The 82,390-nt window shown below is 53.8% G+C and carries 73 protein-coding genes and 1 other RNA gene (1 of these 74 running past the window's edge); 35 read left to right on the forward strand and 39 right to left on the reverse strand.

Features of this window, described 5'->3' with window-relative positions:
* Nucleotides 1-638, reverse strand: the 5' portion of a protein-coding gene (locus tag KCR01S_RS07530; protein ID WP_061281710.1) for an ABC transporter substrate-binding protein. Its footprint begins 649 nt before the window's first position; 638 of the gene's 1,287 nt are visible here — the first part of the coding sequence; its start codon is at nt 636-638; the stop codon falls past the left edge of the window.
* A 514-nt stretch (nt 639-1,152) separates the two neighbouring features.
* On the opposite strand from KCR01S_RS07530, the gene KCR01S_RS07535 reads away from it, so the two are divergent.
* The 5 genes from KCR01S_RS07535 to KCR01S_RS07555 all read left to right on the forward strand — a co-directional run bounded on the left by KCR01S_RS07535 (nt 1,153) and on the right by KCR01S_RS07555 (nt 8,148).
* Nucleotides 1,153-2,538, forward strand: a complete 1,386-nt coding sequence (locus KCR01S_RS07535) for a Cu(I)/Ag(I) efflux RND transporter outer membrane protein (protein WP_061281711.1) — start codon at nt 1,153-1,155, stop codon at nt 2,536-2,538.
* Between the two features lie 23 nt (nt 2,539-2,561).
* Nucleotides 2,562-2,906: a PilY2 family type 4a fimbrial biogenesis protein gene (locus KCR01S_RS07540; protein ID WP_061281713.1), complete on the forward strand. Its 345-nt coding sequence runs from the start codon at nt 2,562-2,564 to the stop codon at nt 2,904-2,906.
* Between the two features lie 5 nt (nt 2,907-2,911).
* Nucleotides 2,912-4,153, forward strand: coding sequence for an efflux RND transporter periplasmic adaptor subunit (locus KCR01S_RS07545; protein ID WP_061281716.1), 1,242 nt, complete (start codon nt 2,912-2,914; stop codon nt 4,151-4,153).
* Between the two features lie 10 nt (nt 4,154-4,163).
* Nucleotides 4,164-7,307 (forward strand): CusA/CzcA family heavy metal efflux RND transporter, encoded by a 3,144-nt coding sequence (locus KCR01S_RS07550; protein WP_061281718.1) that lies wholly within the window; start codon nt 4,164-4,166, stop codon nt 7,305-7,307.
* Nucleotides 7,308-7,509: 202 nt separating this feature from the next.
* The gene (locus KCR01S_RS07555; protein WP_061281720.1) at nt 7,510-8,148 is read left to right on the forward strand and encodes an NAD-dependent epimerase/dehydratase family protein; all 639 of its coding nucleotides are present in this window, start codon (nt 7,510-7,512) and stop codon (nt 8,146-8,148) included.
* A gap of 18 nt (nt 8,149-8,166) precedes the next feature.
* On the opposite strand, the gene dolP is transcribed toward KCR01S_RS07555, so the two are convergent.
* From dolP to KCR01S_RS07575, 4 genes are read right to left on the reverse strand one after another with little or no spacing between them, the layout of a single operon-like run.
* Nucleotides 8,167-8,742 carry a division/outer membrane stress-associated lipid-binding lipoprotein gene (dolP, locus tag KCR01S_RS07560; protein ID WP_061281722.1) on the reverse strand — a complete coding sequence of 192 codons (576 nt, stop codon included), beginning with the start codon at nt 8,740-8,742 and terminating at the stop codon, nt 8,167-8,169.
* 9 nt (nt 8,743-8,751) lie between these two features.
* Complete coding sequence (gene diaA / locus KCR01S_RS07565) at nt 8,752-9,342, reverse strand: DnaA initiator-associating protein DiaA (RefSeq protein ID WP_052283675.1); 591 nt, start codon at nt 9,340-9,342, stop codon at nt 8,752-8,754.
* Between the two features lie 19 nt (nt 9,343-9,361).
* Nucleotides 9,362-9,748: a YraN family protein gene (locus KCR01S_RS07570; protein WP_061281724.1), complete on the reverse strand. Its 387-nt coding sequence runs from the start codon at nt 9,746-9,748 to the stop codon at nt 9,362-9,364.
* Nucleotides 9,706-11,793, reverse strand: coding sequence for a penicillin-binding protein activator (locus KCR01S_RS07575; RefSeq protein WP_061281726.1), 2,088 nt, complete (start codon nt 11,791-11,793; stop codon nt 9,706-9,708). The genes KCR01S_RS07570 and KCR01S_RS07575 overlap by 43 nt, the downstream gene beginning before the upstream one ends.
* Nucleotides 11,794-11,855: 62 nt before the next feature.
* Here KCR01S_RS07575 and rsmI point away from each other — a divergent pair, with 62 nt between their 5' ends.
* Nucleotides 11,856-12,719, forward strand: a complete 864-nt coding sequence (rsmI, locus tag KCR01S_RS07580; protein WP_061281728.1) for a 16S rRNA (cytidine(1402)-2'-O)-methyltransferase — start codon at nt 11,856-11,858, stop codon at nt 12,717-12,719.
* Nucleotides 12,720-12,822: 103 nt separating this feature from the next.
* Here the strand turns inward: rsmI and KCR01S_RS07585 are convergent, their stop codons facing one another.
* The 10 genes from KCR01S_RS07585 to kbaZ all read right to left on the reverse strand — a co-directional run bounded on the left by KCR01S_RS07585 (nt 12,823) and on the right by kbaZ (nt 23,072).
* Nucleotides 12,823-13,995: a MalY/PatB family protein gene (locus tag KCR01S_RS07585; RefSeq protein ID WP_061281730.1), complete on the reverse strand. Its 1,173-nt coding sequence runs from the start codon at nt 13,993-13,995 to the stop codon at nt 12,823-12,825.
* 13 nt (nt 13,996-14,008) lie between these two features.
* Entirely contained in the window at nt 14,009-15,580 is a 1,572-nt protein-coding gene (gene malX / locus KCR01S_RS07590) for a maltose/glucose-specific PTS transporter subunit IIBC (RefSeq protein ID WP_061281732.1), read from the reverse strand.
* A gap of 121 nt (nt 15,581-15,701) precedes the next feature.
* A complete protein-coding gene (kbaY, locus tag KCR01S_RS07595) occupies nt 15,702-16,574 on the reverse strand; it encodes a tagatose-bisphosphate aldolase subunit KbaY (RefSeq protein ID WP_061281734.1) in 873 nt (290 codons plus the stop codon).
* Nucleotides 16,575-16,586: 12 nt separating this feature from the next.
* Nucleotides 16,587-17,741 carry an AgaS family sugar isomerase gene (locus KCR01S_RS07600; protein WP_061281736.1) on the reverse strand — a complete coding sequence of 385 codons (1,155 nt, stop codon included), beginning with the start codon at nt 17,739-17,741 and terminating at the stop codon, nt 16,587-16,589.
* Between the two features lie 301 nt (nt 17,742-18,042).
* Nucleotides 18,043-19,176 carry an N-acetylglucosamine-6-phosphate deacetylase gene (nagA, locus tag KCR01S_RS07605; RefSeq protein WP_061281738.1) on the reverse strand — a complete coding sequence of 378 codons (1,134 nt, stop codon included), beginning with the start codon at nt 19,174-19,176 and terminating at the stop codon, nt 18,043-18,045.
* The gene (gene agaF, locus KCR01S_RS07610) at nt 19,173-19,607 is read right to left on the reverse strand and encodes a PTS galactosamine/N-acetylgalactosamine transporter subunit IIA (protein WP_061281740.1); all 435 of its coding nucleotides are present in this window, start codon (nt 19,605-19,607) and stop codon (nt 19,173-19,175) included. The genes nagA and agaF overlap by 4 nt, the downstream gene beginning before the upstream one ends.
* Nucleotides 19,608-19,624: 17 nt before the next feature.
* Complete coding sequence (agaE, locus tag KCR01S_RS07615) at nt 19,625-20,503, reverse strand: PTS N-acetylgalactosamine transporter subunit IID (protein WP_061281741.1); 879 nt, start codon at nt 20,501-20,503, stop codon at nt 19,625-19,627.
* The gene (gene agaW, locus KCR01S_RS07620) at nt 20,493-21,272 is read right to left on the reverse strand and encodes a PTS N-acetylgalactosamine transporter subunit IIC (protein ID WP_061281743.1); all 780 of its coding nucleotides are present in this window, start codon (nt 21,270-21,272) and stop codon (nt 20,493-20,495) included. Before agaW ends, agaE begins: the two co-directional genes overlap by 11 nt.
* Nucleotides 21,273-21,282: 10 nt before the next feature.
* Nucleotides 21,283-21,756: a PTS N-acetylgalactosamine transporter subunit IIB gene (agaV, locus tag KCR01S_RS07625; RefSeq protein WP_061281745.1), complete on the reverse strand. Its 474-nt coding sequence runs from the start codon at nt 21,754-21,756 to the stop codon at nt 21,283-21,285.
* A 20-nt stretch (nt 21,757-21,776) separates the two neighbouring features.
* On the reverse strand, nt 21,777-23,072 hold the full coding sequence (gene kbaZ / locus KCR01S_RS07630) for a tagatose-bisphosphate aldolase subunit KbaZ (protein ID WP_061281747.1): 1,296 nt from the start codon (nt 23,070-23,072) through the stop codon (nt 21,777-21,779).
* Nucleotides 23,073-23,321: 249 nt separating this feature from the next.
* Here kbaZ and KCR01S_RS07635 point away from each other — a divergent pair, with 249 nt between their 5' ends.
* The gene (locus KCR01S_RS07635) at nt 23,322-24,137 is read left to right on the forward strand and encodes a DeoR family transcriptional regulator (protein ID WP_061281750.1); all 816 of its coding nucleotides are present in this window, start codon (nt 23,322-23,324) and stop codon (nt 24,135-24,137) included.
* 47 nt (nt 24,138-24,184) lie between these two features.
* Here the strand turns inward: KCR01S_RS07635 and garD are convergent, their stop codons facing one another.
* A complete protein-coding gene (gene garD, locus KCR01S_RS07640) occupies nt 24,185-25,756 on the reverse strand; it encodes a galactarate dehydratase (protein ID WP_061281753.1) in 1,572 nt (523 codons plus the stop codon).
* A 414-nt stretch (nt 25,757-26,170) separates the two neighbouring features.
* Here garD and KCR01S_RS07645 point away from each other — a divergent pair, with 414 nt between their 5' ends.
* From KCR01S_RS07645 to KCR01S_RS07705, 13 genes are all read left to right on the forward strand, one after another.
* The gene (locus KCR01S_RS07645; RefSeq protein WP_061281757.1) at nt 26,171-27,511 is read left to right on the forward strand and encodes an MFS transporter; all 1,341 of its coding nucleotides are present in this window, start codon (nt 26,171-26,173) and stop codon (nt 27,509-27,511) included.
* Nucleotides 27,512-27,537: 26 nt separating this feature from the next.
* Nucleotides 27,538-28,308: a 2-dehydro-3-deoxyglucarate aldolase gene (garL, locus tag KCR01S_RS07650; RefSeq protein WP_061281759.1), complete on the forward strand. Its 771-nt coding sequence runs from the start codon at nt 27,538-27,540 to the stop codon at nt 28,306-28,308.
* Nucleotides 28,309-28,337: 29 nt separating this feature from the next.
* Nucleotides 28,338-29,228 (forward strand): 2-hydroxy-3-oxopropionate reductase, encoded by an 891-nt coding sequence (gene garR, locus KCR01S_RS07655; RefSeq protein ID WP_061281762.1) that lies wholly within the window; start codon nt 28,338-28,340, stop codon nt 29,226-29,228.
* A 95-nt stretch (nt 29,229-29,323) separates the two neighbouring features.
* A complete protein-coding gene (garK, locus tag KCR01S_RS07660) occupies nt 29,324-30,475 on the forward strand; it encodes a glycerate 2-kinase (protein ID WP_061281764.1) in 1,152 nt (383 codons plus the stop codon).
* Nucleotides 30,476-30,507: 32 nt separating this feature from the next.
* Nucleotides 30,508-30,889, forward strand: an RNA gene (rnpB, locus tag KCR01S_RS07665) — RNase P RNA component class A.
* A 712-nt stretch (nt 30,890-31,601) separates the two neighbouring features.
* Nucleotides 31,602-32,525 carry a transcriptional regulator TdcA gene (gene tdcA, locus KCR01S_RS07670; protein ID WP_061281766.1) on the forward strand — a complete coding sequence of 308 codons (924 nt, stop codon included), beginning with the start codon at nt 31,602-31,604 and terminating at the stop codon, nt 32,523-32,525.
* 112 nt (nt 32,526-32,637) lie between these two features.
* Nucleotides 32,638-33,627 (forward strand): bifunctional threonine ammonia-lyase/L-serine ammonia-lyase TdcB, encoded by a 990-nt coding sequence (gene tdcB, locus KCR01S_RS07675; protein ID WP_061281769.1) that lies wholly within the window; start codon nt 32,638-32,640, stop codon nt 33,625-33,627.
* Nucleotides 33,628-33,718: 91 nt separating this feature from the next.
* Nucleotides 33,719-35,050: a threonine/serine transporter TdcC gene (gene tdcC / locus KCR01S_RS07680; protein ID WP_061281771.1), complete on the forward strand. Its 1,332-nt coding sequence runs from the start codon at nt 33,719-33,721 to the stop codon at nt 35,048-35,050.
* 31 nt (nt 35,051-35,081) lie between these two features.
* Complete coding sequence (tdcD, locus tag KCR01S_RS07685) at nt 35,082-36,290, forward strand: propionate kinase (RefSeq protein ID WP_061281773.1); 1,209 nt, start codon at nt 35,082-35,084, stop codon at nt 36,288-36,290.
* Between the two features lie 34 nt (nt 36,291-36,324).
* Nucleotides 36,325-38,619 (forward strand): formate C-acetyltransferase, encoded by a 2,295-nt coding sequence (gene pflB / locus KCR01S_RS07690; RefSeq protein WP_061281775.1) that lies wholly within the window; start codon nt 36,325-36,327, stop codon nt 38,617-38,619.
* Nucleotides 38,620-38,698: 79 nt separating this feature from the next.
* Nucleotides 38,699-40,063 (forward strand): L-serine ammonia-lyase, encoded by a 1,365-nt coding sequence (locus KCR01S_RS07695; RefSeq protein ID WP_061281778.1) that lies wholly within the window; start codon nt 38,699-38,701, stop codon nt 40,061-40,063.
* A gap of 599 nt (nt 40,064-40,662) precedes the next feature.
* Nucleotides 40,663-41,988, forward strand: coding sequence for an SLC5/6 family protein (locus tag KCR01S_RS07700; RefSeq protein WP_061281780.1), 1,326 nt, complete (start codon nt 40,663-40,665; stop codon nt 41,986-41,988).
* Between the two features lie 16 nt (nt 41,989-42,004).
* Complete coding sequence (locus tag KCR01S_RS07705) at nt 42,005-43,309, forward strand: L-cysteine desulfidase family protein (RefSeq protein WP_061281782.1); 1,305 nt, start codon at nt 42,005-42,007, stop codon at nt 43,307-43,309.
* A gap of 33 nt (nt 43,310-43,342) precedes the next feature.
* On the opposite strand, the gene KCR01S_RS25350 is transcribed toward KCR01S_RS07705, so the two are convergent.
* Together KCR01S_RS25350 and KCR01S_RS07710 are read right to left on the reverse strand one after the other, a co-directional pair.
* Nucleotides 43,343-43,507 (reverse strand): hypothetical protein, encoded by a 165-nt coding sequence (locus tag KCR01S_RS25350; protein WP_167348820.1) that lies wholly within the window; start codon nt 43,505-43,507, stop codon nt 43,343-43,345.
* A gap of 22 nt (nt 43,508-43,529) precedes the next feature.
* Nucleotides 43,530-44,231, reverse strand: a complete 702-nt coding sequence (locus KCR01S_RS07710) for a pirin family protein (protein WP_061281785.1) — start codon at nt 44,229-44,231, stop codon at nt 43,530-43,532.
* 104 nt (nt 44,232-44,335) lie between these two features.
* On the opposite strand from KCR01S_RS07710, the gene KCR01S_RS07715 reads away from it, so the two are divergent.
* Complete coding sequence (locus tag KCR01S_RS07715) at nt 44,336-45,232, forward strand: LysR family transcriptional regulator (protein WP_061281787.1); 897 nt, start codon at nt 44,336-44,338, stop codon at nt 45,230-45,232.
* A gap of 94 nt (nt 45,233-45,326) precedes the next feature.
* Here the strand turns inward: KCR01S_RS07715 and KCR01S_RS07720 are convergent, their stop codons facing one another.
* The 11 genes from KCR01S_RS07720 to KCR01S_RS07770 form a co-directional block, all read right to left on the reverse strand.
* Entirely contained in the window at nt 45,327-45,692 is a 366-nt protein-coding gene (locus KCR01S_RS07720; RefSeq protein WP_061281858.1) for a DUF805 domain-containing protein, read from the reverse strand.
* 128 nt (nt 45,693-45,820) lie between these two features.
* Nucleotides 45,821-46,807: a glutathione S-transferase family protein gene (locus KCR01S_RS07725; RefSeq protein ID WP_061281789.1), complete on the reverse strand. Its 987-nt coding sequence runs from the start codon at nt 46,805-46,807 to the stop codon at nt 45,821-45,823.
* A gap of 106 nt (nt 46,808-46,913) precedes the next feature.
* Entirely contained in the window at nt 46,914-47,306 is a 393-nt protein-coding gene (locus KCR01S_RS07730; RefSeq protein ID WP_052283708.1) for a DoxX family protein, read from the reverse strand.
* Nucleotides 47,307-47,636: 330 nt separating this feature from the next.
* Complete coding sequence (locus KCR01S_RS07735) at nt 47,637-47,918, reverse strand: YqjK-like family protein (RefSeq protein WP_061281791.1); 282 nt, start codon at nt 47,916-47,918, stop codon at nt 47,637-47,639.
* On the reverse strand, nt 47,915-48,313 hold the full coding sequence (locus KCR01S_RS07740; protein ID WP_061281794.1) for a phage holin family protein: 399 nt from the start codon (nt 48,311-48,313) through the stop codon (nt 47,915-47,917). Before KCR01S_RS07740 ends, KCR01S_RS07735 begins: the two co-directional genes overlap by 4 nt.
* Before the next feature lie 2 nt (nt 48,314-48,315).
* Nucleotides 48,316-48,621, reverse strand: a complete 306-nt coding sequence (locus tag KCR01S_RS07745) for an ElaB/YgaM/YqjD family protein (protein WP_052283711.1) — start codon at nt 48,619-48,621, stop codon at nt 48,316-48,318.
* 26 nt (nt 48,622-48,647) lie between these two features.
* Nucleotides 48,648-49,016 carry a DUF1090 domain-containing protein gene (locus KCR01S_RS07750; protein ID WP_061281795.1) on the reverse strand — a complete coding sequence of 123 codons (369 nt, stop codon included), beginning with the start codon at nt 49,014-49,016 and terminating at the stop codon, nt 48,648-48,650.
* A gap of 147 nt (nt 49,017-49,163) precedes the next feature.
* Nucleotides 49,164-49,544: an EnvZ/OmpR regulon moderator MzrA gene (mzrA, locus tag KCR01S_RS07755; protein ID WP_061281797.1), complete on the reverse strand. Its 381-nt coding sequence runs from the start codon at nt 49,542-49,544 to the stop codon at nt 49,164-49,166.
* Between the two features lie 2 nt (nt 49,545-49,546).
* Nucleotides 49,547-50,209: a DedA family general envelope maintenance protein YqjA gene (gene yqjA / locus KCR01S_RS07760; RefSeq protein WP_061281800.1), complete on the reverse strand. Its 663-nt coding sequence runs from the start codon at nt 50,207-50,209 to the stop codon at nt 49,547-49,549.
* 315 nt (nt 50,210-50,524) lie between these two features.
* Nucleotides 50,525-51,301 (reverse strand): transcriptional regulator ExuR, encoded by a 777-nt coding sequence (gene exuR / locus KCR01S_RS07765; protein ID WP_061281801.1) that lies wholly within the window; start codon nt 51,299-51,301, stop codon nt 50,525-50,527.
* A gap of 128 nt (nt 51,302-51,429) precedes the next feature.
* Nucleotides 51,430-52,734, reverse strand: a complete 1,305-nt coding sequence (locus tag KCR01S_RS07770) for an MFS transporter (protein WP_061281803.1) — start codon at nt 52,732-52,734, stop codon at nt 51,430-51,432.
* 472 nt (nt 52,735-53,206) lie between these two features.
* Between KCR01S_RS07770 and uxaC the strand changes: the two genes are divergently transcribed.
* From uxaC to KCR01S_RS07785, 3 genes are all read left to right on the forward strand, one after another.
* Nucleotides 53,207-54,619, forward strand: coding sequence for a glucuronate isomerase (uxaC, locus tag KCR01S_RS07775; RefSeq protein WP_061281805.1), 1,413 nt, complete (start codon nt 53,207-53,209; stop codon nt 54,617-54,619).
* Nucleotides 54,620-54,633: 14 nt separating this feature from the next.
* Nucleotides 54,634-56,121 (forward strand): UxaA family hydrolase, encoded by a 1,488-nt coding sequence (locus KCR01S_RS07780; RefSeq protein WP_061281808.1) that lies wholly within the window; start codon nt 54,634-54,636, stop codon nt 56,119-56,121.
* An 84-nt stretch (nt 56,122-56,205) separates the two neighbouring features.
* Nucleotides 56,206-56,757 (forward strand): YgjV family protein, encoded by a 552-nt coding sequence (locus KCR01S_RS07785; RefSeq protein WP_052283718.1) that lies wholly within the window; start codon nt 56,206-56,208, stop codon nt 56,755-56,757.
* A 19-nt stretch (nt 56,758-56,776) separates the two neighbouring features.
* Here the strand turns inward: KCR01S_RS07785 and sstT are convergent, their stop codons facing one another.
* From sstT to KCR01S_RS07805, 4 genes are all read right to left on the reverse strand, one after another.
* On the reverse strand, nt 56,777-58,024 hold the full coding sequence (gene sstT, locus KCR01S_RS07790) for a serine/threonine transporter SstT (protein WP_061281811.1): 1,248 nt from the start codon (nt 58,022-58,024) through the stop codon (nt 56,777-56,779).
* A gap of 247 nt (nt 58,025-58,271) precedes the next feature.
* Nucleotides 58,272-59,240 carry a TerC family protein gene (locus KCR01S_RS07795; RefSeq protein WP_061281813.1) on the reverse strand — a complete coding sequence of 323 codons (969 nt, stop codon included), beginning with the start codon at nt 59,238-59,240 and terminating at the stop codon, nt 58,272-58,274.
* A 271-nt stretch (nt 59,241-59,511) separates the two neighbouring features.
* Entirely contained in the window at nt 59,512-60,498 is a 987-nt protein-coding gene (locus KCR01S_RS07800; RefSeq protein ID WP_061281815.1) for a Gfo/Idh/MocA family protein, read from the reverse strand.
* 72 nt (nt 60,499-60,570) lie between these two features.
* On the reverse strand, nt 60,571-61,071 hold the full coding sequence (locus KCR01S_RS07805; protein ID WP_061281816.1) for a YgjP-like metallopeptidase domain-containing protein: 501 nt from the start codon (nt 61,069-61,071) through the stop codon (nt 60,571-60,573).
* Nucleotides 61,072-61,269: 198 nt separating this feature from the next.
* Here KCR01S_RS07805 and rlmG point away from each other — a divergent pair, with 198 nt between their 5' ends.
* A complete protein-coding gene (gene rlmG, locus KCR01S_RS07810; RefSeq protein ID WP_061281819.1) occupies nt 61,270-62,406 on the forward strand; it encodes a 23S rRNA (guanine(1835)-N(2))-methyltransferase RlmG in 1,137 nt (378 codons plus the stop codon).
* Between the two features lie 48 nt (nt 62,407-62,454).
* On the opposite strand, the gene KCR01S_RS07815 is transcribed toward rlmG, so the two are convergent.
* From KCR01S_RS07815 to KCR01S_RS07830, 4 genes are all read right to left on the reverse strand, one after another.
* A complete protein-coding gene (locus KCR01S_RS07815) occupies nt 62,455-64,473 on the reverse strand; it encodes an NADPH-dependent 2,4-dienoyl-CoA reductase (protein WP_061281821.1) in 2,019 nt (672 codons plus the stop codon).
* Nucleotides 64,474-64,610: 137 nt separating this feature from the next.
* Nucleotides 64,611-65,693: an ABC transporter ATP-binding protein gene (locus tag KCR01S_RS07820; protein WP_061281823.1), complete on the reverse strand. Its 1,083-nt coding sequence runs from the start codon at nt 65,691-65,693 to the stop codon at nt 64,611-64,613.
* Nucleotides 65,690-67,066, reverse strand: coding sequence for a phosphohexomutase domain-containing protein (locus KCR01S_RS07825; protein ID WP_061281825.1), 1,377 nt, complete (start codon nt 67,064-67,066; stop codon nt 65,690-65,692). The genes KCR01S_RS07820 and KCR01S_RS07825 overlap by 4 nt, the downstream gene beginning before the upstream one ends.
* A 29-nt stretch (nt 67,067-67,095) precedes the next feature.
* Nucleotides 67,096-67,905 carry a substrate-binding domain-containing protein gene (locus tag KCR01S_RS07830; protein ID WP_244886204.1) on the reverse strand — a complete coding sequence of 270 codons (810 nt, stop codon included), beginning with the start codon at nt 67,903-67,905 and terminating at the stop codon, nt 67,096-67,098.
* Between the two features lie 445 nt (nt 67,906-68,350).
* Here KCR01S_RS07830 and KCR01S_RS07835 point away from each other — a divergent pair, with 445 nt between their 5' ends.
* Genes KCR01S_RS07835 through KCR01S_RS07860 form a run of 6 tightly spaced genes read left to right on the forward strand, consistent with a single transcriptional unit; the run spans nt 68,351 to nt 74,901 of the window.
* The gene (locus KCR01S_RS07835; RefSeq protein ID WP_061281830.1) at nt 68,351-69,640 is read left to right on the forward strand and encodes an ABC transporter substrate-binding protein; all 1,290 of its coding nucleotides are present in this window, start codon (nt 68,351-68,353) and stop codon (nt 69,638-69,640) included.
* A 9-nt stretch (nt 69,641-69,649) separates the two neighbouring features.
* Nucleotides 69,650-70,516: a carbohydrate ABC transporter permease gene (locus KCR01S_RS07840; RefSeq protein WP_061281833.1), complete on the forward strand. Its 867-nt coding sequence runs from the start codon at nt 69,650-69,652 to the stop codon at nt 70,514-70,516.
* Nucleotides 70,517-71,344, forward strand: a complete 828-nt coding sequence (locus KCR01S_RS07845) for a carbohydrate ABC transporter permease (RefSeq protein WP_061281835.1) — start codon at nt 70,517-70,519, stop codon at nt 71,342-71,344.
* Nucleotides 71,345-71,355: 11 nt separating this feature from the next.
* A complete protein-coding gene (locus tag KCR01S_RS07850; RefSeq protein ID WP_061281837.1) occupies nt 71,356-72,942 on the forward strand; it encodes an alpha-glucosidase in 1,587 nt (528 codons plus the stop codon).
* Nucleotides 72,923-73,981 (forward strand): glycoside hydrolase family 130 protein, encoded by a 1,059-nt coding sequence (locus tag KCR01S_RS07855; protein WP_061281839.1) that lies wholly within the window; start codon nt 72,923-72,925, stop codon nt 73,979-73,981. The genes KCR01S_RS07850 and KCR01S_RS07855 overlap by 20 nt, the downstream gene beginning before the upstream one ends.
* Nucleotides 73,981-74,901, forward strand: a complete 921-nt coding sequence (locus KCR01S_RS07860) for a DUF1861 family protein (protein ID WP_061281842.1) — start codon at nt 73,981-73,983, stop codon at nt 74,899-74,901. Before KCR01S_RS07855 ends, KCR01S_RS07860 begins: the two co-directional genes overlap by 1 nt.
* A gap of 36 nt (nt 74,902-74,937) precedes the next feature.
* Here KCR01S_RS07860 and ygjG read toward each other — a convergent pair whose 3' ends face one another.
* Nucleotides 74,938-76,329: a putrescine aminotransferase gene (gene ygjG, locus KCR01S_RS07865; protein ID WP_061281844.1), complete on the reverse strand. Its 1,392-nt coding sequence runs from the start codon at nt 76,327-76,329 to the stop codon at nt 74,938-74,940.
* A 355-nt stretch (nt 76,330-76,684) separates the two neighbouring features.
* Between ygjG and KCR01S_RS07870 the strand changes: the two genes are divergently transcribed.
* Nucleotides 76,685-78,205, forward strand: coding sequence for a methyl-accepting chemotaxis protein (locus KCR01S_RS07870; RefSeq protein WP_061281846.1), 1,521 nt, complete (start codon nt 76,685-76,687; stop codon nt 78,203-78,205).
* On the opposite strand, the gene KCR01S_RS07875 is transcribed toward KCR01S_RS07870, so the two are convergent.
* Nucleotides 78,202-78,771 (reverse strand): PadR family transcriptional regulator, encoded by a 570-nt coding sequence (locus KCR01S_RS07875; protein ID WP_061281848.1) that lies wholly within the window; start codon nt 78,769-78,771, stop codon nt 78,202-78,204. The two genes, KCR01S_RS07870 and KCR01S_RS07875, sit on opposite strands and share 4 nt — an antisense overlap.
* A gap of 236 nt (nt 78,772-79,007) precedes the next feature.
* Here KCR01S_RS07875 and KCR01S_RS07880 point away from each other — a divergent pair, with 236 nt between their 5' ends.
* The 3 genes from KCR01S_RS07880 to KCR01S_RS07890 all read left to right on the forward strand — a co-directional run bounded on the left by KCR01S_RS07880 (nt 79,008) and on the right by KCR01S_RS07890 (nt 82,293).
* Complete coding sequence (locus KCR01S_RS07880; protein WP_061281850.1) at nt 79,008-79,772, forward strand: siderophore-interacting protein; 765 nt, start codon at nt 79,008-79,010, stop codon at nt 79,770-79,772.
* Between the two features lie 468 nt (nt 79,773-80,240).
* A complete protein-coding gene (locus KCR01S_RS07885) occupies nt 80,241-81,794 on the forward strand; it encodes a peptide MFS transporter (protein ID WP_061281852.1) in 1,554 nt (517 codons plus the stop codon).
* 199 nt (nt 81,795-81,993) lie between these two features.
* Entirely contained in the window at nt 81,994-82,293 is a 300-nt protein-coding gene (locus KCR01S_RS07890) for a DUF1889 family protein (RefSeq protein ID WP_061281854.1), read from the forward strand.
* Nucleotides 82,294-82,390 lie beyond the last annotated feature (97 nt).

Raw genomic sequence — 82,390 nt, forward strand, 5'->3', positions numbered from 1 at the left:
GGCTGGGTCGCAACTAAATAGTTGCCGCCCGCCTGCCACAGATAGGACGAGGAGAAAGAGCTGGCGTAGCCACGGGTGGTGGCTAGCGGCATGGTAAAGCCGTAGGTATCTTTTTTGCCGTTGCCGTCAGGATCGTCGTGAGTGAATGCCTGAGCGACCTTTTTCAGTTCATCCCAGTTGGTTGGCGCTTTCAGGTTCAGCTTGTTAAGCCAGTCCTGGCGGATAAACAGCGCATAGGTGTGTGCCGAAGTGGGTACGCCATAGTATTTGCCATCCGGCTGCTGAGTCGATTTCCACGCCGCCTCATACACATCGCTGCCGCCTTTCAATTCGCCCGGCTTAATCTCATCGACGATACCCAGCTGGACCATTTGGCCGACGATAATCGCATCGTTAAATACCACGTCGGGCAATGCCCCGCCGGTTGCTGCGCGCGCCAAACGCTGGTCAAAGTCGGTGACCGCATTAAAGTACTTTATCGAAATCCCGGTTTCTTTCTGGAACTGGTCGGCGAGCTTTTGATAGATAACTTTTGAATCATTGCTGGCGCGGATCCAGACATCGAGTTGTTCACTGAAGGCATGGGGTGAAAGGGTGAATAACAGGGCCAGACCTAGCGCTTTAGTTTTAACTTTCATTTTTGACTCCGGTTGACGGGCGAGACTATCTATCCCTGAACAGAGGTAAGAATGGGTGAAAAGGTGAAGCAAAATGATGATAGAAGCGGGCTTAGGGTGAAACAATGTTTTAATATTGGCACTGCATCAATATTGTGTCGTTGTGTGGCGAGTTTCACAGTAAAAATAGACTGTAATTAACAGGTTATTTTTATCTATATGAAATAATTGGTTTTTGTATTTTTAGTTTTATTCTTTTATCGACCTGAATGGTCGTTAAAGTGTGAGCCGATTATTGTTTTCATCATAGAGTGTGATGGCGGCGAATATTTGGAATTAAATAATCGTCTTTTTACCGATGAAATAAACCCGGGTCTTTCATTAGCGCTATTTTTCGCCAACGCGATCACAGCCAAATTTCCCTCTGCGGCTTAAATGACAACTTTGTCATTATCCTGTCACCGAGCAAACAGAGTCACTCCCGTAAGGTATGCACATTACCAGCCCCTTCTGATTTGGCTGAACAGGACGTGACATGCTTACTCTCAAACCGCTGACGCTGATGATGGCGTTTATTCTGGCCGGCTGTACTTCGCTGGCGCCGGACTATCGGCCGCCCGAAAAGGTGGTTCCGGAACAGTTTTCGCTCTCCCAGGGCGCGCTGGTGCCGACCGGCAGCCAATGGCAAGAGACCGGCTGGCAAACCTTTTTCGCTGACCCGCAGGCCAGGCGCTTGATTGATGTCGCGCTGCGTAACAACCGCGACCTGCGTATGGCGGTGCTGAACGTGGAAGCCGCTCGCGCGCAGTATAACGTGACCGATGCCGGGCGTTATCCGCAGCTTAATGGTACCTCTGGCGCAAACTACGAAGGCGATCTTCAGGGGCAAAAATCCACCACCAAAAGCTACGATGTGGGGCTGAATCTCAGCTACGAGCTCGACTTTTTCGGCAAGCTGAAAAACATGAGTGAAGCCGACAGGCAGAACGTCTTCGCCAGCCATGCGGCCCAGCGCGCGGCGCAAATCGTGGTGGTGACCAATGTCTCCCAGGCCTATTTCAATCAGCGTCGGCTGACCGCCCAGTTGGCGATTGCCAAAGAAACGCTGAAAAACTATCAGCAGTCCTATGCCTTTGTGGAACAGCAACTGGTGACTGGCAGTACCAACGTGCTGGCGCTGGAACAGGCACGCGGGGTGATTGAAAGCACCCGCGCCGATATCGCTCAGCGTGAAGGCGAACTGGCGCAGGCTAACCATACGCTCCAGCAGTTGTTGGGTAACTACAGTACCCCGTTAAGCGCCAGCGTATCCTCTGCCGAGTCGGTCCACCCGCTGCCGCTGCCGGCGAATCTCTCTTCCACGATCCTGCTTCAGCGCCCGGACATTATGGAGGCTGAGCATCAGCTCCGTGCGGCAGATGCCAATATCGGGGTGGCGCGAGCAGCATTTTTCCCATCGATTACTCTGACCAGCGGCGTTTCGAGCAGCAGCGCAACGCTCTCCAGCCTGTTTAACGCGGGCAGCGGCATGTGGAATTTTGTGCCGAAGATTGATCTGCCCATCTTTAACGCCGGACGTAACGAAGCCAACCTCGCGCTGGCGAACGTTAAGCAGCGCCAGGCGGTGGTGAACTACGAACAAAAAATTCAGGCGGCATTTAAAGCGGTCGCCGACACACTCTCGCTGCGTGACAGCATTCAGGCGCAACTGGTGGCCCAGCAGCGCTATTTGGCGTCGCTGCAAATCACTTCGCAACGCGCCCGCGCGCTCTATGCCAGCGGGGCGGTGAGTTATATCGAAGTGCTGGATGCCGAGCGTTCGCTGTTCGCCACCCGGCAAACGATCCTCGATCTGATTTATTCCCAGCAGGTTAATGAAATCAATCTGTTCAGCGCCCTTGGCGGCGGCTGGAAAGCCTAACTTTAATTCAGGAGTCTTGAGATATGCGTAAATTTATCACTCTGATGGGCGGCGTTTTTATGATGCTGGCGATGAAAGTACAGGCCGCAGAAATGCAGCATGACGGCCATGGACAGATGATGGATATGAGCGCGAAAGCGCAGGTTATTGAGGGGACTGGCATCGTCAAACGCATCGATATGGATGCGAAGAAGATCACCATCGACCATCAAGCGATCCCTGCCATTGGCTGGCCAGCGATGACCATGCGTTTCACCTTTAGCGAGCCGACCGAGGCGATTAAACAGCTCAAAGAAGGCGAGCAGGTTAACTTCAGCTTCGTTCAGCAGGGTAATCTTTCCCTTCTTCAGGACATCAAGGCGCTGTAATCACGATGACGACAGCCAAATTAAAATATACGGCCGCAATGGTTGGCAGCCTGATCATTGGCGGGCTGTCGACAGCCGCCATTAGCCACTTTATGGCGCCCGCAGCGCAGGCGGAATCCTCGCCGGCTGAACGCAAGGTGCTGTACTGGTACGATCCGATGAAGCCCGACGTGCGCTTTGAGAAGCCCGGTAAATCGCCATTTATGGATATGGACCTGGTGGCAAAATACGCCGATGAAGGCGGAGATACGCAGTCGAGCGGCGTGCGTATTGACCCAACGCAGGTGCACAACCTGGGGCTACGTACCGCCAAGGTCAGCAAGGGGCGGCTCGACTATACGCAAATCCTCCCGGCGAACGTCAGCTATAACGAATATCAGTTCGTGATTGTCCAGGCGCGGGCCGAAGGATTTATTGAGAAGGTCTACCCACTGACGGTAGGCGATAAAGTCCGCAAGGGCACACCGCTGGTAGCGGTGACGATCCCGTCATGGGTTGAGGCGCAGAGCGAATACCTGCTGCTGGCCAATTCTGGTGGTACCGCGACCCAACTGGAAGGCGTGCTTGAACGCCTGAGGCTGGCGGGGATGCCGGAAGCGGATATTCAACGCATGCGCACCACGCGGCGCGTACAGACGCAGTTTACCCTTACCGCGCCCATCGACGGCGTGCTTACCGCATTCAGCCTGAAAAGCGGAATGAATATCGCCAAAGACAACGTGGTGGCGCAAATCCAGGGCATGGATCCGGTGTGGATCAGCGCCGCAGTGCCAGAGTCGATTGCCTATCTGCTCAACGATTCCACCCGGTTTACGGTTTCTATTCCGGCTTATCCCGGAAAAAACTTCACGATCCAAAAAACCGCCATTCTGCCGAGCGTCGATCCGGCGACCCGCACGCTGCAGGTCCGCCTGCAGGTCAATAACCCCGATGAACTGCTCAAGCCCGGTATGAATGCCTATCTGAAGCTCAATGCGCAAAGCGACGAAATGCTGTTGATCCCGTCACAGGCGGTAATTGATACCGGTGATGAGCAGCGGGTGATCGCGGTGGATAGCAACGGTGAATTTGTGCCGAAGAAGATTCAGGTGCTGCATGAATTCCGGGATAAAACGGGCATTGCGGGTGGGCTGTCGGCGGGGGAATCGATTGTCGTGAATGGCCTGTTCCTGATTGATTCTGAAGCCAATATTAGCGGCGCGCTGGACAGAATGCGCCATTCCGCCGACGCCCATACCGGGCATTAAGGAGACGGCGATGATTGAATGGATTATCCGGCGCTCGGTCGCCAACCGCTTCCTGGTGATGATGGGGGTGTTATTTCTGAGCCTGTGGGGCGGTTGGACCATCGTAAATACGCCGGTTGACGCGCTGCCGGATCTCTCTGACGTGCAGGTGATCGTCAAAACCAGCTACCCAGGCCAGGCGCCGCAGATTGTCGAAAATCAGGTTACCTATCCGCTGACCACTACCATGCTGTCGGTACCGGGTGCCAAAACGGTCCGCGGGTTCTCGCAGTTTGGCGACTCCTACGTATACGTCATTTTTGAAGACGGTACCGATCTGTACTGGGCGCGTTCGCGCGTGCTGGAGTATTTAAATCAGGTACAGGGCAAACTGCCGCAGGGCGTCAGTTCAGAAATTGGCCCCGACGCGACCGGGGTGGGCTGGATTTTTGAATATGCGCTGGTGGATAAAAGCGGCAAACACGATCTGGCAGAGCTGCGCTCATTGCAGGATTGGTTCCTGAAGTATGAGCTGAAAACGATCCCCAACGTGGCGGAAGTCGCCTCGGTGGGCGGGGTGGTGAAGCAGTATCAGGTGCAGGTCGACCCGATGAAGCTTGCTCAGTACGGCATAAGCTTAAGTGAGGTCAAACAGGCGCTAGCTTCGTCCAACCAGGAAGCGGGCGGATCGTCGGTTGAAATGGCTGAAGCGGAATATATGGTCCGCGCGACGGGCTATCTGAAAAGCCTCGATGATTTTAATCACATTGTCCTGAAGGCCGGAGAGAACGGCGTACCGATCTATCTGAAAGATGTGGCCCGGGTGCAGATTGGCCCGGAAATGCGCCGCGGGATCGCGGAATTTAACGGTGAAGGTGAAGTGGCGGGCGGCGTGGTCTTACTGCGTTCCGGCAAAAATGCCCGTGAAGTGATTACGGCGGTGAAAGAGAAGTTGGCTGCGCTGCAAAAAAGCCTGCCTGCGGGCGTTGAGGTGGTGACCACCTATGACCGTAGCCAGCTTATCGACAGGGCTATCGACAACCTGCGATCGAAGCTGATTGAAGAATTTATCGTGGTGGCAGTGGTCTGTGCGCTGTTTCTCTGGCATCTGCGCTCGGCGCTGGTGGCGATCGTCTCGCTGCCGCTGGGACTGTGTATTGCCTTTATTGTCATGCACTTCCAGGGATTGAATGCCAATATTATGTCGCTGGGTGGGATCGCCATCGCGGTAGGGGCGATGGTGGATGCGGCGATCGTGATGATCGAGAACGCCCACAAGCGGCTGGAGCACTGGCAGGAGGCTCATCCAGGGCAGTTGATGGACAACAGCACCCGCTGGCGGGAGATCACCGACGCTGCGGTAGAAGTGGGGCCGGCGCTGTTTATCAGCCTGCTGATTATTACTCTGTCATTTATCCCGATCTTCACTCTTGAAGGGCAGGAGGGACGGCTGTTTGGCCCACTGGCCTTTACCAAAACCTACGCCATGGCGGGGGCAGCCGCGCTGGCGATCGTGGTTATCCCGATTCTGATGGGGTTTTGGATCAAGGGGAAGATCCCCGCAGAGGCGAGCAATCCGCTGAACCGCTTTCTGATCGCTCTCTATCATCCTCTGCTGCTGAAAGTGCTGCGCCGGCCGAAGCTGACGCTGCTGGTTGCGCTGCTGTCGATGTTTACCGTGCTGTGGCCGCTCAGCAAAGTGGGCGGTGAATTTTTGCCGAAGATCAACGAAGGTGACCTGCTGTACATGCCATCAACGCTGCCGGGGATTTCGCCGGGGCAGGCGGCGGTGCTGCTACAACAAACCGATAAGCTGATTAAAACGGTGCCGGAAGTGGCCTCGGTATTTGGTAAGTCGGGTAAAGCGGAGACGGCAACCGACTCTGCGCCGCTGGAGATGATTGAAACCACGATCCAGCTTAAGCCGCAGGATCAGTGGCGGCCGGGAATGACCCTCGACAAAATTATCGACGAACTCGATGCCACCGTGCGTCTGCCGGGGCTGGCGAACCTGTGGGTACCACCGATTCGTAACCGTATTGATATGCTGTCCACCGGGATTAAGAGCCCGATTGGAATCAAGGTGTCGGGCACTTCGTTAGCCGACATTGATGAGGCGGCGCAGCATATTGAAACGGTCGCAAAAACGGTGCCCGGCGTCGTCTCTGCGCTGGCAGAGCGGCTGGAAGGTGGGCGCTATATTGATGTGGATATCGACCGACAAAAAGCCGCGCGCTACGGGATGACCGTGGGTGATGTGCAGCTGTTTGTCTCATCCGCCATTGGGGGGGCAACGATCGGGGAGACCGTGGAAGGTGTGGCGCGATACCCGATCAACATCCGCTATCCGCAGGGATTCCGCGATGGCCCGACGGCGCTGCGTCAGCTACCGATTCTGACTCCCGGTAAACAGCAAATTACGCTGGGTGACGTGGCGCAGGTGAAGGTGGTTTCCGGTCCGACGATGCTGAAAACGGAAAATGCCCGCCCGGCGAGCTGGATTTATATCGACGCGCGAGACCGCGATATGGTCTCGGTAGTGCGCGATCTGCAAACCGCGATTAACCGCAGCGTCACGCTAAAACCCGGTACCAGCGTGGCTTTCTCCGGTCAGTTTGAGCTTCTGGAGCACGCCAACAAAAAACTCAAGCTGATGGTGCCGATGACGGTGATGATTATCTTCATTCTGCTGTATCTGGCTTTTCGCCGGGTGGAAGAGGCGCTGTTGATTCTGATGAGCCTGCCGTTTGCGTTGGTCGGCGGTATCTGGTTCCTCTACTGGCAAGGGTTCCACATGTCGGTGGCAACGGGCACCGGGTTTATTGCGCTGGCTGGGGTGGCGGCCGAGTTTGGGGTGGTCATGCTGATGTATTTGCGCCATGCCATCGAGGCCGATCCAGCGCTGCAGGACCCGAAAACCTTCAGTGAGGAACGCCTGGATGACGCGCTGTATCACGGTGCGGTACTGCGCGTTCGGCCTAAAGCCATGACCGTCGCCGTGATTATTGCCGGTCTGTTGCCTATTCTATGGGGAACCGGTGCGGGTTCAGAAGTGATGAGCCGCATCGCGGCACCGATGATTGGCGGCATGATCACCGCGCCGCTGCTATCGTTGTTTATTATCCCTGCGGCTTATAAATTGATAGCGTTACAGCGCAATAAACACCACGGATAATCGCACGGGGCTGTTCATTTAAGATTGAGCTACCCGGGGCGACCATCGGGTTGGGTGTCCCTCCGGGAACCCAATCCCGGTGTTTCCCCTAATGCATTGAGGTAAGTGAACAGCATCTCGCCAAAGGGTGGCGGACAACATTCGGAACCACACTCATGACCCGGCCAAGTGACGCGACGTCGGGAATACAAGGAGCGATGACATGTACCATATCCTCATCACCGGTGCCACCGGTCTGGTTGGTGGGCACTTACTCAACATGCTGCGCCGCGAGCCGCAGGTCGAATCCATCATCGCTCCCACTCGCCGACCGCTGGAACACGCTTTCGGTATTGGCAATCCGCATAATGCCGACCTGCGCGAGGCGCTGGCGGAAGTGAATACACCAGTTGATACCGTCTTTTGTTGTCTGGGCACCACGCAGAGCGAGGCGGGTTCGAAGTCAGCGTTCACTTACGTTGACTACGATTTGGTGGTGGAAACGGGACTCACGGGGCTCCGGCTTGGTGCGCAGCAGATGCTGGTGGTTAGCGCGATGGGCGCGAATACCCAATCGCCATTCTTTTACAATCGCGTCAAAGGACAAGCGGAGGCGGCACTGATTGCGCAAGGCTGGTCAACGTTGACGCTAGCGCGTCCGTCTATGCTGCTGGGCGACCGACGTTTGCCTCGGCTCAACGAACAGCTGCTGGCGCCGTTGTTTAGTCTGCTACCGGGAAACTGGAAGTCGATTCAGGCGGAAGATGTGGCGAAAGCGATGCTGAAAATGGCGAAGGAGCCAGGAACGGTTCCGCTGACGATACTGTCGTCACGACAGCTTAGAGAAATGGCCCGGCAGTGAATCTGCCGGGCAGCATGCTTACTGGATGTAGGTAAACGCAGTGGTGACACGCTTAACACCGCTCACGCGGCTGGCGATGTCGGCTGCGGCTTTGCCTTCACGGTCGGTAACCAGACCCATCAGGAACACTTCGCCGTTTTCCGTTGTCGCCTTCACGTTGGAGGATTTCACCTGGTCGGTCGTCAACAGCTGAGAACGAACTTTGGTGGTAATCCATGTATCAGAAGACGAGGTACCAAGGCTGATTGGCTGCCCCTGACGAATTTCGTTGAAGACTTCCGTTGCACCGTCTACGCCGACGGCAATCTGCTTCGCACGCGCGGCGAGGCTCAGATCCGGCGCCTGACCGGTTAACAGAACTTTGCCCTGATACGCGGTCACATTGATGCGGGCTTCTTTCTTAATCTGTGCATCTTTCGACAGGGCGCTGTTCACGCGAACTTCCAGCGTGCTGTCATCCACCTGAGTTCCCACTGTACGCGGATCGGTAGCGGCTTTGGTGCCGACTGCGGCCGTGCCAACAACGGCGGCGGCAATGCATCCCTGAAGCAGCAATGCGGAAATAAGGACTGCGAGGGTCGAAATTGCCTTCATTTATTCTCCTTAGTCGTCCTGGTGTGGGAAAAGAGTGTTATCAATCAGATCGCATAGGCAGTTAACCGTGAGCATATGCATTTCCTGAATACGCGCGCTGCGGTGCGAAGGGATGCGAATTTCGACATCCTGTTGCCCCAGCAGGCCCGCCAGCTCACCACCGTCATAGCCGGTGAGGGCGACGATGGTCATATCACGGGTAACGGCAGCTTCGACCGCTTTGACGATATCGCGACTGTTACCCCGCGTAGAGATAGCCAGCAGCACGTCGCCGGCGTGACCCAGCGCGCGTACCTGCTTGGCGTAGATCTCTTCGTGTAGACGATCGTTCGCTATCGCGGTTAAGACCACATTATCACTGTTTAGTGCAATCGCTGGTAAACCAGGGCGCTCGGTTTCATAGCGGTTAATCATGCAGGCAGCAAAATGCTGTGCGTTGGCCGCAGAAGAACCGTTGCCACAACAGAGAATTTTGTTGCCGTTAAGCAGTGACTGTACCAGGGTCATCGCTGCTCGGGAGATAGCGTCCGGAAGCGCTTCCGCCGCCGCGATTTGGGTTTGAATGCTTTCGGTGAAGCACACTTTAATTCTTTCGAGCACGATATCCCTTTACATTCTGTTAGCTAAAAGCGTTCTGGAGCCATTCGATCTCATTGCCCGTGAAGGCTAACACATCGAAACGGCAATCCACAGTATCAAAACTCCCATTGTGCCGGGCAAGCCACAAGCGGGCAGTCTGTAATAATTTTTGTTGTTTGCTGCGGGTCACACTGGCGGCTGCACCGCCGTAGGCCGCGGACGAACGGTAACGGACTTCGACAAACACCGTTACCGTAGCGTCATGCATAATCAGGTCAATCTCGCCGCTACGTTCATGCACGTTGGCGGCGATAAACTTCAGCCCCTGCTTTTCCAGCCAGCGACGCGCGCGGAGTTCCACCGCATCGCCGCGCTGTTTAGTGGTTAACTGGCGGGGACCACCTGTCCGTGTTGGTATTTGAGCCATGATAACTTCCTGTTAATCACGCAGTCCGGGTTGGCGCTGAGATCGCCAGTATTGCCGTTGATCTCGAAGCCCGGCATGCCGCGCATCTGGGCGAAATGATTCGCCAGCGCCCAGGCATCAACGCCCATCGCGTACAGACGAGCCAGCGAGTAGTCATTGTTGACCGCACGCAGCGCCTGCTGCATCAATGCCGGATTGCTGCCAGCCAGCATTGGAATTTCGCTGTATTGCAGGCCTTCCATCTCCAGACGGAAGTCCGGGCCTGAAGTGCCCTGCGCGCTACGCGAGCTGGCATACAGCAGAGAACCGCTCTGGCTGCCGTTACGCATCGCAATCATCGGTTTGATAAAGGCAATTTCTTCCGGCGTTGCCAGAATATAGGCAGCGTCGACCTTACCGCTACCGGTAATCTGTGCGTCGGTTGGGGCGGCTGGGATAGTCAGGCCGCCGATGGTCACACCCTGCGGCTGCGATTGGGTGGAGATAACCGGCGTGCCGGACAGCGCAATGCCGGAACCGCCGTTCACGCCGCCGCGCAGTTCAGACAGCGAACCGAATTTCTGCTGCAGCACCGTGCCGCCGCCCAGCTTCTGCCACTCATCGGCAAAGGCCTGCGTCACGCGATCGCCAAGGGTATTGCGCGGTACCAGCAGCAGCGGAGATTGTTTGCCCTGCTCATGGATATGTCGCGCGGCATCGCGGGCTTCATCTTCAGGAGAGAGCGCGAAGTAACAGATGTTGGCGTGATTGCTCACGTTTTCCGGCTGGTTGAGCGCCAGTACGTTCAGCGAGGTGTTGCTTTTCAGCAGCTCATCAACGTTGTTTTTCAGCAGTGGGCCGACCACCAGGCTAACGCCATCCTGCTGCGCCTGTGCCAGAATCTGGTTCAGCGGCTGGGCGGAAGTGTCATAAATTTTCAGCTCGGCGGATGGGTTTGCCGCTACGCTCGCGACAGCCTGTGGCTGCGCGGTGGGTGAAGGCTCTGCTGTCTCTGGTGTTGCTGTGGTGTCTGATTGGGCGGTGGCCGCGGCCTGAACCGGTGCTGCGGCCGCTGGTGCCTGGACCGGTGCCTGGGTTTGTGGGGAGGTCAGATCGGTAATTTCCGCCTGCGATGGGCTGATAACATCCGTGGACGCCGCTTGCGCCACCTGCTCAGGTACGGCGCTGCCGCTCACCGGTGAGATACCGTTCTTCGCCGCTTCAAAGCCTTTTTGAATGGTGCGGCCAAAGACCGACGCCTGGCCGCTTAATGGCAGCAGCAGGGCGATTTTATTGACCGAAGCCGGTTTAAAGCTCTGCACGTTGGCCAGCTGTGACGGCAACACTTTCGCCCCCGGGTTTTGCGGGTAGCGAGTCTGCCAGTCTTTAATCCCGGCTTTCATCATGTCGGGATCGTTGCGGTTATCAAACCAGACGCGCTGCAGATCCAGCCAGCCTTGCAGGACGTTCTCATCGGCATTGATGACCAGCGCGTTTGCCTGCGCCTGAGTCATGGAGGAGAGCACCTGCCAGGTGGCATCGCTGTTTTGCTGCTTTTCCGCTTGTGTCGCCAGCAGCGGAGCCTGAGCAATCAACGCCCGCAGTAGCGTCAGCGATGGTTTGCCCTGCTCGGCGGAGATGGTGTCTTGCCAGAAACGCGCCTGCAGTGCGCTGTCGAAATCATCGGCTTTGAGTTTTTGCAGTAATGCCTGTGCGCCGGCAAAATCTTTCTGCGCCAGCTTTACCTCAACGGCCAGCAGCGACTGCTCCTGGCGCTGTGCAGCGTTAAGCTCCTGCGGCAGCTGGTTGTACAATTCCAGCGCCTGCTGGCTCTTACCTTCTTTCAGCAGTGCACGAATGGCGAGTAATTGCCAGTTGGTCTTGCTATCATTCGAGCTTTGCTGCATCTGTTGCAGATAAAAGCCGGAGTCAGCCTGCGTCGCACCCTGAAGTTGGGCGGCACTCTGATCGGGAGCCTGGGTTCCACAGCCTGCAAAAATCAGCGCAGCCAGGATAACAGGCAGACAGCGCGCGGCTTTCATACGAGAAAATGTTGAGGGTACCATACTGTATCCAGTGATATTTTTTACGCAATGCTCAATATTAAATCGGCAATACGGACTAAACAATGAAACAACACGAATCGGCGGATAATACTCAAGGCCAACTCTTTATTGTACCTACTCCTATCGGAAATTTGGCTGATATTACCCAACGAGCGCTAGAAGTATTGCAAGCTGTTGATTTAATTGCGGCTGAAGACACGCGACATACCGGTTTATTGCTGCAACACTTCGCAATTAACGCCCGGATGTTTGCGCTGCACGATCACAATGAGCAACAAAAAGCACAAATGCTGGTGGATAAGCTCAAAGAGGGGCTGAACATCGCGCTGGTTTCCGATGCCGGCACGCCGCTGATAAACGATCCTGGCTACCATTTGGTGCGCACCTGCCGTGAAGCCGGTATCCGCGTGGTTCCACTGCCGGGGCCTTGTGCAGCGATTGCCGCGCTGAGTGCCGCAGGGCTGCCGTCAGACCGTTTCTGCTACGAAGGCTTTTTGCCGGCCAAATCCAAAGGCCGCCGCGATGCGATGAAGGCAATCGAAACGGAACCGCGCACCCTGATTTTCTACGAATCTACCCACCGTCTTCTCGATAGCCTGGAGGATATGGTCGCGGTGTGGGGGGAAGCGCGCTATGTGGTGCTGGCCCGTGAGCTAACCAAAACCTGGGAAACCATTCACGGCGCGCCGGTAGGTGAACTGCTGGCGTGGGTGAAAGAGGATGAAAACCGTCGCAAGGGTGAAATGGTGCTGATTGTCGAAGGCCATAAAGCGCAGGATGACGAACTGCCGGCCGACGCGCTGCGTACCCTGACGCTGCTGCAAAGTGAGCTACCGCTGAAGAAAGCGGCGGCGCTGGCGGCGGAAATTCACGGCGTGAAGAAAAACGCGCTGTATAAGTATGCCCTGGAGCAGCAGGGGGAGTAAGCAATAGGCCGAACTTGCGTGTTTCGGTTGCCCGATAACGCGCTTTGAATCGCAAAGAAAAAGGCAGATGGCGAAAGTTATCTGCCTTTGTTTTTTCTGGGCATCAGGATTGCTTTCGCATCCTCTCTATCGCCTGTTCCAGCCAGTAGCGCTGTGTGCCAAAGTTAATGCGGATGAAACGCTCGCCATCCTGAACATAATGACTACCATCCTCAATAATGACCCCTGCATGGTGGGCGAAATGGTTCACCACTTCCGTCGCCGTACGCCCGCTGCCGCTGACATCGATCCACGCCAGGTAAGATGACTCTGGCGTCATCATCTTCCACTCTGGAAAATGTGTTTGAATGGCGTCAGCAAGATAGTGAGCGTTGCTACGCAGATAGCCGTTGAGCGCGTCGAGCCAAGGTAGACCATGCTGATAGGCTAGCGCTATTCCCCAGACGCCAAAAATATTGGGGGAAGTAATGGAGTTTTTTTCCAGCTGCTGGCGAAAACGCTGACGTAGCTGCGCATCCGGGATGATGGCGTACGACGTTTTGAGCCCACCCAGATTAAATGCCTTATTGGGTGAGGTCAGCAGAATCAGATTGTCCTGAGCCGCCCCACCAGCTGTCAGACAGCTGGTGAATTCACCCGTCAGAATGTGTTCGGCATGCACTTCATCGACCACCAGAACAACGCCATAGCGCTGGCAAAGATCCGAAGCCTGGCGAATTTCGCTCAGCGTCCAGATGCGCCCGGACGGATTATGCGGAGAGCATAAAAGCCATAGCTTTGGTTTGTGGCGCTTGAGCTGATCTTCGATAAGCGCAAAGTCGAGATGATAGCGGTTATCTTCAATTTTTAGCGGATTCGCCAGTACCTGTACGCCCTGACGCTGTGTCGCCATGGCAAACGGGTCATAAACCGGCGTATTCATCATCACGCTATCGCCAGGCTGACAGAATGCCTGCACCAGGTAGTGCAGCGTAGAAACGGTGCCGTAGGTGAGGGTTATCCAGTCGCGCTCGACGTTGACATGGTGGCGATCGCGCTGGAAGCCGATCACGGCAGCATAAAATTCATCAAAGCTGTAGGTGTAGCCAAAGGTTCCGTGCTCCACAATCCGCTGGAAGCCATCAATGACGGCGGGCGGTGACGTGAAATCCATGTCGGCAATCCACAGTGGAATAAAATCCTGTGGCACCTCTCCGAAGCGAGAGCAGACAAATGCGTGGTCCCATTTACGGCACTTATCGCTTTTACGCTCGATGATTTTATCGAAATCGAACATCTCCAACTCCTGGTTAAATTAAGGCTTCAATGCCGGTTTTTACGCCCTGAACCTGCGGGCCAATAATGACCTGAACACTATGCGCATCAAGGACGACCACGGAAAGTGCACCGGCCTGTTTTAGCGTTTGCTGATCGACTTTCGTCATATCCTTCACCACCAGGCGTAAGCGGGTGATGCAGTTATCCAGTGATGTAATATTTTCCTTGCCGCCGAGAGCGTTCAAAATAAGACCGTGATCGTATTTTGACTTGCCGCGCGCTTTGGTATTTGCGGCTACTGCTTGTGATGCACCATCAGAAGAATCTTCACGACCTGGGGTTTTAATATCGTGTTTTAATATATACCAGCGGAATACCAGGAAGTAGACCGCAAACCACACCACGCCGACGGGGAATAATAAATACCATTTAGTTGAGGTTCCTTGCATTACCCCGAAAATTAACAGGTCGAGAATCCCACCGTCGGTATTACCAATGGTCACTCCCAATAGTGCCATCACCATTAAGGCTAAGCCTGACATGATAATATGGAATACATACAGTGCAGGGGCAATGAAAAGGAATAAGAATTCAATAGGCTCGGAAATGCCGGTAATAACGGAAACTAACACTCCGGAAAGTAATAATCCTTTAATAATCGGTCTGTTCTCGGGTTTCGCCGTCCGATAAATAGCAAACGCCACCGCTGGCAAACCAAAAATGAAGGTTGGCATAAACCCTTGTGACAAGAAGGCAGTCACGTGTGGGCTGAAAGGCAGGCCCGCTTTCAGTTCGGCGTAGAAAATATTCAAAGCACCGGCAATTTCATGGCCGTTAACGATTTCAGTGCCGCCCGCCGGGGTGAAACGCACCATGGCGAGCAGAATATGGTGGAGACCGAAAGGCTTGAGCAGCAGTACGCCAACGCCGTAAAGGAAGGGGCCAAAGACGCTGGTGCTCTGGATGATATGACCAATACCGGCGATACCCATGGCCACATAGGTCCACAGAAGCGGGATAGCCAGGCCGACGATCGACAGCGTCAGAGAGGTAATAATAGGAACAAAGCGGATACCGCTGAAGAAGGCAAAGGCATCATGCAGCACGGTGTCCTGAAAGCGTTCGTGCAGGAAATAGGTGATAACACCGGCAATGATGCCGCCTAGCACCCCCATCTCCAGAGTCTGGATACCGAGTACGACGGATTGGCCGACCTGCTTCATGGTGGCTGCATCCGCAAGCTGGTGTGTCACCGTCAGATAATAATTGATGCTCATATTCATCAGCATATAGCCGACAAACCCTGAATAAGCTCCAACAGCTTTGTTTCTTTTCGCCATCCCAAAGGGAATGGCAATCGCAAACATAACCGGTAAATAGGTAAATGCAAAGCCCCCGACGGTGGCAATAAAACCAAAGGTTAACTGCGTTAACTCACCGCCTAAAAAAGGAAAGCTTTTAATGGTGGAAGGACTGGTAATTGAACTGCCAATACCTAATAACAAACCCATAAACGCTAATAGCGATACGGGGAACATAAATGTTTTACCCAGACTTTGAAAAAACTCCCATACTCGCGACTTTATAGAATTTTCCTGTGTCATGTAGAGTACTCCATTATTTCTATCAGTATAATATGAAGGTCATGAGAAAATACTCATGACCTTTACAAAATGAGAGGTGGGTTGTTATTAATATTTTTATTATCTAATTAAACACTGCATATTAGGCATGCTGTGTTGGGAGCAGCCTATTCGCTGAGCCGCATACATTTATTTTGCTACGCACCACCTCTTTCATCGCATTCATACCGACGCGCATGTAATAGCGCGGGTCATTACCTTCTGGGTTCTCCGCAAACCACTCTTTTACCGCGGCGGCAAAGGCGATTTTCAGCTCAGTCGCAACGTTGACCTTACACACGCCGAGTTCGATGGTACGACGAACGTATTCATCGGGAACATCGCTTGCGCCATGCAGCACCAGCGGGATGTCCACCACTTCACGAATTTCTGCCAGACGCTGGAAATCGATTTTAGGTTTTTTGGTATACAGGCCGTGGGCGGTGCCGATGGCTACGGCAAGGCTGTCTACGCCAGTACGTTCGACAAAACGTTTAGCTTCCATTGGGTCGGTCAGGAATGCGCTTTCCGCATCGACGCTCATGTCGTCTTCTACGCCACCTAAGCGCCCCAGTTCAGCTTCGACGCTGCAATCATGGGCGTGACAAAAATCGACGACCGATTTCACCAGCTTCACATTCTCTTCAAACGGTGAGTGGCTGCCATCAATCATCGCGCTACGTACGCCGGCATTCACTTTGTGGCGGATATCATCCAGCGATTCATGGTGATCGAGGTGCAGCGCCAGCGGCATATCGTAGCTGGTGGAGTAAGCGCGACACAGCGCATAGATCTCTTCCAGCGCGATATGCTTAAACGTCCCCGGCGTCCCGGCGAGGATCACCGGAGACTGCATTTCACTACACACTTCGAGGATCGCCTGGATCGTTTCGGCGTTGTGGATATTAAAAGCCGGCACCGCGTAGCCTTTTGCCTGCGCGTCCTGCAGAAGATATTTGGTGGAGATAATGCTCATGATTCGTTCCTCTTAATCCTGCCACGGGTGAATAACAACGCCCTGTACGACGCGGTTAACCGTGCCGTTGGCGGATGGCGTATCGGGGGTATTACCGACCTTGATTGACTGCGTCAGCGCAAAGACCTGGGCGTAGGTCAGGAAGCAGAAAGCCAGCTCCATATCGTTAAAATGGCGGGCTGGTGGCAGCAGGATATGCGGGCCTGATTCGATGATGGCATCGGTGTCTGCCGCAATAGCGACGACACGTTTTGCCTGCTGGTCACGGCGCAGTTCAGCCAGCAGATCGAGATCGTACTGTCGGGTATAAGGGTGGCTGGAGATAAACACTACGATCAGCGTTTCATTATCGACCAATGATTTAGGACCATGGCGGAAACCGGTCGGCGAGTCGTAAAACGCGGCGAGCTTACCGGCCGTCAGCTCCAGAACCTTCAGCGCGGATTCACGCGCAACGCCCTGTAGGCCGCCGCTGCCGAGATAAACGATTCTTTTCCAGTTTTCTTCGCCAAATACGCCGTGGCTGAAGTCGCCCAGCGAGCTGAGAATGGCCTGGCAGCGGTCTGCGACGTCGCGGAAGGTAAGGCTGTTGATGGTGGTTGGCGCGAATACCGCCAGGCAGCTCGCCATCATGGTAGTGATACTGCTGGTCATGGCAAAGCCGCGATCGTGCGTTTCTGCTGGCATCAGCAGTGCAAAGGCGTTGTCGCAGTTGACCGCATTTTTATACAGGCTGCCTGCTTCATTGCAGGTGATCGACAGGTGGTAGCACTCGGGAACAAACTGATTGGCTAGCTCAACGGCGGCGACGCTCTCCGGGCTGTTGCCAGAACGGGCAAACGAGATTAGCAGCAGCGGATGGGCCGGATTTAGATAGTCCATCGGGTTAGTGACCAGATCGGTCGTCGGTACCGCGCTGATGTTTTTCCCGGTATGGCTGGCGAGCCAAGGGGAGATAATATCGCCGATAAAGGCCGAAGTACCGGCGCCGGTCAGCACGATTCGCAGATCTTCTTTCGCCAGCAGCGGTGTAAGAAAACCATCAATGTCAGCGCGAATCTTTTCAATGTTGGAGAGTGAACGGATCCAGCAGCTCGGCTGCTGGCGGATCTCTTCTTCTGTCCATGTACCGGTTGCAGAGAGAGCTGGGGTATAGGTTTCAGGCATAACTCAGTCCTTAGTCTTGTGAATTCCACATCAGACGCAGGCAAATTGTCGTTGTCTTTCGTTTCGTTTCACTTTTTCGTATATCAGTTAATTAAAATCTATAGAAAAGAAAACGAAAGTTCAATGACGAAAAATGAAATAAAACGAAATCTGTGATCGGTGAAGCGTAAGGTGTAGGTATCTAATTGATTTTTAATGAGTAGTTAAAATAAGAAAATATTAAGTTCTTTTGTGAAAAGAAAGGAAAAGAAAGGCCTTGCGATCGACGACCGAAGGCCAAAGGGGCACACCATAAAGGGGATTAAAGGGAGAGCCGCTGGCCCTGAACCCAGATATCTTGAATGTGTAGGCCGCCATCAAGGGCGATAATGCTGGCGCGTTTACCCACCTTCAGCGACCCGAGCTGTCCGTCGATACCTAACAAACGAGCCGGATGCAGCGATGCCATATGAATCGCCTCTGCAGGCGAAACGCCGGTAAGTTCCACCATATTACGCACGGCAGCATCCACGGATAGCGTGCTGCCGGCCAGTCCGCCGGATGCGGTGCGTACAATCCCGCCGCGCATTTCAACCTGCTCGCCGCACAAGGTGTATTGCCCGTCCGGCATGCCGGCGGCCTGCATGGCATCAGTTATCAGCACGACGCGTTCTTTGGCACAGCTGCAGCACAGTTTCATCGCCGCCGGATGCACGTGATGCCCGTCGGCAATGAGCTCCAGCCATGCGCGCGGGTCGGTTAATCCTGCACCGACCATTCCCGGCTCGCGGTGATGTAAACCGGTCATGCCGTTAAAGCAGTGCACCAAACCGTCCGCTCCGGCATCAAATGCGGCGCGGGTTTGTTCCCAGGTGGCCGCACTGTGACCTAGCATCACCCGCACGTTTTGCTGCTTGAGGTGACGAATGGCTTCTACTGCCCCAGGCTTTTCTGGCGCGAGGGCGACCACGCGTAGAGTGCCTTGAGAGACCGCTATCAGCTCATCAAGTTCGCTGATATCCAGCTCGCGAAACAGCGCCGGAGGATGCGCGCCTTTATTCTGCGGCGTGAAGTAGGGGCCTTCCAGATAGCTACCCAGCACTTGTGCGCCAGGGCCACCGGCGTGGTATCGCTTCGCAATACGTTCCAGCGCCCGGTGAATCATGTTTAAGGGGGCAGTGACGGTGGTTGGCAGCCAGCCGCCAACCCCTTCACGCGCTTTGTGTATCGCCAGCGTATCGAGCGTATCCGGTGCTTCGTCCATCACATCGACCCCCGCGCCGCCATGGACGTGGGTATCGATATAGGCAGGGCACAGCAGCTCGGCATCGCGCTGCGTGACGCCAGCGGGGATCGGTTCAATCGCCGTAATTACGCCATCGACAATGTGCAATTGATGATCGTCTCGCCAGCCCTGTTCAGTCAGCAAACGCCTGGCGCGTAGGGTTTGCGTCATATGCCTTCCTCGACCGGTGCCTCGTCGCGACAGCGCCCGAGCTCGTCAACCAGGCTAGTGAGGCCGCGATGTCCGCACTCCAGCGCCTGCAAACGGAATGCTTCACTGCTGAGCCCATCGCGTTCCATTACCATCTCCAGTAACAGCTGAAGGTTGGTGCCGGTGATGACTTCGCGCCCCGGCTGTTGCATCGCCAGCGTCGAGGACACGCGGAACGGTGTACCGCCGAGCAGGTCGGTCAGGAAGATGATACCTTCCGCACCGTCCAGCTGAGCTACCGCTTCTTCAAGCTGCGCGGTGAGGCGTGCGGTACTTGAGGTTTCAGGAAAATCGATCGCCGCAAACTGTGACTGCTCGCCGAGGATCTGCTTCATCGCTTTTTCCATACCGCTGGCAAACCCGCCGTGTCCCGTCAAAATAATACCTAACATTTCAGACCTCATTTGCTTTACAGGAAGTGGCAGAACTTACCGACGACACCCAGTACCACGGTGATACCGATGAGGCGTAGCGGGCTCCAGCCACGACGAACCAGCCAGTACATCGTCAAGGTATAGACCAGTGGTAAAAATGCGGGCATCAGTTTGTCGATAACGTCAGCCTGTAGTTTGACTACCGCATCACCCGCTTTGATTTCAAGCGTGGTATTCAGACGAACATAGGTGGCTACGAGCGCGCCGATGACGGTCATCCCGACAATAGAGGCCGCGTGGCCCACTTTTTTGGTGTTCGCTTTGATAAGCGGAATGGCGGCAACCCCCATCCGGTAAGCATAGTGTGCAAGACCAAAGCGCAGGCCAAGGTGGACGACGTTAAACATCACCAGAAAGATAATCGCACCGAGAATCGATCCCTGGAGGGCCAGGCTGGCCCCAATCCCACCGCAAATCGGTAGCAGAGTGAGCCAGAACATCGCATCGCCAATCCCACCCAGCGGCGCACCGACGGCAATTTTGGTGCTTTGAATACTGTTAACGTCCTGCTTTGAGCGCTCCATGGCCAGAATAATGCCGATAACAAACGTCACCAAAAACGGATGGGTATTGAAGAAACCCATATGGCCTTTCATCGCACGGGCCAGGTCACGTTTGTTCGTATGGATCTTCTTCAACGCCGGCAGCAGCCCGTAGAGCCAGCCGGAAGCCTGCATACGTTCATAGTTAAATGAAGCCTGTAAGAGCATAGAGCGCCAGGCGACACGGTTAATATCTTTTCGCGTCAGATCTGCGCCAATATTCTGGTCTTCATAAATATTTTCATTCACGCCGGACAGCAATGTTTGTTCGCTTTCCGACACGTTCGGCAGCGCCTGTGGATTAGATTCCATCTTCGAATTCCTCTTTTTTCGCCGCTGGTGCAGCTGCTTCAGGAGATTTGCGCATGAGGTCAATCATCGCCATGGCCAGCGCGGCGGCGGCAATAGCCAGCACCGGTAGCTTGAGCCAGGCTGCGGCAACAAACCCGATAATGAAGTAGGGGATGTAGACGTTTTTCATCATGATTTTCAGCAGCACGGCGAATCCGATGGCCGGCATGATGCCGCCTGCGACGCCAAGGCCGTCAATCAGACGCTCTGGCAACACATCAATGGCGGATTTTGCGTGCTCCGCGCCGAAATAAATGGGCAGGAAGGCACAAAGGAAATAAAAGATACCTAATGCCAGCAGCGCGAGGTAGTTAACGCGCTCTATACCATCGGTATCGGCATTGGCCGCCATGCGGTCACAGCGGGACATGACGCCGGACATCACGGAGAACAAGAAGGTAATCCCCATCTGTACCGCGACGGCAAACGGCACGGCCACGCCGACGGCGACTTCTGGCTTCACGCCGGTGGTGATAGCAAAGGTAGTGCCGACAATCGTCCCGATAATAACGTTAGGTGGCTGTGCACCGGCCAGCGGCGCCAGGCCCATCCAAACCAGCTCCAGCGTACCGCCGGTCAGGATACCGGTATGCAGGTCGCCCAGGATCAGGCCGACCAGCGGGCCCAGTACCACCGGGCGGTGCATATGCGTTAAGCCGTTGAACATATCCAGCCCCGCGATAAAGGCGAGGAGGCCTAACGCGGCAGCTTGCAATAGACTAATTTCCATTGTGAATCCCTCAGAGGAGTTTAAAGAGGTCTACGGCAGCTTCCGTTGGTACGCCCTGTACAAAGCATTCCACACCGGCCTCTTTCAGGCCGTTAAACGCGGCAATATCCTGGGCATCGACAGAAACCGTTTTGGCAATTTGCTGCTTGCCATTGGCGTAGTGCATGTTGCCTACGTTGATACGAGTGACGGGAACGCCGCCTTCAACCAGTTTGAGAAAATCCGCCGGTGATTTGCAGACCAGCAGGATTTTCTGCCGATCGGCAGCGCGATGAATATTGTCGATCACTTTTTGCAGCGACCAGAAACGGACGGCGATCCCTTCGGCCAGCACCATCTCCATTAAATTCTGCTGTACGGTATCCTCAGCAACTTCATCGTTAGCGACCAGCACCAGATTGGCTCCCGCAAATCCAACCCACTGCACGCCGACCTGTCCGTGAATTAATCTTTCATCGATACGGCTAAGAACGATATTTGGCATCGTGTTGTTCCTCTTTGTTGTTATCCGTTTTGGGATGTCGTGGCCAGGCAAGCCGTGTGGTACTGCTGCAAAACGTCCTGAATATGGCTAATGATGAGTTCGCGCGGCGTTGCGCCAAGAACGCCTTCGCGTACTTTGACGTACTGCAAAGGTAAGTACTGGCTGATAAGCGGCAAAGGGATCGTATCGTCCGCCAGGTTGCGCACCAGGCGTTCGAATGCCTCATCAATCTGGCTATCAGGCCAGTAGTAGCGAACGCGGTCGGAGTAGCTATAGCCGCGCGCGAGTCGACGCGCGTTGCCATCACCATGATAGTGGCTCTGCCAATATTCCGGTCTGTCGAGCATGACGTTTTCCAGTACCTGGCGAAGGCCAGAGCTGGCTTTGGCGGGCAGCAATTCTTCTTCGATGGCGGCCAATGAGAAGAGCGCTTCCCGCAGGGCAAAAGTCAGCGCCGGGCCGACTTTTAGGATCGCAAAGTGATCTTTCACTAACTGGCGCAGCGACTGCGGCGTCTGGTAGTCCGTGGAGTGGGCTTCAAAGACCAGTGTGTCATACGCCTCAACCATTTTGCTCAGCTCAACGGCTTTCTGCGGCTGATAATCGATAATATGGCTGTTATCAAACTCAACGCCAGGCTGCACAACCAATGCAATAATACGGGGCCAAATCGCATTCAAGCCTTGCTTTTCAAATGCATGGTGATGGGCTTCGAGCGTCGCACGAGCCGCATCCGGTGTGGTAACGGCCAGCTCGGTTAACGTTTCGTGGGCGCCGCCTGGAACAGGTACTTCGGTGCCAATGACATAGACCAGATCGGCGACGCCAAAGTGGTCAATGCAGGTCTCTTCGGCGATCTTCGCCAGGCGCGCGGCGCGTTCAGCGACGATCTCGTCGGTCAGCGGCACCGGATCGCCCTCGCAGGACATGCTGCAATCAAGGTGGATCTTTTTAAAGCCAGCAGCAACATAGCTTTTAATCAGATCATCGGCGTTGAGCATGGCCTGTTCGGCGGCTAAATTTTGCCAGCGGTTAGGACCCAGATGATCGCCGCCTAAAATCAGCTGATCCTGGGGGAAGTGCAGCGAGTCCGCGAGCTGGCAGACGAAGTCCCGAAAATCAGCCGGAGTCATTCCGGTATAGCCACCGAATTGATCAACCTGATTGGAGGTTGCCTCGATCAGCAGAGGGGTATGATGCGCGTGGGCAAAGCGAAGCGCTGATTCAAGCACCAACGGATGTGCGGAGCAAACGGCGTAAATCCCATTTGCTTTACCTTGTTTATGCAGCGCTACCGTGTCAGTCAGATGTTTCACTTTCCTCTCCAGAACAGATTGCCGTGATAGTTATCTTTCGTTTTGTTTCGTTTAATACTGCATTATGGTGTTGTAAAAATAAAACGAAAGATAATAGTTTTCCGATCTATTTCACAAAAGAAACATAATGAAAGATTTGGGATACTGATGATAGGCGGAGAATGGGGTGATGGCACTTGCATTCTGGTAAAGGAAAGGCGTTAATATGGAAATCGAAATGAAACGAAAGATTGGTTTAAGGGATGCACTATGAGCAGCACTGCAATGTCGACTGAAAAACGTATTACGGGCACCAGTGAAAGGCGTGAGCTCATTATTCAGCGTTTGCGCCAGCAAGGAAGCGTGCAGGTTAACGATCTTTCCACTGATTTTGGCGTCTCAACGGTCACCATTCGCAATGATTTAGCCTTCCTGGAGAAACAGGGGATCGCGGTTCGTGCTTACGGTGGCGCACTGATTTGCGATAGCAACGTGCCGGGTAATGAGCCTTCTGTTGAAGATAAAAGCTCACTCAATACCGCGATTAAGCGGCGCATCGCCGCCGAGGCGGCGCAGCTGATTAAAGCCGGAAATCGCATCATCCTTGACTCCGGGACGACCACGTTTGAAATTGCCCGTATGCTGCGTCAGCATACGGACGTGATTGTCATGACCAATGGCATGAACGTGGCCAATGCGCTGCTGGAAGCCGAGGGGGTTGAGCTGCTGATGACCGGCGGTCATCTTCGCCGTCAGTCGCAATCTTTTTATGGCGATCAGGCCGAGCAATCGTTGCAAAATTACCATTTTGACATGTTGTTCTTAGGCGTCGATGCCATCGATCTTGAGCGTGGGATCAGCACCCATAATGAAGATGAGGCCCGCTTGAATCGACGGATGTCTGAAGTGGCGGAAAAAATCGTCGTGGTCACCGATTCCAGCAAATTTAACCGCTCCAGCCTGCATAAAATTATCGATATGCAGCGCGTCGACATGATTATTGTGGATGAAGGGATCCCGGCGGAAAGCCTCGAAGGGCTGCGTAAAAGCGGTATCGACGTGATTCTGGTCTCGCTGACGGATTAAAAAAAAGAGGAGCATGATGCTCCTCTTTTTTTATTGGCAGACGGCTATCAGGTCACCGGCGCGGGGTTAAACACCGCCAACTGGTTGTGAAGGCCCCACTGATCCGAGAAGGTTTTCTTACGTCCACTGGCGACGTCGAGAATGAAGTGGAACAGCTTCAGGCCGACGTCTTCAATCGTCTCTTCACCCGTAGCAATCGTGCCTGCGTTGATATCCATTAAGTCATACCAGCGGTTGGCAAGCTCGGTGCGGGTGGCCATCTTGATAACCGGTACCGCCATCAGGCCGTAAGGCGTCCCGCGGCCGGTGGTAAAGACCTGTACGGTGATCCCGGACGCCACCTGCTGAGTACCGCACACAAAATCGCTGGCAGGCGTTGCGGCGTAAATCAGGCCGCGTTTGGTCGGACGCTGGCCCGGCGATAACACTTCGACGATGGCGCTCTTACCGGATTTAGCAATGGAGCCCAGCGCTTTTTCGACGACGTTCGCCAGCCCGCCTTTTTTGTTGCCCGGAGAAGGGTTGGCGCTGCGGTCCGTTTGTCCCATATCGAGATAGTTATCGTACCAGGCCATCTCCTCCAGCAGGCGTTTACCGACCTCTTCATTGATGGCACGCGGCGTTAACAGATGAATGGCATCGCGGACTTCAGTCACCTCAGAGAACATCACGGTCGCGCCGCAGCGGACCAGCAGGTCGGAGGCGTAGCCCACCGCCGGGTTGGCGGTGACGCCGGAGAACGCATCGCTACCGCCGCATTGCATGCCCACGACCAGCTCGGAAGCCGGACAGGTTTCACGCTGGCGCTTGTTGAGTTTTTCCAGGTGGCGTTCGGCAACAAGCAGAATATCGTCGACCATGGATTTGAAGCCGACGTGCTGTTCATCCTGCAAGCGCACGATGCTGGCGCTATCCACCGGAATGCTCTGCACATCTTCGGTCCCTTCCAGCAGGCGTTCTGGCTGCAGTTTTTCACAGCCAAGGCCGACCACCATCACTTCGCCACCAAAGTTCGGGTTCAGCGCGATATTGTGGATGGTGCGGATAGGCACAATTGCAGCCGGTGCGTTGATCGCGACGCCGCAGCCATAGAGGTGGTTCAGACCCACCACTCCGTCAACGTTGGGGTATTTAGGCAGTAAATCACGCTCGATGATTTTGACGACGTAATCCACCACCCCCGCGACGCAGTGCACGCTGGTGGAGATACCCAGCAGGTTTTTGGTCCCCACGCTGCCGTCGGCATTGCGGTAGCCTTCAAAGGTATACCCTTCAAGCGTTGGCAGCGGCTCTGGCACTTTGGTTGCCAGCGGTAATGTGTTGAGCGGCGGTGCTTTCGGTAAAGCGACCGTGGATTCGTCGATCCAGCTGCCTTTCGCGATGTCACGAATCGCATAGCCGATGACTTCGCCATAGCGAATAATTTCACCGTTCTGTGGAATATCAACCAATGCCACTTTATGGCCCTGTGGAATATGTTCAATTAATTCCAGACCATCAGGGAAACGGGTTCCGGCTTTTAATCCGTTATCGTTGACAATGATCGCAACATTATCTGTTGCATGTACCTTTATATAAAAGGCAGTCGGCGATTCTTGTCTGATCTCAATGTTTGCCATTGTCCAGCATTCTCCAGCAACGGGGTAAAAAGAATAATGTGTATAAGTGTTTTGCTTCTGGTTATAGGAAATAAAAACACCTGAATAATGGAATAAAGAATGTCAGGAGTTCGGATATAAGAATGTGACGCAGATCACTCATCTTCGTGATGCCCCGTGGGGCAAGGGTATCAATGGTTGAAATTGTGCATTAGCGCCCAGTGTTATGTGCATATGATCAATTTAATGAATTATAAAAACGGTTAAATTGGTTTTTTGCACAATGTGCGAGTGTGGGTTCCTGATTATACTGAATCTCGATTTCATGGTGTCTGATTTGTTTTTTGAGACTACCCGTTATCAATAAATAGTCAGCGAAACACACCTTAATAAAAAATAATATAATTAAGGTGTCCTGTACCCGAGGATAATAAAATGATACACGATACTGCTGATGTTGCTGAATCAAAAAAGGGTATGCCTACCCGATATTTAATTTTATTAATTATTTTTATTGTTACGGCCGTTAACTACGCAGACCGCGCAACGCTCTCCATTGCCGGTACATCCGTTGCTGAGGAGCTGGGTCTTAGCGCGGTATCAATGGGGTATATCTTCTCTGCATTTGGTTGGGCTTACTTGCTCATGCAGATCCCCGGTGGTTGGTTACTGGATAAATTTGGCTCGAAGAAAGTGTATACCTACAGCTTATTCTTCTGGTCGCTGTTTACTTTCCTGCAGGGCTTTGTGGGCTTTTTCCCGCTGGCGTGGGCAGGGGTTTCCATGTTTATCATGCGCTTTATGCTCGGTTTCTCTGAAGCGCCATCCTTCCCGGCTAACGCCCGTATTGTGGCCGCCTGGTTCCCAACCAAAGAGCGCGGTACCGCATCCGCAATCTTTAACTCCGCGCAGTATTTCTCCTTAGCACTGTTCTCGCCGCTGCTGGGCTGGCTGACTTTTGCCTGGGGCTGGGAACATGTCTTTACCGTCATGGGGGCAATTGGCTTCGTGCTGACGGCGATGTGGGTCAAGTTCGTCCACAACCCAACCGACCATCCACGGATGACCAAAGAAGAGTTGACGTTCATCGCGGATAACGGCGCCGTGGTCGATATGGACCATAAAAAGCCGGGTAGCGAAGCAGCGAAAGGCCCGAAGCTGGATTACATCAAGCAGTTGCTCAGCAGCCGTATGATGTTAGGGATCTTCTTTGGTCAGTATTTCCTGAACACCATCACCTGGTTCTTCCTGACCTGGTTCCCGATTTACCTGGTGCAGGATAAAGGTATGTCGATTCTGAAGGTTGGGATGGTGGCGTCAATTCCTGCGCTGTGCGGTTTTGGCGGCGGTGTACTGGGCGGCCTGTTCTCTGACTATCTGATTCGCCGCGGCTGCACGCTGACCTTCGCCCGAAAACTGCCTATCGTGCTGGGCATGCTGTTGGCATCAACGATTATTCTGTGCAACTACACCGATAACACGGCGCTGGTGGTGGCATTGATGGCGCTGGCGTTCTTCGGCAAAGGCTTTGGTGCACTGGGCTGGCCGGTTATCTCCGATGTGGCACCGAAAGAGATTGTGGGGCTGTGCGGCGGGTTGTTTAACGTCTTCGGCAACGTGGCCTCTATCGTTACGCCGCTGGTCATCGGCTATATCGTTAGCGAACTGCACTCCTTTAATGGCGCACTGATTTTTGTAGGCTGTTCCGCGCTGATGATGATGGTTTGCTACCTGTTTGTGGTAGGTGACATCAAACGTCTGGAACTGCGGAAGTAAGTCACGACTAACTTAAGGTAATAAAAATGGATAACGCGATTTTCCCTAACAAATTCAAAGCAGCACTGGCTGCAAATCAGGTTCAGATTGGCTGTTGGTCAGCGCTGTCCAGCCCAATCAGTACCGAAGTGTTAGGCTTGGCCGGTTTCGACTGGCTGGTTCTGGACGGTGAACACGCGCCGAACGATGTGACGACGTTAATCCCGCAGCTGATGGCATTAAAAGGCAGCGCCAGCGCGCCGGTGGTGCGTATCCCGACCAACGAGCCGGTGATTATCAAGCGCATGCTGGATATTGGCTTTTATAACTTCCTGATCCCCTTTGTTGAAACTCAGGAGCAGGCAGAGCAGGCGGTCGCCGCCACGCGTTATCCACCAGAAGGCATTCGCGGTGTCTCCGTTTCCCACCGCGGCAACATGTTTGGCACCGTGCCGGATTATTTCGCGCAGTCCAACAAGAACATCACCATCCTTGTACAGATTGAAAGCCAACTGGGTGTAGATAGCGTCGATGCTATCGCCGCGACCGAAGGCGTTGACGGTATTTTCGTGGGACCAAGCGATTTGGCTGCGGCCTTAGGCCACCTTGGCAACGCCTCGCACCCGGAAGTGCAGAAGGCAATTCAACACATCTTTGCCCGTGCCAAAGCGCACGGTAAACCTAGCGGTATTCTGGCTCCGGTTGAAGCTGATGCGCGCCGCTATCTGGAATGGGGAGCCACCTTTGTGGCCGTCGGCAGCGATTTGGGCGTGTTCCGCGCCGGGACGCAGAAACTGGCCGACGCTTTTAAAAAGTAACCACCACGCATACACGCAAAATTGAGGAAATGACGATGAAAGTTGGTTTTATTGGCCTGGGTATCATGGGTAAACCGATGAGTAAAAACCTGCTGAAAGCGGGTTACTCACTGGTGGTTTGTGACCGCAATCCGGAAAGCGTTGCCGAAGTGATGGCGGCCGGTGCGGAAGCGGCGAGCACGGCAAAAGCCATCGCCGAGCAGTGTGAGGTGATTATCACCATGCTGCCAAACTCCCCACACGTCAAAGAGGTCGCGCTGGGTGAGAACGGGATTATTGATGGTGCGAAACCGGGTACGGTTCTGATTGATATGAGTTCTATCGCTCCGCTGGCAAGCCGTGAAATCAGCGATGCGCTGAAGGCGAAGGGCGTTGATATGCTGGATGCCCCGGTGAGCGGCGGTGAGCCGAAGGCTATCGACGGCACGCTATCGGTGATGGTCGGCGGCGATAAGGCGATTTTCGACAAGTACTATGATCTGATGAAAGCCATGGCGGGTTCCGTGGTGCACACCGGTGAGATTGGCGCGGGCAACGTCACGAAGCTGGCAAACCAGGTGATCGTTGCGCTGAACATCGCGGCGATGTCCGAAGCGCTGACCCTGGCCACCAAAGCGGGCGTAAACCCGGATCTGGTCTATCAGGCAATCCGCGGTGGTCTGGCAGGAAGTACGGTACTGGATGCCAAAGCACCGATGGTCATGGATCGTAACTTCAAACCGGGTTTCCGTATCGATCTGCATATTAAAGATCTGGCCAACGCGCTGGATACTTCCCACGGCGTGGGCGCGCAGCTGCCGTTAACGGCAGCAGTGATGGAGATGATGCAGGCGCTACGTGCCGACGGTCTCGGAACCGCTGACCATAGCGCTATTGCGTGCTACTACGAAAAACTGGCGAAAGTGGAAGTTTCTCGCTAATGACGTCGTGCCCGGTGGCGCTTTGCTGACCGGGCCTACCTTGTAGGCCGGATAAGTCATACGCCATCCGCCGTCGTGCGCTAATAGGCTCAGATATGAAAATCGTAATCGCCCCAGACTCTTATAAAGAAAGCCTCTCTGCTACCGAAGTAGCTCAGGCAATAGAAAAAGGATTTCGGGAAATCTTTCCGGAAGCGCAGTTTGTATCAGTACCGGTCGCCGACGGTGGAGAAGGAACGGTTGAGGCGATGATTGCGGCAACGCAGGGGCGGGCGGTGACCTCAACCGTCACCGGTCCGCTTGGCGATACCGTCGAGGCACAGTGGGGAATTTCGGGCGATGGCCAAACGGCATTTATCGAGATGGCCGCCGCCAGCGGGTTGGCGCTGGTGCCTCCGGAGTTACGTAACCCACTTATTACCACCTCTTACGGTACCGGGGAGCTTATCCTGCAGGCGCTGGAAAGCGGGGTAAAGAACATCATTATCGGCATCGGCGGCAGCGCCACCAACGATGGCGGAGCCGGAATGGTTCAGGCGCTTGGTGCGAAGCTGTGCGACGCTAACGGGGCTGATATTGGCTTTGGCGGCGGTAGCCTGATGAGCCTGAACAATATTGATATTCGCCATCTTGATGCCCGCCTACAGACGTGCAGCATTCGGGTGGCCTGTGATGTCACTAACCCGCTGACCGGCACGTCGGGCGCTTCATTCATCTTTGGCCCGCAGAAAGGGGCCACCGAGGCGATGATCCGCGAGCTGGACCATAATCTGGCGCATTTTGCTGACGTCATTAAAAAATCGCTGCGTGTGGATGTGAAAGAGGTGCCGGGAGCCGGTGCGGCTGGCGGTATGGGGGCGGCGTTAATGGCCTTCCTCGGCGCGGAGCTGCGCAGCGGAATTGAGATTGTGACGCAAGCGCTCAACCTGGAAGAACACATTCATGACTGCACGCTGGTCGTCACCGGTGAGGGGCGCCTTGATAGCCAGAGTATTCACGGTAAAGTCCCGGTTGGCGTGGCTAGCGTCGCGAAAAAATACCATAAGCCGGTGATTGGTATTGCCGGAAGCCTGACGCGTGACGTTGGGATCGTGCATCAGTACGGCATTGATTCGGTGTTTAGCGTTCTCAACCGTATTGGTTCGCTGGAAGAGGCGTTTCGCGACGCAGCGGAGAATATTTACCTCACCTCGCGCAACGTTGCCGCCACGCTGCAAATGGGGATGCAGGCGCAAACTCAAGGGTGACATCGGCGCGCAAACCCACTATACTGCGCGCCGAAGCTGACCAGACAGTCGCCGCTTCGTCGTCGTCCTCTTCGGGGGAGACGGGCGGAGGGGAGGAAAGTCCGGGCTCCATAGGGCAAGGTGCCAGGTAACGCCTGGGGGGTGTAACAGCCCACGACCAGTGCAACAGAGAGCAAACCGCCGATGGCCCACGCAAGTGGGATCAGGTAAGGGTGAAAGGGTGCGGTAAGAGCGCACCGCGCGGCTGGTAACAGTCCGTGGCACGGTAAACTCCACCCGGAGCAAGGCCAAATAGGGGTTCATAAGGTACGGCCCGTACTGAACCCGGGTAGGCTGCTTGAGCCAGTGAGCGATTGCTGGCCTAGATGAATGACTGTCCAACGACAGAACCCGGCTTATCGGTCAGTTTCACCTCTTAAAAAACCCCGCTTCGGCGGGGTTTTTGCTTTTTACCGCGCCCAAAAAGGGTCAACTACGGCGCTCGGTAATTTCTTCATGTTGCTCGTTTTAGGGTGACAAAAAACGCTCATTTTGTCGAAATGCGACATGATGCACAAAACACTAATTTAAACGTTTCGATTGGTTTTTTGTGCTGCCAATGACGCCTTTACCCTTTTGTAATCGACTGAAATGGGCAGAAAATCAGGGAAAATCACGCCTCATAATGTTGTTGCTGTGTTTTGATAATGTTAACGGAGGTGATCTAAACATATTAACGTGAATGTATGTTTGATTGGGGGTTGTGTGATGATGCGCGAAGAATTGGCCTAGAAGTCGTACTTTTTCTCATTTAATTTTATTTTATCAAATATTATTTATTGATTTTCACTGCGTAAAAAACAGACTGAGAATGATTGAAAGATGATCTAAATATTTAATTTTAAATCACCAAAAAAATCATTATTTATCGCCATAAAATAAATTCATACACCTCATTTTTATTGATGAAAGTCAGTGTAATATCATATTTTATATTTGTAACTAATTGATAGATATGAATTTTGTTTGTCTATTGGATATGTGGTAGCTAGGGTTTAAAGTAAATTGTGAGTGGTAGCACACATCTCTATTACCTATATTTAATAGAATCCTCCTCGCCAAGTGGAAATAAGAGGAGAAAGAAAAAATGGATAATGTTCTTCTGCCTAAAACGCAACACCTTGTGGTGTTCCAGGAAGTCATTAGAAGTGGATCTTTCGGCTCTGCGGCAAAACAGCTCGGTTTAACCCAACCGGCGGTCAGTAAAATTATCAATGATATCGAATCTAACTTCGGTATTGAGCTGATGGTACGTAAAAATACCGGGGTGACCTTGACCAGCGCCGGCCAGGTGCTGCTGGGTTACTCGGAGTCCATCACTCGTAAAATGAAAAATATGGTCAACGAGATGAACAGCCTGAGCTGCAGCAGCGTGGTTGATGTCTCATTTGGCTATCCCTCGCTGATTGGCTTCACCTTCCTACCGGAGATGATTAAAACCTTTAAACAGGTGTTTCCGGCCGCGCAGGTCACCATGTTTGAAGCCCAACTGTCGTCATTTTTACCGGCGCTGCGCGATGGGCGATTAGATTTTGCCATTGGTACGCTAAGCGATGAGATGCAGTTACAGGATCTGCATGTGGAACCGCTTTTTGAGTCTGAGTTTGTCGTGGTTGCTTCCAAATCACGAACGTGTACGTCAACGGTCGCGCTGGAGTCGCTCTCCGGTGAGCAGTGGGTCTTCCCGCAAACCGATATGGGCTACTACAAAGAACTCCTCTCCACCCTCCACCTTCATCACATCAGCACCGAAAATATCGTCAAAACCGATTCCGTCGTTACCATCTACAACCTGGTCTTAAATGCCGGTTTCCTGACGGTAATACCGAAAGATATGATTGCGCCCTTTGGTTCTGACCAATTTATTATTTTACCAGTCGAAGACGTATTACCTGTGGCGCGCTATGCCGCAATTTGGTCAAAGAATTATCGTATAAAGAAACCGGCCTCAGTATTAGTGGAGTTGGCCAAGAAATATTCTTCGCCACCCGATAAGAATGAAATAAATTAAACTTCTGCTGAAGTACTAAAGCGAATAAATTAAAAAGAACTCCAGAGTTATTTATAGCTCTGCTACCCTGATATTGTCTAACGTCAGAAGCCTATTCTGATAAGAGGATACGATGCATATTACCTACGATCTTCCTGTTACCCTTGATGACATTCAAACAGCGAAAAAAAGACTCGCTGGCAAAATTTATAAAACCGGTATGCCACGTTCTAACTACCTGAGCGAACGCTGCAAAGGTGAAATCTTCCTTAAGTTCGAAAACATGCAGCGTACTGGGTCGTTTAAAATTCGCGGTGCTTTTAACAAACTCAGCGCATTGACCGAAGCGGAGCGCCGTAAAGGCGTGGTGGCATGCTCAGCGGGGAACCATGCTCAGGGGGTCTCTCTCTCCTGTGCGATGCTTGGCATTGACGGTAAAGTGGTGATGCCAAAAGGGGCGCCAAAATCAAAAGTGGCGGCGACTCAGGACTATTCAGCGGAAGTCATTCTGCACGGCGATAACTTCAATGACACCATTGCCAAAGTCAGTGAAATAGTTGAAATGGAAGGCCGGATTTTTATCCCACCGTATGATGATGCGCTGGTGATTGCCGGACAGGGCACCATCGGGCTGGAGATTCTGGAAGACCTGTACGATGTGGATAACGTCATTGTGCCTATCGGCGGCGGCGGTCTGATTGCCGGAATTGCAACGGCGATTAAATCCATTAACCCGACGATTAAAATCATTGGCGTGCAGTCGCAAAATGTCCACGGTATGGCCGCTTCTTATTATGCCGGTGAGATAACCAACCACCGCACCTGTACGACGCTGGCTGATGGGTGCGACGTTGCGCGTCCGGGTAGCTTGACCTTCGAAATCGTTCGTGAGCTGGTGGATGATATTGTGCTGGTCACCGAAGATGAAATTCGTGACAGCATGATTGCTCTAATCCAGCGAAATAAAGTGGTGACCGAAGGCGCTGGCGCTTTAGCGTCTGCCGCATTATTAAGTGGCAAGCTCGATCACTATATTCAAGGGCGCAAAACGGTGAGTATTATTTCTGGCGGCAATATCGACCTGTCGCGTGTTTCAGAAATTACCGGATTCGTTGGCGCTTAATTAATTCTTCCCTGGTTTATTTCAGGCAGCTTCTTGATGCCCGGCTGCCTGTTATCCAAAAATGACGAAAACATTAATTCAAGGACATATTATGAGTACGACAGAAAGTATTAATGTTAGCCAAACCAAAGAATCCTCCTGGCGTAAATCGGATACCACATGGACGTTGGGTTTATTCGGTACTGCAATCGGTGCAGGGGTATTATTCTTCCCCATTCGTGCTGGCTATGGCGGCCTGATTCCTATTTTGCTGATGCTGCTGCTCGCTTATCCGATTGCGTTTTATTGCCACCGCGCGCTGGCGCGCCTGTGCCTTTCCGGCTCCAATCCGTCCGGGAACATTACGGAAACGGTAGAAGAGCACTTTGGTAAAACCGGCGGGGTAGTGATCACCTTCCTGTACTTCTTCGCTATCTGTCCGCTGCTGTGGATTTATGGTGTCACCATCACTAACACCTTTATGACCTTCTGGGAAAACCAGCTTCAAATGCCGGCGCTCAACCGCGGCGTGGTGGCACTGTTGCTGCTGCTGTTGATGGCGTTTGTCATTTGGTTTGGTAAAGACCTGATGGTCAAGGTGATGAGCTACCTGGTGTTCCCATTCATCGCCAGTCTGGTGCTGATTTCCCTGTCGCTGATCCCTTACTGGAACTCCGCGGTTATCGATCAGGTGAGCCTGAGCGAGATCTCGCTGACCGGTCATGACGGCATCCTGGTGACGGTATGGCTGGGGATTTCCATCATGGTGTTCTCCTTTAACTTCTCACCGATTGTCTCTTCATTTGTGGTCTCTAAACGTGAAGAGTACGAAGGGGAGTTTGGCCGTGAATATACCGAACGCAAGTGTTCCAAAATTATCTCCCGTGCCAGCATGCTGATGGTGGCCGTAGTGATGTTCTTCGCCTTCAGTTGCCTGTTTACGCTCTCCCCGCAGAACATGGCGGAAGCGAAAGCGCAAAATATTCCGGTGCTTTCTTACCTGGCAAACCACTTCTCCTCCATGGCCGGCCAGAAATCAACCTTCGCAACGACCCTGGAATACGGCGCTTCGATTATCGCGCTGGTGGCAATCTTCAAATCCTTCTTCGGCCACTACCTTGGCACGCTGGAAGGGCTTAATGGCCTGGTACTGAAGTTCGGTTACAAAGGCGATAAAACCAAAGTCTCTGACCGCAAGCTCAGCACCATCAGCATGATCTTCATCATGGGCTCCACCTGGGTTGTGGCTTACGCCAACCCGAACATCCTGGACCTGATTGAAGCCATGGGCGCGCCGATTATCGCTTCCCTGCTGTGCCTGCTGCCAATGTACGCCATCCGTAAAGCGCCATCGTTGGCGAAATACCGCGGCAAGCTGGACAACGTGTTTGTTACGGCTATCGGTCTACTGACCATTCTGAACATCGTTTACAAGCTCTTTTAATTAACAAGCTCAGGATGAGCGGAGTCGTAATATGAATGAGTTCCCGGTTGTATTGGTGATTAATAGCGGTTCATCGTCTATTAAATTCTCAGTGCTGGATGTTGATACCTGTGACGTGCTACTGGCGGGGATCGCGGAAGGCATTAATACAGAGCGGGCGGGATTATCGGTCAACGGCGGTGAGTCTTCACCGCTGTCTCACCCGACCTATGAAGCCGCGCTAAAGGCGATTTCCTTCGAGCTGGAAACGCGCGATTTAATCGATAGTGTGGCCTTAATTGGCCACCGCATTGCCCACGGCGGCAATATTTTTACCCAGTCCGCGCTGATTACCGATGAGGTGATCGACGGTATTCGACAGGTTTCGCCGCTGGCACCGCTGCATAACTACGCCAACCTGAGCGGGATTGAGTCGGCGCGGCATCTGTTCCCCGGTGTACAGCAGGTGGCGGTGTTTGATACCAGCTTCCACCAAACTCTGCCGCCGGAAGCCTATCTCTATGGATTACCGTGGAAATACACCGAAGAGCTTGGCGTACGTCGCTATGGTTTCCATGGGACATCACACCGCTATGTTGCCCAGCAGGCCTATGACCTGCTGAAGCTACAGGAGGAGGATTCCGGGCTGGTGATTGCCCACCTCGGCAATGGCGCATCGATTTGTGCCGTGCATAACGGCAAAAGTGTGGATACCTCAATGGGCATGACGCCGCTGGAAGGGTTGATGATGGGCACCCGCAGCGGTGATGTCGACTTTGGTGCGATGGCGTGGATTGCCGACCAGACCAACCAGACGATGAGTGACCTGGAGCGCATCGTCAATAAAGAGTCCGGTTTGCTGGGAATTTCCGGGCTGTCGTCGGATCTGCGCACGCTGGAAAAGGCCTGGCATGAGGGGCATGAACGCGCACAGTTGGCGATCAAAACCTTCGTCCACCGCATTGCTCGCCATATCGCCGGACACGCAGCCTCACTTACCCGCCTTGACGCCATTATTTTCACCGGCGGTATCGGTGAAAACTCGCAGCTGATTCGTCGTCTGGTGATGGCGCATTTACGCGTGCTGGGGGTGATCGCCAATGACGATATGAATAGCCGACCAAACAGCGATGGGGAACGGATTATCTCTGACGAACGTTCCAGCGTGGTCTGTGCGGTGATTCCAACCAATGAAGAGAAAATGATTGCGCTGGACGCTATCCGTTTAGGAAACCTCAGTACGGTAGCGGAATACGCCTGAGTTAATCGCTTTTATTATTGAGAGAAGAGTTTTCATGAAGGTAAATATCGATCTTAACGATATGCATTTTGCCGATGCATGGCGCGGTTTTAACGGTAGCGAATGGAAGGAAGAGATTAACGTTCGCGAGTTTATCCAGCACAACTACACGCCGTATGAAGGAGATGAATCTTTCCTCGCGGCGGCAACGCCGGCGACGACCGCGCTGTGGGAAAAGGTGATGGCGGGCATTCGCATCGAAAACGCCACCCATGCCCCGGTTGATTTTGATACCAACATCGCGACGACGATTACCGCGCATGACGCCGGGTACATCGACCAGCGTCTGGAGAAGATCGTCGGCCTGCAAACCGACAAACCGCTCAAGCGTGCGCTGCATCCGTTTGGCGGCATCAACATGATCAAAAGCTCGTTTGAAGCCTATGGTCGTGAAATGGACGCCGATTTCGAGTACCAGTTTACCTCGCTGCGTAAAACCCATAACCAGGGCGTCTTTGATGCTTATTCCCCGGACATGCTGCGCTGTCGTAAATCGGGCGTGCTAACCGGTCTGCCGGACGGCTACGGGCGCGGGCGCATTATCGGCGATTATCGCCGCGTGGCCCTGTACGGTATCCGCTATCTGGTACGCGAGCGCGAACTGCAGTTCGCTGACCTACAAACCAAGCTGGAGTGGGGGCAGGATCTGGAAGCCACGCTGCGCCTGCGTGAAGAGCTGGCGGAGCACCGTCGCGCGCTGCTGCAAATGCAGGAGATGGCGGCGAAGTACGGCTGTGATATCTCTCGTCCAGCGCTCAATGCTCAGGAAGCGGTTCAGTGGCTCTATTTTGCCTACCTCGCCGCGGTGAAATCACAAAACGGCGGCGCGATGTCGCTCGGCCGTACTGCCACCTTCCTCGATATCTATATTGAACGTGACATGCAGGAAGGGCGTCTCACCGAGGAGCAGGCGCAGGAGCTTATTGACCATTTCATCATGAAGATCCGCATGGTGCGTTTCCTGCGGACACCGGAGTTTGACACCCTGTTCTCCGGCGACCCGATCTGGGCCACGGAAGTGATTGGTGGCATGGGGCTGGATGGACGCACGCTGGTGAGCAAAAACGCGTTCCGCTATCTGCATACGTTGCACACCATGGGCCCGGCGCCGGAGCCAAACCTGACCATCCTTTGGTCGGAAGCGCTACCGCCTGCCTTTAAGCAGTATGCCGCGCAGGTTTCTATCGTCACCTCATCGCTACAGTATGAGAATGACGATCTGATGCGCGCTGATTTTAATAGCGATGATTACGCGATTGCCTGCTGCGTCAGTCCGATGGTCATTGGTAAGCAGATGCAGTTCTTCGGGGCTCGCGCCAACCTGGCGAAAACGCTGCTGTATGCGATCAACGGCGGAGTGGATGAGAAGCTGAAGATCCAGGTGGGGCCGAAAACCGCGCCGTTGATGGATGATGTGCTGGACTATGACTCAGTGATGGAGAGCCTCGATCACTTTATGGACTGGCTGGCGGTGCAGTACATCAGCGCGCTGAACGTCATTCACTATATGCACGACAAGTACAGCTATGAAGCGTCGCTGATGGCGCTGCATGACCGCGATGTGTATCGCACCATGGCCTGCGGTATTGCTGGGCTGTCGGTGGCAGCGGATTCTCTGTCGGCCATCAAGCATGCCCGCGTGAAGCCGATTCGCGATGAAAATGGCCTGGCGGTCGATTTCGAAATTGAAGGTGAGTACCCGCAGTACGGCAACAATGACGAGCGCGTGGACAGCATCGCCTGCGATCTGGTTGAGCGCTTTATGAAGAAAATCAGAGTGCTGCCGACCTATCGTCATGCGGTACCGACCCAGTCGATTCTCACCATCACCTCCAACGTGGTGTATGGGCAGAAAACGGGGAACACGCCGGACGGCCGCCGCGCGGGCACACCGTTTGCGCCGGGGGCGAACCCGATGCATGGCCGCGACCGCAAAGGGGCGGTGGCCTCACTCACGTCGGTGGCGAAGTTGCCGTTTACCTACGCAAAAGATGGGATTTCGTACACCTTCTCAATTGTGCCGGCGGCGCTGGGCAAAGAGGACAAGGTACGTAAAACCAACCTGGTGGGGCTGTTGGATGGGTACTTCCACCATGAGGCCACGGTGGAAGGGGGGCAGCATCTCAACGTCAACGTCATGAATCGTGACATGCTGCTGGATGCGATTGCCCACCCGGAAAATTACCCGAATCTCACCATTCGCGTCTCAGGCTACGCGGTGCGCTTTAATGCGCTAACCCGCGAGCAGCAGCAGGACGTTATCTCACGCACCTTTACCCAGGCGATTTAATCGTAGGATTGGAGTGCGTATTGCGACACCGGGCTGCCATCCGGCAGCCCGTCTCTGAAGCCGTATCGAGGTCACGGATATGATTAGTACATTCGATATGTTCAAAATTGGCGTCGGGCCATCCAGTTCCCACACTGTAGGGCCAATGAATGCGGGGAAGTCGTTCATTGACGAGCTGGTAGCGGAGGCGCTTTTAGCGCAAACCACGCGCCTGACGGTCGATCTTTACGGTTCGCTCTCCCTCACCGGGAAGGGCCATGCGACCGATGTGGCGGTCATTATGGGGCTGGCAGGTAATCGTCCTGAAAGCGTTGATATTGACGCGATGCAGCCGTTTATACGCGCCGTCGAGCGCAGTGGGCTGTTAAGCGTTGCGCAGGGGGATGCAGAAGTGCCATTTTCCCTGAGTGACGATGTTATCTTCCATAACCAGGCTCTGCCGCGCCATGAAAACGGCATGCGCTTTACCGCGTATAGCAAAACGGGGATTTTGCTCAGCAGAACCTACTACTCCATTGGCGGCGGTTTTATCGTGGAGGAGTCGAAGTTTGGCCAGGAGTTTGAGGTGGAACAGCCGGTGCCGTATCCGTTTCATTCCGCCAGCGAGCTGATGGCGCAGTGCAAAGAGCATGGACTCTCAATCTCTGGCCTGATGATGCAAAACGAGCTGGCTCTAAGAAGCCAGAGCGATATTGATACCGGGCTGACGCGCATCTGGCACGTGATGCGCACCGGCATCGAACGCGGCATGAATACCGAAGGCGTACTGCCGGGGCCGATGAACGTTCCGCGCCGCGCCGTCGCGCTACGGCGACAATTGGTTTCCAGCGACAGCACATCAAGCGACCCGATGAATGTGATCGACTGGATCAACATGTTTGCCCTCGCGGTGAGCGAGGAGAACGCGGCGGGGGGCCGGGTGGTGACGGCCCCGACTAACGGCGCCTGCGGCATCGTCCCGGCGGTTCTGGCCTATTACGATAAGTTCAGGCGTACGGCGAACGGTAATTCGATTGCGCGCTATTTGCTGGCCGCTGGCGCAATTGGTGGGCTGTATAAGCGCAACGCGTCGATTTCGGGCGCTGAAGTCGGATGTCAGGGGGAAGTCGGCGTGGCCGCGTCGATGGCGGCCGCGGGGCTGGCTGAGTTACTCGGCGGCAGCCCGCAGCAGGTGTGCATGGCGGCGGAGATCGCCATGGAACACAATCTGGGCTTAACCTGCGATCCGGTGGGCGGGCAGGTGCAGATCCCCTGCATCGAACGCAACGCCATTAACGCAGTAAAAGCGGTGAATGCTGCGCGTATGGCCATCCAACGGACCAGCGAAGCGCGGGTGTCGCTCGATAAAATTATCGAGACCATGTATGAAACCGGTAAAGACATGAACGAAAAATACCGGGAAACGTCGCGCGGTGGGCTGGCAATAAAAGTGCTCTGCGATTAACCCACACCATCGTCCATCATCATGCCGCCCATGTATTGACGGCTTTCATTGCAGCGCCCCAGACCATCAGGACTGGGGCGTTTTTGTATGGGCTGCGCGCGGGGAAATTCGGTGAATTAGCCAGTGTATTATGTTGTTTCGTTACGATTTTCATACAAACATTGGAGTTATTCACTAAATCAATCGCGCGCTGTGATAGCCATCATTTTTTGCTTCCGCCGGCAGTTACATCTCATTAACGCATCTGTTTGCGCTGCTTCACAGAACCCCCGCAGCATGCTTTAAGGTTAAAAACGCGGATAGAGAGCAATTCGATATAAAACAACAAGTTATTGATTTTTGGCACCAGGCCGATGTATTGAATTCCTTTATGAATTCACTCGCGTAGAAATAAGGTGGTCTATATCTTGCTATTTGTAGCAATATATTCTCCTAATGACCCTTCTCATGCCATCAGTGACAAGTTTTTTCTCCACAACCCGCGCTATCATCTATTCACTATAAAAAATATGGTTAATAACACTGCATTGCTAAAAATCTGTGGAATATCAATCTGTATTAAAACAATAAACCCTACAAACCAAGAGTGAGACTTTGTTATGGAAACAATCTCAATTACCCCGGCGCAAACCTCGAGCGCAGCGGCACGAGCGGGCATGTCGGAAAGTGAATGGCAAGCGGCTATAAAATTCGACAGTACCGATGTGGGCTGGGTCATTATGAGTATCGGGATGGCTATCGGCGCGGGGATTGTGTTTCTGCCCGTACAGGTTGGATTAATGGGCCTATGGGTGTTCCTGCTCTCTTCTATCGTCGGCTATCCGGCGATGTATTTGTTTCAACGGCTGTTTATCAACACCCTGGCGGAGTCGCCGGAATGTAAAGACTACCCGAGCGTCATCAGCGGTTATCTTGGTAAAAACTGGGGCATTTTGCTGGGCGCACTCTATTTCATCATGCTGGTGATTTGGATGTTCGTTTACTCCACCGCCATCACCAACGATAGCGCTTCCTACCTGCATACCTTTGGCGTTACCGACGGCCTGCTATCCGAAAACCCGTTCTATGGTTTGGTGCTGATCTGCGTGCTGGTGGCGATCTCTTCGCGAGGCGAAAAGCTGCTGTTTAAAGTCTCCAGTTTTATGGTGCTGACCAAGCTACTGGTGGTCGCCGCGCTGGGGGCATCGATGGTGGGAATGTGGCATCTGTACAACGCCGGTACGCTGCCGCCGATGGGGCTGCTGATTAAAAATGCCATCATCACGCTGCCGTTTACGCTGACCTCTATTCTGTTTATTCAGACCCTTAGCCCGATGGTTATCTCCTATCGCTCGAAGGAGAAATCACGCGAAGTGGCCCGCCATAAGGCACTGCGCGCCATGAACATCGCCTTTGGCATTCTGTTTGTGGTGGTCTTCTTTTACGCCGTCTCGTTCACCCTGGCGATGGGTCATGATGAAGCGGTCAAAGCCTATGAACAAAACATCTCGGCGCTGGCGATTGCCGCGCAGTTTATCAACGGCAGCGCAGGGGCCTGGGTCACCGTTGTGAGCGTGATCCTCAACATCTTTGCCGTCATGACCGCTTTCTTCGGCGTTTATCTTGGCTTCCGTGAGGCGACTCAGGGGATCGTGATTAACCTGCTGCGCCGCAAAATGCCGGAGGAGAAAATCAATCAGAAGCTGGTGCAGCGCGGGATCATGCTGTTCGCCATCCTGCTGGCCTGGAGCGCCATTGTGCTCAACGCGCCGGTACTGAGCTTCACCTCTATCTGCAGTCCTATCTTCGGTATGGTCGGCTGTCTTATTCCGGCCTGGCTGGTTTACAAAGTGCCGGCGTTACACAAGTACAAAGGCGTATCGCTGGTGATCATTATCATCACCGGTCTGCTGCTCTGCGTGTCTCCGTTCCTGGCATTCTCTTGATTAATTGGTGGTAAAAATGGATGAAGTGAAAATGAACCCGCTGTGGGACGTGCTGATTCAGGCGGTAAAACAGAACGTCAAGCCCGCGATGGGGTGTACCGAGCCGGTGTCGCTGGCTTTAGCCAGCGCCATCGCCGCCTCTCACCTGGCTGGTCGCGTCATCCGTGTTGACGCTAAAGTTTCACCCAATCTGATGAAAAACGGTATGGGTGTCACCGTGCCGGGCACCGGGATGGTGGGGCTCCCCATCGCCGCCGCCGTGGGGGCGCTAGGCGGCGATCCTCATGCGGGACTGGAAGTACTGAAAAGCGCATCGGTGGATGCCATTGCCGCAGGCAAGCTGCTGCTCGCCAGCGGCAAGGTCTCGGTGACGATTCAGGAACCGTGTGACGAAGTGCTGTACGCCAGCGCGACCGTTTACACCGTCGATGAGTCAGCCACCGTCACCATTGCGGGCGGCCATACGCGGGTTGTGCGGATCGTTAAAAATAACGTCGTGCTGCTGGATGCCGGCGGCTGTGCGGGTTCGGGGGAGGAGTCAGCGGTATCGCTGGAGAACGTCACGCTGGCGCAGGTGGTGGAATTTGCCGAACAGGTACCATTTGAACGCATCAGTTTTATTCTTGATGCGGCCCTGCTTAACGATGCGCTTTCTCATGAGGGGCTGCGCGCGCCATACGGCTTGCATATTGGCGCGACCTTACAGCGCCAGCGCGAACGGGGGCTGCTGGCAAAAGATCTGCTGAGCGATATTATCATCCGCACCTCGGCGGCTTCTGATGCGCGCATGGGCGGAGCCTGTTTGCCAGCGATGAGCAATTCCGGTTCGGGGAACCAGGGGATTGCCGCCACCATGCCAGTGGTGGTGGTGGCTGAGCATCTGGGGTGTTCACAGGAGAAAATGGCGCGTGGGTTGATTCTGTCGCATTTGACGGCTATCTACATTCACCATCAGCTACCGATGCTCTCCGCATTGTGCGCCGCAACGACCGCCTCAATGGGGGCGGCGGCGGGTATCTGCTGGTTGATTGACGGTAGCTACCGCACGATTTCCATGGCCATCAGCAGCATGATTGGCGATGTCAGCGGCATGATTTGCGATGGCGCGTCCAATAGTTGCGCGATGAAGGTCTCTACCAGCGTATCGTCGGCGTGGAAAGCGGTGCTGATGGCGCTGGATGAAACGTCGGTGACCGGCAACGAAGGCATTGTGGCAAACGATGTGGAACAGTCGATAAGCAATCTCTGCGCGCTGGCCTGCCATTCTATGCAGCAGACCGATAAGCAGGTGATTGAAATCATGGCGAGTAAAATCGCCTAATGGAGCGCCCCGGTTGCCGGCCGGGGCCGTTCTTTATACCGTCTCGGCTTCTTCCGCCAGGCGATCTTGCGCTTGGGCAACGATGGCTTCCAGCTCGCTAAGCATCTCTTCAAAACCAAACGCGGTTGGTGCGTCAACCGATGGCGTTGGTTTTACAACCTCGATGACGTGCTGTTGTTTCTTGTTTCTCTTACTCATTTTGTACTGCTCCCTGCTGAGGCTATACCGGTAAATCTATCAGTAAAGCGCGCAGTGGGGTATCAGCCACCAGGGTGATATTGCTTTCATCGCGTATGAACGCCCCGTCACCGCAGGTGAGAGCCTGCTTTTCGGCGTCATGGGCAACCGCGTGCACCGTACCGTGAATCGACTGCAGATAAGCGCGCGGCCCATGTAGCTGCAGGCTCACCTGTTCACCTTTATCCAATTCGATTTGATGCAGCCAGACCTGCTGGCGCAACTGCAGGCTGCCTTCGCTGCCGTCCGGAGACGCCAGCAATTGATGCGCGCTGTTATGCAGCTTAATTTTCTGCACGCGAGAGTTCTCACGTTCTGGGCAGGCATCCAGCCAGATTTGGATCCGGGTTAACGACTTCTCTTTGCTGAGGTTATGTTCGCTATAGCTGACGCCGGGTTGTGTGGCGATCAGCAGGGCTTCACCGGCCTTGGCCTTAACGTGATGGCCTTCGTTATCGCGATACTCCGCTTCACCTTCCAGAATCAGGTTAAGGATATCCACTTTCGGGTAGGTCCGCGGCTGGAAGGCGGCGCCGGGCGCGAGCACTTCTTGATTCAGCACGCGCAGAGAGGCGTAACCCAGCAGTTTCGGATCAAAATAATGCCCAAAAGAGAAGGTATAGCGGGCCTGCAGCCAACCAAAGTCGGCCTGTCCGCACTGTTTTGCTGTTCTTGTGGTAATCATCTTCTTGACCCTCCTTTACACTAAATCAATGGTAAAGGTATGGACGCTGCATTGTTAGCCAGATATTCTGCCCGGTATGTTCAAATTTCCTGAATGAGAACGCCATGGCTAAAGAGAGAGCACTGACGCTGGAAGCACTACGAGTAATGGACGCCATCGATAGGCGCGGCAGTTTTGCCGCGGCGGCCGATGAGCTAGGCCGTGTGCCTTCGGCATTGAGCTACACCATGCAAAAGCTGGAAGAAGAGCTGGACGTGGTGTTATTTGACCGCTCAGGTCATCGAACAAAATTCACCAACGTTGGGCGTATGCTGCTGGAGCGTGGGCGAGTGCTGCTGGAAGCGGCGGATAAGCTGACGACCGATGCTGAAGCCCTTGCGCGCGGCTGGGAAACGCACCTGACCATTGTGGCTGAAGCGTTAATCCCAACCTCAACGCTATTCCCGTTGGTCGAGAAGCTGGCGGCCAAGTCCAACACTCAGCTATCAATTATTACCGAAGTGTTGGCGGGAGCCTGGGAGCGTTTGGAACAGGGGCGTGCGGACATTGTGATTGCGCCGGACATGCATTTCCGTTCATCCACGGAGATCAACTCGCGCAAGCTTTACTCGGTGATGAACGTGTATGTTGCCGCACCGGATCATCCTATTCACCAGGAAGCAGAACCACTGTCAGAAGTGACGCGGGTGAAGTATCGCGGCGTAGCGATTGCCGATACCGCGCGTGAACGCCCGGTGCTGACGGTGCAGCTGTTGGATAAACAGCCGCGACTGACGGTCACGTCGATGGAAGAAAAACGTCAGGCGCTGTTGGCTGGGCTTGGGGTTGCTACCATGCCGTACCCGCTGGTGGAGGACGATATTGCGCAGGGGCGCCTGCGGGTTGTCAGCCCGGAGTATACGAATGAAATCGATATCATCATGGCCTGGCGACGCGATAGCATGGGCGAAGCCAAGTCCTGGTGCCTGCGCGAAATTCAGAAGCTGCTGACCACCAGATAGTTGCCGGTTATCCGGGCGAGAGTAGGCGTTTCAAGGGATGTCCCGGAGCGGGTGCGGTGGCACCTCGTCCGGGCGTCCTGATTGGGCAATTCCCTTAGGAAATGCGTTTAGGGTCTGGGCCAAAGCGGTTATCGCCCGGCGTCCCGTTCTGGCAGTTGAAGATAATAATGACTATCCAGCCAACGATCGGGATCAGCAGTAGCAGTAGCCACCATGCTGAACGGTCAGTGTCGTGCAGACGACGGAACTGTACCGCCCACCAGGGCAGAAAGATCAAAATGCCGTAAATTGTAGTGAGGATCCCCTCACCACCGGCACGCTGCCAGCCAAGCATTTTGTCGACCACGCTTAAGACGGCCGTCAAAATCACGTTCACCAGAATGAACATCCAATACTCTTTGCGGCGGGCGCGACCGCCAAATCCAATATAGTTACGTATAACGTTGAGATACCAATCCATTTTCATGCCTCTATTGATCATTAATCACTTGTTTTTAAAGCGATCAAGGTAAGGATAGTCGCGAATGAAAAGGGGGTAAATATTGACGGGAAATAAATTAGGGCATCGATTAACGATGCCCTTTGCGCTTAGCGGAAGCGTTCGTCGCGTCCATGCGGTTCATCGAGGTCCTGCCACGGCCCAATGGAGATAATACCCGTCGGGTTGATGGTTTTGTGGCTACGGAAATAGTGGGTGCGGATATGGTCAAAGTTGACGGTCTCCGCAATGCCCGGCATTTGGTAGATATCGCGCAGGAAGCCATGCAGGTTCAGATAGTCGCTGATGCGGTGTTTGTCGCACTTAAAGTGGGTGACATAGACCGGATCGAAGCGGATAAGCGTCGTCCACAGGCGGATGTCGGCTTCTGTCAACTGATTACCGGTAAGGTAGCGATGCTGGCCGAGGATTTTTTCCAGACGTTCCAGCGAGCTGAAGACTTTCTCTACCGCTTCATCATAGGCCGCCTGGCTGGTGGCAAAACCGGCTTTGTACACACCGTTGTTGACGGTGTCGTAGATCCAGCCGTTTAGCTCATCGATTTGTTCGCGCAGCGCGGGCGGATAGTAGTCACCCGCTTTGGCGCCCAGCGCATCAAAGGCGGTGTTGAACATGCGGATAATTTCCGCCGACTCGTTGCTAACGATAGTCTGATTCTTTTTATCCCACAGTACCGGCACCGTCACGCGGCCAGAATAGCCGGGATCGGCGTGCTGATAGAGCTGATACAGGAACTGGTGCTGATAGAGCGCATCGCCCGTTGCGGCTGGGAAATCCGCGTCAAAGGTCCAACCGTTTTCCAGCATCAGCGGATTAACGACGGAAACGGAAATAAAGGGTTCCAGTCCTTTCAACGCCCTAAGCATTAGCGTGCGATGCGCCCAAGGACAGGCGAGGGAAACATACAGGTGATAACGATCTTTTTCTGCGATAAAGCCCGCGTTGCCGCTTGGGCCAGCTTCGCCGTCGGCGGTCAGCCAGTTACGAAAAGCGGAGACTGAACGCTGGAAACGTCCACCGGTGGATTTGGTGTCATACCAGACGTCTTGCCAGACGCCGTCGATTAATTGTCCCATGATGTTCTCCTTTTAATACTCAACGTGCTCGCGTTAGCTCGCCGGAGTATAGATAGCAAAAGCGAGGAGATGTCTCCTCGCTTTTATTTCATTCAGTATAGTGCGCTTACCACTTTTTATTCAGTACACGGTCGATACTGAATGCGCCTGGACCGGTGATACCCAGCAGCAGGTAGCCGCCAGCGATGGTCAGGTTTTTCATGAACATCAGAGAGTTCATGCCTTCAGCAAAGTTGCTGTGGAAGATGAACGCGGTCAGCAGGGTGAAGCCTGCGGTGAACAGCGCGGTAGTACGGGTCAGGAAACCAAACAGAATTGCCAGACCGCCGCCGAACTCAAGCAGGATGGTCAGTGGCAGCAGGAACCCTGGGACGCCCATCGCTTCCATATACTGCTGCGTACCCGCATACCCGGTAATTTTGCCCCAGCCCGCTGTGATAAACAGAATAGGCATCAGAATACGAGCAACCAGGAAACCAACATCTTCTAATTTTTTCATCTTTCTCTCCAGAGAACCTTGCGGGTAGTTAAACCATATTATTGAGCGTTTACACGTCGATAGCGTGTATCTGCTGTCGATGGAGAGAAATATAACCGCGGCGTTCGGCAATTGTTAGCAAGGAAAACTGTTGAACTTCTTCAAAGAATCTGAGCAACGATGTATGGCAGTGCGCAACGATATCCGGTAAAGACCCAGTTTACGCAGGTCAACAGGACGGGGGGAGTGGTGTACCGTGTGAATGGTTGAGACGAGCAATGACCGGCAGTGCCTGGCAAGAAGAGGGTGTGGATCTCGTTGCTCAGGTAGCCGGTTTATCGATGAGAATGCTTAACGCAGCAGGTTTTTGGCCATGCGCCAGGTACTCCAGATACCCAGCCCGCGACGAGCCCAGCGCACCAGAAAACGCGGATGGCGCAGCGAAACGACGGCCATTGCGCTACTGGCGACAATCGCCCATGAGCGTAAACTCACGAGCTTGCTCCAGCCGCGGTCGTAGACGCCGGTCGCCTCCAGCCAGTCGCGACGGGTGGCGATCAGATCCAGGCGCTGCTGCTGTATTTCTCGCAGCAGAATCGCCTTGCGTTCGTCACGCGACTGTCGTGGGCTCATGGCTTATCGTCCTCAAGCAGGGCGCGATCGTTTGCCAGTTCATGGCGCGTATGGCGCAATAGCGTGGAACGGCGGGCTCTGCGGATTGTCCAGATACCGCCAATCAGCGCCAGCAGCAGCAGCGTGCCGGTGGTGGCCATCATGACGTGTAAACGATACTGAGGATCGACCGCCCAGATGACCAACACCAACAGGCTCATCAGGCCAAATGCGGTAAACAGCAGGGTTAGCCCCGCCATTAACAGCAGCTGGATGAGATTGGCTTTCTCCTCTTCCAGCTCCACGACCGCTAAACGCAGCCGTGTTTCGACCATCTGCACCGCAAGGGTGACGATACGCTGACCAATGCCGAGGATGTTTTTTCCCGGGCCTTGTGGGTGGTGAGAATCGCTCATGCTTAACGGCGGGTCAGCAGAACGCCCAGCACCAGGCCTACAGCCGCGCCGATACCAACGCCGGTCCAAGGGTTTTCACGCACATAGCCATCGGCTTTTGCGGCGGCTTCACGGGTCTGTTTCGCCAGCGCGTCGCTGGTTTCGCCCAAGCGGTCACGGCTCTCTTTCAGCGCGCTTTCCGCTTTGCTACGCAGCTTGCTTAACTCTTCCTTGGATTTATCGGTGGAAGTATTCAGGACTTCTTCCAGGGTATCGGACAGGGCTTTGAGCTCTGCACGTAACTGTTCTGATGTCGAATCTTTAGCCATCGTATCTCTCCTGTAAGGGTTTTGACTCAATACGCGCGGGATTCCAGCGCGTTAAGTTCTTGCTGGGCTTCTTTGAGCTTACGCTCACGTTTAGCCACTTTGTCCGCACTACCGCTCTGTTTCGCTTCTTTCAGATCCTGCTCGCGCTCGCGAATTTCATCTTTCTGCTCAGCGATTTTTTCCTGATGATCGGCGCGAAGTTTGCTGTCAGTACAGTGAGCTTTCACTTCGCTCAGCGCTTTTTTCAGACCGTCAATGCGGTGCTGATTGTTATGCTGCTCGGCATAACCAATCTCACGCTGGATGTCCTGCTCTTTTTCCTGACACAGTGATGTTGCTGCGGCGCTCGCGCTGAGTGAAGCGAGAGTGAGCGCAAGTATGATGCGGTATTTCATGTATGGGCCTTCCATTGTGCGAAGTACATCTCTATGTACTTATCCCAGTTTATGGGCATTGGCGATGCAACACCCACGACACTAAGCATAGTAAGTAAAATACAAAATCACCAAAGATAATGAAATAATTCAGAATCCTGGAAGTTGCTAGCCAAATCGATGAGAGGTGTCACGAAGAAGGGACAGCCAGCTTGCCGGGTCGCCGCCTTCATCCTGCAGGGCCACGACGTAGACATGCGGCAGCGTGCTATCCAGCACTCGTTTAGCCGCGGCGCTTTGTTCGCTGGATTCAAACGTAATCAGTAGCGCATCATCCTGTGGGGTGATGCTTTTGAAACGAATGCCGTTGGCATCCAGATGGTGCGAGATGGAAAAACCATCGGGCATGTTGGCCTGGTTCATTGGGCGAATTGCCAGGGTGGATTCTTCGCGCTGTAGCGCGGCCCATAGCCAAACCATGATGCATAACATCAGCATCACGCTCAGGCTGAGTGCAAATCGGCGGAGCAGAATGTGGTTAGACCCCATAATTACCCTCGATTACCGTATTTTTTCTTCCACACCACGGCCAGTGAGCCTATTAAGCCAAACACCAACAGGACGACCGGCAGCAGCATCAGGCATGACATTAATGCGTCTTCATATTTCTGGAAGACGGGAGTTTTACCCAGCAGGAAGCCCAGCGTCGTTAGGATCAGTACCCACAGCAGCCCGCTCATCCAGTTGAAGAACTGGAAACGCGCGTTGCTCAGTCCGGACAGACCCGCAATGGTCGGCAGTAGGGTGCGGACGAAGGCAATAAAGCGCCCGACCAGTAGGGCTGAAAGTCCGTGTTTGTGGAACAGATGGTGCGCACGCTGGTGATAGTGTGCGGGAAGATGCGAGAGCCAGTTTTGGACAATTCGGGTATTGCCGAGCCATTTCCCCTGGATATAGCTCACCCAGCAGCCGAGGCTGGCCGCGACGGTCAGAAGAATCAGGGTTTGTGGGAAGCCCATGGCGCCCTTGGCAATGAGCACGCCGACAAGCACCAGCAGGCTATCGCCTGGCAGAAACGCAGCCGGCAGCAAACCATTCTCAAGGAACAGAATCATAAACAAGACAAAATAGAGCATACCAATCATGGACGGATTTGCGAGAGTCTCGAAGTCCTGGCTCCATAAGGCATTTAAGAGTTGGGTTAGTAGTTCCATTCACGATTCCTGGTACATCGATTAACGTAATGCCTGAACGCGCTGCGATATCTTCTCTGTTTTTATTTTAATAGCATCGCGGTAAATACGCGCTGAACAGTCCTTGTTTTGGGCGAAATAAAGTGCAAAACGACAAAATGCATTCAATTGTAACAAATGGTCTGGTTTCTCGTCACAGAAATTGCAAGTTGTTGCAGATTGATTTTGCGGCTTCGCGCGGGGAGAGGCTAGGGGATTTACAAAGGCTTACCCACACTGAAAGTCGGGCAAGCCTTATCGAGATTTCAACGGTTTTTCGCAGGGCGCGAAGTGAGCTTATTTACCGCCGATGGTGACCGTATCCAAGTGTACAACCGGGTTTTCCGCAAACAGGTAGCGATCGGCGTTAAATTCGAAGTCATCGCTGGTTTCATTGAACAGCATTAACTTCGTGTTTTCCAGGTGCTGCCACATCGCCAGTTTGGCCGCATGCGGATCTTTGCGAATCAGCGCTTTTAAAATTTGGTCGTGATCATCGCACCAATTATCGACGGTGCGTGCGTCGATATGGTCATGCAATTTTTTCCAGTACGGGTTGTGCACACGCTGGGTCCACATCTTTTCGACAATCGCGGCGAGTGCGGTATTTTGCGTCGCCAGCGCAACCTGCACGTGGAACTGGAGATCCCACTCGGAGTCACGGAAACATTTCTCTTTGCGCGCCTTTTCCTGGATTTCCATCAGCTTCATGATGTCTTGCTTGGTGACCTGGGTGGCGGCAAATTCGGCAATGTTGCTTTCAATCAGCTGGCGGGCCTGCAGCAGTTCAAACGGACCGTAGTTGGCGAATTCCAGATTTTCATCCGGCGCCTGGTGGTATTTGGCCTGATTGGAAATGACATGGATGCCGGAGCCTTTACGGACTTCAACGTACCCTTCAACTTCCAGCATGATAATGGCTTCGCGGACCACCGTACGGCTAACGCTCTTTTCATCAGCAATGAAGCGCTCCGCAGGCAGTTTATCGCCCACAAGGTATACCCCTTGCTCAATGCGCTCTTTTAACTCAGCGGCAAGTTGCTGATACAAACGGCGTGCGTCGGTGATTTCCATATGCTCTCCAGGCAGGGTACGGCAGATTAAATTTGTTATACCACTTTTACGAGCAGCTAACCACATTTTGAAATGAAAAAGCCGCCTGAATCAAGGCGGCTTGTGAGAAAACAGACATCGGTAACAGATTAGTTTTGCGTTGCCTGCTGCGTTGGACGATGAGTACCGGATTCTCCGTCATCGACTTGTTTATTCTGCAGGACGGTCCAGATAACCAATGCCCCTAACAGGTCGAAGATAGCCAGTACGGCGAACAGCGGGCTGAAACCGATAGTATCTGCCAGCGCACCCACCACCAGAGCAAACATGGTACTTGCCATCCATGCTGCCATCCCGGTCAGACCGTTGGCGGTCGCCACTTCGTTACGACCGAACACATCGGAAGACAGCGTAATCAGCGCACCGGACAGCGCCTGGTGAGCGAAGCCGCCGAGGCACAGCAGGGCGATAGCAATGTATGGGCTGGTGAACAGACCGATCATCCCTGGGCCAATCATCAGCAGTGCGCCCATGGTGACAACCATTTTACGGGACACAATCAGGTTTACGCCAAACCAGCGCTGGAACAGCGGCGGCAGGTAACCACCCAGTACGCAGCCTACGTCAGCAAACAGCATTGGCATCCAGGCGAACATGGCAATCTCTTTCAGGTCAAAGCCATACACTTTGAACATGAACAGTGGGATCCATGCGTTGAAGGTACCCCAGGCCGGCTCTGCCAGGAAACGCGGTAGGGCAATACCCCAGAAGCGGCGAGTCTGAATGATCTGCCATGGCGACATTTTTTTACCGTTGTTGGTCTGGTGCTGTGCTTCCTGACCGCCAATGATGTAATCGCGTTCTTCGTCAGTTAATTTTTTCTGATCGCGTGGGTGTTTGTAGAAGATGAGCCAGGACATCGCCCAGATGAAGCTCAGTACGCCAGAGATGATAAATGCCATCTGCCAGCTGTGCATCACGATAGCCCAGACCACCAGCGGTGGTGCAATCATACCGCCGATAGAAGAACCGACGTTAAAGTAGCCAACCGCGATAGAACGTTCTTTCGCAGGGAACCACTCCGAGCTTGCTTTTAGGCCTGCAGGGATCATTGCCGCTTCAGCTGCACCGACCGCACCACGAGCAATCGCCAGACCGCCCCAGCTTCCTGCCAGCGCGGTTGCGCCGCAGAATACTGCCCAGGCAACGGCGAAGAAAGCGTAACCGATTTTGGTACCCAGAATGTCCAGCACGTAGCCCGCAACAGGCTGCATGACGGTGTAAGCTGCGGAGTAAGCAGCGATGATGTATGAATATTGCTGTGTGGAAATGTGCAGCTCTGCCATCAGAGTTGGCGCCGCTGCCGCCACGGTATTACGCGTCAGGTATCCCAGCACGGTGCCCATGGTCACCAGTGCAATCATGTACCAACGTAATCCTTTAATTTTACGCATGTAAACCTCATCGTTTGTTATCTCTGCGGATTCCGCAGCCATCATCCTGTGCCAGGAGATGATGTTTTTTCGAAGGGCTTACCGAGGACGTGAATCCCGGTACGGCCCGAACTTGCCATTAGTACGTGTGCTGAATTCGGTATCCGTACCGCTCAATCAGGTGTCTCTATCGACCACCGCTAATGCATTGTGTCGATGAATGTGTTTCGACGGAGGGCAAGATAACTTGTCATACAACTTTAAAAGGTGAATACCGTCACAAAAGAGGTATTTTCCATAGCGTTTAAGGGGTATATAAGTCAGGCCAGACGTGACGCGGCTTGCAGCTTTGTTTTGCTATTTTTTTTGTCATTTTTTGTCAGGGTTTATTGATCTAACTCACGAAAAAATCTTCGGCTCAATGAAATTGGTGTGATAACTTTGTCGACATTACAGATAAACATCTGACCCACTCGTTGAGAGGAAGACGATAATGACTCCGTTTATGACTGAAGATTTCCTGTTAGACACTGAATTTGCCCGCCGTCTGTACCACGACTACGCAAAAGACCAGCCGATTTTCGACTATCACTGCCATTTACCGCCTCAGCAGGTTGCTGAAGACTATCGTTTTAAAAACTTGTATGACATCTGGCTGAAAGGCGACCACTACAAGTGGCGCGCAATGCGTACCAACGGCGTTGCTGAACGTCTGTGCACCGGCGATGCGTCTGACCGTGAAAAATTTGATGCGTGGGCGGCGACCGTACCGCATACCATCGGCAACCCGCTGTACCACTGGACTCACCTGGAGCTGCGTCGTCCATTCGGCATTACCGGTAAACTGCTGTCACCGGCTACCGCTGGCGAAATCTGGGACGAGTGTAATGAGCTGCTGGCGCAGGATAAATTCTCCGCGCGCGGCATCATGAAGCAGATGAACGTGAAAATGGTCGGCACTACCGATGATCCAATCGATTCTCTGGAACACCACGCGGCCGTTGCGAAAGATGGTTCTTTCGATGTGAAAGTGCTGCCGAGCTGGCGCCCGGATAAAGCCTTCAACATTGAACAGGCGACCTTCACCGATTACATGGCGAAACTGGGCGAAGTGTCTGACACCGAAATCCGTCGTTTCACCGATCTGCAAACCGCGCTGACCAAACGTCTGGATCACTTTGCTGCCCACGGCTGTAAAGTTTCCGATCATGCGCTGGACGTGGTGCTGTTTGCCGAATCAAACGAAGCAGAACTCGATAGCATCCTGGCCCGTCGTTTGGCTGGCGAAACGCTGAGCGAACATGAAGTGGCGCAGTTCAAAACAGCGGTACTGGTGTTCCTCGGTGCGGAATATGCCCGTCGCGAGTGGGTGCAGCAGTATCACATCGGCGCACTGCGTAATAACAACCTGCGTCAGTTCAAACTGCTGGGCGCGGATGTTGGCTTTGACTCGATCAACGACCGCCCAATGGCCGAAGAGCTGTCTAAGCTGCTGAGCAAACAGAACGAACAGAACCTGCTGCCAAAAACCATCCTCTACTGTCTGAACCCGCGCGACAACGAAGTGCTGGGCACTATGATCGGTAATTTCCAGGGTGAAGGTATGCCTGGCAAGATGCAGTTCGGTTCCGGCTGGTGGTTCAACGATCAGAAAGACGGCATGGAACGACAGATGACGCAGTTGGCACAGTTGGGCCTGCTGAGCCGCTTCGTGGGCATGCTGACCGATAGCCGCAGCTTCCTGTCTTACACTCGCCACGAATACTTCCGTCGCATTCTGTGCCAGATGATTGGCCGCTGGGTTGCCGCGGGCGAAGCACCGGCAGATATCCAACTGCTGGGTGAGATGGTGAGAAATATTTGCTTTAACAATGCGCGTGACTACTTCGCCATTGAATTGAACTAAGGTCTGGGGTTGGTATGCAATACATCAAGATCCATGCGCTGGATAATGTCGCGGTAGCGCTCGCTGACTTGGCTGAAGGAACCGAAGTGACCGTTGATGGCCAGGCGATAACCCTGCGTCAGGCGGTGACGCGTGGCCATAAATTCGCTCTACGCGATATTGCGAAGGGCGAAAACGTCATCAAATATGGTTTGCCAATTGGGCATACGCTGGTCGATGTGGCGGCGGGTGAGCACATTCACGCGCACAATACTCGCACCAATCTCAGCGATCTGGACACATATAGCTACCAACCGGATTTCCAGGCAGAAGTTGCGCAGCCGGCCGATCGTGAGGTGCAGATTTATCGTCGGCCGAACGGTGAAGTCGGGGTTCGTAACGAGCTGTGGATCCTGCCGACCGTGGGTTGCGTCAATGCGATGGCCCGTCAGATGCAGACGCGTTTCCTCAAAGAGAGCAACGATGCTGAAGGCATCGATGGCGTTCATCTCTTCAGTCACACCTACGGCTGTTCGCAGTTGGGGGATGACCACATCAACACCCGTACCATGCTGCAAAACATGGTGCGTCACCCGAATGCGGGGGCGGTGCTGGTGGTGGGGCTAGGCTGTGAGAACAACCAGGTTGATGCCTTCCGCGAAACGTTAGGAGAGTTCGATCCTGAGCGCGTTCACTTCATGATCTGCCAACACCAGGAAGACGAAGTGGAAGCTGGGATCGAACACCTCCGCCAGCTGTACGAGGTGATGCGTCATGACAAACGCGAGCCGGGTAAACTGAGCGAGCTGAAGTTTGGTCTGGAGTGCGGCGGATCTGACGGTCTGTCCGGTATCACCGCGAACCCAATGCTGGGACGCTTCTCTGACTATGTGATTGCCAACGGCGGTACCACCGTACTGACCGAAGTTCCGGAAATGTTCGGCGCCGAACAGCTGCTGATGGATCACTGTCGTGATGAAGAGACCTTCGGCAAGCTGGTGACGATGGTCAATGACTTTAAGCAGTACTTCATTGCCCACAATCAGCCGATTTATGAGAACCCATCTCCGGGCAATAAAGCCGGCGGTATTACTACGCTGGAAGATAAATCGCTGGGCTGCACGCAGAAAGCGGGCTCAAGCCAGGTGGTTGACGTGCTGCGCTACGGCGAGCGTCTGAAAACTCACGGGTTGAACCTGCTCAGTGCGCCGGGCAACGATGCGGTTGCTACCAGTGCACTGGCTGGTGCGGGCTGTCATATGGTGCTGTTCAGCACCGGTCGCGGTACGCCGTACGGCGGTTTTGTGCCAACGGTTAAAATTGCCACCAACAGCGAACTGGCGGCAAAGAAAAAACACTGGATCGACTTTGATGCCGGCCAGCTGATTCACGGTAAAGCGATGCCGCAGCTGCTGAATGAGTTTGTTGATACGATTGTGGACTTCGCCAACGGCAAGCAGACCTGCAACGAGCGCAATGACTTCCGCGAGCTGGCACTGTTTAAGAGCGGCGTCACGTTGTAGTCGCACGATAATCTGATACGATAAAACGGCGTTTCAAATTCTGAAGCGCCGTTTTTTTATGGCATTGTTTTTCAGGGACTCTTCATGACTGCGTATTGGCTCGCCCAGGGCGTAGGTATCATCGCTTTTCTGATCGGTATCACGACCTTTATCAACCGCGACGAGCGTCGTTTCAAGTTTCAACTGGCCATTTACAGCGGCGTTATCGGCCTGCACTTCTTCCTGATGGGGGCCATTCCCGCCGGGGCGAGCGCTGAACTTAACGTGATTCGTACGGTGATTTCGGTCTACACCCGACGTTTGTGGGTGATGTTCTTGTTTATCGCGCTGACGCTCATTATCGGTATCGGCAAACTGCAGCATGCGATGGAAATTCTGCCGGTCATCGGCACGGTGGCCAGTACCTGGGCGCTGTTTCGTTGCAAAGGGCTAACGGTACGCTGCGTGATGTGGTGCTCGACCGCTTGCTGGGTCATTCATAACTTCTGGCTGGGGTCGATTGGCGGCACGCTCATTGAAGGCAGCTTCCTCGTGATGAACGGCCTGAACATTATTCGCTTCTGGCGCATGCAGCGGAAAGGGATTGACCCGTTTAAGGTCGAAAAGAAAGTACAGAGTGAAAACCCCTCCGCCTGATGGCGAAGGGGTTCAAGGCTTAGCTACGCAGCGCATCCTTGGCCAGACGTGCGTCTTCTGCCTGGCATACGGCGGCCGTGAACATCACGTCGGTGGAGGAGTTGATCGCGGTTTCGCAAGAGTCCTGCAGCACGCCGATAATAAAGCCGACGGCAACCACCTGCATCGCAATCTCATTCGGAATACCAAACATGTTACAGGCCAGCGGGATCAGCAGTAATGAACCGCCCGCCACGCCTGATGCGCCGCAGGCGCACAGCGATGCCACCACACTTAACAGCAGAGCCGTTGGCAGATCGACCGCAATACCCAGCGTATGCACGGCTGCCAGCGTCAGCACGGTGATGGTAATCGCCGCCCCTGCCATGTTGACCGTTGCCCCTAGTGGAATGGATACCGAGTAGGTATCACGATCCAGATTCAGCTTTTCACACAGCGACATGTTGACCGGGATGTTGGCCGCCGAGCTGCGGGTGAAGAAAGCGGTCACGCCGCTTTCGCGCAGGCACAGGAAGACCAGCGGATACGGGTTACGACGAATCTGCATAAACACCAGCAGCGGGTTTATCACCAGCGCGACAACCGCCATACAGCCAATCAGTACCAGCAGAATTTGCGCATAGCCCCACAGTGCTGAGAAGCCGGTGGTGGCAAGCGTAGAAGAGACCAGACCGAAGATACCGATAGGGGCGAAACGGATGACCACTTTCACGATAAAGGTCACAGCATTGGAAAGATCGTTGACCAGGTTTTTGGTGGTGTCGTTGCTGTGGCGCAGGGCAAAGCCCAATCCAACCGCCCACACCAGAATGCCGATGTAGTTGGCGTTAATCAGCGCGTGAATAGGGTTCGCCACGATGCTCATCAAGAGGCCATGCATAACCTCCACGATGCCGGTTGGTGGCGTGATGTCCGTTGCCCCTGTTGTCAGCTGCAACGTGGAAGGGAAGATGAAACTGACCACCACGGCGGTCAACGCAGCGGCAAAGGTGCCGAAGAGATAAAGCCATAAAATAGGGCGGATGTTGGTCTTCTGTCCTTGCTGGTGGTTGGCAATGGAGGCCATTACCAGTGTTAACACCAGGACGGGAGCGACGGCTTTCAGCGCGCCGACGAACAGCGTACCAAGCAGGCCGGTAGCTTCCGCGGCAGGTTTGGAAACCAATGCCAGCGCAATGCCGAGGATAAGCCCAATCAGGATCTGTTTGACCAGACTGCCCCGAGTCAGAAAACGTATAAAGCCGGATGATGCGTGTTGTTGTGTCATCATTGCATTCCTTAGGATGATGAGTTGTGTCTTTCCAGCGACGTATTATTTGTTACGTTTATGTCTGGATGTAAAAAAGTGTTTGCTCGATCGAGTATAAGGAAAGTCTACGCTTGGGGAAGGACAAAATGCTGGAATTTACGTCTCGCGTCATATTTCTTAACTAAATATTTACATTTTTGCGGCGTAAAGATGAACGTGAGTGGGGGTTCGGACGAGCCACACGCGGCTCGTCCGGAGAGGGGAGTTACATTACCTGTTTTTTGGCATCGTTACGGTGGTTCACCCACGCATTAATCAGCAGCGTAAGCACCAGGATGCCGCCAACCACGCCCAGCGAGATAGAGATCGGGATGTGGTAGAAATCGACGATCAGCATCTTGATACCGATAAACACCAGGATCACCGACAGACCGTACTTCAGCATTGAGAAGCGCTCGGCAACGCCTGCCAGCAGGAAGTACATCGCACGCAGACCGAGGATCGCGAACAGGTTAGAGGTCAGCACGATAAACGGATCGGTGGTGACCGCGAAGATCGCCGGAATGCTATCGACCGCGAAGATCACATCGCTTAACTCAACCAGAATCAGCACCAGCAGCAGCGGGGTGGCAAACAGCACGCCGTTTTTGCGGGTAAAGAAATGCTCGTTCTCGATTTTGTCCGTCATGCGCAGATGGCTACGCAGCCAGCGTACCAGCGGCTTGTCGCCGATACCGCCTTCATCTTCTTTCGCCAGCGCCATCTTAATACCCGTGAACAGCAGGAACGCGCCGAAAAGATACAGCAGCCATTCGAACTGGGAGATGAGCCAACTGCCTGCGAAGATCATGATAGTACGCAGTACGATCGCACCCAATACGCCGTAAACCAGCACCCGACGCTGCAGCGCGGCAGGCACGGAGAAGTAGCTAAATAGCATCAGCCAGACGAAGACGTTGTCGACTGCCAGCGATTTTTCAATCAGATAGCCGGTGAGGAAGGCCAGCGCCTGTGGGTCGGCCACCGCACGCCCCTGGGTTTGAACCAGGTACCACCAGAACGCGGCGTTAAAAAGCAAAGAGAGGGTGACCCAGACCAACGACCAACTGGCAGCCTGTTTCATCGACATCGTATGAGCGCCGCGGCGGCCCTGCAAAAACAGGTCGATGGCGAGCATGATAACCACCACAACCGCGAATCCGCCCCACAGCAACGGTGTACCGACTGTATTCATAACTATTTTCCTTACGCATAAAAAAACGGCTAACGTCAGAAGACGATAGCCGTTGCTTTTTATGCATAGACCTCGCCTTCCGGCAAGGTCTCACTTACAACAAGAAAGGAATACGCGTTCGTATTCCTTTTTCGTTGCCCGGCGACCGGATACGTTTTACACGTATCGTAATGACGATCCACCGACCAGGAAGTTACTCCCCTTTGCACGTAACAAAATATGACAGGCCATTGATTTCGTCAATGACCCGCAATATCTCTTTTACGTTGTTTTACGAAGCCTGCGCATCAGCCGGGAAAACGACGCCGGTCTGGCGACGGATTTCGGTCTGAACTTTGGCGGTAATGCGGCTGACTTCGAGCCCAGGGTGATTCACTTCGTTGTTTTCGACCAGGCGCGCAAATTCTTCGGCTTCATACAGCATAGTATTGATGTGCTGAGGCTGGCTGAGATCTTGCGCTTTGCTGCCGCGCGGGACGAAAGAGAGCTTCTGGCATTCGGAGATTTTCGCGATAACCAGCGCCCCGGCTTCGCCCTGAATTTCGCTTGGCAAAGTCGAGTCGCTCACTTTGGAGTGCTGCAGCGTGACGCTGAAATCACCGTAGTCCATCACAACGACGCCGTGGGCGTCGACGCCGCTGTCCAGCAGGCTGGCGGAAGCCTGAACTTGTTTTGGCTCGCCCCAAAGCGCAACCGCTGAGGCCAGGCAGTAAAAACCGATATCCATAATCGAGCCGTTGGAGAAGGCTGGGTTAAAGGTGTTCGGGTTTTCGCCGTCGAGATAACGCTGGTAGCGAGAAGAGTACTGGCAGTAGTTGATAAACGCTTTACGGAGCTGACCGAGCTTCGGCAGCGTTTGCTGCAGGAGCTGGAAATTGGGCAGGCTGGCCGTTTTAAACGCTTCGAACAGGACCACCTGGTTTTCGCGAGCGACGGCAATCGCCTGCTCCACTTCACGCAGATTAGAGGCGAGTGGTTTCTCACAGATCACGTGCTTTTTATGCCGCAGGAACAGCTCAGTTTGTGGGAAGTGCAGCGAGTTTGGACTGGCAATATACACTGCATCGACGTCATCGCTTTGCGCCATCGCTTCAAGCGAGGTAAACAGATGCTCGACGGGATAATCGTTAGCGAAGCTTTGCGCCTGCTCGAGGCTACGGGAATAGACGGCGGCTAATTTGTACTTGCCGGTCTCATGAGCGGCATCGACAAACTGGCGGGTGATCCAGTTTGTTCCAATCACAGCGAAACGTATCATAAACGCCTTCTGGCTCCATAAAGGGAATCTTTCGTCAATGTATCACGCCTTTATGACAATGCCAGTGCCCGACTACGCAGTTTCCTTTAACGAAAGGTGCGTCAGCCACAGACGGGTATCAAACTCCAGCTGGTGATACTGCGGCTCCATATAACAGCACAGCTGATAGAACGCTTTATCGTGTTCCTTCTCTTTCAGGTGGGCGAGCTCATGGACCACGATCATTTTTAGAAACGCTTCTGGTGCGTTGCGAAAGACGGTAGCAACGCGGATTTCTGCTTTAGCTTTGAGTTTCCCGCCCTGCACGCGTGATACCGCCGTGTGCAGCCCAAGCGCGTTTTTCAGCACGTGGATCTTATTGTCGTACATGACTTTATTGATCGGCGGCGCGTTGCGCAGGAACTGGCTTTTGAGATCCTGGGTATACTGCCAGAGCGCTTTATCGGTGGCGAAATCATGGGTACCGGGATAGCGCTTCTCCAACACCGCCCCGAGACGCCGTTCGCTAATTAACGTGCGTACCTGAGTCAGTAAATGCTCTGGGTAGCCCTGGAGATAGGTTAGTGGCTTCATCAATGCTCCACGCAAATCATGGACACAATGTCATTCAATCGGCCTGAGCGCGCACTTCTCAGCCATTGAGTGAAGTTGGCCCCGGGGAGTCATTCCCTTGCCGCTTTCATGCAACTTGAATGATTTTGTGTATAAAAAGTGTATACTCACGCACCCTTTTCAGGGATAACGCCGTAATTTTACCATTCAGGAGGGCCGATGAGCCACATAGACAACGGTTTCCGTTCGCTGACACTAAAACGTTTCCCGGAAACGGATGACGTTAACCCGCTGCTGGCGTGGGAAGCGGCGGATGAATATCTGCTGCAACAGTTGGACGATACCGAGATTAGCGGCCCAGTGATAATCCTGAATGATACCTTCGGCGCGCTGGGCTGTGCGCTGGCGGAGCATACCCCATACAGCATCGGTGATTCCTACTTGAGCGAGCTGGCGACGCGTGAAAACCTGCGTCACAACGACATTGCCGAATCCAGCGTCAAATTCCTCGACAGCACCGCCGAATATCCGCAGGCGCCGGGCGTGGTGCTGATTAAGATCCCGAAAACCATGGCGCTGCTGGAACAACAGCTGCGCGCACTGCGCGAAGTGGTCACCCCGCAAACGCGTATTATCGCCGGCGCAAAAGCTCGCGATATCCACACTTCGACGCTTGAGCTGTTTGAAAAAGTGCTCGGCCCAACCACCACCACGCTGGCGTGGAAAAAAGCGCGTCTGATTAACTGTACCTTCAGCAAGCCAGAATTAGCCGATGCTTCGTTGACGCTGAGCTGGAAGCTGGAAGGCACCGACTGGACTATCCACAACCACGCGAACGTTTTCTCCCGCACCGGGCTGGATATTGGCGCACGCTTCTTTATGCAGCATCTGCCGGATAACCTGGAAGGTGAGATTGTCGATCTGGGCTGCGGCAATGGCGTTATTGGCATGACGCTGCTGGAGAAGAATCCGCAGGCGAACGTGGTGTTTGTTGACGAATCCCCAATGGCCGTTGCCTCCAGCCGTTTGAACGTGGAAAGCAACCTGCCGGAAGCGCTGGATCGCTGCGAGTTTATGATCAACAACGCGCTCTCCGGCGTGGAGCCGTTCCGCTTTAACGCGGTGCTGTGCAACCCGCCGTTCCACCAGAAACACGCGCTGACCGATAACATTGCGTGGGAGATGTTCCACCATGCGCGCCGCTGCCTGAAAATCAACGGTGAGCTGTACATCGTCGCCAACCGTCACCTTGACTATTTCCACAAGCTGAAGAAGATTTTTGGCAACTGCGAAACCATTGCTACCAACAATAAATTTGTGGTGCTGAAAGCGGTGAAACTCGGCCGTCGCCGTTAATCGCTTTATCCGGCCTGATGAAAATTGGGCCGGATAAAGTCGCAAGCGTTATATTTCCAGCGCCAGTCGGGTGCCCTGCGCGATAGCGCGTCGGGCGTCCAGTTCTCCAGCCACGTCGCTACCGCCGATCAGATGCACTGTTTTACCCGCCGCCTGCAGCGGCTCTGCCAGCAATCGGTTAGGCTCCTGACCGGCGCAGATAATCACATTATCCACCGGCAGCGTTTGCGCTTCGCCGTTAATCTCCACGTGTAGCCCCACGTCATCAATTTTTTGGTAGCTCACGCCTGGGATCATTTTTACCCCACGCGAAAGCAGGGTAGTGCGGTGGATCCAGCCGGTAGTTTTGCCCAGCCCTTCGCCAGGTTTACTGGCCTTACGTTGCAACATCACGATTTGCCGTGGGCTACGTGCTAGATGTGGCCCTTCCGGGCGCAGGCCGCCAGCCTGTTGCAGGCTGGTATCGATCCCCCATTCGACGCAGAACTCGGCAATATTCTGGCTGGTCGGGCTGCCGGGCTGGCTGAGATACATGGCGGTATCAAAGCCGATACCGCCGCAGCCGATAATCGCTACGCGTTGGCCTACCGGGGCTTTATCACGCAGCACATCCAGGTAGGTCAGCACTTTTGGGTGGTCGATACCGTCGATCGGCGGCGTGCGCGGAGTGATCCCGGTGGCGAGAATGGTCTCATCAAAGTGCAGAAGATCGTCGGCGCTAACCCGCTGATTGAGCTTCAGCGTCACGCCGGTTATCTCGATCATCCGGCGGTAGTAGCGCAGCGTTTCATAGAATTCTTCTTTGCCCGGGATCTGTTTGGCGATATTGAACTGACCGCCGATCTCGGCGTTGGCGTCAAACAGCGTTACCTGATGGCCGCGCGAGGCGGCGTTGATGGCAAATGCCAGACCCGCAGGGCCCGCCCCGACGACCGCCAGATTTTTGCTCTTCGTGGCCGGTACGATCGGCATTTTCGTTTCGTGACAGGCGCGTGGGTTCACCAGGCAAGAGGTTACTTTGCCGACAAAGATCTGGTCCAGACAGGCCTGGTTACAGCCGATACAGGTGTTGATCTCGTCGGCGCGGCCGGACTGCGCTTTTGACAGCAGTTCGGCATCGGCCAGGAAGGGGCGCGCCATCGACACCATATCGGCATCGCCGCGCGACAGAATGTCATCCGCCACCTGCGGATCGTTGATACGGTTGGTGGTCACCAGCGGGATCGTCACGTGGCCTTTCAGCTTGCGCGTCACCCAGCTAAATGCGCCGCGCGGTACTGGCGTGGCAATGGTGGGGATCCGCGCTTCATGCCAACCGATCCCGGTATTGATGATCGTCGCACCGGCGGCCTCAATGGCTTTCGCCAGCAGGACGGTTTCATCAAAGGTGCCGCCGTTATCCACCAGATCGAGCATCGACAGGCGGTAGACGATAATAAAATCTTTTCCCACCCGCTGACGCACCGCGCGCACTACCTCCACGGCAAAACGCATGCGGTTGGCATATTCTCCGCCCCACTCATCGTCACGCTGATTGGTGCGTGCGGCTAGAAATTCGTTAATCAAATACCCTTCTGAGCCCATCACCTCCACACCATCGTAGCCAGCTTCACGCGCCAGCTGAGCGCAGTGAGCAAAGTCATCGATCAGGCCGAGGATCTCATCATGCGACAGCGCGTGCGGCGTGAAGCGGTTGATAGGCGCCTGTAAGGCTGAAGGGGCAACCAGCTTTGGCTGATAGCTGTAGCGACCGGTGTGTAGGATTTGCAGAGCAATCTTGCCGCCTTCCTGATGCACTGCATCGGTAATGATACGGTGATGGGGGACCTGGCTTGCGTCGTTAAGCATCGCACCGCCCGCCATCCCGACGCCGGTGGCATCAGGGGCAATTCCGCCGCTAACAATCAGCGCCACGCCGTGACGCGCACGCTCGGCGTAGAAAGCCGCCAGCCGCTCCGCGCCGTCGGGATATTCCTCAAGCCCGGTATGCATTGAACCCATCAGCACACGGTTTTTAAGCTGGGTAAAACCCAGATCGAGCGGGGCGAACAGCGACGGATAGCTCATAAGAATGTCCAGTATGTGAAATTATTGTTATGTGGTCGGATGAGTTACTAATTTAGCCGTCGGCGGGAAAAAGGGAAAAGGGGAATGCGATGATTGTGATGGGATTCAAAGAACGCCCCCGTTACCGGGGGCCGCTCTCACAGCGAGGTGGGGGAAAGGACGACCCGCTTACCGAGCGCATCAAACAGATGAAGGTGGGCTTCCTGCACGGTCAGGGTCAGCGACTGCCTGGATGGGAAACTCAACTGCTGGAATGATTTCAGGCAAACGGAGTGTCCATCGATATCCAGCCAGACCAGCGTAGAGTCGCCCTGAAGTTCACACAGGCGGGTGCGTCCGGTGAGGCTAAAATCCCCCGGCTGCTGATATTGCATATGCTCCGGACGAATAGCGACGAACATTTTGTCTCCTTCCCGGACGCCAGCGGGCTTTCGAGAGAGCGGGAAGATGATGTCATCAGTGATATGCAAAGTGCCTTTACGCCACACGGCGGGCAGGATATTGATTTTCGGCGTGCCGATAAACTCGGCGACAAATAGGTTAGCCGGCGCGTTATAGAGCTCAAGCGGTGTACCGACCTGTTCTATTTTGCCTTTGTAAAGCACCACAATACGATCGGCAAGGGTCATGGCTTCGACCTGATCGTGAGTGACGTATATCATGGTGTTTTTCAGCGTGCTATGTAACTGCTGGATCTCCTGGCGCATCTCCACCCGCAGCGCGGCATCGAGATTGGATAGCGGTTCATCGAACAGGAACAGCTCGGGTTTCTGGACAATTGAACGCCCGATGGCCACGCGCTGCCGCTGACCGCCGGAGAGATTCTGCGGCAGCCTATCGAGCATTTCCTCCAGTTTCAGCATCGTGGCCGCATGATCAATGCGCCGCGTGATTTCGTCCGCAGGCGTTCGAATGTTGCGTAAACCGAAGGCGAGATTCTCGCGCACTGTCATATGGGGATAGAGCGCGTAGGATTGAAAGATCATTGAGAGGCTGCGTTTCCCTGCCGCCAAATGGGTGACGTCTTTCTCCCCCATCATGAGTGTGCCGCTATCAGGCATCTCCAGCCCGGCAATCATGCGTAGTAGGGTCGACTTTCCGCAGCCGGAAGGGCCAACCAGAACGATAAATTCCCCCGAGGCGATCGTCAGTGACAAATTCTCAATGATGGTGGTTTTATCATATTTTTTATGGATATTGCTCAGATAAAGGGCGGTCACATTGCTCTCCTGGCGGCAATCAATGCCAGCAGTTCATCGGTTTTTGTCGCCAGTAGCTTCGCGTCACCACGAGTTTCAACGTTCAGACGTAGCAGCGGTTCGGTGTTAGACGTGCGCAAATTAAAGCGCCAGTTGGCAAATTCCAGGCTCACCCCATCGCAGTCGTCATACCGTGGTGTTTGAGGCTGATAGTGTGCGGTAATGCTTTTCAGGACCGCGGCGGGATCGTTGACTGTCCGGTTAATCTCGCCTGATACCGGAAAACGCGCCTGCGCATCGGCAATAAAGCCAGACAATGGCTGATGGCTACAGCCAATGATTTGTAGCATCAGGATCAGGGGGATCATCCCGCTGTCGCAGTAGCCAAAGTCGCGGAAATAGTGGTGCCCGCTCATTTCGCCGCCGTAAATGGCATCTTCCTGCCGCATCCGGGCTTTGATAAAGGCGTGCCCGGTTTTGCTGATGACCGGCTCTCCGCCGTGGCGTGCGATGATTTCGAGAGTATTCCAGACTAAACGGGGATCGAGGATCACGCAGCTGCCGGGCGACTGCTGTAAAAAGTTCCGGGCAAACAGCCCCACCAGGTAATAGCTTTCGATAAACATGCCGCGCTCGTCAAAGAAAAAGCAGCGATCAAAATCACCATCCCAGGCGATGCCAAAATCGGCGTGATGTTCAAGAACCGCCTGTTGGGTGGCCAGCCGATTTTCGGCGAGCATGGGGTTGGGGACACCCGCAGGGAAGCGCCCATCTGGCTGATGATACAGGCGGATGAACTCAACCGGCACTCCGGTATGATTGAGTGCCAGCGCTAGCGCATCGAGCGCTGGGCCCGCCGTACCGTGCCCGGAGTTGACCACAATCCGCAGTGGGCGAATGAGGCGGAGCCTGAAAAAACGCAGCAGGCATTGGATCCAGGCCGGTCGGTTGTCGTAAGCGGTGAGAACGCCCCGATGAACGGCGGGGGAGAAATCATTGTTTTCCGCCAGGGCTTTGATCTCTAGCAGTCCGCTATCGTTGCTAATCGGGCGGGCGTCTTCACGTACCAACTTCATGCCGTTGTACTGCGCAGGGTTGTGGCTGGCAGTAATCTGGATACCGCCGTCCGTACGCAGCTCGCGGGTCGCAAAGTAAATTTCTTCCGTTCCCGATAGACCGATATCCACCACATCAACGCCGCTGGCCATGAGCCCTTCGGCGAGTGCGGCCTTTAGTGCTTCTGAGCTCAGGCGAATATCAGCTCCGATGACGATACGTCGAGGTCTTAGCCAGGCGGCGTAGGCTCGGCCAATCCGAAAGGCGATCTCCGGCGTGAGTTCGCTGCCGACTACACCGCGAATGTCATAAGCTTTAAAACAGGTCAGTTCATCCATAATCCACTCTTCTGTTAAGCGATATGTTCTCAGGCCGTTTCCCTTACGATGAGCTGATATTCCAGCGCATAGTGGGTTATCGGCCCATTTCTCAGGAGTAATTCCACGGCGATTTCACCTTTTCGTTCTGCATCCTGGGCAATCGTCGTCAGTCCAATGCCATTCACCTCTGGCGTCATGTTGTCGAACCCGGTGATCGCGACGCGCTGAGGAATAGGCAGGTTATTTCGCTGGCAATAATTCACGGCACCAACCGCAAAACGGTCTGACAAGCAGGTCAATGCAGTAATTTGGGGGTGTGTCGTCAGCAAGGCTTCTGCGGCAAGCTCGCCATGGTGTTCATCGTGCTGGGTTTCGCACAGCCAGCTATCGTTCAGCGGGATAGCCTGTTCATGAAAGACTTCCCGACAGGCGTTTACGCGGGTCAGCATCAACGCGTTGTCGCCGGTAATTGGGCGTTCAAGATGTCGTAATCCCTGCACGCCCGGGCGTGAAGAGAAGGCGATGATGCCAAAGTGGCGGTGCCCTTTTTGAATCAGGTATGTGGCGATATCGCGCATTGCGCAGGTGTTATCAATAGACACGCTGCTGTACTGCGGTAGCTGGAAGTCGAGCGTCACGATAGGAAGGTGACGAGCGAGCGTTTGTTGAATGACCGCGGCGTTGTTATAGGTGGCATTCAGGATATAACCGTCCACCAGCGTAGTGAGGGAGGCCGTTTGACACGCATTTCCTTTTTGCAGCGGGATCAGTACCAGATTGATATTTTGTTGTTCACAGCGTATCGCAATCCCACGCATGAGTTTAATGTCATGCGAATCGATAAACACATAGCTCATTGAATCGTTGAATATGACACCGATAGCATCTGACTTGCCGGTTCGCAGTGCGCGGGCAAGTTTATCCGGTCCCCGGAATCCTAATGATTCAGCATACGTTAATATACGGTCGCGTAAATCCACTGAAAGTTTATCTGGATTATTCCAGGCATTAGATACCGTGGTATGAGAAATATTCATTTCTTTAGCTAATGATTTAATGGTGATCCTACCCTTTCTGGCGTCTTTATATTTATCAGGCATTGTGTTTTCTTATTTTATATTTGCTGTGATTATATTTATTAGGTTTTTTATTGCGTTAATGGTCGCTGAGTTTATCGTTAAACAAAAATGATTTTGTGATTTGTTTAACGATAAACATAAATAAGGGGTGCTAGTTTACGCCACATTAAAAGCAGGGTTGTGGTAATCCAATAATCGTAATTCAGTGCCAGGGAGGTTAATTTTGAAATATTCAACGGTTGCTAAATTGACGACGTCAATATTACTTAGTCTCTGTTTAGCCGGCTGTGGTCCGGATGATAAACAAGAGGTGCAGGATGGCGCAAAAACCCCGATTAAAATGTGGGTTGCACCGAATGAAAATGAAGAAGCTTTCTGGAATAAAATGGTCACGGAGTGGAATAAAGACGCCACGCATACGCCCGTTGAATTTACCACTATTCCTGCGGCGAATAGTTCGGAAGAAGCCATTATGAATGCGCTGGCTTCAGGAACTGAACCGGATATTTCCAGCAATATATTTATTGGTTTTGCCAGCCAGCTTGTTGATGTCGGGCAGATAGAAGATTTATCTAAAATGCCTGGGTTCAATGAACTGGTGGAAGCTCGCCAAATGACCGCGATTCTGCCCGCCTGGAAGCTCAAAGGTCAGCAAAACGTCCTGCCCATTTATATCAATCCTATCGTTTGGTGGTGGCGGGGTGATTTGTTGAAAAAATATGGCTTCGACCATGTCCCAACCCGCTATGACGATCTGTACCAACTGGCTGCACGCCGGGCGGCGGACAATAATGGCTATGTGATGCAGCTAACCGCCGGTAAAAACTGGTGGGAGCGCTGGTTTGACTTTATCCCACTGTATTACGCGCAGAGCGGTGGCAAAACCTATATTGCGGATAACAAATCTGACTTCAACAACCCCGCGGGCCATGCGGTCCTGACGTTTATGGGCAACGTGTTTGCAAAAAAGTGGAGCAGCTACGACTTCACCGCTGCTGATGATCCGCTGGCAACCGGGCAGGTTCTGGCTTCTGCGCGCGGCCCATGGGATCTCGCTCGCTATCGTAAGCAGTATCCTGACGTGCTGAAAACCATCCAGATTGGCCCTATGTTAACGGAAAGCGGCACGGGTCATCCGCATACTTTCGGCGATAGCAAAGGTATGGTGATGTTCAGCTCCAGCAAACACAAGGCCGAGTCGTGGGCGTTTATCCAGTGGGTTTTTGGCCATGCGGAGCATGACCGCAGTTGGCTAGAGTTAACGGGGATGCCGCCAGCCCGTGCCGACCTGATGACCAATCCTCTGTTTACCCAGTACTTCGCCCACAACCCACTTGAGAAAGATATTGCCTCTTACGTTGATGTGGCGCTGCCACCGGTAGCGACCACGCAAACCACGGAGATCCAGCGCAGTATGACGCAGATGCTTGAACGGGTGATATTTAACCACGATGAACCGAACAAAGCGCTGGCGCAATCCCAGCAAGAAATCAACGCGCTATTGGCCAGGTAAGGGGGATAAATGGCCGGATATGATTCCCGTACCGGAGGCCTGTTGGCCTCCGTATGGATGGGCTATTCACTACTGTTCTGGTTTTACCCGTTAGCCTGGCTGTTGGTGCTGAGCGTTACCCATTGGCAATTTATCGGTATGCCTCGTTTTACGGGGCTGCAAAATATGGTTGGCGTGATTAATGACCAGCTCTTCTGGACGTCAATGTGGAATATCTGTCGCTTTCTGATGTGGTATTTGCCCATTGTTTTTATTTCTTCGCTATTGTTTGCCGCGGGGTTGAAAAGAATTAAATATGGGAAGGGTTTTATTGCGCTGAGTTTTTTACTGGCAAATATCTCTTCGGGCGTGGCCTATTCGATAGTGTTTGCCAAGCTATTTAGTGAATATGGGCCGGTAAATCAATTTTTAGGCGATTTTCTGGGTGTTTCCGTCCCCTGGTTTACAAATCCGGATTGCGCCATGTTATCCATCGCGTTGATTGTTACCTGGAAGTTCGTCGGTTATTACGGTCTGATTCTTTACTCTGGAATGCAGTCTATTCCACAAGACATCTATAGCGCGGCGGTGTTGGATAAAACCGGGCGGTTTAAGCAGGGCTGGGCAATTACGTTGCCTATGATGAACCCACAAATCGTGATGGTTATGGTGCTGGCAATTACTGTGGCATTCAGCATTTTCACCGAGCCTTACTTAATTACCGGCGGTGGGCCACTCAACAGCACGACCAGCCCGATGGTCGTGATGTATGAAGCGGCTTTTCAAAATATGAAACCGACCTGGGCCGCTGCAATGTCAATCATTGTTGCTGGATGTAGCTTCCTGGCTATATGGCTCTTCCGCAAACTGTTTGAAAAAAATATCGAGATTGTGTGAATGAAAAAACTCACGCCCCTGAGCCTGTTAATTCATACGGTGATGTTTTTACTGGCGCTAAGCTGGCTCTATCCGTTTGTCTGGATGGTGATCTCTTCATTGAAACCCACGGCGGAGATCTACACCACCAGCCTATTCTCCGGGCATTTAACGCTGGGAAACTACGCTTTTCTATTTGATAACAGCCAGCGTGCGGATAAACCCTTTCTGCGCACGCTGTGCAATTCACTGTTTGTTTCGGTCACGATCACGGCCAGCGTGACCGTGACCTCGATGCTGGTGGGATACGCACTGGCGAAGACGGAGTTTCGCGGTAAAAACGCGTTTCGCAATTTGCTCATTGTGCAGATGGTATTCCCGGTCTTTATGTTCATCATTCCACAGTTTGTACTGATGCGGGAACTGGGGCTGATTAACGGTTACAGTGCGATGATCCTGCCCTATGCCATGAGCGCATGGGGCATTTTTATGGTGTCCCAGAGCTTTAAAGGGACGCCGAATGATTACCTGTACGCCGCGCGTCTCGATCACGCCACTCTGTGGGGGATATTGCGTCATGTGATGATGCCGCTGAATAAATCCATTCTGGCGATTGTCGCGCTGTTTACCTTTTCCAGTTCATGGGACAACTTCCTCTGGCCGCTGATCGTCATGCGTGATGTCGACAAGATGCCGTTCTCGGTGCTGCTGGCAACCTTCAGTAAATCTTACGGCGTTTATCTGGGGCCGGTGATGGCCGGCGCGGTGGTGCAAATGCTGCCCGTGGTGGTGCTGTTTATTCTGTTCCGCAAATATTTCCTGCAAGGCATGTCGCTCTCACTGAAATAAGGAATGTGCCGGTGAACAAGCAACCCTGGTGGCAGGCCAGTACCTGCTATCAAATTTATCTCCCGTCTTTTTGCGACGGTAATGGCGATGGTCTGGGGGATTTTCCCGGGCTTTTGACGAAAGTGGACTACCTGAAAGCGTTGGGTGTGGACGCCATCTGGATCACGCCATTTTATCCGTCGCCGTTGGTTGATAACGGTTACGACATCAGCGACTACTGCGACGTTGATCCGCGTTTTGGCACGCTACTCGATTTTTGTGCGGTGGTCGAACGCTGTCATGCCTGCGGTATTCGGGTGATTATCGATCTGGTCGTCAACCACGTATCGTCACAGCATCCCTGGTTTCAAGATGCATGGAATAATCCAGCCAGCCGCTATCGGGACTATTTTCTGTTTAGCCAGCAGCCTAACAACTGGCAGTCATTTTTTTCCGGTAGCGCGTGGTGTGTGGAGCCGGACACCGGCCAGTATTACTACCATAAATTTGCACCCCAGCAGGTCGATTTAAACTGGCAAAACCCACAGGTTGAACAGGAGATCTTTCGGGTTATCGATTTTTGGAAAGCACGGGGCGTGGATGGTTTTCGTTTTGATGTGATCAACTTTTTGACGACCAACGGTATTGGCCCCGATAACCCAGAAGAAAACGGCGAACAGCGGCATCTGTTTGACATTAACCAGCCTGCAATTATCGACACATTACAGCGTTTATGCCGCCACGTAAGGCAACACGATGACACCTTTCTGATTGCCGAAATTGGCAGCGATGAGCTGGATATTTTGGCGCGCTACCAAAGCCTTGATCTGATGGACGTCGTGTTTAATTTCAATATAGGTAGCCAAAAAACCTTTGATATCGCGAGGTTGGGTGCAGAGATTAACGCCACTCAATCGCAGCAGTCAGGCCCTCCCACGCTTTTTTTCTCCAGCCATGATATGCCACGCATGATTAGCCGCTTTGGCGAGGGGCCACGCGACACCGAGCGTGCGCGAGCCGTGCTGGCACTCCAGCTCACCGTGCGCGGCGTGCCGTTTATCTTTCAGGGCGAAGAGCTAGGAATCACCAATTACCTCCCCGAAACGGTGGAACAGATCTTCGATATTCAGGGAAAAACGCATTATCAAACGGCGCTACAACAAGGATTCAGTGCCGATGACGCGCTGGCTAAGGCGATTCAACACTCGCGCGATGGCTCTCGCGCTCCGATGCTGTGGAGCGACGCATCGTTCGCCGGTTTTTCCTCCGTGGCTCCGTGGATGCCCGTCAGCGCCGACTTTCCCCAGATTAATGCCGCACGCCAACAGCAAACAGCAGGTTCACTGTGGCGGGATTATCAGACGCTCATTGCGCTGCGGGCAACAACGGAAGCGCTGTACGCCGGAGACGGCACCCCGCTTATCCTCACTCAGGAGTGCGTGTGGTTTACTCGAGCCACCTCGAATGAACGGATTTGGGTGGCGATCAATTTTGGTGTGCCGGTGCTCAATCCCTGGTGGAACATTGCCGCGGATGTGCTGTACGGGCTGGACACTCAATGGCTAGAAAAAAATCAAATTCTGATGAAAAGGAAAGTTCATGAACAGACACAGCAATAACCCGCTGATTACCCCAAAAGATGTGCTGCCTTCTCTTGCGGGACGCAAAGTTGAATGCGTCTTTAATACAGGCGTTAGCGAATATCACGGCGAAATTATCCTGCTACTGCGCGTTGCCGAGAGCGTGATCAATCACGATCCGCAGAAGATAGTTGTGCCGCTGCTTGAATCGCATGCAGACGGTTGGCAGCAGACGACGAAGACCTTTGACAGAGGCGACCAACGCTATGATTTTAGCGATCCGCGAACCATCGTCTTAAAGAGCGATCCAGCACAGGTATGGTTGACCTCGATGTCCCATTTGCGCCTTGCGCGCAGCCGGGATGGCGTGCATTACACGATTGATGACAAGCCTTTTATCGTCGCAGATAGCCGCTATGAAGAGTTTGGTTGTGAAGATGCTCGTATCACGCACATTGGCGATCTTTGGTATATCAACTATTCGGCGGTGTCATCGCTGGGGATCACCACGGCACTGGCGACAACCCGTGACTTTCTGCACGTTGAAAAGCACGGCTTAATCCTCTGTCCGGATAACCGTGATGTCTGTTTTTTCCCGGAAAAAGTCGCCGGGCGCTATATGGCGTTAACGCGCCCAGCACCATGCCACTTTGGCCACCCGGAAATCTGGATCTGCGAGTCTCCCGATATGCTGCACTGGGGAAACCATCGCCATTTGCTTGGGCGCTCAGGGGATGCATGGGATTCGCGAAAATCGGGCGGTGGTGCGCCGTTGATTAAAACGGATCGCGGCTGGCTCGAGATTTATCACGGCGTCGATGCGGATCAGCGCTATTGCCTGGGAGCACTGCTGCTGGATCTGCATGACCCGATGAAAATTCTGGCGAAATCTCCGGTGCCGCTGTTGGAGCCTACCGCAGCTTATGAACGGGAAGGCTTTTTCGGTAACGTGGTCTTTACCTGCGGGGCGCTGGTACGTAATGAGATGCTGCACGTTTGGTACGGCGCGGCGGATGAATGTACCGCGCTAGCCACGCTCCCGATGGATGCGCTGTGGAAGCACTTAGGGCTGGCATAATGCGCGAAGACGTGAGCGAACTTTATCGCCGCTATCGCCTCCAGGCTCGGCCGCGTAGCGGTGGAAAAATGATTTTCCACGGTGTGGACGGCTTTGATGTCTATAACCCGACGGCACCTTTTCACGTGGCTGGACGCTGGTATTTGGCCGCGCGCGTCGAGATGCGCGATAGCGAACGCTCTCGGGTGCTTTTTTTTGCCTGGGATGGCGGCCACCATGCCACTTTGCAGCCCGATCTGCCCGAGTTCATTCTGCAGGATCCTTTTGTGGCGGAAATTGACGGGCGGCTGCTGTTTGGTGGCGTTGAGGTGGAGTATGCACCTGATGGGGTTCCTCTGCGCTGGCGTACCCGGTTTTACATTGGTCATACGGTGAGCACATTACGTCTTCTGGCAACCGGTCCTTGGGGAATGAAAGATATCCGCCTGGTATCGCTGCCGGATGGTCGTATTCTGGTCTTTACCCGTCCACAAGGGGAGGTTGGAGGGCGGGGGACGATAGGCTGGGTCATCATCTCCAGTTTGAATGAACTGAATGCGTCGACGATTTCCCGTGCCAGGCTGATTCCTCATCTTGATGAGCAATATTGGTGCGGGGTCAATTCAGCCTATTGCCGTTCCGAAGGGGATGTTGAAGTACTGGCGCACGTTGCCCGATTTGATGAGATGGGAAATCGGCATTATTACGCCGCTCGCTTTATCTTTGATTATCACCGCGGTACCTCATCGGCGATGGAAATCATTGCCTGTCGGGAGGATTTTCTGCCTGGGGAATGCAAGCGTGAGGATCTACGGGACGTCGTGTTCCCAGCCGGATTACTGGAAACGGAGCAGGGGGGGAGGCGTCTGTTTTGCGGCACCAGCGATTGCGAAGTTCAGTGGCTGGATATCCCATCGCCATTTGGCGATAGGTGGCAATAAAAACGCCCCCCTACCGAAGTGGTAGGGGGCGTGAATTTACTGCTCGGTAGCTACCTGATGTTGACTGACCCGCAGAGCTGCCAGCGCGTTACGCGCCGCTTTCAGCACCTGGTCGCACTGTTCCATCGTCAGGGTCAACGGGGGTTCAACGCGAATGGTCTTGGCATTGTTGAGCGTCCCGGCAACCAGCACGCGCTGGCGGAACATTTCGCTGGCAAAGTTATAGCCGATTTCGTTATCGACAAACTCAATCGCCATCAGCATCCCTTTACCGCGCGCTTCGCGCACCAAATCCGGGTATTCACGCGCCATGCTGCGGAAGCCATCCAACAGAATATCGCCTTTCTGCTCAGCCTGAGCGGGGAGATTTTCGGTCAACAGTACGTTGATGGTCGCCAACGCGGCGGCACAGGCTAGTGGGTTACCGCCAAAGGTCGTGGTGTGCAGGAATGGATTGTCGAACAGCACTGAGAACACCTCTTCCGTGGCGATAGTGGCGCCGATAGGCATTACGCCGCCGCCAAGTGCCTTCGCCAGACACAGGATATCCGGCTGGACGTTCTCATGTTCGCAGGCGAACATTTTGCCGGTTCGTCCCATCCCAGTTTGCACTTCGTCAAAGATCAGCAACGCGCCGAACTCATCGCACAGTTTACGAACCGCGGGGAGATAGCCCAGAGGCGGCAGAATGACGCCACCTTCACCCTGGATAGGTTCAAGGATCACCGCTGCGACGTCATCACCGGTTTTATGGCATTCGCTGAGCATGGTGCGCAGGGCATCGATATTACCGAATGGCACATGGCGGAATCCCGGCAGCAGTGGCATGAACGGCTTACGGAAGGTCGATTTTGCCGTGGCGGACAGCGCCCCAAGCGATTTGCCGTGGAAGGCCCCGCTGGTGGCGATAAAGGTAAATTTGCCGCGTGGCGATTGATAAGCTTTGGCCAGTTTTAACGCCGCCTCCACCGATTCGGTGCCGCTATTGCTAAAGAAGCTGTACTTCAGTTTACCCGGTGCCAGTGCTGCCAGCGTTTTGGCGAGCATGGCGCGCAGAGGATCGAGCAGTTCCTGACTGTGAAGCGGCTGTTTTGCGAGTTGATTCTGTACGGCGGAAACCACCACTGGATTACGGTGCCCCACGTTGAAAATACCAAAACCGCCCAGACAATCCAGAAACTCCTGGCCCTGGGTGTCGACAAGCGTATTTAACCCTCCCGCTTGCCACTCTACGGCTCCGTAATCCCCACCGGCTGTTACAGATTTTCGGTACTCTAAAAACCCCGGATTCACATGTTCTTTAAAGTATTCCCTGACCTCCTGGTTAAGAGCTTTCATCTCCTCATGTGAGAGCGTTGTCTTCTCAATGAGATTCAGTGCGTGTGCGCTGCAGGCCAGAGCCGATGCGCTGGAAGGTAACCTGTTCAAAATGTGCTCCCGGGGCTCACGTATCACATGATACTGAGTTAAGTATTGCAGGGATTACGCCACTTCAGCGGTTGCGATGAAAATCGGGATAAATGCCAGGGAAAATCACCTCTGTACAATATTTAATCGTCCAGCGGGGCGGGAGGCGCGAAAAGGCGGGGGATGGATTGCGTCATCGATGTGCAGCGTGCGCTAGCGCGGTGCGCGTTTTGCGCCAGGGTTGCGCGCCTTGTAAAAAGTAGGGCTTTTGTCGATTTTGCGATCTAACGCAAAATTAACAATTAAGGTTAATTAAATAACCTCCGATATAACAATTGTAATACATTTTCTTTCCGCACCTGAAAAGGATGTTCGTATGTCTACCCTGTCCGACCAAAACCAGCATGAAACTGTGCTGGACGATCACATCACCCTCATGTCGACCACCGACCTCAACAGCTACATTACCCACGTTAATGATGCCTTTGTGAAGATAAGCGGTTATAGCCGCGAAGAGATGCACGGCCAACCGCATAACCTGGTGCGCCATGCCGATATGCCGAAAGCAGCGTTTGCCGATATGTGGCATACGCTGCAGCAAGGCGAGCCGTGGACCGGCATTGTGAAAAATCGCCCGAAAAGCGGCGGCCATTACTGGGTGCGCGCGAACGCCATTCCCCAGGTGCGTAATGGTAAAACAATCGGCTATATGTCCATTCGTACCAAGGCCAGCCCGCAGGAAGTGGAGGCCGTTGAGCCGCTGTATCAGGCGCTGCGGGAAAACCGTAGCAATAAACGTCTGCATAAAGGTCGCGTTATCAGTAAGCGCTGGTGGGGTAAGCTCTCGGCGATGCCGCTGCGCTGGCGGGTCAGAAGCGTTATGCTCGGGCTGTATCTGCTGCTGGCCGGGTCGCTATTCGCACTGAATGCGCCATTTGCCGCGGTACTGGCGTCGGCGCTTTTGCTGCTGCTGACGACACGGGTGTTTGAGTGGCAGATTGTTCGGCCGATTGAGAATGTTACGCGACAAGCGCTGTGCGTGGCGACGGGGGAGCGTAACAGCGTTGAACAACTGGATCGCAGCGATGAATTGGGGTTGATACTGCGCTCGGTTGGCCAGCTTGGATTGATGTGTCGCTGGTTGATTAATGATGTTTCAAGCCAGGTGAACAGCGTCAGCGATGGCAGCGATGTGCTGGCACGCGGTAACGATTCGCTGAATCAGCGGACGCAGGAAACGGTAGAAAATGTGCAGCAAACAGTCACCACCATGAATCAAATGGCGGCCTCGGTGCAGAATAATTCCCATACCGCGGCACAGGCCGATAAGCTCTCTCTGGCCGCGAGCGGAGCGGCAACTCAGGGCGGGCAGGCGATGCATCGGGTGGTGAAAACCATGGAGGATATTGCCGATAGCACGCAGCGCATCGGCTCGATCACGACCCTGATTAACGACATTGCTTTCCAGACTAATATTCTGGCGCTGAATGCCGCCGTTGAGGCTGCTCGTGCCGGTGAGCAGGGCAGAGGCTTTGCAGTGGTGGCCGGTGAGGTACGACATCTGGCGAGCCGCAGTGCGACGGCGGCGAATGAGATCCGCCAACTGATTGAGGCTAGCGCCAGTAAAGTGCAGTCGGGCTCTGAGCAGGTTCACGCTGCGGGGCGCACGATGGATGACATTGTCTCCCAGGTACAAAACGTCACTCAGCTGATTGCACAGATTAGCCAGTCAACCTCAGAACAGGCGACGGGACTGTCAGATTTGACGCGTGCCGTCGCTAAACTTGATGAGATCACCCAGCAAAATGCCGGGTTGGTGGCGGAGAGCGCGAGCGTGTCGGCGATGGTGAAACGCCGCGCGAGCCGCCTGCAGGATGCGGTTACCGTGCTGCATTAATCCAGCTGCGAGATATCCAGCGCCGCGCGGTCAATGAGACCAATAATCTGTTTAAGCTGCGCGTCGCTGATATCGCCTTGATTGACTTTCAGATCCAGTACCGCCTTGAAATTGTCGAGCGCGCGCTTCATCTGCGGGTTTTTACGCAGCTCGTGCCCCACCATTCTTGCCTTCAGCCGGGTCTGGATTTGTTCCAGGTGTTCATGGCTTTCTTCCAGAAGCTGACTTCCGTCAGCGGTAATTTCAATTTTCTTGCGTCCGCCATCTTCTTCCTGGACGGTGATTAACCCCTGATCCTGTAACAGATCCAGCGTGGGATAGATGACGCCCGGGCTTGGGCTGTAGTGGCCTTGGGTCAGGCCTTCAATCGCTTTAATCAGTTCATAGCCGTGACTAGCGCTTTGCTTGAGGATGTTGAGGATCACGAGGCGGAGCTCGCCGTGCCCAAAGAAGCGCTGTCGGCGACCGCCGCCGTGGCCTTCACTACGTCCGCCGCGATGTTCACAATCGGCATGCTCGCCACGATGGCCACGGCCGCGATGTTCTGCACCAGGGAAAGGTCTCATACGGTGTTCCTTTGTGTTGTTAAGATATATCTAACTTATATCTAATTCTATATCTTTAGCAATATCTAAAAGTGATTTTGTTCCAGTTGTTTGATATTAAATGACTTATTTTTTATTTAATCATTACTGATATGACATGGTTTTTATATCATAAAAAGTGCTTGCATTCTTTTCAATTGGCAATCATTATCATTTGCAAAGTTTTTAGATATATCTATTTTTGAGAGAAACGCCAAATGAAAGAGAACAAATACCCACAGCGCGTACGCAATGAGCTTCGTTTTCGTGAACTGACCGTATTACGCGTTGAGCGCGTGGGCGAGGCCTTTCAGCGCATAGTGCTGGGCGGCGAAGCGCTTGAAGGTTTTAGCTCACGCGGTTTTGATGACCATACGAAACTGTTTTTCCCACAGGTGGGGACAACATTGACGCCGCCAACCGTCGGTGACGAAGGTATCGTTTGGGCCGATGGTGTTCGCCCACAGGCCCGCGACTATACGCCGCTGTATAATGCGCAGCGTCATGAGTTGGCCTATGACTTTTTTATCCATGACGGTGGTGTTGCCAGCCAGTGGGCAATTGAGGCTAAAGCGGGCGACACGCTACTGATCGGTGGCCCGCGCGGTTCGTTGGTGGTGCCAGAGGATTACGCCTGGCAACTGTATGTCTGCGATGAAACCGGGATGCCCGCGCTGCGCCGTCGCCTGGAGGCATTACGCGAGCTGCCACAATTCCCCCAGGTCACTGCACTGGTGATGGTGCGTGATGAAGCGGATAAAGCCTATCTGGCCGGGTTTGACGAGTGTAATATCGAATGGTTTACCCGCTACGATGCTAACGCGGTTACCGCGCGTCTGGCGCAGCTAACGGTACCTGAGTCAGACTACTTTATTTGGCTGACGGGCGAGGGGAAAGTGGTGAAAGGATTGACCGACGGTTTCGTTACCGAAGCGATGGATCCACAATTGATTCGTTCAAGTGCGTACTGGCACGCAAAATAAGCCATCAGCAGGCGCTTTTGGCGCCTGCTTCACCTGCTCACTTTCTCTCCATACCTGAATCACTGCGCGCACTTCCATTCGGCGTCATTTATCGCCGCTTACCCTCATAAGCCAAACGAGAGCCGTATTTTCCACACTTTTTATACTCCTATCTTTCGGCCTGTTTTGGGGCGTTTATTGTGTTTGAAAATAGAATATATTATTGTTTTATATTAATAATTAACCACTTATTAAGTCTGGTAATGATGTCAATTATCTTTTTGCTGATGCCAATAAAAAATCTGTAAAAGTAGATGTTTATCGACTTTTCGTCTAAAAGTATGGGGTCACGGGCTAGACATGACCATAAGATGGTTATCGGATGGTTAAAAAATACCGCGTTAGATGTAAAACATCGACAAAATTAAAAAATGGCTAGTCCGCTTACACAACTTACACGCGTTGCGGCGCACCTTCTCTGGAGAAACTATGCATTCCTCTGTTAATAAAAACGAAAGCCGAACCTTTTTCGGTCACCCTTATCCGCTGGGGTCGCTATTCTTTACCGAAATGTGGGAGCGATTCTCGTTTTACGGTATCCGTCCATTACTGATCCTGTTTATGGCGGCGACCGTATATGACGGCGGCATGGGACTGGCGCGTGAAAATGCCTCGGCAATTGTCGGGATTTTTGCCGGAACAATGTATTTGGCTGCTCTGCCGGGCGGCTGGTTGGCGGATAACTGGCTCGGCCAGCAAAAGGCCGTCTGGTACGGCTCGATTCTGATTGCGCTGGGCCACCTGGCTATCGCACTGTCTGCCTTTATGGGTGACAACCTGTTCTTCATCGGTCTGATGTTTATCGTGCTGGGTTCCGGGTTGTTTAAAACCTGTATCTCGGTAATGGTTGGGACGCTGTATAAGAAGGGCGATGCGCGCCGCGATGGCGGCTTCTCCCTGTTTTATATGGGGATCAACATGGGATCGTTTATCGCCCCGCTGATTTCCGGCTGGCTGATTAAATCTCACGGTTGGCACTGGGGCTTCGGTATCGGTGGGATCGGCATGCTGGTGGCGCTGGTTATCTTCCGCATCTTTGCCGTACCGGCGATGAAACGCTACGACAGCGAAGTTGGGTTGGATTCAACCTGGAACAACCCTGTCGCTAAAAAGCGCGGTGTCGGCGCATGGCTGGTGGCGCTGGCCGTCGGCGTGGCGGTGATTATTACGCTGATCGCACAGGGTATCATTGTGATTAACCCGGTGGCGGTGGCGAGCGTGCTGGTGTACGTGATTGCGGCATCGGTAGCGCTGTACTTTGTCTATCTGTTTGCCTTTGCCGGCCTGAGCCGCAAAGAGCGCGCGCGTCTGCTGGTGTGCTTCATCCTGTTGGTCTCCGCCGCGTTCTTCTGGTCCGCATTTGAGCAGAAACCGACCTCCTTTAACCTGTTCGCTAACGATTATACCAACCGTATGATCGGTGATTTCGAGATCCCTGCGGTATGGTTCCAGTCAATCAACGCCCTGTTTATTATCCTGCTGGCTCCGGTATTTAGCTGGGCATGGCCTGCGCTGGCGCGTAAAAACGTGCGTCCTGGCAGTATCACCAAGTTTGTTATCGGTATTCTTTGCGCCGCGGCGGGCTTTGGTCTGATGATGCTGGCGGCTCAGAATGTGCTGAGCAACGGTGGGGCTGGCGTATCGCCAATGTGGCTGGTGGGCAGTATCCTGATGCTGACGCTTGGTGAGCTATGCCTAAGCCCGATTGGTCTGGCAACCATGACGCTGCTGGCACCGGAAAGAATGCGCGGCCAGATGATGGGGCTGTGGTTCTGCGCCAGTGCGCTGGGTAACCTGGCCGCAGGCCTGATTGGCGGTCACGTGAAGGCCGACCAACTGGATATGCTGCCTGACCTGTTCGCCCGTTGCTCTATCGCGCTGCTGATTTGCGCCGCCGTTCTGTGCGTGCTGATTGTGCCGGTACGCCGGATGCTGGAAAACAGCAAATCCAGCACGGAGCAGAATTCCGTCACCAACGCGTAATCGCTTTGAAATGACAAAAGCCAGCGCTTATGCGCTGGCTTTTTTTATGCTGAATGGCGTCACCATGATGAAAAGTGAGGTAAAAATCGGTTTTAGCTCACGAAAAAGTGCAATAACGTGAGCTGTTTCTTTGTAATGACCGCCGGTTTCAGTCCATAGTATAACTTGTTTACTACGTGGTTAATTTAAGGACAAGCATATGCCAGCAGTCATTGATAAAGCATTGGATTTCATTGGTGGTATGAACACGTCTGAGCCAGTACCACAGTCCATGGATGAGAGTACAGCGAAGGGAATTTTAAACTATTTGAAAGAGTTAGGTACGCCGGTGAGCTCTGCGGCAGTGACCGAACGTGGCCAGCATGACGGCTGGAATGCCGGGTTTACGGATAAAGTCGCCAACTGGGCCGAGCGCGTTGAATCCGGCGAGCGCATCGTGATTAAACACCCTGAATTCTTCTCTGACTACATGCGCGAGGAACTGAGCGCGCTGGTGTAATCCTGCAACGTCGCTCTCACCCGCCTCGTGGGAGCGCCCGTTATCATCCGATTCAAGCAAAAAGGGCTGACGATTTCTCGTCAGCCCTTGCTGTATC

The sequence above is a fragment of the Kluyvera cryocrescens NBRC 102467 genome, assembly GCF_001571285.1.
Taxonomy (GTDB): Bacteria; Pseudomonadota; Gammaproteobacteria; order Enterobacterales; family Enterobacteriaceae; genus Kluyvera; species Kluyvera cryocrescens.

Excerpts from the sequence above, each read along its gene's own strand:
- KCR01S_RS07535 (WP_061281711.1), top strand. The coding sequence starts at position 1,153 with ATGCTTACTCTCAAACCGCTGACGCTGATGATGGCGTTTATTCTGGCC.
- KCR01S_RS07540 (WP_061281713.1), top strand. The coding sequence starts at position 2,562 with ATGCGTAAATTTATCACTCTGATGGGCGGCGTTTTTATGATGCTGGCG.
- KCR01S_RS07545 (WP_061281716.1), top strand. The coding sequence starts at position 2,912 with ATGACGACAGCCAAATTAAAATATACGGCCGCAATGGTTGGCAGCCTG.
- KCR01S_RS07550 (WP_061281718.1), top strand. The coding sequence starts at position 4,164 with ATGATTGAATGGATTATCCGGCGCTCGGTCGCCAACCGCTTCCTGGTG.
- KCR01S_RS07555 (WP_061281720.1), top strand. The coding sequence starts at position 7,510 with ATGTACCATATCCTCATCACCGGTGCCACCGGTCTGGTTGGTGGGCAC.
- dolP (WP_061281722.1), bottom strand. The coding sequence starts at position 8,742 with ATGAAGGCAATTTCGACCCTCGCAGTCCTTATTTCCGCATTGCTGCTT.
- KCR01S_RS07570 (WP_061281724.1), bottom strand. The coding sequence starts at position 9,748 with ATGGCTCAAATACCAACACGGACAGGTGGTCCCCGCCAGTTAACCACT.
- KCR01S_RS07575 (WP_061281726.1), bottom strand. The coding sequence starts at position 11,793 with ATGGTACCCTCAACATTTTCTCGTATGAAAGCCGCGCGCTGTCTGCCT.
- rsmI (WP_061281728.1), top strand. The coding sequence starts at position 11,856 with ATGAAACAACACGAATCGGCGGATAATACTCAAGGCCAACTCTTTATT.
- KCR01S_RS07585 (WP_061281730.1), bottom strand. The coding sequence starts at position 13,995 with ATGTTCGATTTCGATAAAATCATCGAGCGTAAAAGCGATAAGTGCCGT.
- malX (WP_061281732.1), bottom strand. The coding sequence starts at position 15,580 with ATGACACAGGAAAATTCTATAAAGTCGCGAGTATGGGAGTTTTTTCAA.
- kbaY (WP_061281734.1), bottom strand. The coding sequence starts at position 16,574 with ATGAGCATTATCTCCACCAAATATCTTCTGCAGGACGCGCAGGCAAAA.
- KCR01S_RS07600 (WP_061281736.1), bottom strand. The coding sequence starts at position 17,741 with ATGCCTGAAACCTATACCCCAGCTCTCTCTGCAACCGGTACATGGACA.
- nagA (WP_061281738.1), bottom strand. The coding sequence starts at position 19,176 with ATGACGCAAACCCTACGCGCCAGGCGTTTGCTGACTGAACAGGGCTGG.
- agaF (WP_061281740.1), bottom strand. The coding sequence starts at position 19,607 with ATGTTAGGTATTATTTTGACGGGACACGGCGGGTTTGCCAGCGGTATG.
- agaE (WP_061281741.1), bottom strand. The coding sequence starts at position 20,503 with ATGGAATCTAATCCACAGGCGCTGCCGAACGTGTCGGAAAGCGAACAA.
- agaW (WP_061281743.1), bottom strand. The coding sequence starts at position 21,272 with ATGGAAATTAGTCTATTGCAAGCTGCCGCGTTAGGCCTCCTCGCCTTT.
- agaV (WP_061281745.1), bottom strand. The coding sequence starts at position 21,756 with ATGCCAAATATCGTTCTTAGCCGTATCGATGAAAGATTAATTCACGGA.
- KCR01S_RS07635 (WP_061281750.1), top strand. The coding sequence starts at position 23,322 with ATGAGCAGCACTGCAATGTCGACTGAAAAACGTATTACGGGCACCAGT.
- garD (WP_061281753.1), bottom strand. The coding sequence starts at position 25,756 with ATGGCAAACATTGAGATCAGACAAGAATCGCCGACTGCCTTTTATATA.
- KCR01S_RS07645 (WP_061281757.1), top strand. The coding sequence starts at position 26,171 with ATGATACACGATACTGCTGATGTTGCTGAATCAAAAAAGGGTATGCCT.
- garL (WP_061281759.1), top strand. The coding sequence starts at position 27,538 with ATGGATAACGCGATTTTCCCTAACAAATTCAAAGCAGCACTGGCTGCA.
- garR (WP_061281762.1), top strand. The coding sequence starts at position 28,338 with ATGACGATGAAAGTTGGTTTTATTGGCCTGGGTATCATGGGTAAACCG.
- garK (WP_061281764.1), top strand. The coding sequence starts at position 29,324 with ATGAAAATCGTAATCGCCCCAGACTCTTATAAAGAAAGCCTCTCTGCT.
- tdcA (WP_061281766.1), top strand. The coding sequence starts at position 31,602 with ATGGATAATGTTCTTCTGCCTAAAACGCAACACCTTGTGGTGTTCCAG.
- tdcB (WP_061281769.1), top strand. The coding sequence starts at position 32,638 with ATGCATATTACCTACGATCTTCCTGTTACCCTTGATGACATTCAAACA.
- tdcC (WP_061281771.1), top strand. The coding sequence starts at position 33,719 with ATGAGTACGACAGAAAGTATTAATGTTAGCCAAACCAAAGAATCCTCC.
- tdcD (WP_061281773.1), top strand. The coding sequence starts at position 35,082 with ATGAATGAGTTCCCGGTTGTATTGGTGATTAATAGCGGTTCATCGTCT.
- pflB (WP_061281775.1), top strand. The coding sequence starts at position 36,325 with ATGAAGGTAAATATCGATCTTAACGATATGCATTTTGCCGATGCATGG.
- KCR01S_RS07695 (WP_061281778.1), top strand. The coding sequence starts at position 38,699 with ATGATTAGTACATTCGATATGTTCAAAATTGGCGTCGGGCCATCCAGT.
- KCR01S_RS07700 (WP_061281780.1), top strand. The coding sequence starts at position 40,663 with ATGGAAACAATCTCAATTACCCCGGCGCAAACCTCGAGCGCAGCGGCA.
- KCR01S_RS07705 (WP_061281782.1), top strand. The coding sequence starts at position 42,005 with ATGGATGAAGTGAAAATGAACCCGCTGTGGGACGTGCTGATTCAGGCG.
- KCR01S_RS25350 (WP_167348820.1), bottom strand. The coding sequence starts at position 43,507 with ATGAGTAAGAGAAACAAGAAACAACAGCACGTCATCGAGGTTGTAAAA.
- KCR01S_RS07710 (WP_061281785.1), bottom strand. The coding sequence starts at position 44,231 with ATGATTACCACAAGAACAGCAAAACAGTGCGGACAGGCCGACTTTGGT.
- KCR01S_RS07715 (WP_061281787.1), top strand. The coding sequence starts at position 44,336 with ATGGCTAAAGAGAGAGCACTGACGCTGGAAGCACTACGAGTAATGGAC.
- KCR01S_RS07720 (WP_061281858.1), bottom strand. The coding sequence starts at position 45,692 with ATGGATTGGTATCTCAACGTTATACGTAACTATATTGGATTTGGCGGT.
- KCR01S_RS07725 (WP_061281789.1), bottom strand. The coding sequence starts at position 46,807 with ATGGGACAATTAATCGACGGCGTCTGGCAAGACGTCTGGTATGACACC.
- KCR01S_RS07730 (WP_052283708.1), bottom strand. The coding sequence starts at position 47,306 with ATGAAAAAATTAGAAGATGTTGGTTTCCTGGTTGCTCGTATTCTGATG.
- KCR01S_RS07735 (WP_061281791.1), bottom strand. The coding sequence starts at position 47,918 with ATGAGCCCACGACAGTCGCGTGACGAACGCAAGGCGATTCTGCTGCGA.
- KCR01S_RS07740 (WP_061281794.1), bottom strand. The coding sequence starts at position 48,313 with ATGAGCGATTCTCACCACCCACAAGGCCCGGGAAAAAACATCCTCGGC.
- KCR01S_RS07745 (WP_052283711.1), bottom strand. The coding sequence starts at position 48,621 with ATGGCTAAAGATTCGACATCAGAACAGTTACGTGCAGAGCTCAAAGCC.
- KCR01S_RS07750 (WP_061281795.1), bottom strand. The coding sequence starts at position 49,016 with ATGAAATACCGCATCATACTTGCGCTCACTCTCGCTTCACTCAGCGCG.
- mzrA (WP_061281797.1), bottom strand. The coding sequence starts at position 49,544 with ATGGGGTCTAACCACATTCTGCTCCGCCGATTTGCACTCAGCCTGAGC.
- yqjA (WP_061281800.1), bottom strand. The coding sequence starts at position 50,209 with ATGGAACTACTAACCCAACTCTTAAATGCCTTATGGAGCCAGGACTTC.
- exuR (WP_061281801.1), bottom strand. The coding sequence starts at position 51,301 with ATGGAAATCACCGACGCACGCCGTTTGTATCAGCAACTTGCCGCTGAG.
- KCR01S_RS07770 (WP_061281803.1), bottom strand. The coding sequence starts at position 52,734 with ATGCGTAAAATTAAAGGATTACGTTGGTACATGATTGCACTGGTGACC.
- uxaC (WP_061281805.1), top strand. The coding sequence starts at position 53,207 with ATGACTCCGTTTATGACTGAAGATTTCCTGTTAGACACTGAATTTGCC.
- KCR01S_RS07780 (WP_061281808.1), top strand. The coding sequence starts at position 54,634 with ATGCAATACATCAAGATCCATGCGCTGGATAATGTCGCGGTAGCGCTC.
- KCR01S_RS07785 (WP_052283718.1), top strand. The coding sequence starts at position 56,206 with ATGACTGCGTATTGGCTCGCCCAGGGCGTAGGTATCATCGCTTTTCTG.
- sstT (WP_061281811.1), bottom strand. The coding sequence starts at position 58,024 with ATGACACAACAACACGCATCATCCGGCTTTATACGTTTTCTGACTCGG.
- KCR01S_RS07795 (WP_061281813.1), bottom strand. The coding sequence starts at position 59,240 with ATGAATACAGTCGGTACACCGTTGCTGTGGGGCGGATTCGCGGTTGTG.
- KCR01S_RS07800 (WP_061281815.1), bottom strand. The coding sequence starts at position 60,498 with ATGATACGTTTCGCTGTGATTGGAACAAACTGGATCACCCGCCAGTTT.
- KCR01S_RS07805 (WP_061281816.1), bottom strand. The coding sequence starts at position 61,071 with ATGAAGCCACTAACCTATCTCCAGGGCTACCCAGAGCATTTACTGACT.
- rlmG (WP_061281819.1), top strand. The coding sequence starts at position 61,270 with ATGAGCCACATAGACAACGGTTTCCGTTCGCTGACACTAAAACGTTTC.
- KCR01S_RS07815 (WP_061281821.1), bottom strand. The coding sequence starts at position 64,473 with ATGAGCTATCCGTCGCTGTTCGCCCCGCTCGATCTGGGTTTTACCCAG.
- KCR01S_RS07825 (WP_061281825.1), bottom strand. The coding sequence starts at position 67,066 with ATGGATGAACTGACCTGTTTTAAAGCTTATGACATTCGCGGTGTAGTC.
- KCR01S_RS07830 (WP_244886204.1), bottom strand. The coding sequence starts at position 67,905 with ATGAGCTATGTGTTTATCGATTCGCATGACATTAAACTCATGCGTGGG.
- KCR01S_RS07840 (WP_061281833.1), top strand. The coding sequence starts at position 69,650 with ATGGCCGGATATGATTCCCGTACCGGAGGCCTGTTGGCCTCCGTATGG.
- KCR01S_RS07845 (WP_061281835.1), top strand. The coding sequence starts at position 70,517 with ATGAAAAAACTCACGCCCCTGAGCCTGTTAATTCATACGGTGATGTTT.
- KCR01S_RS07855 (WP_061281839.1), top strand. The coding sequence starts at position 72,923 with ATGAACAGACACAGCAATAACCCGCTGATTACCCCAAAAGATGTGCTG.
- KCR01S_RS07860 (WP_061281842.1), top strand. The coding sequence starts at position 73,981 with ATGCGCGAAGACGTGAGCGAACTTTATCGCCGCTATCGCCTCCAGGCT.
- KCR01S_RS07870 (WP_061281846.1), top strand. The coding sequence starts at position 76,685 with ATGTCTACCCTGTCCGACCAAAACCAGCATGAAACTGTGCTGGACGAT.
- KCR01S_RS07875 (WP_061281848.1), bottom strand. The coding sequence starts at position 78,771 with ATGAGACCTTTCCCTGGTGCAGAACATCGCGGCCGTGGCCATCGTGGC.
- KCR01S_RS07880 (WP_061281850.1), top strand. The coding sequence starts at position 79,008 with ATGAAAGAGAACAAATACCCACAGCGCGTACGCAATGAGCTTCGTTTT.
- KCR01S_RS07885 (WP_061281852.1), top strand. The coding sequence starts at position 80,241 with ATGCATTCCTCTGTTAATAAAAACGAAAGCCGAACCTTTTTCGGTCAC.
- KCR01S_RS07890 (WP_061281854.1), top strand. The coding sequence starts at position 81,994 with ATGCCAGCAGTCATTGATAAAGCATTGGATTTCATTGGTGGTATGAAC.